The 112,788-nt window shown below is 67.5% G+C and carries 97 protein-coding genes (2 of these 97 cut by a window edge); 53 read left to right on the top strand and 44 right to left on the bottom strand.

What is annotated here, in order from left to right; translation table 11 throughout:
• From mexW to ACI766_RS23650, 6 genes are all read right to left on the bottom strand, one after another.
• Positions 1 to 3,029 carry the 5' portion of a multidrug efflux RND transporter permease subunit MexW gene (gene mexW, locus ACI766_RS23675; RefSeq protein ID WP_004348039.1) on the bottom strand. Its footprint begins 28 nt before the window's first position, so only the first 3,029 of its 3,057 coding nucleotides appear in the window; its start codon is at positions 3,027 to 3,029; its stop codon lies off the left edge, out of view.
• 50 nt (positions 3,030 to 3,079) lie between these two features.
• Positions 3,080 to 4,210, bottom strand: a complete 1,131-nt coding sequence (gene mexV / locus ACI766_RS23670) for a multidrug efflux RND transporter periplasmic adaptor subunit MexV (RefSeq protein WP_003116198.1) — start codon at positions 4,208 to 4,210, stop codon at positions 3,080 to 3,082.
• A gap of 169 nt (positions 4,211 to 4,379) precedes the next feature.
• Complete coding sequence (locus tag ACI766_RS23665) at positions 4,380 to 5,474, bottom strand: DUF1513 domain-containing protein (protein WP_003120887.1); 1,095 nt, start codon at positions 5,472 to 5,474, stop codon at positions 4,380 to 4,382.
• A gap of 10 nt (positions 5,475 to 5,484) precedes the next feature.
• Positions 5,485 to 6,549 carry an imelysin family protein gene (locus tag ACI766_RS23660; protein WP_003116197.1) on the bottom strand — a complete coding sequence of 355 codons (1,065 nt, stop codon included), beginning with the start codon at positions 6,547 to 6,549 and terminating at the stop codon, positions 5,485 to 5,487.
• A gap of 9 nt (positions 6,550 to 6,558) precedes the next feature.
• On the bottom strand, positions 6,559 to 7,980 hold the full coding sequence (locus tag ACI766_RS23655) for a di-heme oxidoredictase family protein (RefSeq protein ID WP_003141253.1): 1,422 nt from the start codon (positions 7,978 to 7,980) through the stop codon (positions 6,559 to 6,561).
• A gap of 163 nt (positions 7,981 to 8,143) precedes the next feature.
• A complete protein-coding gene (locus ACI766_RS23650) occupies positions 8,144 to 9,484 on the bottom strand; it encodes an imelysin family protein (protein WP_003112765.1) in 1,341 nt (446 codons plus the stop codon).
• 193 nt (positions 9,485 to 9,677) lie between these two features.
• On the opposite strand from ACI766_RS23650, the gene ACI766_RS23645 reads away from it, so the two are divergent.
• Together ACI766_RS23645 and ACI766_RS23640 are read left to right on the top strand one after the other, a co-directional pair.
• Complete coding sequence (locus ACI766_RS23645; RefSeq protein WP_003094011.1) at positions 9,678 to 10,250, top strand: LemA family protein; 573 nt, start codon at positions 9,678 to 9,680, stop codon at positions 10,248 to 10,250.
• Position 10,251: 1 nt separating this feature from the next.
• Entirely contained in the window at positions 10,252 to 11,154 is a 903-nt protein-coding gene (locus ACI766_RS23640; protein WP_003116195.1) for a GIDE domain-containing protein, read from the top strand.
• On the opposite strand, the gene bifA is transcribed toward ACI766_RS23640, so the two are convergent.
• The 4 genes from bifA to ACI766_RS23620 form a co-directional block, all read right to left on the bottom strand.
• Complete coding sequence (bifA, locus tag ACI766_RS23635) at positions 11,155 to 13,218, bottom strand: cyclic-di-GMP phosphodiesterase BifA (protein ID WP_003094007.1); 2,064 nt, start codon at positions 13,216 to 13,218, stop codon at positions 11,155 to 11,157.
• 180 nt (positions 13,219 to 13,398) lie between these two features.
• On the bottom strand, positions 13,399 to 13,980 hold the full coding sequence (sodB, locus tag ACI766_RS23630; protein WP_003094005.1) for a superoxide dismutase [Fe]: 582 nt from the start codon (positions 13,978 to 13,980) through the stop codon (positions 13,399 to 13,401).
• Positions 13,981 to 14,326: 346 nt separating this feature from the next.
• Positions 14,327 to 14,929, bottom strand: a complete 603-nt coding sequence (locus ACI766_RS23625) for a LysE/ArgO family amino acid transporter (RefSeq protein ID WP_003094003.1) — start codon at positions 14,927 to 14,929, stop codon at positions 14,327 to 14,329.
• Between the two features lies 1 nt (position 14,930).
• Positions 14,931 to 15,332 carry an ACT domain-containing protein gene (locus ACI766_RS23620; protein WP_023087796.1) on the bottom strand — a complete coding sequence of 134 codons (402 nt, stop codon included), beginning with the start codon at positions 15,330 to 15,332 and terminating at the stop codon, positions 14,931 to 14,933.
• A gap of 97 nt (positions 15,333 to 15,429) precedes the next feature.
• Between ACI766_RS23620 and ACI766_RS23615 the strand changes: the two genes are divergently transcribed.
• Positions 15,430 to 16,332: a LysR family transcriptional regulator ArgP gene (locus tag ACI766_RS23615; protein WP_003120877.1), complete on the top strand. Its 903-nt coding sequence runs from the start codon at positions 15,430 to 15,432 to the stop codon at positions 16,330 to 16,332.
• On the opposite strand, the gene ACI766_RS23610 is transcribed toward ACI766_RS23615, so the two are convergent.
• A complete protein-coding gene (locus ACI766_RS23610) occupies positions 16,333 to 17,391 on the bottom strand; it encodes a saccharopine dehydrogenase family protein (protein WP_003093996.1) in 1,059 nt (352 codons plus the stop codon). It lies immediately after the preceding gene.
• Between the two features lie 184 nt (positions 17,392 to 17,575).
• Here ACI766_RS23610 and ACI766_RS23605 point away from each other — a divergent pair, with 184 nt between their 5' ends.
• Positions 17,576 to 18,565, top strand: a complete 990-nt coding sequence (locus ACI766_RS23605; protein WP_003103823.1) for an NAD-dependent epimerase/dehydratase family protein — start codon at positions 17,576 to 17,578, stop codon at positions 18,563 to 18,565.
• On the opposite strand, the gene ACI766_RS23600 is transcribed toward ACI766_RS23605, so the two are convergent.
• Positions 18,566 to 18,829, bottom strand: coding sequence for a hypothetical protein (locus ACI766_RS23600; protein ID WP_003103821.1), 264 nt, complete (start codon positions 18,827 to 18,829; stop codon positions 18,566 to 18,568).
• Between the two features lie 290 nt (positions 18,830 to 19,119).
• Between ACI766_RS23600 and ACI766_RS23595 the strand changes: the two genes are divergently transcribed.
• The 4 genes from ACI766_RS23595 (at position 19,120) to ACI766_RS23580 (ending at position 22,959) form a co-directional block, all read left to right on the top strand.
• Positions 19,120 to 19,956: an ATPase gene (locus ACI766_RS23595; RefSeq protein WP_003093989.1), complete on the top strand. Its 837-nt coding sequence runs from the start codon at positions 19,120 to 19,122 to the stop codon at positions 19,954 to 19,956.
• A 215-nt stretch (positions 19,957 to 20,171) separates the two neighbouring features.
• The gene (gene feoA / locus ACI766_RS23590; RefSeq protein ID WP_003103819.1) at positions 20,172 to 20,399 is read left to right on the top strand and encodes a ferrous iron transporter A; all 228 of its coding nucleotides are present in this window, start codon (positions 20,172 to 20,174) and stop codon (positions 20,397 to 20,399) included.
• A gap of 17 nt (positions 20,400 to 20,416) precedes the next feature.
• Entirely contained in the window at positions 20,417 to 22,717 is a 2,301-nt protein-coding gene (gene feoB, locus ACI766_RS23585; RefSeq protein WP_012614517.1) for a Fe(2+) transporter permease subunit FeoB, read from the top strand.
• Complete coding sequence (locus tag ACI766_RS23580) at positions 22,717 to 22,959, top strand: FeoC-like transcriptional regulator (protein ID WP_003093982.1); 243 nt, start codon at positions 22,717 to 22,719, stop codon at positions 22,957 to 22,959. Before feoB ends, ACI766_RS23580 begins: the two co-directional genes overlap by 1 nt.
• 60 nt (positions 22,960 to 23,019) lie before the next feature.
• Here the strand turns inward: ACI766_RS23580 and ACI766_RS23575 are convergent, their stop codons facing one another.
• The 3 genes from ACI766_RS23575 to pyeR are packed head-to-tail and all read right to left on the bottom strand — an operon-like array spanning position 23,020 to position 25,626.
• Positions 23,020 to 24,072, bottom strand: a complete 1,053-nt coding sequence (locus ACI766_RS23575; RefSeq protein WP_003093980.1) for an alkene reductase — start codon at positions 24,070 to 24,072, stop codon at positions 23,020 to 23,022.
• Positions 24,073 to 24,108: 36 nt separating this feature from the next.
• The gene (locus tag ACI766_RS23570) at positions 24,109 to 25,275 is read right to left on the bottom strand and encodes an MFS transporter (protein WP_003103801.1); all 1,167 of its coding nucleotides are present in this window, start codon (positions 25,273 to 25,275) and stop codon (positions 24,109 to 24,111) included.
• Positions 25,276 to 25,323: 48 nt separating this feature from the next.
• The gene (gene pyeR / locus ACI766_RS23565; RefSeq protein WP_003093978.1) at positions 25,324 to 25,626 is read right to left on the bottom strand and encodes an ArsR family transcriptional repressor PyeR; all 303 of its coding nucleotides are present in this window, start codon (positions 25,624 to 25,626) and stop codon (positions 25,324 to 25,326) included.
• A 152-nt stretch (positions 25,627 to 25,778) separates the two neighbouring features.
• Between pyeR and ACI766_RS23560 the strand changes: the two genes are divergently transcribed.
• Together ACI766_RS23560 and ACI766_RS23555 are read left to right on the top strand one after the other, a co-directional pair.
• Positions 25,779 to 26,351 (top strand): ACP phosphodiesterase, encoded by a 573-nt coding sequence (locus ACI766_RS23560; protein ID WP_003093976.1) that lies wholly within the window; start codon positions 25,779 to 25,781, stop codon positions 26,349 to 26,351.
• Positions 26,352 to 26,500: 149 nt separating this feature from the next.
• Complete coding sequence (locus tag ACI766_RS23555) at positions 26,501 to 27,361, top strand: universal stress protein (RefSeq protein WP_003093974.1); 861 nt, start codon at positions 26,501 to 26,503, stop codon at positions 27,359 to 27,361.
• On the opposite strand, the gene olsA is transcribed toward ACI766_RS23555, so the two are convergent.
• Together olsA and olsB are read right to left on the bottom strand one after the other, a co-directional pair.
• Entirely contained in the window at positions 27,358 to 28,134 is a 777-nt protein-coding gene (gene olsA / locus ACI766_RS23550) for a lyso-ornithine lipid O-acyltransferase (protein WP_003103796.1), read from the bottom strand. The two genes, ACI766_RS23555 and olsA, sit on opposite strands and share 4 nt — an antisense overlap.
• Positions 28,134 to 28,889: an L-ornithine N(alpha)-acyltransferase gene (gene olsB, locus ACI766_RS23545; RefSeq protein ID WP_003093970.1), complete on the bottom strand. Its 756-nt coding sequence runs from the start codon at positions 28,887 to 28,889 to the stop codon at positions 28,134 to 28,136. Before olsB ends, olsA begins: the two co-directional genes overlap by 1 nt.
• 202 nt (positions 28,890 to 29,091) lie before the next feature.
• On the opposite strand from olsB, the gene ACI766_RS23540 reads away from it, so the two are divergent.
• The 16 genes from ACI766_RS23540 (at position 29,092) to ACI766_RS23465 (ending at position 44,406) form a co-directional block, all read left to right on the top strand.
• Complete coding sequence (locus ACI766_RS23540; protein ID WP_003093969.1) at positions 29,092 to 29,988, top strand: acyl-CoA dehydrogenase family protein; 897 nt, start codon at positions 29,092 to 29,094, stop codon at positions 29,986 to 29,988.
• Between the two features lie 84 nt (positions 29,989 to 30,072).
• The gene (locus ACI766_RS23535; protein ID WP_003093967.1) at positions 30,073 to 30,858 is read left to right on the top strand and encodes an MBL fold metallo-hydrolase; all 786 of its coding nucleotides are present in this window, start codon (positions 30,073 to 30,075) and stop codon (positions 30,856 to 30,858) included.
• Between the two features lie 67 nt (positions 30,859 to 30,925).
• Positions 30,926 to 32,041: a serine hydrolase domain-containing protein gene (locus ACI766_RS23530; protein WP_003101127.1), complete on the top strand. Its 1,116-nt coding sequence runs from the start codon at positions 30,926 to 30,928 to the stop codon at positions 32,039 to 32,041.
• Entirely contained in the window at positions 32,038 to 32,373 is a 336-nt protein-coding gene (locus tag ACI766_RS23525) for a hypothetical protein (protein ID WP_003093963.1), read from the top strand. The genes ACI766_RS23530 and ACI766_RS23525 overlap by 4 nt, the downstream gene beginning before the upstream one ends.
• A 60-nt stretch (positions 32,374 to 32,433) precedes the next feature.
• Entirely contained in the window at positions 32,434 to 33,024 is a 591-nt protein-coding gene (locus ACI766_RS23520; RefSeq protein WP_003120867.1) for a YceI family protein, read from the top strand.
• Positions 33,025 to 33,188: 164 nt separating this feature from the next.
• The gene (locus ACI766_RS23515; RefSeq protein WP_003101134.1) at positions 33,189 to 34,409 is read left to right on the top strand and encodes a M20 aminoacylase family protein; all 1,221 of its coding nucleotides are present in this window, start codon (positions 33,189 to 33,191) and stop codon (positions 34,407 to 34,409) included.
• Between the two features lie 37 nt (positions 34,410 to 34,446).
• The gene (locus ACI766_RS23510; protein ID WP_003101135.1) at positions 34,447 to 35,766 is read left to right on the top strand and encodes a citrate-proton symporter; all 1,320 of its coding nucleotides are present in this window, start codon (positions 34,447 to 34,449) and stop codon (positions 35,764 to 35,766) included.
• Positions 35,767 to 37,251 carry an amidase gene (locus tag ACI766_RS23505; RefSeq protein ID WP_003123277.1) on the top strand — a complete coding sequence of 495 codons (1,485 nt, stop codon included), beginning with the start codon at positions 35,767 to 35,769 and terminating at the stop codon, positions 37,249 to 37,251.
• 99 nt (positions 37,252 to 37,350) lie between these two features.
• Positions 37,351 to 38,121: an IclR family transcriptional regulator gene (locus tag ACI766_RS23500; protein ID WP_003093951.1), complete on the top strand. Its 771-nt coding sequence runs from the start codon at positions 37,351 to 37,353 to the stop codon at positions 38,119 to 38,121.
• 64 nt (positions 38,122 to 38,185) lie between these two features.
• The gene (locus ACI766_RS23495) at positions 38,186 to 38,758 is read left to right on the top strand and encodes a YceI family protein (protein WP_003093949.1); all 573 of its coding nucleotides are present in this window, start codon (positions 38,186 to 38,188) and stop codon (positions 38,756 to 38,758) included.
• A gap of 74 nt (positions 38,759 to 38,832) precedes the next feature.
• Positions 38,833 to 39,912, top strand: a complete 1,080-nt coding sequence (locus ACI766_RS23490) for a phospholipase D-like domain-containing protein (protein WP_003120863.1) — start codon at positions 38,833 to 38,835, stop codon at positions 39,910 to 39,912.
• 99 nt (positions 39,913 to 40,011) lie between these two features.
• The gene (locus tag ACI766_RS23485; protein WP_023087793.1) at positions 40,012 to 41,292 is read left to right on the top strand and encodes an acyltransferase family protein; all 1,281 of its coding nucleotides are present in this window, start codon (positions 40,012 to 40,014) and stop codon (positions 41,290 to 41,292) included.
• Positions 41,293 to 41,385: 93 nt separating this feature from the next.
• The gene (locus ACI766_RS23480) at positions 41,386 to 41,997 is read left to right on the top strand and encodes a DUF2846 domain-containing protein (protein ID WP_023087792.1); all 612 of its coding nucleotides are present in this window, start codon (positions 41,386 to 41,388) and stop codon (positions 41,995 to 41,997) included.
• Between the two features lie 103 nt (positions 41,998 to 42,100).
• Entirely contained in the window at positions 42,101 to 42,685 is a 585-nt protein-coding gene (locus ACI766_RS23475; protein WP_077557574.1) for a DJ-1/PfpI family protein, read from the top strand.
• Between the two features lie 20 nt (positions 42,686 to 42,705).
• Entirely contained in the window at positions 42,706 to 43,014 is a 309-nt protein-coding gene (locus ACI766_RS23470) for a ribbon-helix-helix domain-containing protein (protein WP_003101146.1), read from the top strand.
• Between the two features lie 135 nt (positions 43,015 to 43,149).
• Positions 43,150 to 44,406: an Nramp family divalent metal transporter gene (locus tag ACI766_RS23465; RefSeq protein ID WP_231280066.1), complete on the top strand. Its 1,257-nt coding sequence runs from the start codon at positions 43,150 to 43,152 to the stop codon at positions 44,404 to 44,406.
• 96 nt (positions 44,407 to 44,502) lie between these two features.
• Here ACI766_RS23465 and ACI766_RS23460 read toward each other — a convergent pair whose 3' ends face one another.
• Positions 44,503 to 46,026: a fumarate hydratase gene (locus tag ACI766_RS23460; RefSeq protein WP_003093938.1), complete on the bottom strand. Its 1,524-nt coding sequence runs from the start codon at positions 46,024 to 46,026 to the stop codon at positions 44,503 to 44,505.
• Between the two features lie 277 nt (positions 46,027 to 46,303).
• Between ACI766_RS23460 and ACI766_RS23455 the strand changes: the two genes are divergently transcribed.
• From ACI766_RS23455 to ACI766_RS23445, 3 genes are all read left to right on the top strand, one after another.
• Entirely contained in the window at positions 46,304 to 47,431 is a 1,128-nt protein-coding gene (locus ACI766_RS23455) for a sensor domain-containing diguanylate cyclase (RefSeq protein ID WP_003101151.1), read from the top strand.
• The gene (locus ACI766_RS23450; protein WP_023104874.1) at positions 47,424 to 48,350 is read left to right on the top strand and encodes an iron-sulfur-binding ferredoxin reductase; all 927 of its coding nucleotides are present in this window, start codon (positions 47,424 to 47,426) and stop codon (positions 48,348 to 48,350) included. The genes ACI766_RS23455 and ACI766_RS23450 overlap by 8 nt, the downstream gene beginning before the upstream one ends.
• Before the next feature lie 65 nt (positions 48,351 to 48,415).
• Positions 48,416 to 49,189 carry an enoyl-CoA hydratase gene (locus ACI766_RS23445; protein ID WP_003093932.1) on the top strand — a complete coding sequence of 258 codons (774 nt, stop codon included), beginning with the start codon at positions 48,416 to 48,418 and terminating at the stop codon, positions 49,187 to 49,189.
• 189 nt (positions 49,190 to 49,378) lie between these two features.
• Here the strand turns inward: ACI766_RS23445 and pyk are convergent, their stop codons facing one another.
• The 3 genes from pyk to ACI766_RS23430 form a co-directional block, all read right to left on the bottom strand.
• Positions 49,379 to 50,830, bottom strand: a complete 1,452-nt coding sequence (gene pyk / locus ACI766_RS23440; protein ID WP_003093930.1) for a pyruvate kinase — start codon at positions 50,828 to 50,830, stop codon at positions 49,379 to 49,381.
• Between the two features lie 82 nt (positions 50,831 to 50,912).
• Entirely contained in the window at positions 50,913 to 51,827 is a 915-nt protein-coding gene (locus tag ACI766_RS23435) for a universal stress protein (RefSeq protein ID WP_003120856.1), read from the bottom strand.
• An 84-nt stretch (positions 51,828 to 51,911) separates the two neighbouring features.
• Positions 51,912 to 52,718, bottom strand: a complete 807-nt coding sequence (locus tag ACI766_RS23430; protein WP_003455444.1) for a tetratricopeptide repeat protein — start codon at positions 52,716 to 52,718, stop codon at positions 51,912 to 51,914.
• Between the two features lie 93 nt (positions 52,719 to 52,811).
• Here ACI766_RS23430 and ACI766_RS23425 point away from each other — a divergent pair, with 93 nt between their 5' ends.
• The 3 genes from ACI766_RS23425 to ACI766_RS23415 all read left to right on the top strand — a co-directional run bounded on the left by ACI766_RS23425 (position 52,812) and on the right by ACI766_RS23415 (position 54,140).
• A complete protein-coding gene (locus ACI766_RS23425; protein ID WP_003120855.1) occupies positions 52,812 to 53,195 on the top strand; it encodes a tetratricopeptide repeat protein in 384 nt (127 codons plus the stop codon).
• 102 nt (positions 53,196 to 53,297) lie between these two features.
• Positions 53,298 to 53,720, top strand: coding sequence for a DUF4124 domain-containing protein (locus ACI766_RS23420; RefSeq protein WP_003093901.1), 423 nt, complete (start codon positions 53,298 to 53,300; stop codon positions 53,718 to 53,720).
• A 60-nt stretch (positions 53,721 to 53,780) separates the two neighbouring features.
• Positions 53,781 to 54,140 (top strand): PilZ domain-containing protein, encoded by a 360-nt coding sequence (locus ACI766_RS23415; RefSeq protein WP_003093898.1) that lies wholly within the window; start codon positions 53,781 to 53,783, stop codon positions 54,138 to 54,140.
• 4 nt (positions 54,141 to 54,144) lie between these two features.
• Here the strand turns inward: ACI766_RS23415 and ACI766_RS23410 are convergent, their stop codons facing one another.
• From ACI766_RS23410 to ACI766_RS23380, 7 genes are read right to left on the bottom strand one after another with little or no spacing between them, the layout of a single operon-like run.
• Positions 54,145 to 55,476 (bottom strand): DUF58 domain-containing protein, encoded by a 1,332-nt coding sequence (locus ACI766_RS23410; protein ID WP_003112779.1) that lies wholly within the window; start codon positions 55,474 to 55,476, stop codon positions 54,145 to 54,147.
• Positions 55,473 to 56,480, bottom strand: a complete 1,008-nt coding sequence (locus ACI766_RS23405; protein WP_003112780.1) for an AAA family ATPase — start codon at positions 56,478 to 56,480, stop codon at positions 55,473 to 55,475. Before ACI766_RS23405 ends, ACI766_RS23410 begins: the two co-directional genes overlap by 4 nt.
• Positions 56,477 to 57,760 carry a DUF4350 domain-containing protein gene (locus tag ACI766_RS23400; RefSeq protein ID WP_003123274.1) on the bottom strand — a complete coding sequence of 428 codons (1,284 nt, stop codon included), beginning with the start codon at positions 57,758 to 57,760 and terminating at the stop codon, positions 56,477 to 56,479. The genes ACI766_RS23405 and ACI766_RS23400 overlap by 4 nt, the downstream gene beginning before the upstream one ends.
• Positions 57,757 to 59,328, bottom strand: coding sequence for a DUF4129 domain-containing protein (locus tag ACI766_RS23395; RefSeq protein ID WP_003112782.1), 1,572 nt, complete (start codon positions 59,326 to 59,328; stop codon positions 57,757 to 57,759). Before ACI766_RS23395 ends, ACI766_RS23400 begins: the two co-directional genes overlap by 4 nt.
• Complete coding sequence (locus ACI766_RS23390; RefSeq protein WP_003093893.1) at positions 59,315 to 60,295, bottom strand: stage II sporulation protein M; 981 nt, start codon at positions 60,293 to 60,295, stop codon at positions 59,315 to 59,317. The genes ACI766_RS23395 and ACI766_RS23390 overlap by 14 nt, the downstream gene beginning before the upstream one ends.
• Positions 60,292 to 61,089, bottom strand: coding sequence for an RDD family protein (locus ACI766_RS23385; RefSeq protein ID WP_003123273.1), 798 nt, complete (start codon positions 61,087 to 61,089; stop codon positions 60,292 to 60,294). Before ACI766_RS23385 ends, ACI766_RS23390 begins: the two co-directional genes overlap by 4 nt.
• 37 nt (positions 61,090 to 61,126) lie before the next feature.
• Positions 61,127 to 61,864 (bottom strand): hypothetical protein, encoded by a 738-nt coding sequence (locus ACI766_RS23380; protein ID WP_003101171.1) that lies wholly within the window; start codon positions 61,862 to 61,864, stop codon positions 61,127 to 61,129.
• A 224-nt stretch (positions 61,865 to 62,088) separates the two neighbouring features.
• Here ACI766_RS23380 and sbcB point away from each other — a divergent pair, with 224 nt between their 5' ends.
• A complete protein-coding gene (sbcB, locus tag ACI766_RS23375; protein WP_023104872.1) occupies positions 62,089 to 63,531 on the top strand; it encodes an exodeoxyribonuclease I in 1,443 nt (480 codons plus the stop codon).
• A gap of 84 nt (positions 63,532 to 63,615) precedes the next feature.
• Here sbcB and mvaT read toward each other — a convergent pair whose 3' ends face one another.
• Positions 63,616 to 63,990, bottom strand: a complete 375-nt coding sequence (mvaT, locus tag ACI766_RS23370) for a histone-like nucleoid-structuring protein MvaT (RefSeq protein ID WP_003093888.1) — start codon at positions 63,988 to 63,990, stop codon at positions 63,616 to 63,618.
• A 259-nt stretch (positions 63,991 to 64,249) separates the two neighbouring features.
• Between mvaT and purU the strand changes: the two genes are divergently transcribed.
• Both purU and ACI766_RS23360 read left to right on the top strand, forming a co-directional pair.
• Positions 64,250 to 65,101: a formyltetrahydrofolate deformylase gene (gene purU, locus ACI766_RS23365; protein ID WP_003101174.1), complete on the top strand. Its 852-nt coding sequence runs from the start codon at positions 64,250 to 64,252 to the stop codon at positions 65,099 to 65,101.
• A 49-nt stretch (positions 65,102 to 65,150) separates the two neighbouring features.
• Positions 65,151 to 65,363 (top strand): hypothetical protein, encoded by a 213-nt coding sequence (locus tag ACI766_RS23360; protein WP_003101176.1) that lies wholly within the window; start codon positions 65,151 to 65,153, stop codon positions 65,361 to 65,363.
• Here ACI766_RS23360 and ACI766_RS23355 read toward each other — a convergent pair.
• The 5 genes from ACI766_RS23355 to pctA form a co-directional block, all read right to left on the bottom strand.
• Positions 65,338 to 66,339 carry a lysylphosphatidylglycerol synthase transmembrane domain-containing protein gene (locus ACI766_RS23355; protein ID WP_003120851.1) on the bottom strand — a complete coding sequence of 334 codons (1,002 nt, stop codon included), beginning with the start codon at positions 66,337 to 66,339 and terminating at the stop codon, positions 65,338 to 65,340. The two genes, ACI766_RS23360 and ACI766_RS23355, sit on opposite strands and share 26 nt — an antisense overlap.
• Positions 66,336 to 67,097 carry a DUF2334 domain-containing protein gene (locus ACI766_RS23350; protein WP_023104871.1) on the bottom strand — a complete coding sequence of 254 codons (762 nt, stop codon included), beginning with the start codon at positions 67,095 to 67,097 and terminating at the stop codon, positions 66,336 to 66,338. Before ACI766_RS23350 ends, ACI766_RS23355 begins: the two co-directional genes overlap by 4 nt.
• Positions 67,090 to 68,205: a glycosyltransferase family 4 protein gene (locus ACI766_RS23345; RefSeq protein ID WP_003101181.1), complete on the bottom strand. Its 1,116-nt coding sequence runs from the start codon at positions 68,203 to 68,205 to the stop codon at positions 67,090 to 67,092. Before ACI766_RS23345 ends, ACI766_RS23350 begins: the two co-directional genes overlap by 8 nt.
• Positions 68,206 to 68,522: 317 nt before the next feature.
• Positions 68,523 to 70,412, bottom strand: coding sequence for a methyl-accepting chemotaxis protein PctB (gene pctB, locus ACI766_RS23340; protein ID WP_003148126.1), 1,890 nt, complete (start codon positions 70,410 to 70,412; stop codon positions 68,523 to 68,525).
• 236 nt (positions 70,413 to 70,648) lie between these two features.
• Positions 70,649 to 72,538, bottom strand: coding sequence for a methyl-accepting chemotaxis protein PctA (gene pctA, locus ACI766_RS23335; protein ID WP_003148125.1), 1,890 nt, complete (start codon positions 72,536 to 72,538; stop codon positions 70,649 to 70,651).
• 399 nt (positions 72,539 to 72,937) lie between these two features.
• Between pctA and ACI766_RS23330 the strand changes: the two genes are divergently transcribed.
• A complete protein-coding gene (locus ACI766_RS23330; RefSeq protein WP_003114975.1) occupies positions 72,938 to 74,428 on the top strand; it encodes a helicase HerA-like C-terminal domain-containing protein in 1,491 nt (496 codons plus the stop codon).
• A 103-nt stretch (positions 74,429 to 74,531) separates the two neighbouring features.
• Here the strand turns inward: ACI766_RS23330 and pctC are convergent, their stop codons facing one another.
• Entirely contained in the window at positions 74,532 to 76,430 is a 1,899-nt protein-coding gene (pctC, locus tag ACI766_RS23325; RefSeq protein WP_025324707.1) for a methyl-accepting chemotaxis protein PctC, read from the bottom strand.
• Positions 76,431 to 76,619: 189 nt separating this feature from the next.
• Entirely contained in the window at positions 76,620 to 76,838 is a 219-nt protein-coding gene (flp, locus tag ACI766_RS23320) for a type 4b pilus Flp major pilin (RefSeq protein WP_003107380.1), read from the bottom strand.
• Between the two features lie 408 nt (positions 76,839 to 77,246).
• Between flp and rcpC the strand changes: the two genes are divergently transcribed.
• Genes rcpC through tadG form a run of 9 tightly spaced genes read left to right on the top strand, consistent with a single transcriptional unit; the run spans position 77,247 to position 86,416 of the window.
• Positions 77,247 to 78,158, top strand: coding sequence for a type 4b pilus Flp biogenesis protein RcpC (gene rcpC / locus ACI766_RS23315; RefSeq protein ID WP_003107382.1), 912 nt, complete (start codon positions 77,247 to 77,249; stop codon positions 78,156 to 78,158).
• A gap of 13 nt (positions 78,159 to 78,171) precedes the next feature.
• Positions 78,172 to 79,422: a type 4b pilus Flp secretin RcpA gene (gene rcpA / locus ACI766_RS23310; protein WP_003107384.1), complete on the top strand. Its 1,251-nt coding sequence runs from the start codon at positions 78,172 to 78,174 to the stop codon at positions 79,420 to 79,422.
• Positions 79,423 to 79,431: 9 nt separating this feature from the next.
• Positions 79,432 to 80,616, top strand: a complete 1,185-nt coding sequence (gene tadZ, locus ACI766_RS23305; RefSeq protein ID WP_003093855.1) for a type 4b pilus Flp biogenesis protein TadZ — start codon at positions 79,432 to 79,434, stop codon at positions 80,614 to 80,616.
• Positions 80,613 to 81,878 carry a type 4b pilus Flp biogenesis ATPase TadA gene (gene tadA / locus ACI766_RS23300; RefSeq protein ID WP_003093851.1) on the top strand — a complete coding sequence of 422 codons (1,266 nt, stop codon included), beginning with the start codon at positions 80,613 to 80,615 and terminating at the stop codon, positions 81,876 to 81,878. Before tadZ ends, tadA begins: the two co-directional genes overlap by 4 nt.
• Entirely contained in the window at positions 81,875 to 82,759 is an 885-nt protein-coding gene (tadB, locus tag ACI766_RS23295) for a type 4b pilus Flp biogenesis protein TadB (RefSeq protein WP_003103954.1), read from the top strand. The genes tadA and tadB overlap by 4 nt, the downstream gene beginning before the upstream one ends.
• A 9-nt stretch (positions 82,760 to 82,768) precedes the next feature.
• On the top strand, positions 82,769 to 83,680 hold the full coding sequence (gene tadC / locus ACI766_RS23290; protein ID WP_087823981.1) for a type 4b pilus Flp biogenesis protein TadC: 912 nt from the start codon (positions 82,769 to 82,771) through the stop codon (positions 83,678 to 83,680).
• On the top strand, positions 83,677 to 84,414 hold the full coding sequence (gene tadD, locus ACI766_RS23285) for a type 4b pilus Flp biogenesis protein TadD (protein ID WP_003114982.1): 738 nt from the start codon (positions 83,677 to 83,679) through the stop codon (positions 84,412 to 84,414). Before tadC ends, tadD begins: the two co-directional genes overlap by 4 nt.
• A gap of 22 nt (positions 84,415 to 84,436) precedes the next feature.
• On the top strand, positions 84,437 to 84,721 hold the full coding sequence (locus ACI766_RS23280; protein WP_003103957.1) for a DUF3613 domain-containing protein: 285 nt from the start codon (positions 84,437 to 84,439) through the stop codon (positions 84,719 to 84,721).
• 24 nt (positions 84,722 to 84,745) lie between these two features.
• Entirely contained in the window at positions 84,746 to 86,416 is a 1,671-nt protein-coding gene (gene tadG, locus ACI766_RS23275; protein WP_023104866.1) for a type 4b pilus Flp biogenesis protein TadG, read from the top strand.
• Positions 86,417 to 86,441: 25 nt separating this feature from the next.
• On the opposite strand, the gene pprB is transcribed toward tadG, so the two are convergent.
• Positions 86,442 to 87,269: a two-component response regulator PprB gene (gene pprB / locus ACI766_RS23270; RefSeq protein ID WP_003103959.1), complete on the bottom strand. Its 828-nt coding sequence runs from the start codon at positions 87,267 to 87,269 to the stop codon at positions 86,442 to 86,444.
• A 120-nt stretch (positions 87,270 to 87,389) separates the two neighbouring features.
• A complete protein-coding gene (gene fppA, locus ACI766_RS23265; RefSeq protein WP_003110115.1) occupies positions 87,390 to 87,872 on the bottom strand; it encodes a type 4b pilus Flp prepilin peptidase in 483 nt (160 codons plus the stop codon).
• A 63-nt stretch (positions 87,873 to 87,935) separates the two neighbouring features.
• On the opposite strand from fppA, the gene ACI766_RS23260 reads away from it, so the two are divergent.
• Both ACI766_RS23260 and pprA read left to right on the top strand, forming a co-directional pair.
• Positions 87,936 to 88,442, top strand: coding sequence for a TadE/TadG family type IV pilus assembly protein (locus ACI766_RS23260; RefSeq protein WP_003120840.1), 507 nt, complete (start codon positions 87,936 to 87,938; stop codon positions 88,440 to 88,442).
• Positions 88,443 to 88,451: 9 nt separating this feature from the next.
• Positions 88,452 to 91,223: a two-component system sensor histidine kinase PprA gene (pprA, locus tag ACI766_RS23255; RefSeq protein ID WP_023104865.1), complete on the top strand. Its 2,772-nt coding sequence runs from the start codon at positions 88,452 to 88,454 to the stop codon at positions 91,221 to 91,223.
• A gap of 69 nt (positions 91,224 to 91,292) precedes the next feature.
• Here the strand turns inward: pprA and ACI766_RS23250 are convergent, their stop codons facing one another.
• Entirely contained in the window at positions 91,293 to 92,762 is a 1,470-nt protein-coding gene (locus tag ACI766_RS23250; protein ID WP_003093821.1) for an inorganic phosphate transporter, read from the bottom strand.
• Positions 92,763 to 92,905: 143 nt separating this feature from the next.
• Entirely contained in the window at positions 92,906 to 93,157 is a 252-nt protein-coding gene (locus tag ACI766_RS23245) for a hypothetical protein (protein WP_003117142.1), read from the bottom strand.
• 433 nt (positions 93,158 to 93,590) lie between these two features.
• Between ACI766_RS23245 and ACI766_RS23240 the strand changes: the two genes are divergently transcribed.
• Positions 93,591 to 95,207, top strand: coding sequence for a methyl-accepting chemotaxis protein (locus ACI766_RS23240; protein ID WP_003093807.1), 1,617 nt, complete (start codon positions 93,591 to 93,593; stop codon positions 95,205 to 95,207).
• Here the strand turns inward: ACI766_RS23240 and chrA are convergent.
• Together chrA and ACI766_RS23230 are read right to left on the bottom strand one after the other, a co-directional pair.
• Entirely contained in the window at positions 95,204 to 96,409 is a 1,206-nt protein-coding gene (chrA, locus tag ACI766_RS23235; RefSeq protein WP_010793828.1) for a chromate efflux transporter, read from the bottom strand. The two genes, ACI766_RS23240 and chrA, sit on opposite strands and share 4 nt — an antisense overlap.
• A 54-nt stretch (positions 96,410 to 96,463) precedes the next feature.
• On the bottom strand, positions 96,464 to 97,267 hold the full coding sequence (locus ACI766_RS23230; protein ID WP_003103975.1) for an AraC family transcriptional regulator: 804 nt from the start codon (positions 97,265 to 97,267) through the stop codon (positions 96,464 to 96,466).
• A 100-nt stretch (positions 97,268 to 97,367) separates the two neighbouring features.
• Here ACI766_RS23230 and ACI766_RS23225 point away from each other — a divergent pair, with 100 nt between their 5' ends.
• The 5 genes from ACI766_RS23225 to recD all read left to right on the top strand — a co-directional run bounded on the left by ACI766_RS23225 (position 97,368) and on the right by recD (position 108,506).
• Positions 97,368 to 98,258 carry a DMT family transporter gene (locus tag ACI766_RS23225; RefSeq protein WP_003093799.1) on the top strand — a complete coding sequence of 297 codons (891 nt, stop codon included), beginning with the start codon at positions 97,368 to 97,370 and terminating at the stop codon, positions 98,256 to 98,258.
• Between the two features lie 112 nt (positions 98,259 to 98,370).
• A complete protein-coding gene (locus tag ACI766_RS23220) occupies positions 98,371 to 99,054 on the top strand; it encodes a biotin/lipoate A/B protein ligase family protein (protein WP_023104864.1) in 684 nt (227 codons plus the stop codon).
• A gap of 40 nt (positions 99,055 to 99,094) precedes the next feature.
• Complete coding sequence (recC, locus tag ACI766_RS23215; RefSeq protein ID WP_023104863.1) at positions 99,095 to 102,610, top strand: exodeoxyribonuclease V subunit gamma; 3,516 nt, start codon at positions 99,095 to 99,097, stop codon at positions 102,608 to 102,610.
• On the top strand, positions 102,607 to 106,344 hold the full coding sequence (gene recB / locus ACI766_RS23210) for an exodeoxyribonuclease V subunit beta (RefSeq protein ID WP_023104862.1): 3,738 nt from the start codon (positions 102,607 to 102,609) through the stop codon (positions 106,342 to 106,344). The genes recC and recB overlap by 4 nt, the downstream gene beginning before the upstream one ends.
• The gene (recD, locus tag ACI766_RS23205) at positions 106,341 to 108,506 is read left to right on the top strand and encodes an exodeoxyribonuclease V subunit alpha (RefSeq protein WP_023104861.1); all 2,166 of its coding nucleotides are present in this window, start codon (positions 106,341 to 106,343) and stop codon (positions 108,504 to 108,506) included. Before recB ends, recD begins: the two co-directional genes overlap by 4 nt.
• 21 nt (positions 108,507 to 108,527) lie before the next feature.
• Here the strand turns inward: recD and ACI766_RS23200 are convergent, their stop codons facing one another.
• Positions 108,528 to 112,163 carry an AAA family ATPase gene (locus tag ACI766_RS23200; RefSeq protein ID WP_023086614.1) on the bottom strand — a complete coding sequence of 1,212 codons (3,636 nt, stop codon included), beginning with the start codon at positions 112,161 to 112,163 and terminating at the stop codon, positions 108,528 to 108,530.
• Positions 112,164 to 112,171: 8 nt separating this feature from the next.
• On the bottom strand, positions 112,172 to 112,788 hold the 3' portion of the coding sequence (locus tag ACI766_RS23195; RefSeq protein WP_023086613.1) for an exonuclease SbcCD subunit D C-terminal domain-containing protein. 613 nt of this gene lie beyond the right edge of the window; only the last 617 of its 1,230 coding nucleotides appear in the window; its start codon lies beyond the right edge, outside the window — the gene reads right to left on this strand; it ends in the stop codon at positions 112,172 to 112,174.

Genomic DNA, 112,788 nt, shown 5'->3' with positions numbered 1-112,788 from the left:
CCTGGCGGGGCATCCGGCCTGGCCACCAGGGTGTAGATGCACGGCAGGACGAACAGGGTGAAGAGGGTGCCCACCGACATGCCGGTCGCGATCACGATGCCGATGTCGAAGCGACTGACCGCCCCGGCGCCGGTGGCGAGGATCAGCGGGATCACCCCGAGCACCATAGCCGCGGTGGTCATCAGTACTGGCCGCAGGCGGATCGCGGCGGCCTGCTCGATGGCCTCGCGACGCCCCAGCCCCTGTTCGTGGCGCAACTGGTTGGCGAACTCGACGATCAGGATGCCGTGTTTGCTGATCAGGCCGATCAGTGTCACCAGGCCGACCTGGGTATAGATGTTCAGGCTCGACACGCCGAGGAACAGCGGTATCAGCGCACCGCAGATCGACAGCGGCACGGTGACCATGATCACCAGCGGATCGCGGAAGCTTTCGAACTGTGCGGCGAGGACCAGGAAGATGATCGCCAGGGCCAGTCCGAAGGTGACCAGCAATGCGCTGCCTTCCTGCACGTATTGCCGGGAAGCGCCGGCGTAGTCGACGGCGAAGCCACGCGGGGCTTCCTCGCGGGCGATCTGCTGAACCGTCTCGATGGCCTCGCCCATGCTGACGATGGGGAAGCCGGAGATGATCGCCGAGTTGAGCTGCTGGAACTGGTTCAGTTGCCGTGGCCGTGCCCGTTCGTGGGTCTCGATCAGGGTCGAGAGGGCGACCAGTTGGCCGTTGTGGCTCTTCACGTAGTAGCTGCCGAGCCAGCCGGGATTGTCGCGATAGGGGCGTTCGACCTGGGCGATGACCTTGTAGCTGCGCCCGTCGATGGTGAAGCGGTTGATCTCGCCCTCGCCGAGCAGGCTGGCCAGCGCCACCCCCAGGTCCTGCATGGAGACGCCCATCTGCGCGGCCTTCTCGCGGTCGATGTCGACCACCAGCTCGGGTTTGTCGAACGCCAGGTCGAGATCGAGGAAGGCGAACTTGCCGGACTCGCTGGCGCGCTGCTTCACCCGTTGCGCCACTTGCAGCAGCGACTCGTAGTCGTTGGCGGTGTTGAGCACGAACTGGAATGGCAGGCCCTCGCCGGTGCCCGGTAGCGACGGCAGGTTGAAGGCGAAGATCTGCACGCCGGGAATCTCGTTGAGCTTCGCCTGCACCGCATGGAGCAATTCCATCTGGCTCTTTTCGCGTTCGTCCCAGGGCTTGAGCAGCATGCCGCCGATGCCGGCCTGGACGCCGTTGTAGCCGTTGATCTGGAACGCCGAGTAATACTCCGGGAAGCTGCGGAAGATGCCTTCGAACTCGGCGGTGTAGCGATTCAGGTAGTCGAGGTTGGCGGTTTGCGGCGAGTTGGTCATGAGGAACACGATGCCCTGGTCCTCTTCCGGCGCCAGCTCCTTCTTGGTGAACATCAGCAGTACCGGGATCAGCGCCAGTACCAGCACGGCGAACACCAGGACCACCGGACGGGTGTCCAGGGTGCCGTGGAGGGCGCGCTGGTAGCGTCGCTTCAGGCCCTCGAAGATCAGGTCGAGGCGATGCGCCAGGCCCGAGGGATTCTCCTCGTGGCGCAACAGGCGCGAGCACATCATCGGCGACAGGGTCAGGGCGACGATCCCGGAAATGATCACCGCGCCGGCCAGGGTGAAGGCGAACTCCTTGAACAGGGCGCCGGTGAGGCCGGTGAGGAAGCCGATCGGCGCGTAGACCGCGGCGAGGGTGATGGTCATGCTGACCACCGGTACAGCGATCTCCCGCGCGCCCTCCAGGGCAGCCTCGAAGGGCGGCTTGCCCTCCTCGATGTGGCGGTGGATGTTTTCCACCACCACGATCGCGTCGTCCACCACCAGGCCGATGGCCAGGACCATCGCCAGCAGGGTCAGCAGGTTGATCGAGTAGCCCATGGCCTGCATGAAGAACAATACGCCGATCATCGACAGCGGAATGGTCACCACCGGGATCAGTACCGAACGGAACGCGCCGAGGAACAGGAACACCACCACGATGACGATCAGCACCGCCTCGCCGAGGGTCTTCACCACTTCATCGATGGAGGCCTGAATGAAGCGCGTGGCGTCGTAGGCGATGGACACCTTGAGGTTGGGCGGCAATTGCTCTTCCAGTTCGGGCATCTTCGCCCGCACTTCCTTGATCACGTCCAGCGGGTTGGCGCTGGGCGTGCCCTTGATGCCGATGTAGACCGAGGGAATCCCATTGAACGAACTGATCGCGTCGTAGCTGGCGGCGCCCAGTTCGACCCGTGCGACATCACCCATCAGCACCCGGCGGTCGCCGTCGGTCTTCACCGGGATGGCGGCGAAGGCCTGGGGCGACTTGAGGTCGGTGGAAGCATTGACGCTGGTGACCACCAACTGGCCCTTCACCTCGCCGGCGGCGGCGAGGAAGTTGTACTGCTGCACCGCCTGGTTGATCTCGCCGGCGGTGACGCCGAACGCGGCCATCTTCACCGGGTCCAGCCACAGGCGCATGGCGAACACCTGGTTGCCGAGGATCTCCGCCTCGGCGATACCGGGCAGGGTCGCCAGCTTGGGCTGGATCACCCGCGACAGGTAGTCGGTGATCTGCGGGTTGTTCATCTGCTCGCTGTAGAAGCTGATGTACATCAGCGCCGAGGCGTCCGCGGCCTCCTTCTGCAGCACCGGGTCCTCGGCGTCCGGCGGCAGCTGGCTCTTCACTTCGTTGGACTTGGCCAGCAGCTCGGTGACCAGGCGATCGGTATTGGCGCCGATCCGCGCGTAGATGGAGATGGTCGAATAGTTCTGCCGGCTCACCGAGGTCATGTAGTCGATGCCTTCGGCGCTGGCCAGGCTCTGCTGCAGCGGCTGGGTGATGTAGCCCTGGATGGTTTCCGCGTTGGCGCCGGCGTAGAGCGTGGTCACCGTGATCAGCGCGTTCTCCATTTGCGGATACTCGCGGATCACCAGCTTGCTGAAGGCCTGCATGCCGAGCAGGACGATCAGCAGGCTGACCACGCTCGCCAGGACCGGACGACGGATGAACGGATCGGTAAAAGCCATGTTTCAGTCCCTTGGCAAGCCTTCCGCCACGGAGCGGGAAGGCGCGCGACTCAGTGCTCTTGCTGGAGGTCCCGCTCGGCGACGATGGCCACCGCGGCGCCGTTGTCGAGCTTCAGTTGCCCGGAAGTCACTACCTGCTCGCCGCCCTCCAGGCCTTCGAGCACCACCGCCAGGCCTTCGCGGCGTTCGCCGATCCTGACGAAGCGGCGCTCGACGACCTGTTGCGGCTGGCCCTTGTCATCCTTCGACACCTGGCCCTGCTCGTCCTTCTTCTGCCCGACGACGTAGATCGAGTCGCCGTAGAGGGTGAAGGTGATCGCCGTCTCCGGCACCACGACGCGTTGTTCCTCGCCAGGCAACATCACCTCGAGGTTGGCGAACATGCCCGGCAGCAGCTTGCCGTCCGGGTTCTCCAGGGCAGCGCGGACCTGCAGGTTGCGGGTCTCGTTGTCGACCTTGGGGTTGATGGCGGCGATCTCGGCGTCGAACACCTGACCGGGGTAGGCGGCGACCCGGACCTTCACCAGCTGGCCGCGGCTGAGCAGGGGGAAGTCCTGCTCGGGCAGGTGGAAATCCAGGAGCAGGGTGGAAAGGTCCTGCAAGGTGGCGATCGGCGTCCCGGGCGAGACGTAGTCGCCGACGTCCACCTGGCGGATGCCGATGGTCCCGGCGAAGGGCGCGAGCACGCGCTTCTTCGCCAGCGCCGCCTTCAGCTCGGCGACGGTGGCGCTGGTCTTGGCCCACTGCGCGGCGAGACGGTCGAATTCGCTTTTCGAGATGGCCTTGCTGCCGATCAGTTCGCGGCCGCGCTGGTACTCGGCCCTGGCCAGGCCGAGATCGGCCTCGGCAGTGCGTAGGGTGGCTTCCTCGACGTCGCTTTCCAGCTGGATCAGCGGTTGGTCCAGCTTCACCTGGTCGCCGGAAAGGAACAGTACGTCGCGTACCGTGCCGGAGACTTCGGCGGTGAGGGTCACGCCCTGGAATGCCTTGAGGCTGCCGATGGCTGGCAGGCGGCTCTGCCAGGGACGCTTTTCGGCCAGGCTGGCGGTCACGCTGATCGGCGGTTTCGGTGCGCTGAAAAGGGCGATCTGCTGACGGATGGAGTAGACCTTGTAGCCGGCGAGAATCGCCACCACGGCGATCACCGCGGCGAGCATGATCAACATGCGGCGGAGCAACATAATCCTGGTCCCTGGTATGCCGAGAGCGCCCCGTTTCGGGGCGAATCCGACACATTACGTGCAGCTTTCAAGGCTTGTCAAAGCACAGGATTGGCGAAAGATTTCAAGCGTGTTGCAGGTCGCTTCCGACTTTCGCGGACCGGTATGGCGAGAGGTTGATGCCGCGCTCTCAGGCCAGGTGCAAGTGGTTGTCCCAGAGGCCGGAAGGCAGCTCCAGCGGTTGCGCGGCGATGCGCTCGCCCTGGCAGTCGTAGAAGCGGCAACGGCCCTGTCCGGACGTGACGACGAAGCCGTTCTTCACCGCGCCCACGCCGGCGCAGTCCGGCAACGGCGCGTCGAGGCGTACGGCACCGCTGTCCAGGTCCCAGATGAAGAAACGGTTGCCGCGCGGGGCGGTCAGGGCCACCAGGCGCAGGTCGTCGTGGATCGCCACGCTGGCGGTGTACTGGGCCATCGCCAGGCGCTGCTCCTCGGCCACCGGGAAGGCTTCGAAGGGACGGCCGGGGCGCTTGATCGCCAGCAGGTCGGCATGTTCGTGGGCATCGCCCATGAACTGCTGGCCGGCGACGATGGTGCCGTCGCGACCGATCGCCAGGTGGCGGACGCTGTTCATCTGCTGCGCCAGGGTTTCCTTGGACAGCAGGTTGCCGTCGCGGCGCATCAGCACCAGGCTGGGCTCCATGGCGTCGAGGTTCATCTCGACCCGGCTTTCCGCCTCGGTGCGAATGCCGCCATTGGCCACTACCAGGGTCTCGCCGTCGGGCATCCAGGAAACCTGGTGCGGCCCGAGGCCGTGGGTGGATATCTCGCCGCTGTGCTGCAGTCGCTCGCCGTCGAAACGGTAGACGCCGAGCACGCCGCGACCGGGATCGGTAGTGTCGTTCTCGGTGGCGTAGAGCCACTCGCCGCTCTGGTGGAACACGCCGTGGCCGTAGAAGTGGCGGTCTTTCTGCGAGACCAGGGTCTGCAGCAGGCAACCGTCGTTCAGGTCGATCAGGTAGCTTTCGGTGCCTGGCCGGCGGGCGACGAACAGCGCCAGCGGCAGGCTCGGGTGCTGGACGATGTCGTGGCAGCGCTGGGCCACGCGGGTGGCGAACTGGCACTTGCCGTCCAGGCGGTAGCCCACCGCGTAATGCTGGCCATCGGCGTCGTCGCGCGCCGACAGCACCAGCGGTTGGCTACCCAGGCGGCTGAAGCTCCAGCCGCCGAAGGACAAGGCGCCGAGCAGCAGGCTGCCCAGGCCGATCACATGACGTCGCAGCATGGTGCCGACCTCAGTCGCCATCGTTGGCGTTGAAGCCCAGTTGCACGCCGAGGGCGCGGGCCAGGTCGCCTTCGTGCAGGCGGTGGACCACGTTCAGGCTGTCATAGAGGGCGTTGAGCTGGTTGCGCCCGTCTTCGCTGGCGAGCAGTTCGGAGAGCGGTTTCTGTTCCAGCGCCGCCAGCTTCGCGTGGCTTTCGGCGTAGGCGGCGTCGATCTTGCCGGCCAGGGCCTTCTGTTCGGCCGGCAGCAGGGTCTTCAGGCCCTTGCCGTCGATACCTTCCCAGAGCGCCTGGGCGCCGCTCAGGCTGGCGTCCAGGCTGGCCAGCGAGGCGTTGCTGCGCCAGGCCTCGGCCTGGTAGGGCTGGGGAATGCCCTTGCTCTGCCGGCCCAGCGGAGTACCGAGTTTCTTCTTCAGCATGTCCAGGGCGGTGACCTGGACCCGCAGCAGCTCGGCGATCGCCTCGTGGGCGTCGGCGTAGCGGTCGTTGGGGAACTTGCTCATCTGGGTGAGCATGCCGCCGTCGTTCTTCCAGCGCGCCAGGATGTCCTGGGCCAGTTGCTGCTGGTGGGTGCCGATGGCTTCCAGCAACGGGCAATAGCGGGCCTTGGTGGCGGCGTCGGCGAGGTCGATCTTGCTGTCGAAGAGGATGTATTCGTAGGCGGAGAGCCCCTGCACCACCACGCTGGCCTTGGCCAGGGCCGCGGCGTCGACCTGCGGGTTGTTCTTCAGCAACTGTTCGACCTGGCGCCCGACCAGGTCCTTCTTGTCCGGCCAGAACTGCACCTGCCAGGCGCGGTTGCCCTCGGCCAGCGGGCCGATCAGCAGCGGTTGCAGCTCGGCCCAGGCCTTCTGCGCGGCGTGGAACGCGTCGCGGGCCTTGGCCAGGTCTTCCTTGCCCTGGCAGTAGGCCAGGGCGCTGCTGGCCAGGGCCTGGTCGGCCTCCACCCAGCGGCTGTAGGTCGGCAGGATCACCTGTTGCGCCAGGGCGGCACTGGTGACGGCCTGCGGGTCTTGCGGCGAGCAGGCGCCGAGGGCGATGGCGAGGCTGGTCAAGAGCAGTCGTGGGCGGAACATGTGGGCTCCTCAGAGTGAATTCAGGAAGGCCAGCAGGGCGCTGCGCTGGTCGGCGTCGAAGCCGAGCACGTGCCGCTTGGCCGCTTCGGCTTCGCCGCCGTGCCAGAGGATCGCCTCCAGCAGATTGCGGGCGCGCCCGTCGTGGAGGAACTGGGTGTGGCCGTTGACCGTTTCGGTCAGGCCGATGCCCCATAGCGGCGGGGTTCGCCAGTCCCGCCCGCTGGCGAGAAATTCCGGGCGATTGTCCGCCAAGCCGTCGCCCATGTCATGCAGCAACAGGTCGGAATAGGGACGAATCCGCTGGTTGGCCAGCTCCGGCTCGCTGGCGTCGGAACCGGTAGTGAAGGCGGGAACGTGGCAGGCCACGCAGTTGGCCTGGGCGAACAGGCGCTTGCCGGCCAGCACCTGCGGGTCGTCCACCTTGCGCCGCGCCGGGACCGCCAGGTTGCGGCTGTAGAACAGCACCTGGGCGAAGATGTTGTCGCTGACTTCCGGCTCGCCGCCGTCGGGCGCCCGGCGGCACTCGACCTGGGCGGCGCTGCAGTCGTCGTGGGGCAGCAGGCTGCTGGTCAGGCCCATGTCGTTGGCGAAGGCGTGCGCGTTCTGCTGCGGGATATCCGGCTGGCCGGCCTTCCAGCCGAAGCGGCCGAGCGCGGTGCGCTGCCGCGCGGCATCCCAGACCTGGTTGGCGCGCCCGCGGATACCGTCGCCGTTGCGGTCGTCCGGATCGGCATTGGCCAGGATCGCCTCATCGGGAATCGCCTCGAGCAGGCCGAGCCCGATCATCGGCGGGGCGACGCGGGCGGAAAACATCGTCTGCGGATGCATCGGCCCATAGCCGAGCTGGCTGATCCGCAGGATCGGCTTGCGCAGTTCGACCTCGGTGCCGTCCTCGAACCTCACCTTCAGCGGCTCGTAGTCCATCCGCACCTTGCCTTCCGGGGCGACGCCGGGAATGCCGACGTCCTGCAACTGGCCGCCGTAGGTCGGCTCGGGAATCACCCCCTGGTGCAACAGGGTCTTGCCGTCCGCAGGGCCGGCCGGGATCGACAGGCGTACCAGCATCGACACCGCGCTGACCGCGTCCGCTCCCGGCGGGTGGCCGCGGCCGTCCTTCACATGGCAGTTCTGGCAGGCGTTGGTATTGAACAGCGGTCCCAGACCGTCGCGCGCGGTGGTGGAGGAAGGGGCGATCACCCAGGGGTTGCGGAAGAAACTGTTGCCCACGCTGAAGTCCAGGCGCCGGCTCGGGGCGAGGTTGGCGGAGGGCAGGGAGAAGGCGTTGCGGTCGCTTTGCAGCACCGTGGTCGCGCCCCCGGACAGGTGTTCGCCGGGCTCGGCGCGCAGCGGTTCGTCGTCGGCGCCGCATCCGCCCAGAAGGAGCGCCGTCAGGAGACAGGCAAGCGGCATGGAAGGTGACGGCAACGACATCGGCGAACATCCCGGGACTGCGTGGAAACAGCCCGCAAGCTTACCAGTTGGGGCTAATCAAAATAAGAGGGATTTGCGTTTGTAAAGGCCCGCGAAGTCCGCTTTCGAGGCCCTGAAACGCAGCGTGCGGCCATGGGCCGCACGCTGTTGGCGCAGGAAGGAATCAGAACTCGTGGTCGGCGTTGTCCGGCTTCAGGTCCTGGATACCCAGCTTGCCAGCGGCCTGCTCGATGGCGCCGGTCTGCTTGACCAGGGCGGCGATGGCGTCGCGGATCTTCTGCTGGCCGTCCTTGTTGTCCGGAGCGATCATCTGGTCGAAGTGCACGCCATCCTTCTCGGCGCTGTCGACGATGGCCTGCAGCTTGGCCTCGGTGTCGGCCAGGTCGGCCTTCAGGGTGTCGTTGGCGGCGGCGTCGGCCTTGGCGACCAGGTCGGCCAGGCTCGGGCCCTTGACCACGCTGCCGTCGATGCGCTTGTACTCGCCGAGGTAGATGTTGCGGATGCTCTTGCCGTTGAAGAACAGGGTGTGGTGGGTGTCGTCGCTGAAGCAGTCGTGCTCGTCTTCGGTGGAGTTGGCCTCCAGCGCGACCTTCATGCGCTCGCCGGCCAGTTCGCCGAGGGACAGGCTGCCCATGCCGAAGAACATCTTGCGCAGGCCGGTATCCACCGGTTCGGCTTCCAGCTTGGCGCGGTAGTTGTCGGCGACGCCGGCTTTCCACTGTCCGGCCATGTATTCGAGGTCGCTGACCAGCAGGTCGGTGACGGCCTTCAGGTAGGCGGCGCGACGGTCGCAATGGCCGCCGGTGCAGTCCTTGCCCTGGGCATAGTCGGTGGCGGGACGGTTGCCGGCGCCCGGACCGGTGCCGTTCAGGTCCTGGCCCCAGAGGAGGAACTCGATGGCGTGGTAGCCGGTGGCGACGTTGGCTTCGGAACCGCCCAGCTCGTTCAGGCTGGCCAGTTTCTCGCCGGTGATTTCCTTGACGTCGATCTTGTCTTCGCCGACCTGGATCTCGGTGTTGGCGACGATGTTGGCGGTGGCGCCAGGGTTGCCCAGGGCGTGCTGGTAGTCCTTGGCGACATAGTCGATCAGGCCTTCGTCCAGCGGCCAGGCGTTAACCTGTCCTTCCCAGTCGTCGATGATCGCGTTGCCGAAGCGGAAGGCTTCGCTCTGGGAGTAGGGGGTACGAGCGGCGAACCAGGCTTCCTTGGCGGCTTTCAGGGTCTCCGCGTCAGGCTTGGCGAGGAACGCGTCGATGGCTTTCTGCAGGTCCTTGGCGGTGCTCAGGGCATCGGCGAAGGTGGCTTCGGCGAGGTCCGCGTAGTTCTTGATCACCGCCTTGGCGGCGGCCTCGTCGACCTTGGCGGCCGGGGCGGCGGCGGGCGCGGCGGGCTGCGTGCTGGCCGCCGGTGTTGCGGGCGCTTCGGCTTTCTTGTCGTCGCCGCAGCCGGCGAGGGAGATGGCGAGGGCCAGCAGACTGGCGGTGGCCAGGGGCATACGAGTCATGGCGGATTCCTTTGCTTTATTGGTGGCGTGCCGAAGCGGCGTGCGCTTGTCGGAAACACCCGCGAGGGCGTTAAAAAACCGCCACATAATGCGAAAGATTTGCATTTTTGAAAAGGGCGCAGCGTGATCGCCGTCGTGCCTGGACATGTCGGGCGCAGCTAGAATGCCAGTATCTTCGTCCGGAGCTCCGTCCATGAGTCTGACCGCTATCGCTTTCTGGGTTGTCCTGCTGCTGCTCGCCGGCTACGCGGTGGTGCTCTACAACGGCCTGGTACGGCTGAAGCACGCCGTGGGCAAGGCCTGGGCCAACATCGACGTGCTCCTCAAGCAGCGCCATGACGAGTTGCCGAAGCTGGTCGAGGCCTGCAAGCAATACATGCAGCACGAGCGCGCCACCCTGGAGCGGGTCATCGCCGCCCGCAACGCCGTCGCCAGCGCCCGCGAGCGCGCCGACGTGAATGCCCTGGGCAAGGCCGAGAGCGGCCTGCGCGCCGGCCTGGGGCAGCTCTTCGCGCTGGCCGAGAACTACCCGCAGCTCAAGGCCAACGAAAGTTTCCAGTTCCTTTCCCAGCGCATCAGCGGCCTGGAGAACGGGATCGCCGATCGCCGCGAGCTGTACAACGAGGCGGTGAACCTGAACAACGTGCGCATCGAGCAATTTCCCGACCTGCTGATCGCTCGTGTCGCTGGCTTCAAGGCCGCCGAGCTGTTGCAGTTCAGCGAGGCGGAGAAGGCCGACGTCGATCTCAAGGCCCTGTTCGGCTGAGATGGACTTCGACCTGCGCTGGCTGTTCATCGCCGCCAGCCTGGGGCTCTGCGCCTGGGCCGGCTGGCAGTTCGTGCACCGCCTTGCCCGGGCGCGCCTGCTCGGCGACGTACCGACCTCGCGGATCCGTTCGGCGGCGCAGGGTTTCGTCGAACTCTACGGGGTGCTCGAGGAGGGCCCGGAAGGCCCGCTGCAGGCTCCCTTGACCGGCAAGCCGTGCCTGTGGTGGCGCTACCGCATCGAAGTCGAGGAAAAGCGCAGTGGCCGCGAGAAGGCCTGGCGCACCGTCGACAAAGGTGCCAGCGAGTCGCCATTCGGCTTGCGCGATGCCACCGATGCCTGCCTGGTCGACCCACGCGGCGCCGAGGTGCGACCCTTGACCCTGCAGCGCTGGGAGGCTTTTCGCGAAGCACCGATCGATACCCTGCGACTGCTGGAGAGCTTCGGCACCCTGGTCGGCGGAGAGCGGCTCTACCGCTACACCGAGGAGCGCCTGCATGCCGGCGAGCCGCTCTATGCGCTGGGCGAATTCCGCAGCAGCGGTGGCGGTCGCCAGGGACTCGATGCCGAACGGGCGCAGGGTGCGGTGATCCGTGAATGGAAGGGCGATTTCCACGGGCTGCTGGCGCGCTTCGACAGCGACGGCAACGGCGAGCTGGACGAGCGCGAATGGAACCGGGTGCGCCTGGCGGCACGGCTGGAGGCCGAGGATCGGCATCGGGCAAGCAGCGCCGCGCCGACCCGCCACCGGCTCGGCAAGCCGGGGGAGGCGCATCCCTTCATTCTCTCCAGCCAGGGCGAGGACGATCTCGCCGTGCAACTGCGCCGCCAGGCGGCGGGGGCCGCGTTGCTCTGCCTGGGCAGCGCGCTATTGGCGGGCTGGCTGTTCAGCCGCCTGTTCTGATCAGGGCCGTTCGCTGCTGGTGGCCTGGCTCAGGCGTCGCGCCTGCTTGAGGTACTGGGTCAGTTCCCTGGCCGGCAGCGGCTTGCTGTACAGGTAGCCCTGACCTTCGTTGCAACCTTCGGCGATGATGTACGCCTCCTGCTCGGCGGTTTCCACGCCCTCGGCGATCACCTGCATGCCCAGGCTCTTGCCGAGCTGGATGATGGCGCGAACGATGGTCGCGTCGTCCTCGTCCTGCAGCAGGTCCTGGACGAAACTCTTGTCGATCTTGATCTTGTCCAGCGGCAGGCTCTTCAGGTAGCTCAGCGAGGAATAGCCGGTGCCGAAATCGTCGATGGCGATCAGCGCGCCGGCGCGGCGCAGGCTGAGGAGGTGCTGGGCGGCAGTGGAGATGTCCTCCATCAGGCCGGTCTCGGTGACTTCCAGCTCCAGGCTGCGCGCCGGCAGGCGGTAGACCTGCAGCAGGTTGCTGACCACCCGTGGCAGGGCGTTGTGGTGGAGCTGCACGGTGGAAAGATTGACCGCCATGCGCAGGTCGTCGAAGCCCTGGTCGTGCCATTCGCGCAACTGCCGGCAGGCCTGGTCGAGCACCCACTCGCCGATGCTGAAGATGCTGCCGTTCTGTTCCGCCAGCGGGATGAACAGGTCCGGCGGGACGAAGCCGTGCAACGGATGTTGCCAGCGCAGCAGCGCCTCGACGCCGACCACGCGGTGGTCGCGGTAGTCCACCTGCGGCTGGTAGACGAGGTGCAGCTCGTGGCGCTGCAGGGCGTCGCGCAGGTCCTTTTCCAGTTCCCGGCGGCGACGCATCTCGCTGTCCACGCTGGCGATGTAGAACTGGTAGCGGTTGCGCGAGCGGGTCTTGGCCAGGGTCATGGTCTGCTCGGCCTTCTGCAGCAGTTTCTCCGTGGTCTCGCCGTCCTCGGGGAACAGGGTGATACCGATGGTGGCGCGCAGGCGCACCTCGTGCTGGTCGATCTCGAACGGCGCTTCCAGGCCGTCGAGGATGCTCTGCGCCAGTTCGGCCGCCTCGTAGGGTTGCTCGATGTCGGCCTGGACCAGGGCGAACTGGTCGCCGCCCAGGCGCGCCAGCGAACCGAGCCGCGCGCTGTGCCCGCGCAGGCGGTCGGCGAGGGCGATCAGCAACTGGTCGCCGAGCTGGTAGGTGTACTGCTCGTTGATCCCCTTGAAATCGTCGAGGCCCAGGCACAGCACTGCTACCCGGCGCTGCTGGCGGCCGGCGCCGTCGAGGATCTGGTCGAGTTGCTGTTGCAGCAACTGGCGGTTCGGCAGGCCGGTGAGGAAGTCGTACTGGGAAATGCGCAGCAGGTTGTCTTCGGCCTCGCGGCGCAGGTGGCTGTTGCTTTCGATCGAGGCGAGCAACTGGTTGGCGGTGGTCACCCAGAGCCCCAGCTCGTTGCGTTCGTGCCCCTTGAGCAGCGGCAACTGGTGCTGGCTGGGGCGGTCGGGATTGATGCTGACCAGGTGCTCGATGATCTTCGACAGCGGCTTGGTCAGCATCCAGTGGTAGACCAGGAACAGCACCAGGCCCATGGCCAGGGCGCGGAGAATGCCGGAGATGAAGATGATTTCCGAAGTGGTGACGAAGTTCTCGCCGTAGGGCGCGGTGTCCAGGGTGATCTTCAGGTCGCCGTAGTATTCGCTATAGGGCGGGCGGCCGATCAGTCGAATGCTGAAGGTGCGTTCCTGGCCGAGGATCGGGTCGGTCAGCCAGCGCGTCGGCAGGTCCAGCAGCGGCCTGGATTTCTCCGCCAGCATCGGCTCGCCGGGATGGCCGATGCTCGCCTGGCGCACCGCCTCGTGCTGGAACAGGCCTTCGAGGACCTGCATCGCCATTTCCCGGTCGAGGCTGTAGACCGCCTGGGTGGAAGGGTCGCGGACCATCGCGAGGATGCGTTGGGCGTCGCTGCTCACCGCCTGCTTGGCCTTGTAGGCGTCGAAGACGATCTGCGCGCAACTGAGCACTACGCCAACGGCCAGCGCCGCCAGTAGCACGACACGCAGCAGCTTGAGCGAGAGGCTGTGTCGGGAGTCCAGTTTCAAGGGGCCTTCCTTGTTCGTCGCCAGGGCGAAAGACAAGCCGGTAGGAAGAGCTTGTTTACCTCAAGAGGCTATCACGAGCGAAGGTCTACCAGTTCCTGAGGGTAGACGATGGCTCCTGGACCGCAGATTAAAACGAAAAAGCCCGGCGAATGCCGGGCTTTTTCGTGGTTCTGATCAGACTCAGGCAGCGAAATTCTTCGCTACGAAGTCCCAGTTGACCAGGTTCCAGAACGCCTCGACGTACTTCGGACGCAGGTTGCGGTAGTCGATGTAGTAGGCGTGTTCCCAGACGTCGCAGGTCAGCAGCGGGGTGTCGCCGCTGGTCAGCGGGTTGCCGGCACCGATGGTGCTGGCCAGGGCCAGGGAGCCGTCGGCCTTCTTCACCAGCCAGCCCCAGCCGGAACCGAAGGTGCCGACGGAAGTCTTGGTGAACTCTTCCTTGAACTTGTCGAAGGAGCCGAAGGCGGCGTTGATGGCGTCGGCCAGGGCGCCGGTGGGCTGGCCACCGCCGTTCGGGCTCAGGCAGTTCCAGTAGAAGGTGTGGTTCCACACCTGGGCGGCGTTGTTGAAGATGCCGCCGGAGGAGCTCTTGACGATCTCTTCGAGGCTCTTGCCTTCGAACTCGGTACCCGGGATCAGGTTGTTCAGGTTCACCACGTAGGTGTTGTGGTGCTTGTCGTGGTGGTATTCCAGGGTTTCTGCGGAAATGTGCGGCTCAAGGGCGTTCTTTTCGTAAGGCAGCGGCGGCAATTCGAAAGCCATGGTGTCTCTCCTATTCTTCCTCAGGTCAGGACTGGCGCGGCTAGCGCGCGACCGGTTCACGGGGCCGGTCCGATGCCTGTCCGGGAGCCCGTCCTGGATCCCCGGGGGGACGTTCGGCGGAGCGCTCCGGAAAGGGCGCCGGGTGCGACTCGGAGCCTAGGCTCCCAGTGCCGCGAACTCCGGATCATAGCACCCGTGTCGGGGCATATCCACGCAGCAACTGTAGGGGCAAAGGCCGGCGGCGGCGCGCTGCGACGGGCTTCTGCAAGCTCGCCGGCGAACACCGCCACATTCTCTCTGGACTGCCTGGCGGCGCGAGGGTTCGCTCGGGAAGACAGAAACCGCGTTATCCCCGGAACAGCAGTTGCGCGGCCATGCCCAGCATCATGGCCGCCACCATCAGGTCGAGCAGGCGCCAGGTGGCCGGGCGCGCCAGCCAGGGGGCCAGCCATGCCGCGCCGAGGGCGAGGGCGAAGAACCACATCAGCGAGGCGCTGGCCGCGCCGAGGGCATAGGCGCCCGGCGCGGCCTGCTGGGCGCCGAGCGAACCGATAAGAAGTACGGTATCGAGATAGACGTGGGGGTTGAGCAGGGTGACCGCCAGTGCCGCCAGAAGCACCGCCTTGCGCGAGCGTGGCCCGGTTTCCGCGGCGTTGCCGAGGGCGTCCGGGCGCAACGCGCGAAGCAGCGCCTTGAGCCCGTACCAGGTCAGGAAGGCGATCCCGCCCCAGCGGGCGATGGCCAGCAGCGTCGGGTTTTCCAGCAGCAGCTTGGCCAGGCCGAACACGCCGAGGCTGACCAGCACCGCGTCGCAGAACACGCAGAGCGCGGCTACCGAGAGGTGATGCTCGCGGCGCAGGCTCTGCGCGAGGACGAAGGCATTCTGCGCGCCGATGGCGATGATCAGGCCGGCAGCCACCAGGATGCCGTTGAGATAGCTCTGCCACATGTCAGTGTGCCTCCGCCGCCAGCCGCTGGAGCACGGCGAGGGCGCGCCGGCCCTCGTCGCGGGCGACGAACAGGTGGTCGTGGAAATAGCCGGCCATCACGTTGCAACTGATCCCGGCTTCGGCCAGCGCCGTGGCGAAGGCGGCGGTCAGGCCCACCGCCGCCAACGAGGAGTGCACCGTCAGGGTGATCCAGGCCGCCACGTATTCGTAGGGCAGGCCCAGGCGTTCGGCCTGCCGGCGTTCGAGCACCAGGGTCAGGCCCTCGCGCTCGCGGAAGCTGGCGAGCGGCTCGGCGCCGTTCGGCAGCGCGCCAGCGGCGCAGGTACAGAACACATAGTCGCCGGGATTGAGTTCGGGAGTGAGCGTGCGCAGCAGGGGGCGCAGCGAGGTTTCGCCAGCCATGGTCGGTCCGCGTCGGGTGGATCGGAAAAGTGCTGGCGAGTGTGGCCGCGGGCGGTTTATAAGGAAAACGAATCCTGCTGATCTCTCATTAGGAAAACTGATTTTGTTCGACTACAAGTTGCTCGCCGCGCTGGCCGCAGTGGTGGAGCAGGGCGGTTTCGAGCGCGCCGCACAGGCGCTGGGGCTGTCGCAGTCGGCGGTATCGCAGCGGATCAAGCTGCTCGAGGCGCGGGTCGGCCAGCCGGTCCTGGTGCGCGAGACGCCGCCGCATCCCACCGATCTCGGGCGCCGCCTGCTCAACCATGTGCAGCAGGTGCGGCTGCTGGAGGGCGACCTGCAGCGCTGGGTGCCGAACCTGGATGAAGGCGGTGCCCCGGAACGCCTGCGCATCGCTCTCAACGCCGATAGCCTGGCGACCTGGTGGGCCGCCGCGGTGGGCGATTTCTGCGCCGAGCGGCGGGTGCTGCTGGACCTTGTGGTGGAGGACCAGGAGGTCGGGCTCAAGCGCATGCGCGCGGGCGAAGTGGCGGGCTGCGTCTGCGGTAGCGCGCGGCCGGTGGCCGGCGCGCGTTCGCTGCTGCTCGGAGCCATGCGTTATCGCGGCCTGGCCAGCCCGGATTTCATTGCCCGGCACTTTCCCCGCGGGGTCGAGGCGGCCGCCCTGGCCGGCGTGCCGGCGATCGTGTTCGGCCCGGACGACCTGCTGCAACACCGCTTTCTCAAGGACCTCGGCGTCGAGGGCGGTTTCATCCACCACCTCTGCCCGTCCTCGGAAGGTTTCGTCCGCCTCACCGCCGGCGGTCTCGGCTGGGGCCTGGTGCCGGAGCGCCAGGTGCAAGGCGAGCTGGCGCGCGGCGAACTGGTCGAGCTGCTGCCCGGCCAGGTCATCGACGTACCGTTGTACTGGCACTACTGGCGCAACGGCGGCGAACTGCTCGCGTCGCTCACCGAGCACCTGCTCGCCCGCGCCGGCGACGGCTTGGTGCGGGTGTCAGGCTGATCAGCCGATGACGGTGATTCGTCCGGAGCCGGGCAACGATTCGACGCAGCGCGCGCCGAGCAACCGCGATGGCGTGAAGTAGCCGCCGGGACCCTGGTAGTCCAGCAGGTGGCGCACTGCCAGGAGCACGCCGTGCAGGGTCAGGTCGTACACGTTGGCCGTCTCCAGGCGCGCCGTGCGGCGTTCGCCGCGGGCGTTGCGCGCCTCGCCCCAGACCCAGGTGCGCAGGCGCTCGCGGGCCGCCTGGTCGGGGCCGGCGATGCGTTTGTCGACCTGCCCCTTGAGCCAGTCCTGGACCCGTTGCCGACCGAGCAGCGGACGCAGCGGGTCGATCAGGCGCATGCCCAGGGCCAGCAGCGGCGGCGCCGGCAGGTAGACCTCGATGTCCGGGATGCCGGTGCTGTAGTAGGCGGTGGCCACGTCGCCCCAGGGAATCGTCACGGCGTGCCGCAGGCCGCGGCCGAAATCGATGTCGCGGCGCTTGTAGCCCAGCGGCACGTCGCGCAGGCGGCCATTCTCGCGGATCTTGCCGCCGAACTTGAGGCCTTCGACGCTGGTCTTCGCGGTTCCCGTCGAAAGCCCGCTGCCGGTGTCGAAGCCCAGCGCCAGCCGTTGCGCGTCCGGCAGCGCCTCCTTCAGGCAGGCAGCCAGGCAATCGGTGGGGATCACATCGAAGCCGACGCCCGGGCAGACCACGATGCCGGCCTCGCGGGCCTCGGCGTCGCCGGCGTGGGCCTGCTCGAACACCGCGATCTCTCCAGTGATATCCACGTAGTGGGTGCCGGCGGCGCGGCAGGCGGCGATCATCGGCGTGCTGGTGGCAGAGAACGGACCGGCGCAATGGGCCACCACCTTCACCTGGTCCAGGGCTTCGCGGCAGGCCTGCGGATCCCCCAGGTCGAAGACCCGGCACTCCAGCCCGAGCTGGCTGCCGAGCGCGTGCAGGGCGGCCGGGTTGCGTCCGCCGAGGAGCGGCGTCAGGCCCTCGCGCTGCGCCTGTTCAGCGACCAGCCGGCCGGTGTAGCCGTTGGCGCCATAGATCATCCAGTGACTGGCCATGGTGCGTCTCCCAGCGTGCAGGTGGCTTTCAGGTTAGACCTTGTAGCGCGCAGCGCCGCTTCTGTCGCCCAACGCAAGTCGTGCCGGCGGCCCGCAAGGTCGTTGTTCTGGCATGCTGTGCCAGTGGTGGCGCGGCTCCGGGTTGCTAGAGTCGCGGCACAAGAAGAACAACGGGAGAAACGCAATGCGGATTCTGGTAACGGGGGCGACGGGCTTCATCGGCGGGCGTTTCGCTCGCTTCGCCCTGGAGCAGGGCCTGTCGGTACGGGTCAGCGGTCGTCGTGCGGACGCGGTGGAACATCTGGTGGCGCGGGGCGCCGAGTTCGTTCCCGGCGACCTCGCCGACCCGGCGCTGGTCCTGCGCCTCTGCGAGGATGTCGAGGCGGTGGTGCATTGTGCCGGCGCGGTCGGAGTCTGGGGGCCGCGCGAACGCTTCCTGGCGGCCAACGTCGGGCTTGCCGAGAGCGTCGTCGAGGCCTGCATGCGGCAAAAGGTGCGGCGCCTGGTGCATCTGTCGTCGCCGTCGATCTATTTCGACGGGCGCGACCACCTGGACCTGAACGAAGAGTACGTACCCCGGCGTTTTTCCGACCATTACGGGGCGACCAAGTACCAGGCCGAGCAACTGGTGCTCAGCGCTCGCGACCTGGGCCTGGAAGTGTTGGCGCTGCGTCCGCGCTTCGTGGTCGGCGCCGGCGACACCAGCATCTTCCCGCGAATGATCCAGGCCCACCGCAAGGGACGCCTGCGGATCCTCGGCAACGGCCTGAACCGGGTCGACTTCACCAGCGTGCACAATCTCAACGACGCGCTGTTCAGTTGCCTGCTGGCCGGCGAGCCGGCGCTGGGCAAGGTCTACAACATCAGCAACGGGCAGCCGGTACCGTTCTGGGATGCGGTCAACTACGTGATGCGCCAGCTCGACCTGCCGCCGGTCGGCGGTCACCTGCCGTATGCCGTCGGCTATGGCCTGGCGGCGCTCAACGAAGGCGTCTGCCGGATCCTGCCGGGGCGCCCGGAGCCGGTGCTGTTCCGCCTGGGCATGGCGGTGATGGCGAAGAACTTCACCCTGGACATCAACCGCGCCCGCGAATACCTCGACTACGACCCGCGGGTCAGCCTGTGGACCGCGCTCGACGAGTTCTGCGCCTGGTGGCGCGCCCAGGGACTCTGATCAGCCGCGCAACGGGCCGGCGTATTGTCGGCTCGGCGCCTGCGCGGGCAACAGGGAAGGTTCCGCCGGCGGCAGCGCGACCCCGCTGAGCCTGCCGAGGCGCTGTCCCAGCTCCCGCGTCGTCGCATCGCCGGAGCGGGCGCAGGCCGCCTGCATCGCGGCGATCGCATCGCGTTGCTGGAAGTGGATATCCAGCGCCTGTTCCTCGCGCAGGCGTCGGCGCACGGCGCGCATGCAATCCAGCAAGGATTTGTTCAACTCCATGCATCCTCCGGCTCTCGAATCTGCCCGGCAATGCCCAGGCAAGCGACGTGCCATGCGGGCCGCGGACCAGCGCCGGCGTGCGGGGCGGGGAACCGCTGGCGGCCTGCGGCGGTCTGTGCCGGACAACGTTCGCTCCGTCTTGGGGCGCACGGCTTCGCGGTGGAGCGCCCCGGTCCGGCAATTTGCTTCGAGCAGACGCTGAAGGGGCGGGGCCGAACCGATATAATGCGCCATTCGGCCCTTTCTCCAGGCCTCCGGCAGGATGCCGTTCCCCTTCACAGGTTTTCACCATGCGTAACGATGCTTTCGACGAACTCGACGATGTGCCCAGCCTGACCACCGATGCTGCCGACCGTGATGAATTCGGCCACCACCCGCGGCACGTCTACGAACCGGAGCAGCGCCGGGTCGTCGACACCAAGGAGCGCCGTCCGGCCTCTACCGGCCCGCTCTGGGCCCTGCTCGGGGCGATGCTGATCGCCCTCGCCGGGGTGGGTTGGTGGAGCCACCAGCAAATCAGCCTGATGGAACAGCAGTTGGTGGCGACCCAGGAAAGCTTCGTAAGGATCAGCGAGGAAGCCGCCGGGCGCCTCGACGACATTCGCGGCAAGGTGGTCGCCAGCGAGTCCAGCGTCACCAGCGAACGCGAGGCTCTGCGCCTGCAGGTCAAGCAACTGCAGGAGAAACTCGGCAGCCAGGAACGCCAGCAGGCCGATGTGAGCAACCAGTTCGGCGGCCAGGGCAAACGCCTCGACCAACTGGCCAGCGATCTCAAGGCCCAGCAGGAAAGCGCGGCGCAACTGGTCGCGCAACTGGACGGCAAGCTGCAGACACTGGCCGCCGAACAGGAGAAGCTGAAAGCCCTGCAGGTCGAACTGGGCAAGACCAACGAGCAACTCAAGGCCCTCGGCGGCGATGTCGCGGCGCTGAAGAAGCAGGGCAACCCGAGCCAGACGATCAAGGGTATCCAGGATGACCTGCTGGTATTGCGCAGCCAGCTCGACAACCGCCCGGCCCAGGGCGGCAATACCGCCGAGTTCGACGCCTTCCGCACCCAGGTGATGCGCAACATCAACACCCTCCAGGCCCAGGTGCAGAACCTGCAGCAGCAGCTCAATACCCGCTGACCCCTTGCGCCGCCAGCCGCCCGTCGCACCGGGCGCTGGCGGCGACAGTTCGCCGCGCCCGGCGAAAATCCCCGCTTCCATTGCTCTGGATCAGCGAATCCGCTGCTCCTCCACTCCGATACTGCGTCCTTAAGCGAGCCTTAAGTGAGAGTCGTTTAGATTCTCGGTCACCGGCCAGGGAGGCCATTGGTCCCTTCCTCTGCCTGGAATCCGCCATGAGCGCATTGCAACCGTCCCGTTCCTACCGCATCACCGGTTATTCCCCCGCCATCAGCAACGGCTATCGCCAACGCCTGTTCTCCATGGGGCTTCTGCCCGGCGCGGCGCTGCGCGTGGTGCGCATCGCCCCGCTGGGCGACCCGATCCAGGTCGAGACCCGCCAGACCAGCCTGGCGCTGCGGCGCAAGGACCTCGCCCTGCTGACCCTCGTCCCGCTCGACTGACCCCGCCCGGAATCCCCATGACCGCATTGACCCTCGGCCTGATCGGCAATCCCAACTCCGGCAAGACCACCCTGTTCAACCAGCTCACCGGCTCGCGCCAGCGGGTCGGCAACTGGGCCGGCGTCACCGTGGAGCGCAAGGAGGGTGCGTTCCATACCGTCCGTCACGCGGTACGCCTGGTCGACCTGCCCGGCACCTATTCGTTGACCAGCGTTTCCGCCCAGGCCTCGCTGGACGAGCAGATCGCCTGCCGCTACATCGCCAGCGGCGAAGTGGACGTGCTGGTCAACGTGGTGGATGCGGCGAACCTGGAGCGCAACCTGTACCTCACGGTGCAACTGCGGGAGATGGGCATCCCCTGCATCGTCGCGCTGAACATGCTCGACATCGCCCGTAGCCAGCGTATCCGCATCGATATCGACGGTCTGGCGCGGCGTCTCGGTTGCCCGGTGGTGCCGCTGGTGTCTACCCGCGCCGATGGCATCGACGAGCTGAAGGCGGCCATCGACGAGTTGCAGGTCCCGCAGGCGGCGCTGGCGGTGGACTACCCGCCGGCCATCCAGGCGCAGGTCAGCTACCTCCTGGAAACGCGCGCTCCGGCGGCCTCGGCCATCGAGCCGCGCTGGCTGGCGTTACAGGCGCTGGAAGGCGACATCTTCAACGGCCCGGCGCTGGGCTTGCCACCCGCCACCCTGGAACAGGCGCGCCAGGGCTGCGGCGAGGAGCCCGAGCTGGCGATCGTCGATGCGCGCTACCGACTGATCGGCGAGATCTGTGCGGCGGTCTGCGACCACCAGCAGGCTCAGCCGCACCGGCTGACCCAATGGCTCGACCGGGTCGTCCTGAATCGCTGGCTGGGTCTGCCGATCTTCCTGCTGGTGATGTACCTGATGTTCTTCTTCGCCATCAACATCGGCGGGGCGCTACAGCCGATCTTCGACAAGGGCTCGTCGGCGATCTTCATCGACGGCATCCAGTGGCTGGGTATCCGCTTCGGCCTGCCCGATTGGCTCACGGTGTTCCTCGCCCAGGGCATCGGTGGCGGGGTCAACACGGTGTTGCCGCTGGTGCCGCAGATCGGCTTGATGTACCTGTTCCTCTCGCTGCTCGAGGATTCCGGCTACATGGCACGCGCGGCCTTCGTCATGGACCGCCTGATGCAGGCGCTGGGCCTGCCGGGCAAGTCGTTCGTGCCGCTGATCGTCGGTTTCGGCTGCAACGTACCGTCGATCATGGGCGCGCGGACCCTGGACGCGCAGCGCGAGCGGCTGATTACCATCATGATGGCGCCGTTCATGTCCTGCGGCGCGCGCCTGGCGATTTTCGCCGTATTCGCCGGGGCCTTCTTCGGCCAGGGCGGCGCGCTGGTGATCTTCTCCCTGTACCTGCTCGGCATCGTCGTGGCGATCCTCACCGGGCTGTTGCTCAAGCACACTTTGATGCGCGGCGAGGCCTCGCCGTTCGTCATGGAACTGCCGCTGTACCATGTGCCACACCTTAAGAGCCTGCTGCTGCAGACCTGGTCGCGCCTGCGCGGCTTCGTGGTGCGGGCCGGCAAGGTGATCATCCTGGTCAGCCTGGTGATCGGCGGCCTGAACAGCATCACCCTCGACGGCAAGCCGGTGCAGGGCGACATCGGCCATTCCGCGCTGGCCAGCGTCAGCCAGCGTCTCACTCCGCTGCTGGCGCCGCTCGGGGTGCAGCCGGACAACTGGCAGGCCACCGTCGGCCTGGTCACCGGGGCGATGGCCAAGGAAGTGGTGGTCGGCACCCTGAACACCCTCTACACCGCCGAGCAGATCCAGGGCGAGGCCTTCGACTACGAAGGCTACGACCTGCCCGGGCAACTGCGCGACGCCCTGGTCGAAACCTGGGACGGCCTGGTCGATACCTTCAGCCTCAGCGTGCTGGCCAACCCGGTGGAGGCGAGCATGGCCGACGGCGACATGGAGACCGGCTCGATGGGCACCATGGCGAGCAAGTTCGGCAGCCCCATCGCGGCCTACAGCTATCTGGTCTTCGTCCTGCTCTACGTGCCCTGCGTGACCGCCATGGGCGCGATCGCTCGGGAAAGCAGCAAGGGCTGGATGGCTTTCTCGGTGCTCTGGGGGCTGAACGTCGCCTACTCGCTGGCGACCCTCTGCTACCAGGTCGCCACCTTCGCCGCGCACCCCGAGCGTAGCGTCCTGACCATCGCCGTGGTGCTGCTCTTCAACCTGATCCTGATGACCTGCCTGCGTCTGTTCGGCCGTGAGCAGGTACTGCAACTGCCAGGCCGAATGGCCGATGCCCCGAGCGGGCAGGGAGGATGTCACTGATGGCGACACTCATGCAGATCCGCGCCGCCCTGGAAGACGGCCAGGCGCGTGGGCTGAAACAGCTCAGCCGCCAGGTGGACGCGCCGCCGGCGCTGGTGGAGGCGATCCTGGAGCGGCTGATCGCGCTCGGCAAGGTCGAGCGGGTGGCTGCGCAAAGCTCGGGCGGTTGCGGCGGCGGTTGCAAGGGCTGCGCCCAGCGCGATCCGTGCGCGGAGCCGGAGCCGTATTTCCGCCTGCGCTAGACGGGCAAAGCACAGAGCCCGCCACGGCAAGCGTGGCGGGCTCTGTCCTGGCTGGCGCGATCAGGCCAGGGTCGGATAGTCCAGGTAGCCTTCGGTGCCGCCGGTATAGAAGGTCTCCGGGCGCGGCGGGTTCAGTTCGGCGCCCTGGCGCAGGCGTTCGACCAGGTCCGGGTTGGCGATGAAGGGGACGCCGAAGGCCACCGCATCGGCGTCGCCCTTGGCCAGGATGGCGTTGGCGCTGTCGAGGGTGAACTTCTCGTTGGCGATGTAGGGTCCGCCGAAGGCTTTCTTCAGGGCTACGCCGATGCTGTCGTCGGCCTGCGCTTCGCGGGCGCAGATGAAGGCGATGCCGCGCTTGCCCAGCTCACGGGCGACATGGCTGAAGGTTTCCAGGCGGTTGGAATCGCCCATGTCGTGGGAGTCGGCACGCGGCGCCAGGTGTACGCCGACGCGCTGGGCGCCCCATACGGAGATCGCTGCGTCGGTGACTTCCAGCAGCAGGCGCGCGCGGTTCTCGATGGAGCCGCCGTAGCGGTCGGTGCGCTTGTTGGTGCTGTCCTGGAGGAACTGGTCGAGCAGGTAGCCGTTGGCGCCGTGGATCTCCACGCCGTCGAAGCCGGCGGCCTTGGCCCGCTCGGCGCCCTGGCGGTAGGCCTCGACGATGTCGGCGATCTCCTCGGTGTCCAGCGCGCGCGGGGTGACGTAGGGACGCTTCGGGCGCACCAGGCTGACGTGCCCCTCGGCGGCGATGGCGCTCGGCGCCACCGGCAGCTCGCCATTCAGGTAGAGCGGATCGGAAATCCGCCCGACGTGCCAGAGTTGCAGGAAGATGCGCCCGCCGGCGGCGTGCACCGCCTTGGTCACGTTGCTCCAGCCACGGACCTGGTCATCGGACCAGATGCCGGGGGTGTCGGGGTAGCCCACGCCCATCGGCGTGACCGCGGTGGCCTCGCTGAGGATCAGGCCTGCATCGGCGCGCTGGGCGTAGTACTCGGCCATCAGGGCGTTGGGCACGCGGCCTTCATCGGCGCGGCAGCGGGTCAGCGGCGCCATGACGATGCGGTTGGGCAGCTCGAGGTCGCCGAGCACGATGGGATCGAACAGAGTAGCCATGGAACATCCTCCACTAGGGAATAGACGGACAGGGGATCAATCGAGGACCGGCTGCGCCTGGGCGCGGCCGTTTCCGGAAAAGGCGATCAGGGTGGCCAGTAGCGCCAGCGCGGCCAGCGCGGCGGCGGCCAGCGGCACGCGGGTCAGGCCCAGGCCGTGGTCGATGACGCTGCCGCCGACCCAGGCGCCGAGCGCGTTGCCGACGTTGAAGGCGCCGATGTTCAGGGTCGCCACCAGGTTCGGCGCGGCATGCCCGACGCGGACCACGTTGACCTGCAGCGCGGGCACCGCGGCGAAGGCGGCGGCGGCCCAGAAGAACAGGGTGATTTCCGCCGGCAGCAGGGCCTGGCTGGTCCAGCTGAACAGCGCCGAGACCAGCGCCATGGCGGCGAACACCGCGGCCATGGTGGTGCCCAGGCGCCAGTCGGCGAGGCGGCCGCCGATCACGTTGCCGACGGTCAGGCCGACGCCGATCAGCAGCAGGGTCCAGGTCACGCCGCGCGGGCTGACCCCGGTGACTTCGCCGAGCAGCGGCGCGACGTAGGTGAACAGGGCGAACATCGAGGCGGCGAACAGCACGGTGGTGCCCAGGGCCAGCCACAGCGACGGGTTCTTCAGCGCGGACATTTCCTGGCGCAGGTCGACCTTCTCTTCCTCGCGGTCGTTTGGCAGCACCCTGGCCAGGCCGACGAAGGCGACCACGCCGATCAGGGTCACCACCCAGAAGGTCGCGCGCCAGCCGGCTTCCTGGCCGAGCGCGGTACCCAGCGGCACGCCGAGCACGTTGGCCAGGGTCAGGCCGGTGAACATCAGGGCCACGGCGGAAGCGCGGCGGTTCGGCGCCACCAGGCTGGCGGCGACCACCGAGCCGATGCCGAAGAAGGCGCCATGGCAGAGCGCGGTGACGATCCGCGCCAGCATCAGCAGGCCGTAGTTGGCGGCCACCGCGCAGAGCAGGTTGCCGACGATGAAGATGCCCATCAGCGCGAGCAGGGCTTTCTTGCGTTCCAGGCGGGCGGTGGCCATGGCCATCAACGGGGCGCCGAAGGCCACGGCGAAGGCGTAGCCGCTGATCAGCCAGCCGGCGCTGGGAATGGATACCCGCAGGTCGCCGGCGACCTGCGGCAGCAGGCCCATGATGACGAATTCGGTGGTACCGATGGCAAAGGCGGATAAAGCGAGGACGAGAAGAGACGCCGGCATCGGTCGAGCTCCTGGACTGCGAGGTGGTGGGGTGGAAGCGAGTGCTGCTTACAGCTCGTCGCCGAGTTGGTCGAGGAAGGCCTGGATGGTCTCCTCGTTGCGCTTGAAGAAGTTCCACTGGCCGACCCGGCGGCTGGTCACCAGACCGGCGCGTTGCAGGGTGGCGAGGTGTACCGATACGGTGGACTGGGAGAGACCGGTACGCTGGTCGAACTTGCCGGCGCAGACGCCGATCTCGAACGGGTGGTCCTGCTCGACGAAGTACTTCTCCGGTTCCTTCAGCCAGCGCAGCATGTCGCGTCGCACCGGGTGGGAGAGAGCCTTGATGATTTCGTCGATGTCCAGTGGCATGGCGGTGGTCCGTTGGCCGTCCATATCGGGTTGGGACGAACTATATATCGGTGTGGGACGATATGGGGATCGATTGCGACGATAGTCGCTATCGACAGGGCTGATGACGATGATCGAAACGACGGTTCCGTCCCTGGGGTAAGCTAGCCCGCATGAACTACCTCGCGCATCTCCACCTCGGCGGCCCGCAACCGGCCCAACTGCTCGGCAGCCTGTACGGCGACTTCGTCAAGGGCCGCCTGCAGGGACAATGGCCGGACGAGATCGAGCGGGCCATCCAGTTGCACCGGCGCATCGACGCCTTCACCGACAGCCATCCACTGGTGCATGCGGCCAAGCGGCGCTTCCCGCTGGAGCGCCGGCGTTTCGCCGGCGTCCTGCTGGACGTGTTCTTCGACCACTGCCTGGCGCGCGACTGGAACGACTACGCCGACGAACCGCTGCCGCAGTTCGTCGAGCGGGTCTACGGCACCCTGCGCACCGCCTCGCCGCTGCCGGAGCGCCTGGCGCGCATCGCGCCGCGGATGGCGGCCCAGGACTGGTTGGGCAGCTACCGCGAGTTCGCGGTCTTGCGCGAAGTGCTGGGCGGTATGTCGCGGAGGCTGTCGCGACCGCACCTGCTGGACGGCTCCTGGGAAGAACTGGCCCAGCGCTACGATGACCTGAGCGCGGATTTCCGCGCCTTCTACCCGCAACTCCAGGCTTTCGCCCTGAGCCAGCGCTGAGCCTGGCGCAGCGGCCATTGGCCCGGCCGGCGGAATCACCTATCAATTGTTTCAGTCCGAAGCATCCGCTTGATGCACATCAACCGGCAGCGGTCGCGTCGATCGTTCAATGGGGCCGACGTTCAACGCTCTGCCAATGGAGGTGGAAGATGAAACGAATCCTGGTGGCGACCGACCTGTCCTCGCGTTCCGAGCTGGCGGTCATGCGCGCCGCGGCGCTGGCCAAGGCGAGGAATGCCGAACTGACCGTGCTGAACGTGCTCGACGACGACCAGCCGCCGGTGCTGATCGCGCCGCAACGGCTGGCCATCGCCAACCTGCTGGAAGTGAACGGACAGGCCCTGAAGGAGCGCCTCGGCGTCGAGTCCAAGGCGATCGTGCGGGTCGGCGATCCGGTGGTGGTGATCAACGCGGTGGCCGAGGAGATCGGCGCCGACCTGCTGGTGATGGGCGCGCACCGGCACACGCCGCTGCGCGACCTGTTCATCGGCACCACCCTGGAGCGGGTGGTACGCAATGCGAAGATCCCGGTGCTGCGCGCGGCCGGTGCGCCGGAAGAGGAGTACCGCCGGGTGCTGCTGGCGCTGGACTTCTCGCCGACCTCGACGCGCGCGGTGCAGATGGCCGGCCAGCTCGGCTTCCTCGACGCCGCCAGCCTCACCGCGCTGCATGCCTTCGAGCCGTTCGCCAAAGGCATGATGCGTTATTCGGGGATCAAGGAAGACCGCGTCGAGCATTACGTCGACCAGGAGGAACTCAAGGCCAACGTCGAGCTGCGCGACTACGTCGCCGGCCTGGGGCTGGGCCGCGAGGACATCCAGTTGCGCGTCGGCGAAGGCTTGCCGATCAACGTGATCATGACCGAGGTACGCCGCCAGGCGCCGCAGTTGACGGTGCTCGGCACCCAGGGCCTGACCGGCTTCCGCCGCGCGCTGATCGGCAGCGTGGCCGAGGCGGCCCTCGGCGACCTACCGTGCGACGTGCTGGCGGTGCCGCCCAAGCGCGACTAGGCGGCGCGCCGGGTTTGCGTAGTGGCGGCAGTGCCGAACAGCGCCAGGCGCACCGCCTGCTGGGCCTGGCGGGCCAGTTCGGCGCGGTCCAGGCCCTGGCTGGGGATTGGTTCCAGCAGCTGGATATGCACGCTGCCGCGCTCGCCGCGCAGCAGGCGGCCGAGGTGGCTGAGCAAGTCGTCGTCGCCGATGAACGGCGCCTGCGCATCAGGCACGCCGTCGCGGCGGTAGCTGATCGCCACCGGCTGCACCGCCACGCCGGCTTCCAGGGCGCTGGCCATCAGGCGACCGTGGAAGGTGCGCAGGCTTTCGCCGTTGGTGGTGGTGCCTTCCGGGAAGATCAGCAGGTTGCGCCCACGGTGCAGTTGTTCGGCCAAGCGCTGGTTGATCAGCCGGCTGTCGCCCGAGCCGCGGCGGATGAACAGGGTGCCGGCCTTTTCCGCCAGCCAGCCGGCCAGCGGCCAGGCACGCACCTCGGCCTTGGACAGGAAGGTCAGCGGCGCCAGGGCGCCGAGCAGCGGGATATCGGTCCAGGACACATGGTTGGCTACCCACAGCATGGGTTGCCGGGGCGCTTCGCCGCTGACCCTGACCTCGAAGGGCAGGGCCGCGCAGAGGCGCGCCAGCCACCAGCGGGTCAGGCGCTGGCGCAGCGGCGTGACGTCGGCGCCGGGCAGCCGCTCGCGCAGGCTGACCCAAGCGGCCAGGCCCAGTCCGAGCGCGACCAGCCCGAGCAGGCGTGCGCTGCGCAGCAGCAGGCGCAGCCGCGCCATCAGACCGCTGCCTTGAAGTGGCGGGCGTAGCGCGGGCAGAGTTCGTCGCGCTTGAGCAGGATGAACACGTCGGCGACCTGGAAATCCGGGTCCCAGCAAGGCTCGCCGCAGATCTTGGCGCCCAGGCGCATGTAGGCCTTGAGCAGCGGCGGCAGCTCGGCGGTGAGGTTTTCCGGGACGTCCAGCGGCGGCAGCGGGTTCTTCGGCTCGGCCTGCAGGTAGTCGGTGCACAGGTAGCGTTCGCGCAGCCGCTGCATCACCGCCTTGGCCTGCATACCGCCGTCGCGCATGGGAATGCTGGCGCAGCCCATCAGGTAGCGGTAGCCGCCCTCGTTGAGGACCTCGGCGAGTTCGCCCCAGAGTACCGCGATGGTGGCGCCGTTGCGGTATTCGGGAGCGACGCAGGTGCGGCCGATCTCCAGGACCGGGCCGTGCAGGGCGTCGAGGCCGGAGAGGTGGAACTCCTCTTCGCTGTAGAAGCGCCCGAGGCGTTCGGCGGCGCGATGGTCGAGCAGCCGGGTGGTGGCCACCAGGGCGCCGCTGTCGAGGTCGCGGACGCCGATGTGCGCGCAGTGACGGTCGTAGTCGTCGCGGTCGAGGCCGTCTTCGGCGCCTTCGAGCTTGGCGTCGAACTCGGCGCTGAATACGCGGTAGCGCAGGGCCTGGGCCTCGCGCAGGGCGCGGGCGCCGTTCAGGCGCTCGGCCTTCAGGCGGCGTCCGGCGACGGGTTCGCGGGTAATGGCGGTCTGGGTCATGCCTGGGCCTCCTTGGGCCGGCGCCGCGGGTTGCGGCCGCTCGGCTTTGTTGTGCAAGCTCAGGCTAGGAAGGCGCGGTGTCACCCCTGTGACAGGGGCGTGATGCTTGTATGACATTGTCGCCGGATGTAACGCGCCGTTGTTCAACGCTGGCACCCTCGGCAGGATGCCGGTTCCGACACATTCCACACTGGAGTCCGCCATGTCCTGGCAACGCTTGCTCGGCCCGCTCGACCGCCTGCCCACCGAAGGCTCCCTGGAAGACTGGCACGCCGCCGCCCTGGCGCGCGCCGACGGTCTTGGCACCCTGGAGCGGGCGGTGCTCGGCGGACGATTGGCCGCGAGTCCGGGCCTGGCCTTCCTCGCCGGCTACCAGGCGGCCCTGCGCGCGCTCTGGCCGGCGGCGCCGGAAGGTCTCGGCGCGCTGTGCGTGACCGAGAAGCGCAGCGTGCGCCCGGCGGACCTGCAGACCCGCCTGGAGGGGCTGGTCCTGCATGGACAAAAGGATTTCGTCACCGCTGGCGACAGCGCCTCCTGGTGGCTGGTGGCCGCCCGCGACGAGGCACCGGGGCAGCCGCCGCGACTGTCGATGACGGTGGTCCTGGCCGGCGCCCCGGGGGCGCGCCTGGAGGCGTTGCCGGCGCTGCCGCTGATGCCGGATGTGCCGCATTCCCGCCTGTTGCTCGACGGTGCCCATTGCGAGCGCCTGCCCGGCGATGGTTGGGACGACTACGTCAGGCCGTTCCGCCTGCTGGAGGATGTCCATGTGCTGGCGGCGCTGGTCGGCTGGCTCTATGGGGTCGGCCATGAATGCGGCTGGCCCTCGCCGCTGCTGCTGCGCCTGGCCGGCATCCTCGGCGGCTGCGCCGAGGTCGCGCGGCATCCGGTCGCCTGCGTCGGCACCCAGGCGGTACTGGCTGGGCTGTTCGAACAGTTCTCGGCGCTGGAGGGGCAACTGGATGCCGCCTTCGCCGCCAACGCCTCGACCTGGGAGGCATTGTGGCAACGCGATCGAGGCTTGCTGGCGATTGCCAACGGGGCCCGCAAAGTTCGCCTGGAGAAGGCCTTGACCCGCCTCGGGCTTGACCCAGGTCAGTGAGGCGCCGCGCCGCAGGCGCTTACCCTGCGCAGCATCCGGCGAGGAATGCTCCTCGGCGCCTGCACAGAGTAGATTTCACCGACCATGCGACGCGAACCGATCGTGCTGTTCGACAACGGCAGCCACCAGTGCCTGTGTTTCGATGACCTCGTCAGCGGCGAAGGGGTCCAGTCCAACCAGTTCCTGATCGTCGACAACGGCCAGTACCTGCTGCTCGATCCCGGCGGCGACCTGACCTACACGCCGCTCTCGCTGGAATTGTCGAAACGCTTTCCGCTGCAGGAGCTGGACTACATCTTCGCTTCGCACCAGGACCCGGACATCATCGCCGCCCTCGACAAGTGGCTGCTGCACACCCGCGCCCGGGTGATCTGCTCCAAGCTGTGGGCGCGCTTCCTGCCGCACCTGACGGCCAACTACCTGGCGGTCAGCCATGGCATCAACACCTACGACCGGGTCATGCCGTTGCCCGACCGCGGCCAGGCGATCGCTCTCGGCGACTGCTCGTTGAAGGCGATCCCCGCGCATTTCCTGCATTCGGTGGGCAACTTCCAGCTCTACGACCCGGTGAGCAAGATCCTTTTCTCGGGCGATATGGGCGCCTCGCTGGTGGACGACGCGGCGCCGGTCAGCGATTTCGCCGCGCATATCCAGTACATGGACGGATTCCATCGCCGCTACATGGCGGCGAACAAGATCTGCCGCCTGTGGGCGCGGATGGTCCGGGACATGGATGTGGAGATGATCGTGCCGCAACACGGGCGGCCCTTCGTCGGCAAGGAAATGATCAGCGCCTTCCTCTACTGGATCGAGAACCTCGAGTGCGGCATCGACCTGCTCGGCCCGGACGACTACCGCATGCCAGGCTGAGTCCGCGCTTCCTGGCGTCATCGAGGCCATGCTAGGGTTGCCCCTCGACCGTCGAGAGGGCCCGCCGATGCCCGCTTTGCCGTTGTCCCGCCGCGCCCTCGCCGCGCTGGCCCTGGTATTCGCCCTCCCTGCCCTGGCCGAAGACTGGCCCGACACCGACTGGCCCCGTGCCCAACAGCCCGCGGGGCCGGCGCTGGAGGCATTCGAGCGCTATGCCTTCGGTCGTCGCGACGATGTTCGTCGCAAAGGCATCCGCACCGACGCGGTAGTGGTGATCCGCGACGGTCGTCTGGTCTATGAGCGCTACGCCGGCCCGAGCCGTGCAGAGACCCCGCACCTTACCTGGTCGGTGAGCAAGAGCCTGCTCGCCACGCTGCTTGGCGTCGCCGAGGGCGAAGGGCGCTTCCAGCTCGACGACCCGGTGGCGCGCTACTACCCGCCGTTCGCCCGTCATCCCGAGGTGACGTTGCGCCACCTGCTGAACTGGTCTTCCGGGCTGGACTGGCAGGAGGACTACGAGTTCGCGCCATTGAAATCCTCCGTGGTGGCGATGCTCTACACCCGTGGGCGTGACGACATGGCCGGCTTCGTCGCCGAAACCCCGCAGGCCCGGCCGCCGGGCCGGCGTTTCCGCTACTCCAGCGGCGACAGCAACGTGCTGGCGGCGGCCCTCCACGGCATGCTCGGCGCGGACTATGCCGAGTACCCCTGGCGCGCGCTGTTCGAGCCGCTGGGCATCCGTTCGGCGGTATGGGAGCGAGACGCCGCCGGCACGTTCGTCGGCTCGTCGTACGTCTACATGAGCGCCCGCGACCTGGCGCGCGTCGGCCTGCTGATGCAGCGCCACGGGCGCTGGCGCGAGCGGCAACTGCTGCCGCTGGCATGGGTCGAGTTCAACCTGACGCCCTTCGCCCGCTACCGGCCGAGCGCGGAAGAGGAGGGCGAGGCGGTGCCGGGCGGCCAGTGGTGGTTGAACCGTGCGGTGAAAGGCGCGCCGGCGCCCTGGCCGGACGTCGCCGAGACCGCCTTCGCCGCGCTCGGCCACTGGGGCCAGGCGCTCTACGTGCTGCCCGAGGAGAAGCTGGTGATCGTGCGCTACGCCGACGACCGCGACGGGCGTTTCCGCCACAACGAATTCCTGCGCCTGGCACAGGCGGCGTTCGCCGGGGAGGCGCGGCCATGATCCGTCGCCATCCCTTGCTCTTCCTGTTCGTCCTGGGGCTGCTCGCTGCCCTCGCGTGGGCCTGGCAGAACCGCATCCACCTGGCGGCCTTTCCCGCCATCATCGGCGCCTACACGGCCAAGGAGTACTGCTCCTGCCGCTACGTGATGGGGAACTCCGCGGACTATTGCCGGGCCTATACCCAACAGTACGTGCCGATCAGCGGCTTCTTCGACGACGAAGCCCGCCGCCGGGTGACCGCCCGCGGCCTCGGCAGTACGCAGACGGCCGCCTGGCTGGGCCCGCGCGAGGGATGCCGGCTCATGCCCGAGGCGGACAGGCTGCCGGACTGACCGGCGGCGCATGTCGGGGCGCGGGGCGAGGGACGGCGCCGGCCCGAAGCCGGAGGTGGAATGCCTGTTGTATTGTGTGTCCTGTTGTTGCTCCTCAGCCCTCTGCTGTCGGCGGCGGAATGGCAACTGGAGCCGGATTACTCGCGGATCAGCTTCGTTTCCGTGAAACGCGCGAAGATGGCCGAGGTGCAGCGCTTCGATCGTCTCAGCGGCCAGATCGACAAGCAGGGCGTCGCGCGCATCGTGGTGCCGCTGGGCACCCTGGACAGCGGCCTGGCCCTGCGCGACGAGCGAATGAAGGACAACTTCTTCGAAACCTCGCGCTTCCCCGAGGCCACCGTGGAGAGCCGCCTGGACATGGCCGGCTTCGACGACCTGCGGGTCGGCCAGTCGCGGGTCGAGAAGCTCGACTTCACCCTCGACCTGCACGGCCAGCAGCGCCGCCTGAAGGCCGACGTGCTGGTCACCCGCCAGGGCGAAGGGCTGGTCCAGGTGGCGACCCTGGAGCCGGTGCTGCTGAAGCTGCTCGACTTCGACCTGGAAGAGAAGCTCAAGCCCTTGAAGGAGATGGCCAATATTCCCTCGATCACTCCCGAGGTACCGGTGTTCGCCGTGCTGAACTTCCGCGAAGTGCCGCCGGAACAGTTCTGACGTACCGGCGGAGGGCGGCGCGGGCCTTGGGTTCCACCCAGTGGAACCGCCTTCCGTTGTCCTTCGCCGCGTGCCGCGCTTAGCTGTGACCACGCCCGGCCGGCCTTGCGTCCGGGCCTCCCGCCAACAAGACCGGAGCGCAATCCGGCCAGAGGAGAGACGGCATGGCTCGACATCGACACATCGTGGCCTGGCTCGAGGAGGTCGCCGACGACCTGCGTAGCCTGCGCCAGGACATCCACGCCCATCCCGAACTGGGCTTCGAGGAGCGACGCACCGCCGCGCTGGTCGCCGAATGCCTGCGCGGCTGGGGCTACGAAGTGCACGAAGGGATCGGCCGCACCGGCGTGGTCGGCGTCCTCCGCCAGGGCGACGGTACGCGGCGGCTCGGCCTGCGGGCGGACATGGATGCGCTGCCGATCGTCGAGGCCACGGGGCTCGGCTACAGCAGCTGCCACGGCGGGCGCATGCACGCCTGCGGCCACGACGGACACACCGCGATGCTGCTCGGCGCGGCACGCTACCTGGCGGCGACGCGGCGTTTCGACGGCACCCTGGTACTGATCTTCCAGCCCGCCGAGGAAGGCCAGGGCGGCGCCGAGGCGATGCTCGCCGATGGGCTGCTGGAGCGCTTTCCCTGCGATGCGCTGTTCGGCATGCACAACATGCCGGGACTGGAGGCCGGGCACCTGGGCTTCCGCGCGGGACCGATGATGGCTTCCCAGGACCTGCTGAGCGTCACCCTGGAGGGCGTCGGTGGACACGGTTCGATGCCGCACCTGAGCGTCGATCCGTTGCTCGCCGCGTCGAGCGCGGTGATGGCCCTGCAGAGCGTGGTGGCGCGCAACGTCGATCCGCAGAAGGCCGCGGTGGTCACGGTCGGCGCATTGCAGGCCGGCGAGGCGGCCAACGTCATACCCCAGCGCGCCGTGCTGCGCCTGAGCCTGCGGGCGCTCGACGGCCAGGTGCGCGAGCAGGTGCTGCAGCGGGTTCGCCAGATCATCGAGTTGCAGGCCGCCAGCTATGGGTGCCAGGCCAGCATCGAGCACTACCCGGCCTATCCGGTGCTGGTCAACAGCGTCGAGGAAACCGAGTTCGCCCGCCAGGTCGGGGTCGAGCTGGCCGGCGCGGAGCAGGTCGACGGCGACACGCCGAAGCTGATGGGCAGCGAGGACTTCGCCTGGATGCTACAGCGCTGCCCCGGCAGCTACCTGTTCATCGGCAACGGCAGAGGACGGCCGATGGTGCACAACCCGGCCTATGACTTCAACGACGACATCCTGGTCCGGGGCGCGGCCTATTGGGGCGCGCTCGCCGAGACCTGGCTGGCCGCCCCCGCGGCGTCCGGCCTTCGACTGACTGCCGCCAATAACGGCGCGGCCTGAGCCGCGCCGGCATTCCCCCGGTTACCAGGAGATTCCCATGCACGCTTGCCCGAGCGGTACCTCGCGTACCCGCCAGGTGGCGGCTGCCGTGATCGGCAACGCCCTGGAGTGGTACGACTTCATCGTCTACGGCTTCCTTTCCAGCCTGATCGCCAGGCTGTTCTTCCCTTCCGGCGACGAGTACACCTCGCTGTTGATGGCCCTGGCCACCTTCGGTGTCGGTTTCTTCATGCGTCCGGTCGGTGGGGTCCTGCTCGGCCTGTATGCCGACCGCAGGGGACGCAAGGCGGCGATGCAACTGATCATCCTGCTGATGACGCTGTCCATCGCGATGATCGCCTTCGCCCCGACCTACGCGGCGATCGGCGTCGGCGCACCGTTGCTGATCGTGATCGCGCGAATGCTGCAGGGTTTCGCCACCGGCGGCGAGTACGCCAGCGCCACGGCTTTCCTGGTGGAAAGCGCGCCGCCGCACCGGCGCGGTCTCTACGGTTCCTGGCAATTGTTCGGCCAGTGCCTGGCGGTGTTCGCCGGTGCGGGGATGGGCGCGCTGGTCACCCATTGCCTGGACGCCGAGTCCCTGGAGAGCTGGGGCTGGCGGGTGCCGTTCCTGTTCGGTCTGCTGATCGGTCCGGTGGGATTGTGGATCCGCCGCTACATGGGCGAGACCGAGGCCTTCCTCGAAGCCATCCGGGAGCCCGGCGAGCGCCAGGGGCTGCTCGGCGTGCTGCGCGAATACCGGCGCAGCGTGCTGGTGAGCATGGGCCTGACGGTGATCGGCACGGTGTCCTTCTACGTGGTGCTGGTGAATATGCCGACCTTCGCCCACAAGCAGTTGGGCCTGCCGCTGGACGAGGTGTTCATGGTGCAGATGGCTGCGGTGGCGCTGATGACCCTGGTGATCCCGTTGGCTGGGGGACTCTCCGACCGGGTCGGGCGGCGCCCGGTGCTGCTGGTCGCGACCCTGGCCTTCATGCTCATGGTCTATCCGCTGTTCGCCTGGGTCGCCGCGGCGCCGAGCCTGGGGCGCCTGCTGCTGATGCAACTGTTGCTGTGCACGGCGATCGGCGGCTTCTTCGGCCCGGCGCCGACCGCGGTGGCCGAGCAGTTTCCGGTGCGGGTGCGTTCCACCGGCCTGGCGGTGGCGTATAACCTGGCGGTGATGCTGTTCGGCGGTTTCGCTCCGTTCATCGTCACCTGGCTCACCGAGGTCGGCGGCTCGCCAGTGGCGCCGGCGTTCTACGTGCTCGGCGCGGCCTTCCTCGGGCTGCTCGCCACCCTCTATCTGCGGGAGGGCGCGACGCCCGCCCCGCGCCCCCGTGAACCGGCCCTGGGCAAGCCGGCAAGGAGTCTGTGAATGAGCGCCACCCGCCATCGAAGCGACGGCCACGAGGAAATCGTCGCGCTTGACGCGCTGCCGCTGTCCGCGGCGATCCGCCGACGCGAACTGTCCTGCCGCGAGGTCATGCAGGCCTACCTGGCGCAGATCGAACGGTTCAACCCGCGGGTCAACGCCATCGTCTCGCTGCAGGCGGAAAGCCGCCTGCTCGCCCAGGCCGACGAGCGCGACCGGCAACTGGCGCGCGGCGAATGGCTGGGCTGGATGCACGGCATGCCGCAGGCGATCAAGGACCTCGCCGCCACCTCCGGCATTCCTACCACCCTGGGTTCGCCGCTGTTCGCCGGGCAGGTGCCGGAGCACGACGCCATCGTCGTCGAGCGGGTGAAGAGCAGCGGTGCGATCGTCATCGGCAAGACCAACGTACCGGAGTTCGGGCTCGGCTCGCAGACCTACAACCCGCTGTTCGGCACCACCCGCAATGCCTACGATCCGGCGCGGATCGCCGGCGGCAGCAGCGGTGGGGCGGCGGTGGCGCTGGCGCTGCGCATGCTGCCGGTGGCCGACGGCAGCGACATGATGGGTTCGCTGCGCAACCCCGCCGCCTACAACAACGTCTACGGCTTCCGCCCGTCCCAGGGACGGGTGCCGCACGGCCCGCAAGCGGAACTGTTCGTCCAGCAACTGGCCACCGAAGGCCCGATGGGGCGCAGCGTGGCGGACCTGGCCCGGCTGCTGGCCACCCAGGCCGGCTACGATCCGCGCTGTCCGCTGTCGTTGCGCGACGATCCGCGCAGGTTCGCCGACGACCTCGGGCGCGATTTCCGCGGAGCCCGGCTCGGCTGGCTCGGCGACTACGCCGGCTACCTGCCGATGGAGGAGGGCGTGCTGGAGCTTTGCGAAGCCGCGCTGGGCGATTTCGCCGAGCTGGGCTGCGACGTCGAGGCGTGCCTGCCGGACTATCCCCTGGAGCGCCTGTGGCGCACCTGGCTGGTCCATCGCCAGTGGCTGGTGCAGGGCTCGCTTGGCGAGCTTTACGCCGATCCCGCACGGCGCGTCCGGCTCAAGCCGGAGGCGCAGTGGGAAGTGGAGTCCGGGCTCGGCCTCGGCGCCACCGAGGTCTATCGCGCCTCGCTGGATCGCAGCGACTGGTATCGGGCGCTGGCGCGTCTGTTCGAACGTTACGATTTCCTCTTGCTGCCCAGCGCCCAGGTGTTTCCTTTCGATGCAGAAACGGCGTGGCCGCGGCAGGTCGCCGGGCGGCCGATGGACACCTATCACCGCTGGATGGAGGTGGTGATCGGCCCGACCCTGGCCGGTTTGCCGGCGATCAGCGTACCGATCGGCTTCGGCGCGGCGGGCCTGCCGATGGGATTGCAGATAATCGGCCCGGCGCAGGCCGACCTGGCGGTGCTGCAACTGGCCCATGCCCACGAGGGCCTGACCCGTTGGGTCAGCCGCCGTCCGCCGGCGATGCTCGAGGCTCCAGGGGGCATCGACTAGGCCGCGGAGCAATGCTGGCGTATTCGCAGATTCTTCCTACATGACCTGGGCCTGCATCTTGCTTTGCCATAACGGTCTGTCGACGGTGGAGGTGTCGTCATGCCGGAAAGAGAAGAGGCGGGAACCGTGCGTTCGGTGGAGCGGGCGCTGGCGATCCTCGATCTGCTGGGCCAGCACCAGGCGCTGGGGCTCGAGGAACTGCATTACCTGACCGAACTGCCCAAGGCCACGGTGTCGCGGCTGCTGCATACCCTGCTGGAGCAGGGCTGGCTGTACCGCGGCTTGACCGACCGGCGCTACCGGCTGCGTTCCACCCGCCTCTACGGTGACGCCGCCGAGCGCTTCCGTTGCCAGGTGGTGGAGCGTTCCGCGCCGCTGCTGGTGGAGTTGAGCGAGCGCACCGGGCTGGTCGCCGATTTGTCGATTCTCGACGGCGACCGCCTGCTGGTGGCGGAAAGCTCGGTGCCCGGCGTCCTGCGCAAGCGCTACCCGGCCAACCGGCTGGTGGTCGGCCAGCACGCCAGCCTGTTCCATTCGGCCATGGGCAAGGCCTGCCTGGGCGAACTGGCAGACAGCGAGGTGCGCCGCCTGGCGCGCCAGCACCAGGTAGACGAGGACCTCTGGTTGCGCACCCGCGAGCAGGCCCACGGCCAGGGCTACGGCGAGCGTACCGAGGGACACTGGGAGTATCCGGTGCGCCTGCCGTTCCTGATCCGCGCGGTGGCCTTGCCGGTACGCGCCCAGGGTCGCCTGCTCGGCAGCGTGGCGCTGCACTGGCCGCGCGACCAGGATTGCGTCGAACGGGTGCGCCGCCGGCACCTGGGAACCCTGGCCGATACCGTCAGTCAGTTGCAGCACGCGCTCGACTGACGCGGGAGTTTGCCTGCTCCCAGGCGGCCGGTTTAAGGTGGCGCCGGACGCAAAGGGAGCCCGCATGCACAAGTTGATCTGCCTCGGCCTGGCCCTCCTGGCCTTGCCGGTCCAGGCCGCCTGGTACCTGGACTACGAGTCGTCGCGACTCAGTTTCATCTCCACCAAGAACGCTACCCTTTCGGAAGTCGGCCGCTTCCTGGTCATGCACGGCAAGGTCGACGACAAGGGGCAGGCGCGCCTGCGCGTCGAGCTGGACTCGGTGAGCACCGACATCCCGCTGCGCGACGAACGCATCCGCGAGCATCTGTTCGAGACCAAGCGCTTCGCCGAGGCGGAGATCACCGCCCAGCTCGACCTGGCGCCGATCGTCGAGCTGGCCGACGGCGTGCAACTGGAAATGCGCCAGCCGGTGACCGTCAGCCTGCACGGCAAGCGCAAGAGCTACGCCAGCGACCTGTTGGTGACCCGCCTGGACGAGCATCGCTTCCAGGTGGTGACCCTGTCGCCGCTGGTGCTGGACGCCGCCGACTTCGACCTCGCCCCCGGCATCGAGACCCTGCGCAAGCTGGCCGGCGCCGGCAGCATCGGGCTCTCGGTGCCGGTCGGCGCCGTGCTGATCTTCACTTCGCGGTGAGCGGCCCGGTCTTTCCCTGGCGCAGCGACAACCGCTTCGCCCTGCTCAATGACGGCGTGCGGTTCTTCCCGCGCATGCTGCTGGCCATCGAGGCGGCGCAGCGGAGCATCGAGCTGGAGCTGTACCTGGTGGAAGACGGGCATTGCGCCGAACTGTTTCTCGTCGCCCTGCTGGATGCCCGCCGCCGGGGCGTCGCCGTGCGCTGCCTGTTCGACGGCTTCGGCTGCCTCGGCCTGGGCAGCGCCTGGATCCAGCGCCTGCGCGAGGCCGGCGGCGAACTGCGGCTGTACAACCCGCTGCGCTGGAAGCTGACTGGCGGCAATCTCTACCGCGACCATCGCAAGCTGCTGCTGGTGGACGGGCGCCTCGGTTATGTCGGCGGCGCCGGGATCACCGACGAATTCTGGGAACCGGTCAGCGACGTCAGCGCCTGGCGCGAGGTGATGGTCGAGATGGACGGCCCGGTGGTGGCGGACTGGGCGGCGCTGTTCGAGCGGCAATGGCTGGCCTGTCTCGAAGAGAAAGCCTGGAAGCCCCGCGAGGGCATGACCCTTACCCGCCTTCCGCCGCAGCCGGGGGCGGCCCGTGGGTTGGGCCGGGTGGCCTACGCCGACGCCCGCCAGCACCGCGACATCCTGCAATCGCTGGTCCGCGCGCTGAACGGCTCGCGCCGACGGATCTGGCTGGCGACGCCGTACTTCCTGCCGACCTGGAAGGTTCGCCGGGCCCTGCGCAAGGCCGCCCAGCGCGGCGTGGAGGTGCGCCTGCTGCTGGCCGGGCGGCTCACCGACCACGCCCCGGTGCGCTATGCCGGGCAGCGCTACTACCCGCGCCTGCTGCGCGCCGGCGTGCGCATCCACGAATACCAGCCGCGCTTCCTGCACCTGAAGATGGTCATGGTCGACGATTGGGTGAGCGTCGGCTCCTGCAACTTCGATCATTGGAATCTACGCTTCAACCTCGACGCCAATCTCGAGGCCCTCGACCCGGACTTCACCAATGAGGCGGCGGCGAGCCTGCTGGCGGACTTCGCCGACAGCCGCGAGGTGACCCTGGCGATGTGGCGCGCGCGACCCCTGTGGATGCGCCTGCACCAGCGCCTGTGGGGTTGGCTTGACCGGGTAGTGGTGAATTTCCTCGACCGCCGGCGCTAGGGAGCGGCCGTTCGTAGCCGCTGGCCGGCCCGGTGAAACTTGCCGGGGAGCTTGCGGGTCTACCCCGGACCGCCCATTACAATGACAAAGGAGAGATGCGTGGCAACGCCCGACTCCAAGGAACGTTTCATCGGACTGGAATGGTTGCGCTTCCTGCTCGGCCTGTACGTGGTGGTGTACCACACCCTGCATACCTATCCGAAAGAGCAGAAGTTTCCCGGTCTCGACGAACTGACCAGCCTGGGGTTCTTCGCCACCAGTACCTTCTTCGTGCTTTCCGGCTTCCTCCTGGCCCATGTCTACGCACGCAGCGGCCGGTTGCGCGAAAGCGCCCGCAGCTTCTGGACCAAGCGACTGTCCAATCTCTATCCGCTGCACCTGTTCTCCCTGCTGCTGTCGATCCTGGTGTTGCTGGCCCTCAGCCACCTGGGAATCGGTCCCGAGCTGGACAAGGCCACCCCGCGCTTCGTCATCTACGACACCAACGAAGTGCTCGGCCGCACCCACCCGGAACTCTTCCTGCACTGGATGAGCAACACCGAACTGTTCGTCAACAGCATCCTGCAGATCCTCCTGCTGCAGGCCTGGAATCCCTATTACCTGACCTTCAACGCGCCGTTGTGGTCGCTGTCGACGCTGATGTTCTTCTACCTGGCGTTTCCCTTCGTCGCCCCGCGGCTGATGCGCAGCCGGCACAAGTGGAAGGTGCTGGCGCTGGTCTGGCTGGTCTACCTGATCCCGCCGGCGCTGGTGGTGGCCAGCGAGAGCTACGGGATCCCCTGGACCGGCCTGCTGCACCGCAATCCGTTGCTGCGCCTGCCGGAATTCCTTGGCGGCATCCTGGCCTACGGGTTGTTCCGCGGCTACCGCGACCGTGGCATGGTGCCGGGACGCGGCCTGCTGGCCGCGCTGGTGGCGCTGATGGTGGCGGCCTTCCTGGTGGCCGACTACCTGTTCACCCAGGGCGCCAAACATTGGTACTTCCTGCTGCACAACGGCCTGCTGCTACCGGCCCAGTTGCTGCTGGTGTGCCTTTGCGCGCTGCCCGCCGACCCGAAGAGCGCTTTCGTCCGCCACTGGTCGCCGCGCCTGGGGGCCGCCTCGCTGTCGCTGTTCGCCCTGCATGTGCCGATGTTCACCCTGTTCTCCCGTAGCGAGCGCCTTATCGCCGTGCCGGGGCGTTGTCTCGACGACTGGCGCGCCTGCACCGAGGCGGCGGCCGCGCTGCCATCGTCGCTGCTCTACTACCCGCTGTTCCTGGTCCTGCTGGTGGCGTTCTGCGTGCTGTTCCAGGAGCGCGGCGTGGTGCCGGTGCGCAAGTGGCTGGTGCGCCGGCTGATGCCGGCGCCGGCGCTGGCCAAGGTGCCGCGCCCGGCCTGAGGCCGTTCTCCCGGAGAACCGGACTTTCGACGGGTGGCAGGCCCGGCCCGGCTGGTTATGCTGCGCGGATAACCATAAGAAGAGGGATGGAGCATGCTGCGCAGCCTGTCGCTGGCCCTGTCGATCGTCGCGAGCCTGGTCGGCTGCAGCACGCCCGGCGCGTTCTTCGGTGCGGTGGACGGACCGGCCTTCGTCGCCCATCCGAGCGCCGATGCCAGCCACGCCACCGTCTACCTCTACCGTCCGCGGAGCCAGTGGGCGGACGAGGAACTCGAGGCGCCGGGGATCTTCCTCAACAACGAACTGATCGGCAGCCTGCCGAGCAACGGCTACCTGGCGTTCGAGTTCGAGACCGGCAGCTACAAGCTGGAAATGCGCCGGCCGCTGGCGGGCAGCTTCTGGACCCTGTTCGCCGACGGTCCGATGGATTTCACCCGCATCGCCAGCTTCATGCTCGAGGCCAGGGCCGGCTCGGTCTACTACCTGCGCTACGACGAACTCAACCCGCCACCGAAGAGCGAGCACCCGGCGGGTGAGGGCGATGGCCCGCTGCAATTGGTGGCGGCCGATCTCGGCGCTGCGGAAATCGGCACTACCCACCAGGTCCAGGAGCCCATGCAGTTCGCCGCCAGCGGCTACCGGAAACGCGTGCAGCGCTCGTTCTGGGAAGGCGTCGGGCGGGCCCTGGACAAGATCGGCATCTGAACCCGGCACGCGTGTAGTAACCGTCTATTACCCGCGTCCCCCTGCGGATTGGCTACCTTAGGTGCATCCCCGGTATGACCGGGCCCTGCCCGAAGGAGTGCGCGTGATGGCTGCGAAGAAGATCCTGATGCTGGTCGGCGACTATGCCGAAGACTACGAAACCATGGTCCCGTTCCAGGCCCTGCAGATGGTGGGCCACCAGGTGCATGCGGTGTGTCCGGACAAGCGGGCCGGGCAAAGCGTGCGCACCGCCATCCACGATTTCGAAGGCGACCAGACCTACAGCGAGAAGCCGGGCCACAACTTCACCCTCAATGCCGACTTTGCCCAGGCCCGCGCCGAGGATTACGATGCCCTGCTGATCCCCGGCGGCCGCGCGCCCGAATACCTGCGCCTGAACGAGCAGGTGCTGGCTCTGGTGCGTGACTTCGATGCCGCGCGCAAGCCGATCGCCGCGGTCTGCCATGGCGCCCAGCTGCTGGCCGCCGCCGGCGTTCTGCAAGGGCGGGCGTGCAGCGCCTATCCGGCCTGCGCCCCGGAGGTGCGGCTGGCCGGCGGCGAGTACGTCGACCTTCCGCCGGACCAGGCCCACGTCGACGGCCACCTGGTCACCGCGCCGGCCTGGCCGGCGCATTCGGCGTGGCTGGCGCGCTTCCTCGAGGCGCTCGGCACCCGCATCAGCCACTGAGACCCAGGAGACCCCCGCGCATGTGCGAACTCTATGTGAAAGCCGATCCGATCCTCTATGAATCGCGCTCGCGTTCCTTGCGCATCCGCGGGGTGGTGACCACCCTGCGCCTGGAGAACCAGTTCTGGGACATCCTCCGGGAAATCGCCGAAGGCGAGGGCCTGAGCACCAACCAGTTGATCACCAATCTCTACGAGGAAGTGATGGACTATCGCGGCGAGGTGCTCAACTTCGCCTCCTTCCTGCGTGTCAGTTGCACCCGCTACCTGGCGCAGCGGCGCGAGAAAGTCGCCGAGCTGAGCCTGGTCGGCCAGCGCGCCCAGGCCTGAGGCGAGGGAAGACGCGACCGGGGTGAAACGTTTAGGCTGGTCGCACTTCCTCCCCCGATCCGGCGTCGCCTCGTGAAATACTCCCTGCCCACCACGGCCACCGCGCCGTTCTGTCCCTCGGCGGTCAGCCACAGCGTGGCGGTGCCGGCCGACGCCTCGCCGCTGCGCAAGCTGGCGCTGTTCATCGGCCCCGGCCTGCTGGTCTCGGTCGGCTACATGGACCCCGGCAACTGGGCCACCGCCATCGAGGCGGGCTCGCGCTTCGGCTACGCGCTGCTGTTCGTAGTGGTGCTGGCGAGCTTTTCCGGGATGCTCCTGCAAAGCCTCTGTTCGCGCCTGGGCATCGCCACCGGCCGCGACCTCGCGCAGCTCTCCCGGGAGCGCTACCGCCCTGGCGTGGCGCGTGGCCAATGGCTGCTGGCGGAACTGTCGATCGTCGCTACCGACCTTGCCGAGGTGCTCGGCGCGGCGCTGGCCTTCCACCTGCTGCTGGGCGTCTCGATTACCACCGGGGTGGTCCTCACCGCCTTCGATACCCTGATCGTGCTGGCCCTGCAGGGCGCCAACTTCCGCCGCCTGGAGGCCATAGTGCTGGGGCTGATCGCGACCATCGGCGCGTGTTTCTTCGTCGAACTGGTGCTGATCGGCCCCTACTGGCCGGATGTCGCCGCCGGCTTGCGGCCGTCCTGGGACACCCTGAGCAGCCAGGAGCCGCTGTACCTGGCGATCGGCATCCTCGGCGCGACGGTGATGCCGCACAACCTCTACCTGCATTCGTCCGTGGTGCAGACCCGGGTCAGCGGCGACGACGCGGCGAGCAAACGCTCGGCGATCCGCTTTTCCCGGCTCGACACCATCGGCTCGCTGTCCCTGGCGCTGCTGGTCAATGCGGCGATCCTGATCCTCGCCGCCGCGGCTTTCCACGGTAGCGGCCATAACGAGGTGGTGGAGATCCAGGACGCCTACCACCTGCTCGACCCGTTGGTGGGCGGCGCCCTGGCCAGCTTCCTGTTCGGCTTCGCCCTGCTGGCGGCGGGGCAAAGCTCGACCTTCACCGGCACCATTGCCGGGCAGGTGGTGATGGAGGGTTTTCTCCGGGCGAAGATTCCCTGCTGGCAGCGGCGCCTGATCACCCGCGGCCTGGCCCTGGTGCCGGCCTTGATCGGCGTGCTCTGGCTGGGCGAAGGCGCGGTAGGCAAGCTGCTGGTGCTCAGCCAGGTGGTGCTCAGCCTGCAATTGCCGTTCGCCCTGTGGCCGCTGATTCGCTTCAGCAGCGACCGGGGCCTCATGGGGGAGTTCGTCAACCCGCGCTGGGTCAGCGCGCTGGCCTGGTCGTTGTTCGGCCTGATCTCGGCGGCGAACCTGACCCTGCTGTATTTCTGGTTCGGCTGAACCAAGGCGCCTGCGGCGCTGCCAGCCCAGGCTCCGGCCAGTGGCCGTACGAAAAAGCCCGGCGCGGGGCCGGGCTTTTTCAGGGACGGAGCAGGCTTACTTGACCTCGACCGCCAGGCTTTCGGCGATCTTCTTCTGCCAGACCGCCGGGCCGGTGATGTGCACCGACTCGCCGTTGGTGTCAACCGCGACGGTGACCGGCATGTCCTTCACCTCGAACTCGTAGATCGCTTCCATGCCCAGTTCGGCGAAGGCCAGCACCTTGGACTTCTTGATCGCCTGGGCGACCAGGTAGGCGGCGCCGCCGACGGCCATCAGGTATACCGCCTTGTTGTCCTTGATCGCCTCGATGGCGATGGGACCGCGCTCGGACTTGCCGATCATGCCCAGCAGGCCGGTCTGTTCGAGGATCTGGCGGGTGAACTTGTCCATCCGGGTGGCGGTGGTGGGACCGGCCGGGCCGACCACCTCGTCGCCGACCGGATCGACCGGGCCGACGTAATAGATGAAGCGGCCTTTCAGGTCCACCGGCAGCGTTTCGCCCTTGTTCAGCATGTCGACCATGCGCTTGTGCGCGGCGTCGCGGCCGGTGAGCATCTTGCCGTTGAGCAGCAGGGTCTCGCCCGGTTTCCAGCTTTGCACCTCTTCCGGGGTGATCTTGTCCAGGTCGACGCGGCGCGCGGACGGGCCGGCTTCCCAGACGATCTCCGGGTAGGCGTCGAGCGACGGCGCTTCCAGTTCGGCGGGGCCGGAGCCGTCGAGCACGAAGTGGGCGTGGCGGGTCGCGGCGCAGTTGGGGATCATGCACACCGGCAGCGAGGCGGCGTGGGTCGGGTAGTCCATGATCTTGACGTCGAGCACGGTGGTCAGGCCGCCCAGGCCCTGGGCACCGATGCCCAACTGGTTGACCTTCTCGAACAGCTCCAGGCGCAGTTCCTCGATGCGGTTCTGCGGGCCGCGGGCCTTCAGTTCGTGGATGTCGATCGGGTCCATGAGGACCTCCTTCGCCATCACCGCTGCTTTCTCCGCGGTACCGCCGATGCCGATGCCGAGCATGCCCGGCGGGCACCAGCCGGCGCCCATGGTCGGTACGGTCTTCAGCACCCAGTCGACGATCGAGTCGGACGGGTTGAGCATGGCCATCTTCGACTTGTTCTCCGAGCCGCCGCCCTTGGCCGCGACATCGACCTCGACCTTGTCGCCGGGAACGATGGAGTAGTGGATCACCGCCGGCGTGTTGTCCTTGGTGTTCTTCCGCGCGCCGGCCGGGTCGGCCAGGATCGAGGCGCGCAGGACGTTCTCCGGCAGGTTGTAGGCGCGGCGCACGCCTTCGTTGATCATATCGTCGACGCTCATGGTAGCGCCGTCCCAGCGCACGTCCATGCCGACCCGGACGAACACGGTGACGATCCCGGTGTCCTGGCAGATCGGGCGGTGGCCGGTGGCGCACATGCGCGAGTTGATCAGGATCTGCGCCATGGAGTCGCGGGCAGCCGGCGATTCTTCGCGCAGGTAGGCCTCATGCATGGCCTGGATGAAATCGACCGGGTGGTAGTAGGAGATGAACTGCAGGGCATCGGCGACGCTCTGGATCAGGTCGTCTTGCTTGATCACGGCCATGGAGCACGGTCCTCTTCAGGCGGGTAATTCGGATGCGGGGCAGGGTCACGGAGCCGGCCGCAGCCGAGGAGCGCGCCGGTCAGGCACCGGCGCAAAAAAGGCGCGACAGTATAGCCGTTCCGGCGAGACGGGCGCACGCGCCGACGATCAGACCTTGGTCGGCCAGCCGGCTGGTCGGCCGATAAATCCGCGGTCCGCTAGCTGGCAGTTCGTTCGACTAGGCAACCCGCAGGGGGCAGGGTACATTGCGGCCAGGTGCCATTACGGGACGGAGCCCATGCGCACAGACAAGCCTCCTCTGAAACAGCGTGCGCTGCAAAAGCTCTTGCTCCGCCGGTTCGGCATGGCCGCAGGCACCTACCTGCTCGGCCTGGTCCTGCTCTGGCTGGCGCTACTCAGCGGCTTCTACCGCGCAGCGCCGACCACCGCGGCGGCCAGCACCACCCTGGTGGTGGCTTGCCAACTGGCCTTCCTCTGGCTGTTCGCCAGCGGTCGCAACCTGCGTTACGCCGATCCCAGCCTGACCGAGCCGCAGGTGCTGGTGGCGATCGCCTGGCTGACCTATTTCCTCTACCACGTCGACAGCCTGCGCGGCACCTTCATGGTGTTCTACGTGCTGGCCCTGCTGTTCGGTGTGTTCCAACTGCCGCCGCGGGTCTTCGCCCGCTGTGCGGCGCTGGCGTTCATCGCTTTTTCCGGCATCTACCTGGTAGAGGCCTTGCAGCAGCGTCTCGAGCTACCGGGCCGGGCTGCATTGCAGGTGCTCGTGATGTTCATCGTAATGGTCTGGCTGAGCCTGTTCGCCAGCTACATACAGGCGATGCGGCAACGCATGCGCCAGCGCCGCTATGCCTTGCAGGCGCACCAGGACACGCTGCGCGGCATGATGCGCCAACTGGAAGACCTGGTGGCCACCGACGAACTCACCGGTCTGTTCAACCGCCGGCATTTCATGCGCATGGCCAGCCGGGCGCTGGAAGACCTGCTGCCGAACCGGCAGCACGGCCTGGCGCTGATCGACCTCGATCACTTCAAGCGGATCAACGACCGCCACGGCCACGCCGCCGGCGATCGGGTCCTGCAGACCTTCGCCGCGGTGGCGCGTTCCTGTCTGCGCGATGGCGACGTCCTGGCCCGTTACGGCGGCGAGGAGTTCGTCCTGCTGCTGCCCCACGCCGACGCGGAACAGCTGGAAAGCTGTTGCGAGCGCCTGCGCCTGGCGTTCCAACAGGCGGAACCGGTCGGGGTCACGGTGGATACCCTGAGCCTTTCGGTGGGCATGACCCTGCTGTATGCCGACGACGATCTCGACGAGGCCTTGCAGCGGGCCGACCAGGCGCTCTACCGTGCCAAGCGCGGCGGACGAAACCGCTGCGACGCCACCTGGGAGGTCACCAGTGCCTGACATACGGGTCGGCGAGCGACGCCTTGCCGTCGCCGCCGGCAGCAACCTGCTGGATGCGCTGCTCGCCGGCGGCATCGCCGTGCCCCATAGCTGCCGCGCCGGCAGTTGCCACGCCTGCCTGGTGCATTGCCTGCAGGGCGAGGTGGACGACACCCTCCCGGAGGCGCTCGATCCGGCACGGCGCGAAGCGGGCTGGCGGCTGGCCTGTCAGTGCCGGGTGCTCGGCGACCTCGTGTTGCAGCCTTTCGATCCTGAGCGCGACGGGCTGCCGGCCAGGGTCGTAGCCTGCCACTGGCTGGGCGATGTGCTGCGCCTGCGCCTGGAGCCGGAGCGGCCCTTGCGCTATCGCGCCGGGCAGCACCTGCTGCTGTGGAGCGACGATGGCGTGGCGCGTCCCTATTCGCTGGCCAGCCTGCCTCACGAGGACCCATGGCTGGAGTTCCACATCGACTGTAGCGCTCCCGGCGCGTTCTGCGACCGCGCCCGGCGCCTGGCGCCTGGCGCGCTCCTGCGTCTGGGCGAGTTGCGCGGCGGGGCGTTGCGCTACGAGCCGGACTGGCAGGAGCGACCGCTGTTGCTGATGGCCGCCGGTACCGGGCTGGCGCCGCTCTGGGGGATACTTCGCGAGGCCTTGCGCGCGGAACACCAGGCGCCGATCCAGTTGCTGCACCTGGCGCGCGACCACTACCTGGCGAGCGAGTTGGCGGAGTTGGCCGGGCGTCATCCGCAACTGCGCGTCAACCTGGTGTCGGCGGCGCAGTTGCCCTCTGCCTTGGCCGATCTCCGCCTTGTTCCGCGGCGCAGCATGGCCTTACTCTGCGGCCAACCCGCCAGCGTCGAACGCTTCGCCCGGCACCTCTACCTGGCCGGCGTACCGCGTAGCCAGACCCTGGCGGACCTGTTCCTGCCCCACGCCTGACGCGGCGCCGGTGGCGGTGCCTTGCAGCCATTGCCGCGGCCCTGCGCCGCATCCCTGGAGTGACGATGAGCGAGCTGATTCGGGTCGAACGCGAAACGGGGCTGCTGACCCTGCGCCTGGACCGCCAGGACAAGAAGAACGCGCTGACCCGCGCGATGTACAGCCGAATGGCCGAGGCGCTGCTGGAGGCGCAGGCCGATACGGCTGTGCGGGTGGTGCTGATCACTGGCGGCGACGCCTGCTTCACCAGCGGCAACGACATCCTCGACTTCCTCGAGCAACCGCCATCCCTGCGCGACAGCCCGGTCGGCCGCTTCATGAGCGCCCTGCTGGAATTCCCCAAGCCGGTGATCGCCGCGGTGAACGGACCGGCGGTGGGTATCGGCACCACCCTGCTGCTGCATTGCGATCTGGTCTTCGTTGGTCGCAACGCGCGATTGAAGATGCCGTTCGTCAACCTCGGCCTGACACCGGAGTTCGGCTCGAGCCTGATCCTGCCGCGCATGCTCGGTCATGCCAAGGCTGCGGAATTGCTGATGCTCGGCCAGGACTTCAGCGGCGAGCAGGCGGCGGCCTGGGGCCTGGCCAATGCGGCGCTGGAGGATGGCGCCACGGTGCTGGAGCACGCCCGCGATGCGGCCCGGCGCTTCCTGCACCTGGCGCCCTCGGCGGTAGTGGAGAGCAAGCGCCTGATGAAAGCGCCGTTTATCGAGGAGCTTCGCCGGGTGATCGCCGAGGAAGGCGATATCTTCAGTACCCGACTGCGCTCGCCCGAGGCGATCGAGGCGCTCAGCGCCTTCATGCACCGGCGCCAGCCGGATTTCTCCAGGTTCGCCTGAGCACACCGCTGTTGGGCCAGCGGAGCGACGATCCGTAGGGCGGATAACGCCCCAGGCGTTATTCGCCGCGATGCGGCTGAAACGGCGGATAACCGCGTAGCGGTTATTCGCCCTACACCACGTTGAGTTAGCGGAGCGCCGGTCCGTAGGGCGGATAACGCCACGGGCGTTATCCGCCGCGACGTGCGCTTATACCAGCAGGTCGCCGACGTGCAGCACCTTCATGGTGTTGGTGCCGCCCTGGGCGGTGTAGCTGTCGCCCTTGGTCAGGATCACCCAGTCGCCCTTGGTCACCACGCCGCGCTTGAGCAACTCGTCGACCGCGGCCTGGCTGACCTTCTCCGCCGGCAGCGCCGCCGGGTCGAAGGGGATGGTTTCCACGCCGCGGAACATCGCCACGCGAGCCTGAGTCTCGCGGTGCGGGGAGTAGGCGTAAATCGGTACCGACGAGCGGATGCGCGACATGATCAGCGGGGTGAAGCCGCTTTCGGTCAGGCAGATGATCGCCTTGATCCCCGGGAAGTGGTTGGCCGTGTACATCGACGCCAGGGCGATGCTCTCGTCGCAGCGGTCGAAAGTCTGGCCGAGGCGATGGCTGGATTTCTGGCTGGTCGGGTGCTTCTCGGCGCCCTGGCAGACGCGGGCCATGGCTTTCACCGCTTCCACCGGGTACTCGCCGGCGGCGCTTTCCGCCGAGAGCATCACCGCGTCGGTGTAGTCGAGCACGGCGTTGGCCACGTCGGAGACTTCCGCGCGGGTCGGCATCGGGCTGTGGATCATCGACTCCATCATCTGGGTCGCGGTGATCACCACTTTATTGTTGCGGCGGGCGTGCAGGATGATCTTCTTCTGGATGCCGACCAGCTCGGCATCGCCGATTTCCACGCCGAGGTCGCCACGGGCCACCATTACCGCGTCGCTGGCACGAATCAGGCCGTCGAGTGCGTCGTCGTCGGCGACCGCCTCGGCGCGCTCGATCTTGGCCACCAGCCAGGCCTTGCCACCGGCCTCGGTGAGCAGGCGGCGGGCGTATTCCATGTCCTTGGCGTCGCGCGGGAAGGAAACGGCCACGTAGTCCAGGTCCATGTCCGCGGCCAGCTTGATGTCTGCCTTGTCCTTGTCGGTCAGCGCCGGCGCGGTGAGACCGCCGCCGCGGCGGTTGATGCCCTTGTGGTCGGACAGCGGGCCGCCGATCAGCACCCGGCAGCGCAGTTCGTCGGCGGCGACTTCCTCGACCACCATCACCACCCGGCCGTCGTCCAGCAGCAGCTCATCGCCGACCCCGCAGTCCTTCACCAGGTCCGGGTAGTCGATGCCGACCACTTCCTGGGTACCGGCGTCGCGGGCGTGGCTGGTGGAGAAGCGGAACTTGTCGCCGACCTGCAATTCGATGCGCTTGTTGGCGAACTTGGCGATGCGGATCTTCGGTCCTTGCAGGTCGCCGAGCAGGGCGACGAAGCGGCCGTGCTTGGCCGCCAGTTCGCGCACCAGCCTGGCGCGGGCGCGGTGTTCATCGGGGGTGCCGTGGGAGAAGTTGAGGCGGGCGACGTCGATCCCGGCCAGGATCAGTTGCTCCAGCACTTCCGGGGAATTGCTGGCTGGGCCGAGGGTGGCGACGATTTTGGTGCGGCGAACGGACATGCAAAGGACTCCTTGGATAACGCTGGCGTGCAGGCTACCACCGGCGAGGCTCGGCGGCGACTGCGGAGTCATACTATCTGCATCAGATGTCATTTGTCGGTTTGAGCACCAGCAGGTCGCATTCCACCTCCTCCAGGACGCGTTCGGCGGTCTGCCCGATCAGTGCGTTGTCCAGGTGCCCCCGGGCGACCGCGCCCATCAGCAGCAGGTCGATGTCGTTGGCCCGGACGAAGTCGGGGATCGCCTGCTCGGCATAGCCGGCCAGCAGGTGGCGGCGCTCCGCGGCGATCTCCGGGTAGGCTGCCAGCAGGTCGTCGAAGGCCTGGCGGTGACGTTCCTCATGTTGCAGCACGAAACGCTCGTAACCGGCGAGCATTTCCGCGTCGAACAGCAGGCTGCGCGGCATCGCCGCGTGGGTATGCAGGTAGTCGGCGCGCAGCCCCAGGCTGGCTTCGAGCTGGCGGGCGGCGGCGATCAGCCGGTGATCGAGGGCGGCCGGCTTGTCGCTGGCATGCAGCGGGTCGAGCGCCGCGCACAGGCGCTGGCCGCGCCAGGCGTCGTGATGGACCAGCCAGAGCGGCTGCGGGCAGTGGCGGATCAATTGCCAGTCGCTGTTGCCCAGTAGCAGGCGGCGCAGCAGGTTGTGCTTGCGGGTGCTCTTGAGGACCAGGTCGGGCCGGGTTTCGCCGACCCGTTGCAGGACCATCCGGTCCAGCGGCTTGCCCCACTGGGCCTCGACCTGAGTGCGGATGCCGGCCTGCTGCAGCGGCATGGAAAGCTGCTCCAGCCAGGTGACCCGTTCGTCCAGGTAAAGGTCGCGGGCACGCTGCAGCGAGTGACTGTCGAAGAACAGCCCGCCGTCCAGCGCCGGGTTGAAGTCGCACAGCAGCAACTCGACGCTGGCGCCGCTGCGTTCGGCGATCCACTGGGCACGGGAAAGGGCCGGCTGTTCGTCGCTGCTCGGGTCGACGACCACCAGCAGGTTATGCAGGTTCATGGCAACGCTCCTGGCATTGGGCGGGAATGCCATTGCAGACCAGGCGCCGCGACGGGCGCTTGATCTGGGTCAGTCCGGCGGGGATCAGCGAGGTTGCACGTTGAGCGCCTGGTCGAGGTGCCGGCCGGCCTTGTTCGACAATTCGCCTTCAGGATAGTCGAGCAACTGGCGACGCAGGTATTCGATGGCCTTGTCGCGGTTCGGGTGCGGGTTGTCCGGCGCCAGGTACATCAGGCCGAGCTGGTAGAGGGCTTTTTCCTTTATACCGGCAGGAATCGCCGGATCGTTGACCGCCAGCAGGTAGAGCTCGGCGGCTTCGTCGACCCGATCCTTGAGCACCGCGCGGCGCGACAGCAGGGTCATGTCCGGGTCGAGGCTGGTCTTGTAGAGGTCGAGGTTCTGCTGTGGCTTCCAGGTGGCGAGCAATTCGCGGGCGCTCTTCTGCACCGGCTCCCTGGCTCGCTGGCGCATCGCCAGCAGGCGCGCCTGGGCATGCTCGGCGGCGTGGGTGCCGGGGAACTCGCGGACCACGCGCTGGAAGTAGTCGGTGGCCTTGGCGTCGTCGCGCTGGTCGTTGTAGCGGCTCATGTAGATCAGGCCGATCTGGTACAGCGAGATACCGCGCACCTCGGCGCTGTAGCGGCTATTGTCGTAGCCGGTGAGGTAGAGCTTCTCCGCCTCGGCGCTCCTGTTGTCGCGGATCGCCATGGCGCTGTAGGTCAGCAGGTCGCCTTCCTCCTCGATGGCGGCGGTCATGCGGTTGCTCTTCATCTGCTTGTATTCGGCGACTTCGCCAGTGGTCACCTGGGCGACGAACAGCGGCGTGGTCGGCGAACAGGCGGCCAGCAGCGACAACAATGGGAGCAGGACGAGACGGCGGGCGAAGCGCATGGCATCTCCTTGGCGCCAGGGCGAGAGCCACCCCAGTCTAGTCAGGCCCTTCAGTCACGCCAATACGCGCCGATACAGTTCCCAACGGAGGATATGCCTATGCGAAGCTTGATCGTTGCCTGCCTGGCGCTGAGTGCCACCGGTTGTAACAGCTGGTCGCTGAACAGCGACCTGAACGGGGCCTACCGCGCCTACGACAAAGGCGATTGCGCACAGGTGATGCTCGACCTGTCGCGGGCCGAACGGCGGATTCGCGCGCGGCCCTACCTGCAGCCGGAAATCTCGCTGCTGCGCGGCCAGTGCCTGGAACGCCAGAGCCTGTTCGTTGACGCGGCGCAGACCTACCACTTCATCATCGCCCGTTACCCCACCAGCGAATATGCCTACCGTGCCAAGGCGCGGCTGGAGACGTTGCGCCAGTTGGGCCGGCTGAGCGAGACGCCGGCCTCGGCCAGCGCCGTGCCGACCCGCCTGTAGGCGGCCGGGAGGGATTGGACGGGCGTTCAGGCTGACCGTCGGTCGCATGGGACACCGGTCTATCCGGTAAGCTTCGCCCTGGATTTCACGGAGGAGGTTCGCATGCGTGCCCTGTGGTTCTGTGTCGCCCTGATGCCCGTGCTGGCGCAGGCGGACATCTATCGCTGGACCGATGCCCAGGGCAAGGTACACTTCTCCGCCACGCCACCGGCCGGCGCGCAACGCGTCGAAGTCAGGCCGCAGGTGGTGGAACGTGACGCCGCGACCCGCCAGCGCGAGCAGCGCACCCAGGAGTATTTCGATGCTCGTCGCGAGGAACGCACCGCCGCCGCCGAACGTGCCGGCCAGCGCCAGGCTGCGCTGGCCGAGGAATGCGGGCGCTTGCGGCAACAGTTGTCCCAGCTCGAACGCGGCGGCCGCTTCTATCGGCAGGACGCCGGCGGCGGGCCGGTTTATCTGAGCGATGCCGAGCTGGACGCCATTCGTCGCGAACTGGCCTCGCGGGAGTCCGAACGCTGCCGCTGAGCTTGTTCCCCGAGCGCCGGCATCGTCATACTGGACTGCAAATCATAGCGAAATGCCATTATGGGTCTTCAACGACATATCCAGCGCCATCAGTTGCCCAGCTACCTGAAGGTGTTCAATCGCATCACCGATAAGCCGATGGGCTACATCGGCAACGTCTCCGAGGACGGCCTGCTGCTGATCAGCCAATTGCCGATGCTGGTCGGCGCGCGTTTCGAACTGCGCCTGAAGGTTCCGGGACTGGGCGGTCGCCCGCAATGCATCGATTTTTCCGCCGACTGCCGGTGGACCTGCGAGGACGTCACGCCCGGTCATTTCGATTCCGGCTTCCACCTGCTGGCGCCGCCCGCCGAATTCCTCGAACTGGTGGAGGCGCTGCGCCGTTACTTCAGCTTCCCCCGCCAGCCGCAGTCGGTCTGATCCGTCAAAGCACGCCGGCGCGCTTCCAGCCCAGGTAGCGGCTGATCAGCTCCGGCCCGAGTTCGCTGGGACGAGCATCGAGCACTGGCACGCCGTGGGCCGCGAGCTTCTCGTGGAGGCCGTTGCGCGCATTCAGGTAGTCGATGGTGCCGGTGTAGGCGAGCGCCTGCTCGTAGCGGGCGACCGGCTCGTGGCGCAGGGTGTCGAGCACTTCCTCGCGCAGGCTGGCGACCAGCACCCGGTGCTGGCGGCCCAGGCGTTTCACCGCGCCGAGCAGTTCTTCGTCGTCCTCGTCGCGCAGGTTGGTTACCAGGATCACCAGGGCCCGCCGCCGCTGGCGGGACAGCACCGCCTGCACGGCTTCCGGGAAATCGGCGGGACGCTGGCTGGTCTGCAGGTCGTAGACGGTGTTGAGCAGCGCGCCGAGCTGGGCGCTGCCCTTGCCCGGCGGGAGATGCCGGCGGTCGTCGCCGGCGAAGGTCATGGCGCCCACCGCGTCGCCCTGGCGCAGGGCCACGTAGGCCAGCAGCAGGCTGGCGTTGAGGGCATGGTCGAAGTGCGACAGGTCGCCGTCCTGGCTGCGCATGCGGCGGCCGCAGTCGAGCAGGAAGAGGATCTGCTGGTCGCGTTCGTCCTGGTATTCGCGGGCGATCGGCGTGCGTTTGCGAGCGGTGGCCTTCCAGTCGATCTGGCGCAGGGTGTCGCCGTCGCGGAATTCGCGCAACTGGTGGAACTCCAGGCCGAGGCCGCGGCGCTGGCCGCCGCGTACGCCGATCTGGTTGAGCCAGTGGTCGACCGCCATCAGTTCGGCGCCGTAGAGGCGGGCGAAGTCCGGGTAGACGCGGGTCTCGCCGCGTGCTTCCAGGTAGCGGCGCTGCCGCCACAGGCGCAGCGGGCTGGGCAGTTCCAGCTCGCAGCGGGGAAACACGAAGTGACCGCGGTTGAGCGGCCGCACCCGGTAGCCGACCTCGGTGCTTTCGCCCGGGCGCAGTTCGACCTCCTGCGGCAGGTACTCGAAATCCATGCCGGCCGGCAGGTGATCGAACAGGGTCAGGCGAACCGGACGCCGATAGGTGTGCTGCAGATGCAGACGCACTTCGCTCCAGCGCCCCAGCGGCAGGTTGCCGCTGAGCTGGCGGCTCAGCTTCGGCACCGCCTGGCGGCGCGCCCACAGGGCGTCCAGCAGGCCGAGCAGGAGCAGCGCGGCGAGCGCCGCCCACCAGAATGTATGCAGTTGCGCAGGCAACCGCTGGCCGAGCGCCGACAGGCTGCCCAGGCCGATGGCCAGCAGCAGGAGCGCGGCGAACAGCGCCAGCAGGGCGCGCGATGGCTTCATACGCGGGGGGCCGGTACCTGGTCGAGCAACTGTTGCAGGACCTGGTCCACCGACAGCCCCTCGATGTCCAGCTCCGGAGACAGCCGGACCCGATGGCGCAGGACCGCCAGGGCACAGCCCTTGATGTCGTCCGGCACCACGAACTCGCCGCCGCGCAGCAGCGCCCGCGCCCGGCCGCAACGGACCAGGGCGATCGACGCGCGAGGTCCGGCGCCGAGGGCCAGGCCCGGCCAGTTGCGGGTGGTGCGGGCCAGGCGCACGGCATAGTCGAGGACCTGGTCGTCGATCGGCAGGTCGCTGGCGATCCGCTGCAGGGCGAGAACGTCCTTGTCCTTCAGCAGCGGCCGCAGGTTGGCCACGTCGAGCATGTCGCTGCGCGCGGAGCGGGTCACCTGGCGCACCAGGGTCTGTTCCTCGGCTTCGGCCGGGTAATCGATGCGCAGCTTGAGCATGAAGCGGTCGAGTTCGGCTTCCGGCAGCGGATAGGTGCCTTCCTGCTCGATCGGGTTCTGCGTCGCCAGCACCATGAACGGCTGCGGCACCGGCAGGGCGCGTCCTTCCAGGGTGACCTGGCGCTCCTGCATCACTTCCAGGAGGGCGGCCTGGGTCTTGGCCGGCGCGCGGTTGATCTCGTCCGCCAGCAGCAGGTGGGTGAACACCGGCCCCTTGCGCAGCTTGAACTGCTCGCTGGCGAGGTCGTATACGGCGTGGCCGGTGACGTCGCTGGGCATCAGGTCGGGGGTGAACTGGATGCGCGCGAAGCCGCCGTCGAAGCAGCGCGCCAGGGCGCGTACCAGCAGGGTCTTGCCGAGCCCCGGCACGCCTTCCACCAGCACGTGGCCGCCGGCGAGCAACGCGGTGAGCACGTCGTCGATCACTGCGCCCTGGCCGATCAGGGCTTTCTGCAGTTCGGTGCGCAGGGCCTGGGCCAGCTGGCTGGCGCGCTGGCGCTGGAGCGCCGGGTTGGGCGCGGTGCTCGGTTGTTCGGGCGTCTGTTCGCTCATAGGGCATTCCTGAGGCTTTGCAGGTGGGCGACCTGGCGGGTGAAGTCGGCAGCGGAAAGGCGCTGCGCCGGATATGGGCGCATGGCCTGGCTGATGGCGCTGGGTGGCAGGCGGGTCATGCGCCCGAGGATCTGCCATTGCTCGGCGACGCCGAGCTGTTCGAAACCGGGGTGGCGACGCCGCGCCCTGCGCAGGATGTCGCGTTGCAGACCGTGCAGCAAGGCGACGTGGCCGCGCTGGCGGAGGAGGAAGTCTGCGCCGGCGCGCAGGTGTTCCTCCAGTTGCCGGCGCGAACGGCTGGCCACCGGCTGCAAGGGACCCTGGCGCAGCCCTGCGCGCCACAGGCCGGCGAGCAACAGCAGCAGCGCTGCCGCCAGGGCCTCGGGGAAGTGGCGGGCGAGCAGGGTGGCGAGGCTGTCGCGTTCGGCGCGGTAGAGCAGGGTCACCTGGTTGTCCTGGGTCAGGTACCAGAGCAGCCAGGCGTTGTCGTACTGCTCGATGTTGCGGTTCTGCCAGATCCAGGCGTCGGTGAGCACCGTGACCAGGCCCTTGCCGTGCTGCATCTGCAACAGGTGGGTGGCGTCGCCGCTGTTGGCCCAGGCGTAGGCGTGGTTCTGCGGATCGTAGAGGTGGTAGTCGGGATCGAAGCCGATGTAGGCCGGCGAGCGCTCGTTTTCCAGGTACAGGCGGGTCAGTGCGGAATAGTCCGGCACGCTGTCGGCGGGTTCTTCTTCCTCGCCGGCGGTGTCCTCCGGCGGCGCTTCGGTCGCGTGGTCGTCGACGCTACCTTCGTCGGCGTCGGCGTCGGCGTCGGCGTCGGCGGTTTCCTCGCTGGCCCGGTCCTGGCTGTCGTCGAAGTCCTCGGTGAGGTACTGGCGGATATCCAGGCTGTCGAGCAGCAGGTCGCCGCTCTTCTTCTCGTCCTCGTCCCACAGGCGTTCGGCGATCAGCACCAGGTGCCCGCCCTGCTCGCTCCATTGCAGCAGGCGGCGAGCCTGGCCGGGAGTCATGCCGGAGCGGCTGCCGAGCAGGAGCAGGGTATGCCCGGAGGGCGGCAGCTCCTTGAGGACCTCAAGGCCGTCGGCACGGCTCACCGTGACCCCCTGCTTGCGCAGGAACAGTTCGGCGGCCAGGTAGGGATTGCGCCGGGCCTCCGGCGATGGGCCGAGGTCGATCGTCTCCGTATAGGGTTGCAGGCGGCTGGCCAGGAAGATCGCCAGCAGCCCGGCCAGCAGCAGGAGCACGGCAAGCAGCAGGAAGCGCGCGCGCCGGCTCATCATGGCTTGGCTCCCGCGGCGAAAAGGCTGCGCCAGCCGTCGCAGAGGCGCTGGCGAGTGTCGTCTGCCGGCAGCCGGTGGCCGTAGGCGAGCGCCTGCCATTGGGCGGTCAGCAGTTGGCTGTAGTGCAGCAGCGGCCGTTGTTGCTCCAGTCCTTCGACCAGGCGCAGGACCTCGCCCTCGGTATGGGAGCCCTTCAACGGCAGGCGGTAGTCATGCAGCAGTCGGCTGAGCAGCCCGCGGTAGAGCAGGCCGAGGGCTTCCCGTGGTTTCTCGTTCCAGAGCCGTTCGGCGTTGCTGGCGATGTCGTCGGGCAGGCTTTCCGGACTGAGATCGAGGCCGAACATCACCGTCGGCGCTTCGCGGCGGGCCCGTTGCGGCAAGCCCAGGTTGCCGACGAACAGGCGCAGCCATTCACGGTAGCGCCAGACCAGCAGGAACACCGCGCTGAACAGCAGCGCCCAGAGCAGCACTTCGATGACCTGCGCCGCGTGACGGAACGGCACCCAGTTGGCCAGGGCCTCGAAGAATGCCTTGAGCCGCTCTTCGTCCTCCTTGCGGCTGTCCTTTTTCTCGGTCTTGTCGCCGAAGCGCCAGCCCGTAACGGTCTCGCTGTTCTTGAACGGCGCGCCGTCGACGATCGCCCGGATCTGCTTGCCGGCCTGTTCGCTGTTGAGTTTCTGCCGCAGCAGGCGGGCCTGCTCGGGCGGCAGCTCGGCTTCGCCGGCGCTGGTGGCGGCCGCCGGCTCGGCGTAGGCGGAAGGGGCGGGCAGCCAGGCCAGCGAAGCGGTCAGGCCGAGCAGCAGGACATAGGCGCTGCCGACCAGACGCTGGCGCAGGCGGCGGAACACCAGCTCGATGTCCCAGGCTTCCAGTTCGGTGCGCCGGTTCAGGTAGAGGGTGAAGCCGCAGGCCACGTAGATCGGCTCCCAGACTACCAGCACCAGGACGTAGAGCAGGTTCGACAGGTGCTCCAGCCAGAGCCACTCGCCGGCTTCCGGGTCGAGCAGGCTCTGCCAGTTCCAGTCGATCTCGTTCTGCGCCGGGATCAGCAGGTAGAGAAGCATGGCGAAGCCGGCCCAGAGCGCCATTTCCAGGTGCACGCCGACCACGGTCAGCCAGGTCGCGCCGCCGGCGTTGCGCTGGGACAATACGATCAGGCGCTGGCTGCGAGGCTCCCCGGCGAGCCCTTCCAGTTGCAGGACCGGCAGGTCGAAGCTGCGCGTCGGACTGAAGCGGCGCCACAGCAGGCTGGCCGGCAACTGCTTCCTCAGCAGGGCGGGATAGGCGCGCAGGGCCTGCCTCAGGGTTGGCGTATCGCCGAACAGGGCGTGCGAGAGAATGTACAGCGGCAGCCGTTCGAAGGCCGGCTTGAGCCACCAGAAGATCAGGATCGCCAGGGTCGGATGCTGCCACAGCAGGAGGCTGAGCACGGCGAACAGCGGCAGGGTCAGCAACGCCCAGCTGCCCATCAGCAGGCGCGCATGGCGATGCGCCAGGAGGATGCCGAGGTCGAGCGCTTCCCAGGCGCTGCGCGGGCGGATCGCCACGCTGGCGTCAGTCAGGCGCATGGCGGCTCCGTCCGGCGAACAGGAAGTAGCTGCCGACCAGCAGCCAGAGGACCGCGCCGACCGCGTACTTCACCCGCGGCTCGAAATGACTGATGGAAGACCAATAGGCCTCGGTGAAGGCCGCCAGCAGCAACAGCACGATCACCCCGGCGATCAGTTGCACGCTGCGCCGGGCGGCCAGCCGCAGGGCTTCGCCGCGGGTCAGGCGACCTGGCGCGAGCAGCGCCCAGCCGAGCTTGAGGCCGGCGGCGCCGGCGAAGGTGATGGCGGTCAGTTCGAACGCGCCGTGGCCGATGACGAACGGCCAGAAGGTCTGCACGTAGCCGATCTGCGTCAGGTGGCCGGCCACCGAACCGATCATCAGGCCATTGAACAGCAGGAAGAACAGGCTGCCGAGTCCCAGCAGCACGCCGCTGGCGAAGGTCTGAAAGGCGATGCCGATGTTGTTCATGATGTAGAAGCCGAACATTTCCCAGTCGTCGCTGGTGTCGCGTGCCCCCAACGGACCCAGGCGGGTGGTTTCCGGGGCGTACATAGACTCCATCTCGCTGACCTTGTCCGGGCTGACCACGCTGTAGATCAGGTCGGGAAAGTGATAGACCAGCAGCCCCATGAGCAGGGCGCTGCCGTAGAACAGCAGGCTGGCCACGGCGATGCTGCGCCACTCCTCGCGGACCAGGCGCGGCAGGCCGGCGAGCAGGAAGCCGAGGATGCGGCTGCCGAGGTGGCTGCGGTGCCGGTAGAACTGCTGGTGGCCGCGCATCGCCAGTTGCTGCAACTGGTCGATCAGGTGACTGCTGTAGCCGCGCTCCTGGGCCAGCGCCAGTTGCTGGCAGAGGCGCCGGTAATCGGCGGCGAAGTCGTCGCTGGAGCCTTCCAGCTTCTTGCCTTTCTCGAGGAAGGCGAGGCGTTTGTCGAAGCGTTGCCAGGCGGCCTGGTGGCGCTGTTCGAAGAGGCTCTGTTTCATGCGCTCTCCTGACGCAGGCCGAGAAAGCCGCGGGCGATGCCGTTGATCTCGGCCTGGGCGCGTACCGGCTCGACGCCCAGCGGTTCGGCGAGAATGCCCGCCAGTTCCTCGCGGCGTGCCGAGGAAAGCGCCGCGCCGCGTTCGGCGAAACCGAGGAAGGCGCGCTGTTCTTCCAGGCTCATGGGGAAGGGCGGCAGTTGCGGCTCGACGTCAGGCAGGCTGGGCCGGCTCAGTTCGGGTTCGCGGTAGACCACCAGGGTGCCGGCGGCGATGTCGCCCAGGCGCTTGAAGGCCGGATGGTTCAGGCAACAGAGCAGACCGAGGGCGTAGCCGAAGGGCAGGATGTCGGCGAAGCGCAGCAGGTTGCGCAGCAGCGACGCGGCCCAGCCCACCGGAGTGCCGTCGTCGTGGACGACGCGCAGTCCCATCATCTGCTTGCCGGGCGAGCGGCCCTGGTTGAGCACCTCGAAGAGGACCATGTACCACCAGGTCATGATGAAGGTCAGCAGCAGGCCGAGGCCGGCGCCGAGCTTGCCCAGGAACGCCAGGCCGAGCATCAGCACCAGCATGATCAGGCCGCGGATGCAGAGGTCGATGGTATAGGCCAGGGCCCGGGGGACGACGCCGGCGGGACGCAGGAGCAGGTCGATGCCTTCCGGCGTTTCCACGTGGTAGTGGGTGTCGAGGACCTCGGCGCCTGGCCGGGAGGCGGGCGCGACGAGGCGAGCGGCTGCGTTCGGTGGCATCGGGGGGCCGTGTCGGGGAAAGTCAGATGCTAGCCAGCGTGGCGTCATCAGGCAACCGGGCCGCCGCGACGGCCCGGTCTGCACCTCAGTTGCCCAGCGGGCGAACGCCGAAGATGGTGCGGTAGAGAATACCCATGGAGACGACGAACAGCGGGCCGGTCCAGATCAGGCCGATGAACAGCGGGATCATGCTCACCAGCATCAGCAGGCTCAGCACCAGCAGCAGGCCGAACACCTTGAACCAGTGGCGGCTGATGGCCTTGCGCGAGGTTTCCAGGGCCTGCCAGGGCGTCAGGCCGCGCTCGGCCACCAGCGGCAGGGCGAGCATGTAGGCGACGCTCAGGTAGAGACCGGGGATGATCAGCAGGAAGAAGCCGACGTAGACCATCAGCATCATCAGCAGGCCGGTGAGCAGCAGCGGCACCAGCATGCCGAAGTAGTTGAACATTTCGTTGAAGGTCGCCGGCTGGTCGGCGGCGCGGCGGATGCCGATCATGGTCAGGCCGGTGAAGAACGGGTAGCCCACCGCCGTGGCGACCAGGCTGGCGATCATCTGGCCGACCGCGAAGGCGATGGGATCGGCCTCGCTCATCAGGCCGATACCGCCGAAGAGCAGGGTGAGGATGAAGGTGATGGTCTGGATCACCACGCTGTAGACCACGAAGGCGCCGATCAGGATGCCTTTGACGCCCTTGATCTTGGCCCAGGCTTCGCTGATCACGTCGCCGATGCGGAAGTCGTAGTCGCCGATGACCGGCGGCACCGCCTGGGTCGGTTGCAGGGCGCTGGCGGGGGTGGCGTAGGGATTGCTGGTGTCGTTCATGGTGCTGTCCTTGTCAGTGAAACGGGCATCCGTGCGAGCGGAATGCTAGCGAGGGCGGAGGGGACAACGCAAGGTTCGGATGGCAGATATGCGCACTGACGCGCCCTGGCGGGCCGTGCCTACGGCGCTTTCCGTGAGTTCGTTGGAAAACCTGGAAATCCCCGAAGTGGGTCGCGAGCTTCGCGGCAGTCACTGGTAGACTGCCCGGTGCCGCCAGAAAGGGAATGACCGTGAACGCGAGTATTTTTTGGTACGACTACGAAACCACCGGCATCGACCCTCGCCGCGACCGGCCGTTGCAGATCGCCGGGATCCGCACGGACGAGGCGCTGAACGAGATCGGCGAGCCGATGAACCTGTATTGCCGTCCCAGCGACGATATCCTGCCCCACCCTATGGCTTGCCTGATCACCGGCATCACTCCCCAGCGGCTGGCCGAGCGGGGGCTGTCCGAGGCCGACTTCATGACCCGGGTATACGCCCAACTGGCGCAGCCGGCGACCTGCGTGGCCGGCTACAACTCCCTGCGCTTCGACGACGAAGTGACGCGCTACAGCCTGTACCGCAACTTCTTCGATCCCTACGCCCGCGAGTGGCAAGGCGGCAATAGCCGCTGGGACCTGATCGACATGGTCCGTACCGCCTATGCCCTGCGCCCGGAGGGCATCCAGTGGCCGCAGCTGGACGGCCGGCTGTCGCTGAAGCTGGAAATGCTCACCGCGGCGAACGGCCTGGAGCATGGGCAGGCCCACGACGCGCTTTCCGATGTCCGCGCCACCATTGCCCTGGCCCGCCTGATCCGTCAGCGCCAGCCGCGCCTGTACGATTACCTCTACCAGTTGCGCAGCAAGCACAAGGTGCTCGACCAGGTGCGCCTGCTGCAGCCGCTGGTGCATGTCTCCGGACGCTTTTCCGCGGAGCGCCATTTCCTCTCGGTGGTCCTGCCGCTGGCCTGGCACCCGCGCAACCGCAATGCTCTGATCGTCTGCGACCTCTGCGCCGATCCCGCGCCGCTGCTGGAGTTGTCGGCCGAAGACTTGCGCAGGCGCCTGTATACCCGTCGCGACGAACTGGCCGAGGGCGAGTTGCCGGTGCCGCTGAAGCAGATCCAGGTCAACCGTTGCCCGGTGGTGGCGCCGCTGTCGGTATTGCGCGCCGAGGATCGCCAGCGAACCGGCATCGAACTCGATGAGTGCCAGCAAAAAGCCGAGCTGTTGCGCCAGCATCAAACCGTCTGGGCGGACAAACTGACAGCGCTATATGGCGAAGAAAGTTTCTCCGCCAGCGACGACCCCGAGCAACAGTTGTATGACGGATTTATTGGCGATCGGGATCGACGCCTTTGTGAACAGCTGCGCCTTGCCGAACCGGAGCAATTGGCCAAAGAACAATGGCCCTTCGACGATGCCCGTTTGCAGGAGTTGTTCTTCCGCTATCGTGCGCGAAATTTCCCGGAAACTTTAAATGCAGCCGAGCGCCAACAATGGGAAAGCTTCTGCCGCAATCGTTTGTCCCATGAAGAATACGGCGCACCGAATACTTTGCCGGCCTTCGAGGCGGCGCTGGAGGCTTGTCGGCAAGAGCAGGGCGGCACATTGCCGGCGGTACTTGCGGCCTGGCGCGATTACGCCGCGGAACTGCGTCAACGCTATTCGCTGGAGACTTGAGGGCGCAGGCAGAGGAGCCGATACAATCCGGCGGAAATGAAAAACGCCAGCACTGGGCTGGCGTTCTTCGTGGAACTGACTGGTTTAGCCGAGCAGGGTGGCCCAGCTCTCGACGGCCTCGGGGCCCCACTTGGCTTTCCACTCTTTCAAAGTCTTGTGGTTGCCGCCCTTGGTCTCGATGACTTCGCCGGTGTGCGGGTTCTTGTACTGCTTGACCTTGCGCGCGCGCTTGCCGGCAGGCGCCTTGGCGGTGCGGGTGCTCTTGCCGATCTTGGCGTCCGGATCGAGCAGGGAAATCACGTCACGCAGGGACTTCTGGTAAGTGCCCATCAGCGTGCGCAGCTTCTCTTCGAATTCCAGTTCTTTTTTCAGTTTGTCGTCTTGTTCCAGGGACTTCAGGCGCTCCTGAAGTTCCTTGATGGCTTCTTCCGTGGCGCGATATTCGTTGATCAGGGACATGTCAGGTACCTTGTCTGTGCTGAGTGGCGGTGGCGGGCATGTAAGTAGATTCAATAATAGTCAGGGCGAAACTGTAAGTAAACCGCGATGAAAACTTTTCTCGATGAAATTCAAAGTAATTAATTCCGCATCGGGATTGCCCTGTTGTGCGGGTTTATTCTCTCGCGCAACAGCCTGTCGAAAGACCTTCGCCGAGGCTGAACTTTTCCCGCCATGCCGCTAGAATGGCGGCCTTTCGCGATGTTTCTGGAGTATACCCATGCGCACTTTTCGGCTGGTGATCGCCTGTCCCGACGGGGTCGGGATCGTTGCCAAGGTGAGTAACTTCCTGGCCACCTACAATGGCTGGATCACCGAAGCCAGCCATCATTCCGACAACGATAACGGCTGGTTCTTCATGCGCCACGAGATCCGTGCCGACTCTCTGCCGTTCGACCTGGATGGCTTCCGCCAGGCTTTCGCCCCGATCGCCCGCGAATTCTCCATGGAATGGCGAATCACCGATTCCGAGGTGAAGAAGCGCGTGGTGCTGATGGCCAGCAAGGAGTCCCATTGCCTGGCCGATCTGCTGCACCGCTGGCACAGCGGCGAACTGGACTGCGAGATTCCCTGCGTGATCGCCAACCACGACGACCTGCGCAGCATGGTCGAGTGGCACGGCATCCCGTATTTCCACGTTCCCGTCGATCCGCAGGACAAGCAGCCGGCCTTCGATGAAGTTTCCCGGCTGATCGACGAACATGGCGCCGACTGCATCGTCCTGGCTCGCTACATGCAGATCCTGCCGCCGGACCTGTGCCGCAAGTACGCCCACCAGGTGATCAACATCCACCACAGCTTCCTGCCGTCCTTCATCGGCGCCAAGCCGTATCACCAGGCGTCGAAGCGCGGGGTCAAGCTGATCGGCGCGACCAGCCATTACGTGACCGAGGAACTGGATGCCGGTCCGATCATCGAGCAGGACGTGGTGCGGGTCACTCACCGCGACAACGTCGAAGACATGGTGCGGCTGGGCAAGGATGTGGAAAAACTGGTGCTCGCGCGCGGACTGCGCTATCACCTGGAAGACCGCGTACTGGTACACGGCAACAAGACGGTGGTGTTCGACTGAGTCGGCTTCCCTGGAATGCCGGCCAGGGCCGGCACCCGGAGGAACGAACATGAGCGATCCCAGGTCGGCGGGCACCGCCAGCCCGCCACCGACCCTCGGCGAGGGTTGCACAAGCCGTTACGACATCGACGCCCTCGGCGACGAGGACGGAACCGAGTTTCCCGGCGCGGCCGAACTCTGGCGGCGTATCCAGGAGAGCGCCAGCGAGACGGGCGAGGCTGACGCCGAGGATACGCTCAGGAAGAAGCCTCGCGACTGCTGATCAGCTTCTTCAGCAGCGGGCGTCCGGCGAGCACGGCGAACACCGGGCCGCCGGCGACGAGGTAGAAATAGAAGGTCACCGCTCGCCAGATGACGATGGCCGCCGCCGCCGTCGACTTGCCGATCATGGGGGCCAGCAGGGCCGCCGAGGTCAGCTCGGTGCCGCCGGCGCCGCCGGGGATCAGCGAGAGCTGTCCGGCGCTGAGCGAGACCATCTGGATCAGGAAGGTCCAGGCCCACTGGATATCCACTCCCAGGCCGCGCAGGGTCAGATCGAGCACGCTGAAGCGCAGTAGCCAGTGCGTACTGCTGAGAAGGAAGACCGCCAGCAGGCGTCGTTTCGGCAGGCGCAGGCTGTCGTGCAGGGCAATGCGGAAATGCAGGATCTTGCGGCCCCAGTGCAGGCGCTTGCGCGATGACACGCCGAGCCGCGCCAGAACCCGCCCGTTGAAGCGGATCACCTGGTGCAGGTAGCGGATCAGCATTACCGCGCCGACGAACAGGCCGACCAGGAATACCGCGCTGAAGATCAGGCTCGATTCCATGTTCGGGCTCAGCGAATGGCTGAGGGCATAGATCAGGATCGCGCCGAGGGCGCAGAGGAAGAACGTCAGGTCGGCCAACTGGTCGACCGCGAACACCGCGCTGGTCTGTGCCGGGCGCAGGCCGCGCCGGGCCAGCAGCGCCATCAGGGTCAACGGCCCGCCGCTGCCGCCCGGAGTGGCGCAGAAAGCGAATTCGCTGGCCATGATGATGCCGACGCTCTGCAATTGCCCGAGCTTGCCGGCGCGCCCGGCGAGCAGCAGGCGCAGGCGCAGGCCGTTGATGAACCAGCAGACCACGATCATGCCGAACATCAGCAGCAGACTGTCCAGCGGGAAGGCGCGCAAGCGCGGGAACATGTCGCTGCCGCCGAGCACCAGCGGAATCAGCGAGGCACCGATCAAACCGAACAGCAGTAACCAGCCTCGACTCATGCCGCGCGGTCCAGGGCGAGGTGGCGCTCCAGCCAGTCGATCTTGGTCAACGGCTGGCGCCCCTCGGATAGCAGGGTGCGCAGGGTACTCAGCCAGTATTCGCGGGAAAAGCGATGGCGCATGTCGACCGGATGGAGTCCGAGACGGATCACCGGCGCTGCGCGCCAGGCCCGGCGGCGCTGCTCGCTGAGCGCCCAGGAGAGGCCGCGACGCCAGGCACTGCGCGCGCTCCAGACCAGGCCGGGGGCCTCGATCGGTTGCAGGTGGGGAAGCAGATACAGGTTGGACGGGTCGCTGGTGTAGCGCAGCCCGCTCTCGCCGAGCGCCTGGCGGGTGCCGGCGCTCATCAGCCAGGCCGGCGCGACGAAACCGTGCAGCGGCCATCCGCGGCGGCGGAACAGCTCGATGCCGGCGGCCAGGCGGGTCTTGGCCTCGGCGTGGTCGAGGGCATAGAACTCTCCCTCCCAGGTGTAGATGCGACGCATGAAGTATTGCCCTGGAGTACGCGGTGGTGGGGCGTCATCGTAGTGATAGAAGCCGTGGAGAGCCAGTTCGTCACCCCGGGTTACCCGCCGCGAGAGCAGTTTGCAGAACTTTTCGTCGGCTTCCAGCGGGTTGCGATGGTGGAAGTCGGGCACTACCAGCCAGGTCATGGGGACCTCACCGAGCGCGTCCACGGCCTCGACGAAGGGCCGGTAGTCCGGCCAGGTTTCCGGGGCCACGTCGTGCAACACCAGCAGCAGGCTGCGTTCAGCCATAGCGCGGGAACCTCGCCTCGCTGTCGCCGAGTACCGCGTGGTAGTGCAGGAGCAGACCGGCGACCACCGCGTCCCAGGCATGCTGGCGCTCGACGTGACGGCGGGCGCGCTGGCCGCGCAGCTCGACGTCGTGGCTGAACAGTTCGCGCACCGCGCAGGCCATGGCGTCGCCGTTGTTCGGTGCGCAGAGCACGCCGCAACGCTCCGGGACTATTTCCGCCAGTGCCCCGGCGCGCACCGCCACCACCGGAATGCCGCTGGCCATCGCTTCGAGTGCGACCAGGCCGAAGGTCTCCTGGTCACCGGCGTGCAGCAGCGCGTCGCTGCTCGCCAGCAGGCGGGCGACTTCGCGGCTGTCGCAGAAATGGTCGACCACGCTGGTGTTGCGCGGAACCCGGGTCGGCATGTTGGAACCCACCAGCAACAGGTGATAGCCGTCGCCGAGGCGCTGGATGGCGTCGAGCAGTACCGGCAGGTTCTTTTCCCGCGAACCGCGCCCGGCGAACACCAGCAGGCGGGTTTCCTCGTCCAGGCCGAGTTCCTGGCGCAGCCCCGGATCGCGGTTGCTCGGATGGAAGGTGACGAGGTCGACGCCCAGCGGTTGTACATGCACGTCGGCGACGCCCAGGCGCATCAGCTTTTCCGCCATTACCCGACTGGGGGCCAGGACCCGGTCGAAGTGGCCGTACAGCTTGCTGACGTAGTTGTCCGCGTTGGTGCCGAGCCAGGCGCCCATGCGATTGCTCACCAGCAGCGGCAGGTCGGAGTGGTAGAAGCCGATCACCGGCACGTCCAGCCGACGTCGCGCGTCGAGCGCCGCCCAGGCGGTGAGGTAGGGGTCGCCGACCTCGATCAGGTCCGGTTGCAGATTGCGCAGCACCTTGCGCCAGGGGCCGCGACGGAGAGGGAAGCGGTAGCCATTGCCGAATGGCAGCGGCGGCGCCGGCACCTCGTGGATGCCGTTCGCCTGGCGGTAGCTGGCGCCGGGAACCAGCACGCTGTGGCGAATGCCGGGATAGTGCCAGAGATGGCGATGCTTGGCTTCGAGATAGGTGCGTACCCCCCCGCTGGCAGGCGCGTAGAACATGGTCATATCGGCGATGTGCACGATGGGCCTTCCTCCGTTGAGCTTGTTCCTTCTGCCACTCAGTGGACCACCGGCACCGGCAGTCGTTCGAACGGTGTGCGGGAGCCGTGGGTAGCTTCAAGTCTAGGAAAGAAAGCGCGAGCCGGCGCGCTTGCGGCAGCCAGCGCGGGAATAGGTCGCAGAGGGAGCGGGCGGAGAGGAAGGCATGCCTCGGGAGGCATCCTGGCAGGATAAGGGTGAACAACGCCGTTGGCGTTGTTCACCCTACGAATGGCCGGGGGCAGGGCGGATAGCCGCGGCGCGATTATCCGCCGGTTCGGCTACGGCTCGGGCAGTGCTCAGATCTTGAAGCTGTCCACCAGCTGGCGCAGGCGCCCGGCCTGGGTTTCCAGCTCGCCGCAGGCGCGCAGGGTGGCCTGGAGGTTCTCCACGCCTTCCTGGTTGAGGGTGTTGATCTCGGTGATGTCCATGTTCAGCGAATCGACCACCGCGGTCTGCTCCTCGGTGGCGGTGGCCACCGACTGGTTCATCCCGTCGATCTCGGCGATCCGTCCGGTGACGCTGCTCAGGCGTTCGCCGGCACGGTTGGCGATCTCCACGCTTTCAAGGCTGTAGCGCTGACTCTCGGTCATGGTACTGACCGCTTCCTGGGCGCCGATCTGCAGTTCCTCGATCATCTTCTGGATCTGCTGGGCCGACTCCTGGGCGCGGTGGGCCAGGTTGCGCACCTCGTCGGCGACCACTGCGAAGCCGCGTCCGGCTTCGCCGGCGCGCGCGGCTTCGATGGCGGCGTTGAGGGCGAGCAGGTTGGTCTGCTCGGAGATGCCCTTGATCACTTCGAGGATCTGGCCGATGTTCACCGTGCGGCTGTTGAGGGCCTCGATGTTGGCGCAGGAGGCGCTGATCTTCTCGGAAAGCTCGTTCATCGCGCGGATGGTCTGCTCGACCACCTGCTTGCCGTCTTCGGCCTGGTGGTTGGCGTCGGAGGCGTGGTGCGAGGCATCGGCGGCGTTGCGGGCGATTTCCTGGGCGGCGGCGCCGAGTTCGTTGATCGCCGCGGCGACGCTGTTGGTGCGGTTGGACTGCTCGTCGGAGTTGGCCATCGAGGAGTTCGAGGCGTTCACCACCAGTTGCGCCACGTCGTGCAGTTGGCGAGCGGTGCCGGCGACCTCGCGGATCGATTCGTGGATACGCTCGACGAAGCGGTTGAAGGAAATGGCCAGGGCCCCGAACTCATCGTTGCTGGTGACCTTCAGGCGCTTGGTCAGGTCGCCTTCGCCCTGGGCGATGTCCTGCATGGCGCGGCCCATGTCGGTGAGCGGCTGCATCAGTACGCGGATCAGCATGCCGAGGAGGAGGACGATGGCGACCACCGCGATCAGCGCGGCGACGATCGCCGAGGTACGCAGCTTGGTGAGCATGGCATAGGCCTTGTCCTTGTCCACCGAGATGCCGATGTACCAGTCCAGGCCGGACAGGCCCTTGACCGGAGAGAAACTGAGGATCCGGGTGTTGCCGTGCAGCTCGGCCTCGCTGAAGCCGCTGCCGATCTTCGGCGTGTTGCGTGGGTAGACGTCGCTGAGGCTCTTCATGACCTGGTCCTTGTCCGGATGGACGAGGATCTTGCCGTCGCCGCTGACCAGGAAGGCGTAGCCCATGCCGCCGAAGTCCAGCGAGTTGATGATCTTCACCACCGTCTGCAGGCTGAGGTCGCCGCCGACCACGCCGAACGGCTGGCCGCCCTGGCGCGCCGGGCTGGCGATGGTCAGTACCAGCTCGTGGATGGCCGGCTCCATGTAGGGTTCGGTGAGGGTGGTCTGGCCGGCGCTGGTGGCGGCGTTGTACCAGGGGCGGCGGCGCGGGTCGTAGTCGGCCGGCAGGTCGCTGGTGGGGCGCGCGGTGTAGGTGCCGTCGGTCTGCCCCAGGTAGGTGAAGAGGAAGGTCGAGCCCAGCAGCGGCTGTTCCAGCAGGGCCTGGGTGGTCTCCGGGCTGTGGTCGCGGGCCAGGGTCTGGGCCAGGTTCTCGATCAGCAGGATGCGCCCGCTCAGCCAGTTCTGCACGTTGCTGGCGGTGATCTCGCCCATTTCGTGCAGGTAGTCCTCCAGGTCCTCGCGGATCGAGGCACGCTGCAGGGAGTCGTTGTAGAGGGTGAACAGGGAGAAGGTCGCGATCACCACCAGCGCGGCGGCGAGCAGGATCTTGTGGCTGAACTTGAGACTTTTGATCATGGTTTCTTGCATCCGGGAGGCGCGGGCGCGCTGTCGTGAACAGCCCCAGTTGGATCGCAACTGCAAGGCTTGCCGTGTCTGTCGGCGGCAAGTCCGGAAGCTTTAGCGCAACGGATGAATGGTTTCACCGAATGCGACCTGGAGAACGAAAAAAAGCGCCCGTGGGCGCTTTTCGTCGGCAGGGCGGATAACCGCATCGCGGTTGTCCGCCGGTTCGGCGACGAGACCGGCCGGTCTCAGATCTTGAAGCTGTCCACCAGTTGGCGCAGGCGCCCGGCCTGGGTTTCCAGCTCGCCACAGGCGCGCAGGGTGGCCTGGAGGTTCTCCACGCCTTCCTGGTTGAGGGTGTTGATCTCGGTGATGTCCATGTTCAGCGAGTCGACCACCGCGGTCTGCTCCTCGGTGGCGGTGGCCACCGACTGGTTCATCCCGTCGATCTCGCCGATCCGCCGGGTCACGCTGCTCAGGCTTTCGCCGGCACGGTTGGCGATCTCCACGCTCTCCAGGCTGTAGCGCTGGCTCTCGGTCATGGTGGCCACCGCCTCGCGGGCGCCGACTTGCAGCTCTTCGATCATCTTCTGGATCTGCTGGGCCGACTCCTGGGCGCGATGGGCCAGGTTGCGCACCTCGTCGGCGACCACTGCGAAGCCGCGTCCGGCCTCGCCGGCGCGCGCGGCTTCGATGGCGGCGTTGAGGGCGAGCAGGTTGGTCTGCTCGGAGATGCCCTTGATCACTTCGAGGATCTGGCCGATGTTCACCGTGCGGCTGTTGAGGGCCTCGATGTTGGCGCAGGAGGCGCTGATCTTCTCGGAAAGCTCGTTCATCGCGCGGATGGTCTGCTCGACCACCTGTTTGCCGTCCTCGGCCTGGTGGTTGGCGTCGGACGCATGGTGCGAGGCATCGGCGGCGTTGCGGGCGATTTCCTGGGCGGCGGCGCCGAGTTCGTTGATCGCCGCGGCGACGCTGTTGGTGCGGTTGGACTGCTCGTCGGAGTTGGCCATCGAAGAGTTCGAGGCGTTCACCACCAGTTGCGAGACGTCGTGCAGTTTGTGCGCGGTCCCGGCGACTTCCCGGATCGAGCGATGGATACGCTCGACGAACTGGTTGAAGGCATCGCCGAGCACTCCGAATTCATCGCGGCTGGTCACGGCGAGGCGCTTGGTCAGGTCGCCCTCGCCCTGGGCGATGTCCTGCATGGCACGGCCCATCAGGTGCAGCGGCTGCATCAGCAGGCGGATCAGCAGGCCGAGCAGAACCAGGATGGCGACGATGGAGATCAGCGCGGCGGCGATGGCCGAGACGCGGAACTTGCTGAGCATGGCGTAGGCCTTGTCCTTGTCGATGGACAGCGCCAGGTACCAGGTCACCGAAGGCAGGCCCTTGATAGGGGTAAAGGCGAGGATGCGGGTATGCCCGTGCAATTCGGCCTCGCTGAAACCGGTGGCGATCTTCGGCGTGTTCTGCGGGTAGACCTCGCTCAGGGTCTTCATCACCTGCTCTTTGTCCGGGTGCACCAGGATCTTGCCGTCGCCGCTGACCAGGAAGGCGTAGCCCATGCCGCTGAAGTCCAGCGAATTGATGATCTGCACCAGGGTCTTCAGGCTGAGGTCGCCGCCTACCACGCCGAGGGTGTTGCCAGCGGCCTTCACCGGTGTCGCCGCGGTGATGATCAATTCCTGGGTGGCGGCGTCGACGTAGGGTTCGGTCAGGGTCAGGCCGCCGGCCGCCACGGCGTCCTTGTACCAGGGCCGGCTGCGCGGATCGTAGCCGGCCGGCATCGGGCTGTCCGGACGCATGGTGAAGACGCCGTCCTGCTGGCCGAGGTAGGTGAAGCTGAAGGTCGAGGTCAGGGCCGGCTGTTCGAGCAGGGCGCTGACGGTTTCCGGGCTGTGGTCGCGGGCCAGGGTCTGGGCGGTCTGCTCGACCAGCAGCAGACGGCCGCCGAGCCAGTTCTGAATGTTGCTGGAAGTCACGTCACCCATTTCCCGCAGGTAGCTTTCGAGGTCCTCGCGGATCGCGTTGCGCTGCAGGTAATCGTTGTAGAGGGTGAACAGTGCGAAAGCGGCGAACACCACGAGGGAGGCCGCGAGGAGGATCTTGTGGCTGAACTTCAGACTTTTGATCATGTTGTATTGCGTCCAGGAGTATGTAGCGCCAGTCTTTGACCAGACCCCTGCGACCGTTCCGCGGGCGCAGGGGCTTTCCGTACGCCTTGCAGCGTCGGGCGGGTCGCGCGGGTGGGTAGTCCGTCGACCCAGGCACGGCCTTGTGCCACGAAGCCACGGTTCCCTGGGTGGCTCCGAAGAATGCGTGATACGGATACGATGGCGATTTTTCCTGTCTCAGCAAGGCCCGAAGGTCTTCGCTGAAGCTGGACGGCCAGATCGGGTCGATGCGCTGGCCCGACGCCCTTCGCGGGAACCCGCGCATATTGGTACGCGGGTTCCGCTGGAAGCCCCGTTGCACAAGAGCTTTCCCTTACTGTCGGCACAGCGTGCCGGAGCTTTAGTCCCGAGGATGAATGGATGTCGCAAGCGAATGAGTTGTTGATCGGCGCTGGCCCCGATGGCCAGCCGGTAGGACAGGCCTGGCGCCTGGCCAACCGTCATGGATTGATCGCCGGCGCCACCGGTACCGGCAAGACGGTGACCTTGCAGCACCTCGCCGAATCCTTCAGCGATGCCGGTGTCGCGGTGTTCGCCGCCGACATCAAGGGCGACCTGTGCGGCATCGCCGCGCCGGGCAACCCGCAGGGCAAGGTCGCCGAACGTATCGCCAGCATGCCGTGGCTGAACTACCAGCCGAAGGCCTACCCGACCACGCTCTGGGACATCGCCGGGAAGACCGGCCACCCGTTGCGCACCACCATCAGCGAGATGGGCCCGCTGCTGCTGGCCAACCTCCTGGAGTTGACCGATAGCCAGCAGGCCGCGCTGTTCGCCGCCTTCCAGGTGGCCGACCGGGAAGGCCTGCTGCTGCTCGACCTGAAGGACCTGAAGGCGCTGCTCAACCATCTGAAGGACAATCCGGAAATCCTTGGCGAGGACCGGGCGCTGTTCACTGGCGCTTCCGGGCAGGCGCTGCTGCGCCGCCTGGCCACTCTGGAGCAGCAGGGCGCCGAGGCCTTCTTCGGCGAGCCTGCCCTGCAACTGGAAGACATCCTCCGCCCCGAGCCGGACGGGCGCGGGCGCATCCACCTGCTCGACGCCAGCCGCCTGGTGCACGAGGCGCCGAAGGTCTACGCGACTTTCCTGCTCTGGCTGTTGGCCGAGCTGTTCGAGCAACTGCCGGAGCGCGGCGATGCCGACAAGCCGGTGCTGGCACTGTTCTTCGACGAGGCCCACCTGCTGTTCAACGGTACGCCGAAAGCCTTGCGCGACCGCCTGGAACAGGTGGTCCGGCTGATCCGCTCGAAAGGCGTCGGGGTGTACTTCGTCACCCAGTCGCCGGGCGACCTGCCGGACGATGTCCTGGCCCAGCTCGGCCTGCGTATCCAGCATGGCCTGCGCGCCTTCACCGCCAAGGAGCAGAAATCGCTGCGCGCGGTGGCCGACGGTTTCCGCCCGAACCCGGCGTTCGACACCCTGGGGGTGCTGACCGAACTGGGTATCGGCGAGGCGTTGGTCGGCACCCTGGAGGAAAAGGGCACGCCGGCCATGGTCCAGCGCGTCGCGGTGGCGCCGCCCTATTCGCGGATCGGCCCGCTGAGCGACAGCGAGCGCGCTGAACTGGTCCAGCGGTCGCCGTTGAAGGGTCGCTACGACCAGCCGATCGATCGCGAGTCGGCCTACGAGGTGCTGGCGAACAAGGCGGGCGCCAAACCCGAGGTCCAGGGCCAGGCGACTGCTCAGCAGGAAAGCTCGTCCGGCGTCGGCGGCATGGCCGGGCAGATTCTCGGCAGCCTGCTGTCCAATTCGACGGTGAAGAGCGCCATGCGCCAGGCGGCCAACCAGTTGAGCCGGGAGCTGGTGCGTGGCCTGCTCGGCTCGTTGATGGGCGGGAAGAAGCGGCGCTGAGCGCCAGGCCATGAAAAAGGCGCCCGCAGGCGCCTTTTTCATGGGGGCTGGATGATCGCCGGCTAACCGCTTCGCGGTTAGCCGGCCTGTGGGACGGACGGGCTCAGATCTTGAAGCTGTCCACCAGCTGGCGCAGGCGCCCGGCCTGGGTTTCCAGCTCGCCACAGGCGCGCAGGGTGGCCTGGAGGTTCTCCACGCCTTCCTGGTTGAGGGTGTTGATCTCGGTGATGTCCATGTTCAGCGAGTCGACCACCGCGGTCTGTTCCTCGGTGGCAGTGGCCACCGACTGGTTCATGCTGTCGATCTCGCCGATCCGGCTGGTCACGCTACCCAGGCGTTCGCCGGCACGGTTGGCGATCTCCACGCTCTCCAGGCTGTAACGCTGGCTTTCGGTCATGGTGGCCACCGCCTCGCGGGCGCCGATCTGAAGTTCCTCGATCATCTTCTGGATCTGCTGGGCCGACTCCTGGGCACGGTGGGCCAGGTTGCGCACCTCGTCGGCGACCACCGCGAAGCCGCGTCCGGCCTCGCCGGCGCGCGCGGCTTCGATGGCGGCGTTGAGGGCGAGCAGGTTGGTCTGCTCGGAGATGCCCTTGATCACTTCGAGGATCTGGCCGATGTTCACCGTGCGGCTGTTGAGGGCCTCGATGTTGGCACAGGAGGCGCTGATCTTCTCGGAAAGCTCGTTCATCGCGCGGATGGTCTGCTCGACCACCTGCTTGCCGTCTTCGGCCTGGTGGTTGGCGTCGGAGGCGTGGTGCGAGGCATCGGCGGCGTTGCGGGCGATTTCCTGGGCGGCGGCGCCGAGTTCGTTGATCGCTGCTGCGACGCTGTTGGTGCGGTTGGACTGCTCGTCGGAGTTGGCCATCGAGGAGTTCGAGGCGTTCACCACCAGTTGCGCCACATCGTGCAGTTGGCGAGCGGTCCCGGCGACCTCGCGGATCGATTCGTGGATACGCTCGACGAAGCGGTTGAAGGCATTGGCCAACGTACCGAATTCATCGTTGCTGGTGACCTTCAGGCGCTTGGTCAGGTCGCCTTCGCCCTGGGCGATGTCCTGCATGGCGCGGCCCATGTCGGTGAGCGGTTGCATCAGTACGCGGATCAGCATGCCGAGGAGAAGCATGATGCCGACCACCGCGATTAGCGTGGCGACGATCGCCGAAGTGCGGAATTCGCTGAGCATCGAATAGGCGGTGTCGCGATCGAGGACCAGGGCGACGTACCAGGTCACGCCGGGCAGTCCCTTCACCGGGGTGAAGGAAACGAACTGGCTGCGACCGTCGAGTTCCACCTCGTGGACCCCGGGGACGATGTTCGGTGCGCCTTTGGGATAGGCTTCGGCGAGGGTCTTCAGGACCAGCCCGGAGTCGGGGTGGAGGAGGATCTTGCCGGCGTCGCTGACCAGGAAGGCGTAGCCGGCACCGTCGAACTTCAGGGAATTGAGGATCGCGGTCAGGGTCTCCAGCTTCATGTCGCCGGCGGCGACGCCCAGCAGTTGACCGGCGTGCCGCACCGGCAGCGACATGGCGAGGATCTGCTCGCCGGTGCCGGCATCGACGAAAGGTTCGGTGACGATCAGCCGGTCGGCCGCCAGCGCGTCCTTGTACCAGGCGCGGGTACGTGGGTCGTAACCTTCCGGCATGGCGTCGTAGGGGCGCATGGTGAAGGTGCCGCTGGCCGCCTCGCCAAGATAGACCGACGCGAAATTGCGGCTGAAGACGGGCTGTTCCAGTTGCCTTGCGATATTCGCCTCGTCGGGCTGGTCGAGCAGCGCCAGTTGCGAGGCCAGGCCTTCCACCAGGTGCATGCGGCCTTCCAGCCAGCTCTGGATGTTGCTGGCGGTCAGGGTGCCGATTTCCCCGAGGTAGTTTTCCGTGTCCGTGCGCACGGCCTCGCGCTGTCGGTAATCGTTGTAGAGGATGAAGCAGCTGAAGGCGAAAACTACCACCAGCGCGGCGGCGAGAAGGATTTTCTTGGCAAACGACAGCGAGCGAAGCATGAGCGATGCGTCCTGGCAAAAGCCTCAAGAAGGGCGGGGAGCCCAGGCCACCAGGTAGGGAGCTTGCGGGGGAAAGCCATGATCCAGCGCCTGAACGGCAGGCTTTGTAGCACAGTGCCATTACAAAGGCAAAATAGTGGCGCCATGAAAATGGCGCCACTATGGGAAGCGACCGGGAAAGCGCTCGCGTCAGTTCGCTGTCGGAGCCAGCCCGCCGACTTTTTCGCCGACTCCGTCGAAGAAGGCTTTCAGCCCGCCGACGATACCACTGTCCGTGGGACTCAATACGGCAATCAGAGCCACCGCGATCAAACCTGCGATAACCGCGTATTCGATGGCATTTGCCCCTTCTTCGTCCGCCAGGAATGCGCGAAGTTTGCAATACACGAGCAGAGTCAGGTTCTTCATTCTTGTTTGCTCCTCGAACGCGGCAATCACCGAGACAGAGCCCTGCCTCCACGCTGAGGCTAGGCCGATGATGGCGTTTTGCAACAACTAAATGGCATTAGTAGGAGTGGATTAGTCGCAAGGTTATATGGCGAGTTACACGGCTTGGACTACATCTAATGACAAATTGACATTGATTATCCCAAGTCTAGATTCAGGCCTATCGCCGCATGGTCGAAGTTATGAACTTTGGTTCTTGAATAACGACTGTCTCCAGTCGATAACCCAATGTACCTGCCATGGAAAGCCAGTCCCGGAGTATGGCCATGACACGGACAGCAAGACGCCACTTTTTCTTTTTCGTTCATCGGCGATCGCCGGTGATTTTCCGTTCATCGACCTGTCCGGACGCATAGCAGGGGTCTGCCCATGAATAGCAAGGTGCTGATGGCCCTGGCCGGCCTGCTGCTGCTCGGTGCGGTGTTGCTCGGATACCTCGGCGTATCCATCGGCCGCGCGCCATCGAACGCGCACGCTCCATCCGTGGCGCCGGCTTCGGCGACGGTGGACGCTTCGCTGGAAAAGCTCGAACGCAAGCCGGTGCTGGTGGCCAGTCGCGATCTCCCGGCGCTGGCGGTGATCGGCAAGGATGACCTGAGCGTCGAGCTGTTGCGGACCGCACCGGTCGGTAGCTACGACAGGCCCGAGGCGTTGCTCGGCAAGCGGGTCTGGGTCGCGGTGCCGGCCGGCAGCATTCTTTCCGCCGCGACCCTCGAACCCGGCGGTCCGCTGGCCCGGACCATCCGTCCGGACGAGCGGGCGATGGCGATCGCTGTGGACGAAGTGGTCGGCGGCGGCGGCTTCGTCCTGCCCGGCGACTATGTCGACGTGATGCTCTTCGTGCGTGACGAGCGGGACGGCGAATCGACCCCGCTGGCGCAACTGGTGTTGCCCGGCGTCCGGGTACTGACCTACGGCGAGCGGATCGCCGTGGGCAGCGATGGACAGGACCGCTCGAACCAGGAAAAGGACCCGCGTCCGCCGCGTACCGCGGTGCTGGCGGTACCGGAGGACGGCGTGGCGCGGCTGATGCTGGCGAGCCAGGCCGGTTCGCTGCGCCTGGCCATCCGCAGCAAGGACGAAGAACTCTACCGCAGGGAGCAGGAAGGCGCGCTGCTGCAAGCGTCGCTGGGCGCGCCGAGCGCGGCGCTGAGTCTCGACCAACTGCTGGAGCGCCGCAAACCGACGGCGCCGAGCGTGCGCAGCGCGGCTCCGCGCGTGCCGGTGGCCAACGGGGTCACGGTCTACCGTGGCAGCGCCATGACCCATGAAGTGCCTTGAGGGGAGCCGGCATATGCATCGGAGCACCGGGATAGGCGTGTCGCGCTGGCTGGGAGGGCTGCTGGGGGTGGCGTTGGCGCTGCCGGCACTGGCTTTGCCGCAGGGCTGCATCGAGTTGCTGGCGCAGGCGCCGCGGGTCGACGTCGTCCAGGGACAACAGCGTGACCTGCGCCTGGCGGTGCCGATCGAACGGCTGGCCATCGGCGATCCGAAGATCGCCGACGTACAGTTGCTGGATCGTCGCGGCTTCCTGGTCACCGGTAAGGAACAGGGCTCCACCAGCCTGCTGATCTGGACCGGCTGCAGTCCCGAGCCGTTGCGCAGCCTGGTGGAGGTCGAGGGACGCGGTAGCGTCGATACCCGCGGTGCTCCAGCGTTCACCGTCGGCGCCGCAGAGGAGCTGCCGAACCAGGTGCAGACCGATATCCGCTTCGTCGAGGTCAGCCGCAGCAAGCTGAAGCAGGCCAGCACCTCGTTCGTCCGCCGCGGCGGCAACCTCTGGGTGCTCGGTGCGCCGGGCAGCCTCGGCGACATCAAGGTCAATGCCGACGGCAGCGGCCTGGGCGGCACCTTCGGCACCGGCAGCTCGGGATTCAACCTGATCTTCGGCGGCGGCAAGTGGTTGAGCTTCATGAATGCCCTGGAGGGCAGCGGCTTCGCCTATACCCTGGCGCGCCCGAGCCTGGTGGCGATGAGCGGGCAGAGCGCGTCGTTCCTCGCCGGCGGCGAGTTTCCGATCCCGGTGCCGAACGGCACCAACGACAACGTCACCATCGAATACAAGGAGTTCGGCATCCGCCTGACCCTCACCCCGACGGTGATGAACAACCGCCGCATCGCTCTCAAGGTGGCGCCGGAGGTCAGCGAACTGGACTACAGCGCCGGCATCCAGAGCGGCGGGGTGGCGGTGCCGGCACTGCGCGTCCGGCGCACCGACACCAGCGTGATGCTGGCCGACGGCGAGAGCTTCGTGATCAGCGGGCTGACCAGCAGCAACTCGGTGAGCAACGTCGACAAGTTTCCCTGGCTGGGCGACATCCCGATCCTCGGTGCGTTCTTCCGCTCGACCAAGCTGGACAAGGACGACCGCGAGCTGCTGATGATCGTCACCCCGCACCTGGTCCAGCCGCTGGCCGCCGACGCACAGTTGCCGGACCTGCCCGGCGAGGGCCTGCGGCACTACGATCCGGGGTTCTCGCGCCTGTACTTCCTCGAGCGCGGCGAGTACGACGGCCAGCAGAACGACACCGGTCTGTCGGATTAGGAGGCGCGCATGAACCAGAACTTCGTGGCGCTGACCCAGCATCCCGGCGAACTCGACTGGTTGCAGAACAGCCTGGCGTCCGCCGGCCAGGTGGTTCCGGCAGGCAGCGCCAGCCTGGAGGAGCTGCTGGCGCTGCTCGACGTCACCGCCGCCGGGGTGCTGTTCATCAGCCTCGGCAAAAGCAACCTGGTGTCCCAGGGCGCGCTGGTCGAGGGATTGGTATCGGCGCGGCCGATGCTCTCGGTGGTGGCCATCGGCGACGGCCTGGACAACCAGTTGGTGCTAGCGGCGATGCGCGCCGGCGCGCGCGACTTCATCACCTACGGCGCCCGCGCCAGCGAGCTGACCGGGCTGATCCGGCGCCTCGGCGGACGCCTGCCCAGCGTGCCGGTGAGCGCGGCGCGCCAGGGCGAGCTGCTGACCCTGGTCAGCGCCCGACCGGACGCCGACGGCGCCTTCGTCGCCTTGCACCTGGCCAAGGCGTTGCAGGAGCAGACGCCGAACCAGGTCCTGCTGCTGGACGTCGGCCAGCCCACCGGCGAGGCGCTGGCGATCCTCGGCCTGGACTCGGCCTTCACCTTCAGCGATGCCTTGCGCAACCTGCGGCGCCTCGACCAGACCCTGATCGACAGCGCCTTCACCCGCCTCGACAGCGGCCTGCGGATACTCAGCCTGACCGACGAGCCCGGCGTGCTGGAGCGAGTCACCACCGCCGAACTCTATCTGTTGCTGGGCAACCTGCGCGGGGCGTTCAGCCATGTGGTGGTCAACCTCACCGGGCTGCCCGAGGGCGAGCTGAGCAACCAGTTGCTGGTGCAGGCCAACCGCGTGCTGTGGATGGTCGACCAGAGCGTGCCGTCCTGCAAGAAGGGCCTGGAGCGCCTGCGCCGCCTGCGCGAGCGCAACCTGCCGTTGCCCTCCATCGAGTTGCTGATCGAGCGCTACCTGCCCAATGTGGCGCCGGACCAGCAGGCCCTCAGCCGGATGTTCGACCTCGATCTGTTCGGTGTCCTGCCGTTGTCCCCGGAATCGCGCCTGCGCGCGAAGAACCTCGGCAAGAGCCTGTTCGAGGTGGCGCCGCGCGACCCATTGGCGGCCAAGCTGCGGCAACTGGCGGACAGCCTGTGCGTGACACGCGGCGAGCGCCGTTCGCTGCTGTCCTGGCTCGGCCGGGCCAAGGCGGCGCTGCTATGAGCACGGGATTCGGCGCGCGTCCTGACGGCGGTGCCTTCCACTACCGCCAGGAGCAGGACATCCAGGCGCTGAAGCTGCGCCTGCACCGCTACATCATCGACGAGATCGACGAAGACGGCATGAACCTGCTGGAGGGCGCGCGCTCCGCCGTGGTCCAGTACGTCTCGGAAAAGGTCTGCGAATACGGCTCGCGCCATCAACTGGCGATCTCCCGCTACGAACTGGACCGCCTGGCCGAAGAGGTGGTCGACGAACTCACCGGCTTCGGCCCGCTGGAGATCCTCCTGCGCGATCCCGGCGTCTCGGAAATCCTCGTCAACGGACCGGGCCGGGTGTTCGTCGAGCGGGAAGGGCGGCTCTACCAGAGCGACCTGCGCTTCATCGACGACCACCATGTACTGCGGGTGATCCAGCGTATCCTCGCGCCCCTCGGCCGACGCCTGGACGAGTCCAGCCCGATGGTCGACGCGCGCCTGCCTGACGGCAGCCGGGTCAACGCGATCATTCCCCCGGTGGCGCTGGACGGGCCGTGCATCTCGATCCGCAAGTTCAGCCAGGAGCTGCTGCGCAGTGCCGACCTGCTGGCCTACCAGAGCGTCGACGAAGCCTTGCTCGAGTTCCTCCGCCAGGCGGTCTCGCGCCGCTGCAACATCCTCATCAGCGGCGGCACCGGCACCGGCAAGACCACCTTGCTCAACGTCATCAGCGGCTTCATCGACGAACGCGAGCGGATCGTCACCATCGAGGACACCGCCGAGCTGCAACTCGGCCACGACCACGTGGTGCGCCTGGAGACCCGTCCGCCGAACGCCGAGGGCTACGGCGAGGTGACCGCCCGCGACCTGATCCGCAACGCCCTGCGGATGCGCCCGGACCGGATCATCCTCGGCGAGATCCGCGGCGTCGAGGTACTCGACGTGCTGCAGGCGATGAACACCGGCCACGACGGCTCGATGAGCACGGTGCACGCCAACTCGGCGATGGATTCGCTGCTGCGCATGGAGATGCTGGTCGGCCTGACCGGCAACAGGCTGCCGGAGCAGACCTTGCGCCTGATGATCTGCGCCGCGCTGGACGTGGTGGTGCAGATCACCCGCCTGGCCAGCGGTCGGCGTTGCATCAGCGAAGTGCTGGAGGTGCTGGAGGTGCGCGACGGCGTGTACGTCACCAATACCCTGTTCAGTCTCGACCGGCGCGGTAGCGGGCAGTTCGTCCGCCAGGCCGCGCCGGTCGGGCAGAAATTCCGCCAGGCGCTGCTGTGAACGGCGCGCAACTGCTGGTGCTGTTCAGCGGCGTGCTGGCTTTCGCCGCGCTGGCCCTGGCGTTCATGGGCTGGCGCGCCGGGCGCAACGAACTGGTGGTTGAACGGCTGCTGGGACGCCAGGATGCGGTCGCGGTGCGGCCGCGCAGCAGTCACTGGCTGGCTCGCCAGATGCGTCGCGCCGGTATCCAGCGCCCGCGTCCGTGGTTGTTCGGGGCGGCAGTGCTTGCCCTGCTGCTGGTCTGGAGCGGATTACGCCTGTTCGGCATCGTCGGCGCGCTAGGCGGCCTGCTACTGGCGGCGCTGTCCTGCCGCGTCGCCCTGGGCATGCTCTACCAGCGCCGCCTGAAGCGAATGATCCGGCAGATGCCGCGTTTCCTCGACCAGGTAGTGCGCAGCCTGCACGCCGGGCGCACGCTGGGCGACGCGCTGATGCAGGCAGTGGAGAATGCCGAGGAGCCGCTGCGCGACATCTTCACCCTGGCGCGCAACCACGTGCTTCTCGGCATCCACCTGCCGGAGGCGTTGCAGGAAGTCGCCGAACTCTACGAGGTTGAGGAGCTGCGCATCCTCGCCCTGGGCGTCTCGGTCAACCACCGTTATGGCGGCAATACCAGCGACCTGCTGGACAGCATCGTCAAGCTCATCCACGAGCGCGAGAAGCTCAGCCGGCAGTTGCACGCGATGACCGGCGAGACACGGATCAGCGCCTATGTCCTGGCCGGCGTGCCGAGCGCCCTGGGCGGCTACATCCTGGCGAGCAACCCGGGCTATCTGCTGAACATGTGGGCCGACGGCACCGGGCGTTTCCTGCTCCTGGCCTCGCTCGGGCTGCAACTGCTCGGCTGCTATGCGCTGTGGCGCATGCTCAAGAGCGTCTAGGAGGTGGCCATGCAGGCACAGTGGCTGATTTTCGCGGCGCTCCTGATGGAGGTCGGCGGTGCCTTGTTGCTGTTGCTCCAGGCGCGCAACGGCAGCCGCGAGCAGCGCCTGATCGAGAGGCGCCTGGGAGCGCTGGCCAACCCTGGCGGCTCGACCAGGTGGCTGGCCGGCATGACCGAGCGGATGGACGACAGCTTCTGGGTGCGGCGCCTGCAACTGATGGACAGCGAGGCCCGCCAGTTGCTGCAACAGGCCGGCTGGCACGAGAGTCGCTACCGGACCCTGTACCTGATCTCGGTGTTCCTCACGCCGCTGCTGTTCGTTCTCCTGGTCTTGCTGGTCAAGCTGCTGCGCGCCGAGAGCGAGGCGTCCTACGCGGTGCCGCTGCTGTTCGCCGCCGGCATCGGTTTCCTCCTGCCCAAGCAGGTGCTCAAGCACTTCGCCAAGGCGCGCCGGGCGCTGATCGCCGACGAGATGATCCTGTTCGTGCAACTGATCCGCATCCTCTTCGACGCCGGCCTGACCGTGGAGCAGACGCTGCGCGTGGTCTGCCTGGAAGGCCGCGGGATCACCCCGCAACTGGCCCGCGAGCTGGACCTGGCGCTGACCCGTGCCGACAACGGCATCGACCTGGCGGAAGAGCTGGAGGCGCTTGCCCGGCGCCTGCAGGTGGACCCGCTGAACGACTGCTGCGGCGTGCTACGGCAGATGTTGCGCCAGGGCGGCAGTGCGCGCAGCACCCTGCTGACGCTCAAGCAACTGTTCGAAGACCGGCGCCTGACCACCTTGCAGGAACGCATCGGCAAGCTGTCGGCGAAGATGAGCCTGGTGATGATGGTGCTGCTGTTCCCGGCGCTGCTGATCGTCCTCGCCGGTCCGGGCGTCCTTGCCATCACCAAGGCCTTGGGAGGACTGGGATGAAAGCACTGATCGGCATCGGCCTGTGCGCCGCCCTGCTCGGCGGTTGCGCCGCGCTGCCGGGGCGGGACGGCCCACGGGAGTGTTCGCAGCAGCTCGGCCAGGAGCAGGAACTGCAGATGAACATGGTCCGCGACATGATCCGCGAGGGCCGCCTGCATGCGGCCCTGGCCAACCTGGAAAGCATGCCGCCGGGGTTGCTCGACGTGCGCGAGGAAAGGGCGCTGATCCTGCGCCGGATCGGCGACCCGCGGGCCAGGGCCGAGTACCAGGCCCTGCTGGAAACCTGCAAGGCACCCGAGGCGCACCACGGCCTCGGCCTGCTCGCCCTGCGCAATGGCGACAGCGCCCGGGCGGTCCTCGAGCTGCGCGAGGCGGCGCGCCTGCGGCCGACCGAGAGCCGCTTCCGCAACGACCTGGGGGTCGCCCTGCTCAAGCGCGGCGACCGTGTCGGCGCGCGCTTCGAATTCATCACTGCGCTGGAGTTGCAGCAGGGTGGCAAGCTGCCGGCGACCAACCTGCTCGGCCTGCTGTACCTGCAAGGCGACCGGGAAGATGCGCAGCGCCTGATCGAGCGTTTGCAGCTGGATGCCCGGGACATCCGCGCGGCCGAGGCGCGGGCGCGCAGCTGGGGTGCCGTACCGACACCCGGCGCGGCGCCGGCAAGCGACGACCCGCTGGCGGAACTGCCGGCGGAGGCGAATATGCATACCGCGATGGCCAACGAGGCGCCCTGAGCCGGCGCCGGAGAGGTGACCCATGCACGAGCGAATCCTGTTCGGCGTCTTGCTGCTCCTGTCCGGCCCGGCCTGGGCCGCGGACACGCCGGCGGTCCGTCCTGCCGCGCCAGCGACGGCCGAACCGCAGACCGCCACCCGCGCCTGGCTGGCCATCCAGGCGAGCGGCCGGGCCGCCAGCCCGGTTCGGCAAAGCGCGACCGCCGCCGAGCGCCAGCGTGCCTACCAGCGCTACCTGAAAAGCTATGAGCACGAGATTCCCGAGTACCTGCTGGAAGATCGTGGCTTCGGCGAGAGCAAGAACTGACGGTTCCTGGCGGAGGGGCAGGGCATGAACGGATGGCCTGCAAGACAGCGCGGGGCGATCGGCATCCTGGCGGCGACCACCCTGCTGCTGGCCTTGATCTGCCTGTTGCTGGTGGTGGATACCGGGCGGCTCTACCTGGAGCAGCGCAACCTGCAGCGAGTGGCGGACGTGGCGGCGCTGGAGAGTGCCTCCCAGGGAGCCTTGTGCGGCGACCAGAGTTCTGCCCAGGCGACGTCTTTCGCCAAGGCCAGCGCGATGCTCAACGGGTTCGATGCGGACGCCGCCGGCTCCAGCCTGTCGGCGGAGGTCGGCGGCGTGCTGAGTGCCGGCGGCCTGCGCAGTTTCATAGCCAGCGCGTCGAACGCGGCTGCCGCCAACGAGGCGGTGCATGTCAAGGTGACCAAGAGCGTTCCCGGCAGCCTGGTCGCCAACCTCGGGGGACTGTTCGGCGGCGGCAATGCCAACGTCGATCTCCGCGCAGAGGCCGTGGCGCGCCGCCTGCCGAACGCCACGATTTCCGCAGGCACGGGGCTGGCCAGCGTGAACAGTGGTCAATCGGCGTTGCTCAACCCCATCCTGAGCGGATTGCTGGGCACCCACATCGATCTCTCGGCGGCGGCCTACAACGGTATCGCCGACGCGAAGCTCAGTGTGCTGGACATTCTCGGCGCGGATGGAATGGGCTTGCTCGGGGTCGATACCAGCCTGGGGACCATCGAACAGTTGTTGAATACCAACGTCGGCTTGCAGCAGGTACTCGCCGCCAGCGTGAACGTCCTGGCGAAGAACGGCGTAGCCTCGGTCGAGGCCCTGAGAACGCAATTGGTGGGGGTAAAGTCGGCCACGTTGAAACTGGGAGACTTGCTGGGGCTGAGCGCCGGCGAGGTGAACAGCATGTCGCAGCTGGATACGGCGATCAATGCGCTGGATCTCATCATGGCGGTTGCCCAGGTCGCCAACAAGAATTCCGCGGTCGCCGTGAACCTGGGCATCCCCGGATTGGCCAACGCACGGCTCACGGTCGTAGAGCCGAAGAGGATCGTCTCCGGGCCGCCAGGGCAGGATGAGAGCGGCGCCTGGCGCACGGAGGTGCGCCAGTCCCAGGTACGACTTACGGCGGACATCGATTCCGGGTTCCTGTCCATTCTCGCCACCACGAAACTGCAACTGGCCATCGAAGGCGCGTCGGGAGCCGTCTGGCTGAAAAGCATGGCCTGTACCCGCCCGGATACCGCGTTGGACTTCGGTTGGAGAAGCAGCGGAGCGACGATAAAGATCGGCAGTCCGGCCAACATCGATCAGGTCGGCTCGATTCTGGTGCTTGGCGGCTTGGTGCGATTGGATCTCAAGCTCGATACCTCGATCGCCGGCAGCTCGGGCGATACGCGATTCAACGTGAAAGCCGACGGTTCCGATCTCGTCCAGAGCCGCAGGTTGCCGGAAAGCGGCTTTCTCGCCAGTACCCTGAAAACCAGCATCAACGTCAATCCCGTGGTGCTCGGACTGTGCTTGCCTTTGCTGTGCGGCTCGACGGCGCTCACCGACCTCATCGTGAATTCCGTGGTGGCACCTCTGGTCGATGGGCTGCTGACGCCGATCCTGAATCTGGTCCTGCCCTTGCTGGGGGTACAACTTGGATACATCGACGCGGAGATTCTGAAGGTCGATGTCGGCAGGGCGGAACTGCTGATCTAGCAGGCCCGCCGGGCCATCGCGCCTGTCAGTGCACCACCGCTCCGCTGCCCTGCTGCATCGCCGCAGGCGACAGGGCCAGCGCCAACTGGGTGCGGTTGTGCATATGCATCAGGCGCAGCACCTGGGAGACGTACAGCTTCACGGTGTTCTCGGTGATGCCCAGCTCGTAGGCTATCTGGTAGTTGGTCAGGCCCTTGCTCACCAGCCGCGCCACCGCCTGCTGGCGGGGCGACAGCTTGCCGAACAGCGGATTGCTCGGGGACACCTGGCTTTCCGCGACCGACGCCGGCGGCGCGGACGGCTGGCTGTCTTCGCTCTTGAGGGCACTCGGCTGGCTGTTGCCGTGTACCTCGTACTTGATCTTGTGGATGTCGCGGTAGATCGAGTTCAGCGATTCGGCGAGGTATTCCAGGCGCTGGTTGACGTGGCTCAGGCTCAACTGGCTGCGGACGCGCTCGTGCAGGCGGTTCTCCAGGCGTTCGAGGCCATGCAGCAGTTCCTGCGGCGCCACCGGTTTCTGGTAGTAGTCGGCGGCGCCGACCCGCATGGCCTCGATCACTTCCTGGCGGCCATCGTGACCGGTGAGGATGATCGATTCGAAGAACCTGCCATTGCCGGCGACTTCCTTGAGGCTCTCGATCAGGCGGATACCGTTGTCCTGCCCCAGGTAGAGGTCGCAGATGACCAGGCCGATGTTCGGGTCGGCCTGGAAGCTGGCGATCGCCGACTCCCGGTGGGTGCTGGTTACGCAACGGTAGCCACTGTTTTCCAGCAGTTCGCGGAGTTCCGAGGTCACCTGGGGTTCATCATCGATGATCAAGACGCTGAAATGCCGCGAGGCCGGTTTGTCCATGGTCATACGCTCCATTTGCTTATTTTGTTTTTAACAGGGGACGTGCATTGGAATGCAGCCATACCGAATGGTATTAGCCATAAGCATATAGTCGCTAAGTGAGGTCTTCCGCAAGTTTACTCAGATAATTTTACTGATAATCAGATGTGCCAAAAGGCCGGCGCTCATGGCGAATATAAAAGGGAATGACTTGTTTTTTGACGGTGCCCTTCGAAGGCGAACTTCTTCATTCATTGCGGACTTTTCTACCGAACGTTTGAATAACTTTACGAGGATGAATAGCGCGATGCACAGCAGGCAGCCGAAGGCCAGGCTATAGAGCACCGTAAGTGGGTCGCTGGCCAGCCCCAGTGCGGCCAGGTACTTGACGTCGGCGGCGCCGAGCCTGCCGAGAAGGTAGCCGGGAAGGCTGAGGCAGACGCCTATAAAAAGTGCGGTCATTGCCATATTAACCGTAGCGCCGGTCAGGCTTGACTCTTTCACATATAAATAAACAAAGGAAATAAGAAAACCGCCCAGGATAAGCCAGTTGGAGACGCGCAAACGTTTGATGTCCTGATATCCGCAAACGCTTGCCCACAAGGCCAGTGCTAATTGCTCCATCCTGTTCTTCAGCCTTTTTTCGACATCTGGATTAATACCTTTTCAGTAACGTTGGCGGAGCGAATGACGACTAGTATTAAGGATGCGGATCGGGGATGTCAGCTCATGCTCGGAAAAGCTTCCCGGCGACGCCAGCACGGCGCCGTCGCCATCGAATTCACAGCGATCTTCCTGCTGTTTTTCGCGCTGGTCTACGGCCTGATCAGCTACAGCATTCCTTTGCTCATGTTGCAGTCGTTCAACGATGCCGCTGCCGTGGGGGCCCGTGCGGCGATCGCTGTCGATCCCTCCGATGCGGGCTACGAGAGCCTCGCCGAAGCCCGTGCCAGGGACGAGTTGCTCGCACGCCTGGACTGGATGCCGGCGGCCTGGCGAGCGAACCTCCAGCCTTGTGCCGGTAACGGCCAGTACGCCGACTACGTCAGCGCCACGTCGCGGATCGAGGTCTGCGTGCAGTACCCGTACGGCGATCCGGGCAAGGCGATCATCCCCGTGCTGAGCTTCCCCGGCATCGGCGCGATTCCCAACCTGCCGCAGACGCTGAAGGCGAGTGCCAACCTGTTGCTGTGAGGTGGTCGCATGTTCGAATTTTCCCGCTCGTCGTCCGCCGAGGCCGAGAGGCCGGAACCCTTTTCGCAGGAAGGCCCCGCCCTCTGGAGCGCTTCGCTGAGGAGTTGGGACCTGTGCTTCGAGGTGGACGAACAGGACCGCGTGATCCGGGTCGGCGGGCGGCAGGCGTATCGTCTGCAGTGCGCCCATGGGCTTGGCGAACAGCCGCGGCCTTTCGCCGAGTATCTGGAGCGGCGCGCCCCCGGTGCGCCGACGCTGGCCGGCCTGCGCCGGGGCGAGCGTCTCGACCTGACGCTGCGCAGCGATGCCGCCGCGCCATTGACCTGTCGTTTCCAGCCGATGCAGCCTCTCGACGGCCTGGGACGCTCGCTGCTGCTGGGCATGGACATCTCCGACCTCAACTGGCAGTCCGACAGCCAGCAGCACCAGTTGCAGAGCCTGAGCCTGGGCAAGCTGATCCTTTCGCGTCTGCGCCATGTCTCCCACGGGCACCTGGCGGAGGCGGTCCAGGAGATTCTCGAATCGCTCTCCGGCGCGTTCCAGATGCAGGCTATCGCCCTGCTGCTGGGCGACGGCAAGGGTTTCTGCACGGTCTTCGCCAGTCATGTGCGGCCTGGCAGCGACAGTTTGCTGCGACCGACCCTGCAACTCGCCGACGACGACCTGCGCGAAGGGGCGGGCGCGCGCTTGCTACGCCGTGGCGAAGGCGCCTCGACGCTGCTCCGGCAGATCGGCGAGGACGCGCTCTACCTGGTGCCGGCGGCGATGCGCGGTGGCCGCCTGGGGGCATTGCTGGTGCGGCCGATGTCGCTGGAGCAGCTCGCCCAGGGGCCCGCGCCGCAGGACTGGCAATACCTCGCGGAACTGCTGGCGAACCAGGTGGCGGACCGCTGCGAACTCCACGAGCAGCACGACAGTTCGCGCAAGCTGGGGCTGTTGCAGGAGATGATCGGCGGCGGCTGGTGGCGTTACTGGGCGGAGCAGGAACTCTTCGAACTGGCGCCGGCCTTGCACGATAGCCTGGGGTTGACCGGCGAGTATCGTCGGGTGCCGCTGGAACACCTGCAGGGCCTGCTGCAACCGGCGGACGCCGACGAGCTCGGCCTGCGCCTGCGTGCCAGCCTGCGCAGCGGCCAGGCGCTGGCCCAGGACCTTTGCCTGCGTCAGCCGGATAGCCGCGGCGAGCGCCGCTGGCTGCGCATCGAGGGCCGGCCGCTGGGACGCGGCAGTGCCCTGGGGCTGTCCGGCGTGCTGCTCGACATCAGCGAAGGCCGGCGCCAGGAGGAACGGGCACAGGCGGCCCACGCGCGGTTGCGCAGCCTGATCGACAGTGCGCCGGTGGTGATCTATGTCCAGCGGGTCGAGCAGGGGCACCTGGTGCCGGAGTTCTACAGCGAAAGCGCGAGCAACCTGCTCGGCCTCGACCTGCAGGGACAGAGTTGGCAGGCGCTCGCCGAGCGGGTGCATCCGGATGATCTGGAGGCCTTTTTCGCCCGCGGCCGCGAGCTGCTTCGCGAAGGCCGGGTGAAGACCCGCTATCGCCTCGCCGATGGCCAGGGCAACTGGCACTGGCTCTACGACGAAGCCAAGCTGCTGCGCGATGCCCAGGGCCTGCCCAGCGAGGCGGTGGGCCTGTGGCTGGACGTGACCGAGCAGCACCTGGCGGCACAGCGTATCGCCGAGAGCGAGGAACGCTACCGGGTCCTGGTGGAGGATTCGCCGGCGCTGATCTGTCGCTATACCGCCGACCTGGTGCTGACCTACGTGAACCGGACCTTCGCCGATAGCCTCGCGACCAGCCCGGAGCGCCTGGTCGGTCGCCGGCTCGACGAGTGGCTGGCGGCGGAAGACGCCAGCGCCTTGCGCGCGCGTCTGCTGGGTTCGCCGCGGGAGGGCGCCAGCGAGGTGCCGGAACTGCGCTTCAACCTGCCGGGGCAACGTTTTCTCTGGCTGGTGTGGGCCGAGCGACCGTTGTTCGACGCCCGGGGCGAATTGTGCGAGGTACAGGCGGTGGGACGCGACAACACGCCGGTGCGTCGGGCCCAGCAGCAACTGGCGCAAGGCGCCAAGATGGCCAGCCTGGGGGAGATGGTCAGCGGCCTCGCCCACGAGGTGAAGCAGCCGCTGCACGTGCTGCGCATGACCCTCTTCAACATGCGCCAGCGGATGAACAGCGTCGGCCTCGACGGCGACTACCTGGGCGAGAAACTGGAGCGCATGGATGCCCAGGTCATGCGCGTCGACCGCCTGGTCAGCCACCTCGGCGTGTTCAGCCGCAAGTCGGCGCTGGAGGCGCTGCCGTTCGACCCCTATACCGCCTTCGAAGGCGCCCTGGGGCTGCTCGGCGAGGGGCTGCGTCAGCACGCCATCGAGGTGGAGTGCCCGGCGCCGACGCAGCGGATGGTGGTACGAGGGCAGGCGGACCAGCTGGAACAGGTGATCATCAACCTGCTCGCCAACGCCCGCGATGCCCTGCTCGGCAATCTTGGCCTGGCCAGCCGGCGCATTCGCCTGGAGCAGGTGGCCTGCCGCGAACCGGGCTGGGTCGAATTGCACGTGCACGACAACGGCGGCGGGATCGAACCGCTCCTGCTGGAGCGGATATTCGAACCCTTCTTCACCACCAAGGTGGAGGGCAAGGGTACCGGCCTGGGTCTCTCGGTCAGCCACGATCTGGTGCGCAACATGGGCGGTAGCCTGACGGCGGCCAACCAGGGGGAGGGCGCGTTGTTCGTGGTTCGCTTGCCGCTGGCGGCGCTGCCCGCCGAGGCGGGCGGATGACGTCGGTGGGAGCGCGGCAAAAAAAACGCCTGCGGACAAGCAGGCGTTTTTTTCAACCGGCGAGGCGGCTCAGATGAATTGCGAGGCCAGCCAGAACAGGCCGGCGGACAGCGCCATCGAAGTCGGCAGGGTGAGCACCCAGGCCATCAGGATGTTGCGCACGGTGCCGCCGTGCAGGCCGCTTTTGTTCGCCACCATGGTCCCGGCCACGCCGGAGGACAGTACATGGGTGGTGGACACCGGCAAGCTGTAGATGTTGGCCATGCCGATGGCGGCGGCGGCGGTGATCTGCGCGCTCATGCCCTGGGCGTAGGTCATGCCCTGCTTGCCGATCTTCTCGCCGACGGTGAGCACTACGCGCTTCCAGCCGACCATGGTGCCGATGCCGAGAGCCAGGGCCACCGCGATGATGACCCAGAACGGCGCGTATTCGGTGGTCGCGGTCAGGTCCTTGCGTAGCTTCTCCAGGTCGGCCTTCTCCCGCGCCGGCAGGTCGGACAGCTTGCCGACCTTCTTCGCGGTGTCGTCCAGGCACAGCAGGTAGCGACGCACCTGCACGCGCTCGTCGGCGTCCAGGTCGTTGTAGCTGGGCACGCCGCGCAGGTCGCGGAGCAGCGCGTTGATGGTCGGCTCGGTCTGTTTCGGATCGCAGCGGTAGAACTGCGGCATCTCGCTGCCATTGCTCTTGCCCAGGGCCAGCATGTCGCCGAGGGTATCGGTGTGGCGCTGGTAGAACTGGCTGAGGTGCAGGGCGGCGTCGCGGGTGCGCTCGATCTGGTAGGTGGTGCTGTTCAGGTCGAGGACGAACTTGGCCGGGACGATGCCGATCAGTACCAGCATGATCAGGCCGATACCCTTCTGGCCGTCGTTGGAGCCATGGACGAAGCTTACCGCCATGGCGGAAAGCACCAGCACCAGGCGGTTCCAGAACGGCGGGTGCTTCTTCTCGTCGAGTTCGCGACGGGTTTCCGGGGTTTTGTGCATCTTCGACAGCGGACGCCACCATTTCAGTCCGAGCAGGACCAACGCGGCGACCATGAAGCCGGCCAGCGGCGAGAAGATCAGCGACAGGCCGATGTCGATCGCCTTCTGCCAGTTGATCCCTTCGGCCAGCGGCACGTCGGTGATCAGCGCATTGGCCAGGCCGACGCCGAGGATCGAGCCGATCAGGGTGTGCGAGCTGGAGGCCGGGATGCCGAAGTACCAGGTGCCGAGGTTCCAGGCGATGGCGGCGGCGAGCAGGGAGAAGACCATCGCCAGGCCATGGCCGGTGTTCACGTTGATCAGCAGCTCCACCGGCAGCAGGTGAACGATGGCGTAGGCTACGCCGACACCGCCGAGCAGCACGCCGAGGAAGTTGAACACACCGGAGAGCATCACCGCCCGGTAGGGGGACATCGCTTTGGTGTAGATGACGGTGGCCACCGCGTTGGCAGTGTCGTGGAAGCCGTTGATGAACTCGAAGGTGAGGACGAAGGCCAGGGCCAGCACCAGGCTGATACCCACCCAGGCATCGAGCCCGCTGAAAAGATCGAACATGTGAGAAACCGGTCAGAGACGGGGCGGCGATTATGCCAGATGCGTTTTTATCCGTCTGGAACTCCGGAAGGTTGCCATTGTCGCGGGCAACGCCCCGTCGCATCGGGCTTTGCGGGAAAAACGAAACAGATTGAAACGCTTCGTTATCCGTCGCTCTCCTGTCGGTTGGAGGTAAATGGAATGGGGTTCGCTGCTTCCTGCCCGGCCTTGAGACGCTCTTCTTCGATCTTCTGCAGTTCTCTGTCGAACGCCTGCTCCTGAACGGTTGGGCGTTTGCGCCAGGGCTTGCGGTCGGGTTCCGGCTGGGCGGCATAAAGCGTCACTTCGCCGCCGTACACGTCCTTGTAACGCTGTTCCTCGCGCGCCAGCGCGGCACGCAATTCGTCTTTCGTCACGGGTGGTCCTGAGTCCAAAAAGAGCGGGCCCGATAGCGACCAGGCTGGGCGGAAGCGGGGTCCGGCCAGCGCCGGTTGGGAGTCTAGTCGACCGCTACCGGCTGTAAATGGGCGCGGAATTATAACGTGGGCTCCGGGCTTGTCATACGGTGTCGGCCGACGGACGGCAGGACGGAAGTTCTTCGAGCGTCCCCTGGAAATGCGGCGAAGCCCCCATGGATCAAGGCCTGGCCGACGCGTCCGGGGTGTTCTCCGCCTTTCGTCGCGGCCTGCGCTAGTCGAATGCCAGCCATTGGCCATACCACTAAGGAACGATGGCGGCGCTTCCGGGGGCGGGCTACAAACCGGACTACAAGTCAAATAAAGAAGCCCCGCCGTCGCCCGTCCGACCCCAGGGTCATGACGCAACGCCCCGGAGGCCGGAGATTTACTCATGCAGCCCGCTCGTTCCCGCATCCTCTTCGTCTGCCTGTTGCAGAGCCTGGCCCTGGTTCTCCTGCTGGTCGGCGCCCGGCATGGCTGGCTGCCGCTGTACCTGGCCCTGCCGCTCGGCGTGGCGCTGCTCTGGTTGCCCTGGCTGCTTCCCGGCAACCGCACGGCGGTGGCGACCGTCGGCGAGCCCGACATCGCCCGGCTGGCTCGCGACCTGTCCCATAACACCAGCCAGAACGCCTTGTCGGCCGCCGGCGTGGCGTTCTCGGTGAAGCGCCTGGCGGAGAAGCTGCAATCCCAGCTCGACGCCGCCGAACAGATCGTCGGCAGCGCCGAAGTGATGATCCACACCGAGCGCGCCACCTCCAATCTGGCGCGCCAGGCCATGGACGCCGCCACCCGGGCGCGCGCCGGCAGCGACGAAGGCCAGGTGCTGCTGGCCTCGACCATCGAGCGCATGCATCGGCTCAGCGAGCGGATGGGCGCCAGCCGCGAGGCGATCGAGGCGCTGAACCAGCGCAGCGAGGACATCCAGCGGGTCACCCTGGTGATCCAGGGCATCGCCAGCCAGACCAACCTGCTGGCCCTCAACGCGGCCATCGAGGCGGCCCGCGCCGGCGAGCATGGGCGCGGCTTCGCGGTGGTTGCCGAAGAGGTGCGCGGCCTGGCCGGACGTACCGCCGAGGCCACCGAGGAAGTCGGCCAGATGGTCGCCGAGATCCAGCGCCAGACCAGCGAGGTGGTCGAGCAGATCCGCCAGCTTTCCGAAGAGTTGGGGGAAGGGGTCGGCCAAGTCGAGCTGACCGGTCGGCAACTGGAAGGCATTGCCGAACTGGCGGCCGGGGTGGAAAGCCAGATTACCGAGATCGCCCAGGGCGCCGAGATCAACCGCAGCCAACTCGCCAGCCTGTTCGCCGCGGTCGAGCAGGTGCGCGGCGACCTCAGCGCCAGCGAGGAACAGACCCTGCGCCTCGGCGAAGCTGCCAGCCAGTTGGAGAACCAGGCCGAGGTGATCAGCGAGCGCCTCGCCGAGGTCAGCCTGGACGCCTACCACCAGTCGGTCTACGACCTCGCCCGGGAGGGCGCGGCGGCTATCGCCGCTCGCTTCGAGGAGGACGTGCGCAGCGGGCGCATCGACCTCGACGACCTGTTCGACCGCAGCTACCAGCCGTTGCCCAATACCCAGCCGACCAAGTACCGGACCCGCTTCGACAGCTACACCGACCAGGTCCTGCCGGGCATCCAGGAGCAGTTGCTGGAGCGCAACCGCAACCTGGTATTCGCCATCGCCTGTACCCCCGAAGGCTACGTGCCCACCCACAATCGCGCCTTCGCCCATCCGCCCAGCGGCGACCCGCAGACGGACGCGTTGCGCAGCCGCAGCAAGCGCCTGTTCAACGACCGCACCGGGATTCGCTGCGGCAGCCACCAGCAGCCGCTGTTGCTACAGACCTACACCCGTGACACCGGCGAGCTGATGCACGATCTTTCGGTGCCGATCTTCATCCACGGCAAGCACTGGGGCGGCCTGCGCCTCGGCTACCGGCCGGAGGGCGCGGAGCCGGGCAAGGCGGCCGCGCCGGCGGCGCAGGGGCTGAGCCTGGCCTTGAACGGCTAGCCGGCTGTGGCGATCAGGCCGCCGGCCACGGCGCAGGCGAGCACCACTTGCCAGGGCGGCGTCTTCCAGGCGAGCAGGGCCAGCAGGGCGAAGAGCAGCAGGGCGAAGTCGGCCGGGCGCAGGATGCCTTCGGTCCAGAGCGGCTGGTACAGCGCCGCCAGCAGCAGGCCGACCACCGCCGCGTTGACCCCGGCCAGCGTTGCCCGTACCCGGCGTTCGTGGCGCAGGCGTTCCCAGAATGGCAAGGCACCGGCGACCAGCAGGAACGATGGCAGGAAGATCGCCAGCAGGCACAGCAGCGCGCCGCTCCAGCCGTTCGGCGCCGGGCCCGAGGCTGCGCCGAGGAACGCGGCGAAGGTGAAGAGCGGGCCCGGTACCGCCTGGGCGGCCGCGTAGCCGGCGAGGAAGGTATCGCCGTCGACCCAGCCCTTGGGTACCACTTCCGCCTGCAGCAGCGGCAGCACCACATGGCCACCACCGAATACCAGCGAGCCAGCCCGGTAGAACGCATCGAGCAGGCGCAGCCACTGTTCCGGCCAGAGGCGCGCGGCCAGCGGCAGGCAGACCAGCAGCACGGCGAACAAGGTGAGGAACAGCAGCGCGCCGCGGTAGCCGATGGCGATCGGCAGCCGCTCGTGGCCTTCCACTGCTTCCGTTTTCAACAGGGCGCGGCCGGCCAGGCCGGCACCGGCGATCACCGCGACCTGGGTCCAGGCAGTGGGCCAGGCCAGCACGCTCGCGCAGGACAGCGCCATCAGCGTCAGGCGCGGGCGATCCGGGCACAGGCTGCGACCCATGCCCCAGACCGCCTGGGCCACCACCGCCACCGCGGCGATCTTCAGGCCATGCAGCACGCCCTCGGGCAACAGCGCGCCCCAGCGTCCCAGGCCGAGAGCGAAGAGCACCAGCAGCAACGCCGAGGGCAGGGTGAAACCGAGCCAGGCGGCGAGGGCTCCGGGATAGCCGGCGCGGGCCAGGCCGAGGGCCATGCCGACCTGGCTGCTGGCGGGGCCGGGAAGGAACTGGCAGAGGGCGACCAGGTCGGCGTAGCTGCTTTCGCTCAGCCAGCCGCGGCGGCGGACGAACTCGTCGCGGAAATAGCCGAGGTGGGCGATGGGCCCGCCGAAGGCGCTGCAGCCCAGCTTGAGGAAGGCGAGGAACACCGCGAGGGCGGTGTCGGGATGGCGGCTGGCGGTTGGCATGCGAACTCCGGATGGTGGCTGCTGCGAGCATAGCCGCAACGCATGCACGGCGGGTTACAGCATCGGCATGTCCTGGGCGCGGCTGGCCAGGCGGTATTGTTCCGGTGTGGTGCCGGCCAGCCGGCGGAACATCGAGATGAACGCCGAGGGGCTGCTGTAGCCGAGGTCGAAGGCGATCTGCTGGATCCCCCTGCCGGCTTCCAGCGCCTCGATGGCCGCGAGGAAGCGCAGGCGTTGGCGCCATTCGCCGAAGGTCATGCCCAGTTCGCGCTGGCAGTGCCGGGCCAGGGTTCGCTCGGTGCTGTGCACCTGCTGCGCCCATTGCGCCAGCGAGCGGTTGTCGCCCGGCTCGGCCTGCAGTGCGTCGAGCACCTCGCGCAGCGCCGGGGTACGGCCGTAGGGCAGGTAGTCGTCGTGGGGCTGGGCGCATTCCAGCTGGTCCATGACGACCCGGGCCAGGCGCAGGTCCTGCGCCGAGGTCGGCAGGTTGACCCCGCGCTCGGCGAAGTCCGAGAGGATCGCCTTGAGGATCGCGCTGATCGCCAGGGTGCAAGGTGTCGCCGGCAGGCGTCGTGACAGTTCGGCGGAGAGGTACAGCGAGCGGTAGACGATGGCCTGGCTGTTGTAGCAGCTGTGCACCCGCTCCGGTGGTATCCATACCGCGTATTGCGGAGGTGAGAGGAAGCGCTGGCCGTCGATCTCCAGCTGCATCACGCCATGGGCTGCATAGTTGAGCTGGCCCCAGGCGTGGGTGTGCGGCGGCGAATGGGTGTCGGCGCCGAACTCGTCATAGCGGAAATAGACGTCGAAAGACTGCCCCTGGAGATCGGGAAGGCGCAGCAAGGTGGTGGTCGACATGTCCGAACCTACGGGTGGTTTGTCTAGAATTCATTATACGTCTGTATTCGGACTGGCTCAGAATGGCCGCGTATTCCTTTTTCATAGTGCGGAACCTCCCATGCAATACCTGTTTCCCCTGCTGGCCGTGTTCATCTGGGCCGGCAACACCGTCGTCAACAAGCTCGCCGTGGGGATCATCCAGCCCGCCGAGATCGGTTTCTTCCGCTGGCTGCTGGTCGGCCTGGCGCTGACGCCCTTCATGCTCGGCCCGGTGCTGCGCAACCGCCGCTACATCCTCGCCAACCTCGGCAAGTTCGTGGTCCTCGGCCTGCTCGGCATGGCCGTCTACCAGAGCCTGGCCTACTACGCGGCGGCGCTGACCAGCGCCACCAACATGGGCATCATCCTGTCGCTGATGCCCCTGATGTCGCTGGGCCTGGCCAGCAGCATCCTGGCCCACCGGCTGAACGCCGGGGCGCTGCTCGGCGCGCTGGTGTCGCTGGCCGGCGTGGTGCTGGTGATTTCTCAGGGCCATCTCGGCGCTTTGCTGGAGCATGGAGTGAATCTCGGCGACGCGATGATGATCGTCGCCACCCTGGCCTATGCGGTGTACAGCGTGCTGCTGAAGAAATGGAGCCTGAAGCTGCCGGCCATGCAACTGCTCTACCTGCAGGTGCTGGTGGCGATCCTCGCCCTGCTGCCGCTGTACCTGCTGTCGCCGCGCACCGGCCTGAACGCCGCCAACCTGCCGCTGGTGCTGTACGCCGCGCTGTTCGCCTCGATCGTCGCCGCGCTGGCCTGGATGCACGGTGTCGCCCGTCTCGGGCCGAGCCGGATGGCGCTGTTCTTCAACCTGCTGCCGATCATCACCGCCTGCATCGCCACCCTGGTGCTCGGCGAGCGCCTGACCGTCCATCACCTGGTCGGCGGCGCGCTGACCCTGGCCGGGGTCCTGCTGGCCGAGTTCTGGCAGCGCCGCCCGGCCCGCCTGCGCTCGGCAACCTGCTGATTTCCCGGCAACTTCCTCGCGATTACGGCGCACGGAGGCGCCGCCACTGGCTATCATAAGCAGCGCTCCCCGCGCGGGAGCCGAGCCGTGCCAGCCTGGAAGAGGAAGAATCGTGGTCGAAGTGTTTTCCGTGCAGGATGGGCTGGACGCCGAGCGCGCCCTGCTCGACGAGGTGTGTGGCGGTGCCCGCGAGCATGGCCTGTTGCTCTGGCAGCCCTGCGATCGGGCGCTGGTCATGCCGCGCCGGATGGAGCGCCTGGAAGGGTTCGCGCCGGCCAGCGCAGCGGTCGCCGAACGCGGCTGGCCGGTGCTGCTGCGCGATACCGGCGGCGAGCCGGTGCCGCAATCGCCGGGCGTGCTGAACATCGCCCTGTCCTATGCGCTGGGGCCCGGCGACAACGAGCAGACCCGTATCGAAACCGCCTACCTGCGGCTGTGCCAGCCGATCTGCGACTGGCTCCGCGAGTGCGGCCTGGACGCCGGCGTGGGCGCCGTGGCCGGTTCCTTCTGCGACGGCCGCTACAATGTCACCCTGGATGGGCGCAAGCTCGCCGGGACCGCGCAACGCTGGCGGCGCAACGGCGCCGGCCGGCCGGTGGTGCTGGCGCACGCGGCGCTGCTGGTCGGCGCCGAGCGCGAGGAGATGGTCGAGGTGGTCAACACCTTCACCCGCCGTTGCGCCAGTGCCCCGGATTGCCAGGCGGACAGCCATCTCGGCCTGAGCGAGCGCTGGAGCGATTTCCGCATGGCCGACAGCCTCGAACTGGAACGACGCTTCGTCGCCGCCCGATCCTGACCTCTTTCGCCAGAGCCTTGCGCCAGGAATAGCCGTACCGATGCCAGAACCCTTGGGAACCACCGCCCTCACGCCCGGATTCATGATCGTCCACGGCAATCGCCTGGACGACCTGCGCGACCTCGCCGTTTCCTGGATGCGCCGCTATCCGCTGGCGCCGCTGGAAAGCGAGCGGGTCCTGGTGCACAGCAACGGCATCGCCCAATGGTTGAAGCTGGCATTGGCCGAAGATCCCCGCGAGGACGGTGGCGGCGGTGGCGGCATCGCCGCGGCGCTGGAGGTGCAGTTGCCGGCGCAGTTCCTCTGGCAGGCCTATCGCGCGGTGCTGGGCCGCGAAAGCATTCCCGAGGTTTCCGAACTGGACAAGGCGCCGCTGACCTGGCGGCTGATGCGTCTGCTTCCCGGATTGCTGGAGCGTCCCGAGTTCCGCACCCTGCAACGTTTCCTCGCCGACGATGCCGACCTGCGCAAGCGTCATCAACTGGCCGAGCGCCTGGCCGACCTGTTCGACCAGTACCAGGTCTATCGCGGCGACTGGCTCGACGACTGGAGCCAGGGCCGCGACCAGTTGCGCACGGCGAACGGGCAGGCGCGCCCGCTCGGTGCCGACGAGCGCTGGCAGGCCGAATTGTGGCGCGCGCTGCTCGCCGACGTCGGTGCCGATAGCCTGGCCCGCAGCCGCTCCGGCGTGCACCGGCGCTTCATCGAGGCGCTGCGCTTCGCCAGCGCGGCGCCGCGCGCGTTGCCGCGACGAGTGGTGGTGTTCGGGATTTCCTCGATGCCGGCGCAGACCCTCGAGGCGCTGGCCGCCCTGGCCAGGTTCAGCCAGGTGCTGCTCTGCGTGCACAACCCCTGTCGCCACCACTGGGCCGACATCGTCGCCGACAAGGACCTGTTGCGCCACGAGTACCGCCGCCAGCAGCGCCGCGCCGGCGTCCCCGCCGACCTCGACGAGGACCGCCAGCACCAGCATGCCCAGCCGTTGCTGGCGGCCTGGGGCAAGCAGGGCCGCGACTACATCAACCTGCTCGACAGCTACGACGACCCGGACAGCTATCGGAACCTGTTCGGCGAGGTCAACGGCGGGCGCATCGACCTGTTCAGCGAGGAGGCCCCGCACGGGCTGCTCGGCCAGTTGCAGGACGATATCCTCGAACTGCGCCCGTTGGCGGAAACCCGCGAGCACTGGCCGCCGGTGGCGCCGCGGAGCGACGCCTCGATCCGCTTCCATGTGGCCCACAGCGCGCAGCGCGAAGTGGAGATCCTCCACGACCAGTTGCTCGCCCGCTTCAACGCCGATCCGAGCCTGAAGCCGCGCGACGTGATCGTCATGGTCCCCGACATCAACGCCTACGCACCGCACATCGAGGCGGTGTTCGGCCAGGTGCCGCGCGACGACCAGCGCTTCATTCCCTATACCCTGGCCGACCAGGGACAGCGCGGTCGCGAGCCGCTGCTGATCGCCCTGGAGCACCTGCTGAAACTGCCCGACAGCCGTTTCGCCGTGAGCGAGATCCTCGACCTGCTGGACGTCCCGGCATTGCGCCGGCGTTTCGGCGTCGACGAGGCCGACCTGGCGACCCTGCACCGCTGGATCGAAGGCGCCGGCGTGCGCTGGGGGCTGGATGCCGCGCAGCGCGAGCGTCTCGGCCTGCCAGCGGGACTGGAGGGCAACAGTTGGCGCTTCGGTCTGCGGCGCATGCTGCTCGGCTACGCGGTCGGCGAAGGCGCGGCCCTGCAAGGCATCCAGCCCTACGATGAGGTCGGTGGCCTGGACGCCGCCCTGGCAGGCCCGCTGGCTGTGCTGCTGGAGCGCCTCGAGGTGGCCTACGCCGAGCTGGCCGAACCGGCCACCCCGGCGCAGTGGGGCGAGCGCCTGCAAGCCCTGCTCACGGTGTTCTTCGAGGCCCACGACGAGCGCGACGAACTGCTCCTCACCCAGCTCCTGCAACTGCTCGAGCGCTGGCAGGAACACTGCGCCTGTGCGGCCTTCGCCGAGCCGCTGCCGATCAGCGTGATACGCGAGGCCTGGCTCGGCGGCCTGGACCAGGGCGGCCTGAACCAGCGCTTCCTGGCTGGCGCGGTGAGTTTCTGCACGTTGATGCCGATGCGCGCGATCCCGTTCCGGCTGGTCTGCCTGCTTGGCATGAACGATGGCGACTACCCCCGCCAGCAGTCGCCGCTGGATTTCGACCTGATGCGCAACGACTACCGCCCCGGCGACCGCTCGCGGCGCGAGGACGACCGCTACCTGCTGCTCGAGGCGCTGCTCTCGGCGCGCGAGCAGCTCTACGTGAGCTGGGTGGGGCGGAGTATCCGCGACAATGGCGAGCGGCCGCCCTCGGTGCTGATCGGCCAGTTGCGCGATCACCTGGCGGCCGGCTGGCGTCTGGACCCGGACGGCGACGGCGAGGCGCTGCTGCGTGCCCTGACCCAGGAGCATCCGCTGCAGCCGTTCAGCCGTCGGTATTTTCACGATGCGCCGGAGCAGGGCGTCGATGGCCTGTTCACCTACGCCCGCGAGTGGCGCGAGGTCCATAGCGAGGACGACATCGCCGTTCCCGACGCCGAAGCGCCCCTGCCGCCGCTTGAACTGGAGGGCGCACTGGGGCTGCGAGCGCTGGCGGAGTTCCTCGCCAACCCGGTGAATGCGTTCTTCCAGCAGCGGCTCAAGGTGCGTTTCGACGACGAGCAATTGACCGGCAACGACGAAGAGCCTTTCGAACTGGACGCGCTGGACAACTGGAAGCTGCAATTCGAGCTGACCGAACGCATGAAGCGCTGGGTCGAGCGGGACTGGGATGCCGAGGGCCTGCCGGCGCAGTTGCAGGCCCAGGTCGAGCGACTGCGGCGACAGGGTCGCCTGCCGCTGGCGGCGTTCGGCGAGTTCTCCGCGCGCCATTTGCTGCAACCGCTGCCCGACCTGCTCTGGCGCTACCGCCAGGAAATCGAGCGCTGGCCGGAGGCGGTCGAGCAGCAGCAGGAGTTGCGCCATCGCCATCCGTCCGGGCTGGAGCTGGAGGACTGGCTCGGCGGCTTGCGTCGCGACGCTTCCGGGCGCCTGGCGCGCCTGCAGTTGCTCAGCGGCAAGCTCCATGAAGGGCGCGGCTTCAAGTGGCACAGCCTGGTGCGCCACTGGTTGCAGCACCTCGCCCTGCAACGTCTAGGCCAGCCGGTGAGCAGCGTGCTGGTGAGCCAGACCGGCACCCTGGAGATTCCGCCGTTACCGAGCGAGCGTGCCGGCGAGTACCTCGACCAGTTGATCGACGCCTGGCGCCAGGGCATGCGCCAGCCGTTGCCGCTGGCCTGCCGGACCGCTTTCGCCTGGCTCGCCAGTGGTGGCGCCGCAGAGCCCGAGAAAGCCATGCGCGAGGCGCGCAAGCGCTACGAGGGAGGGTTCGGCATGGGGGGCGAGGTGGACGCCTCGCCGGCGCTGGCTCGGGTCTATCCGGACTTCGACCGGCTGCTCGCCAGCGGTGAGTTCGCGCACTGGGCCGAGCAGCTCTACGCGCCGCTGCTGGCTGCCCTGGGACGTGGCGCGGAGGAGCAGGCATGAGCCAGCAGCAGATGCCCGTGGCCCTCGATCCGCTGGACTTCCCGTTGCACGGCAGCCGCCTGATCGAGGCCAGCGCCGGTACCGGCAAGACGTTCACCATCGCCCTGCTATACGTACGCCTGGTCCTCGACCATGGCGGCGAGAACGCTTTCGGCCGGCCGCTGAGCCCGCCGGAAATCCTCGTGGTGACCTTCACCGATGCGGCGACCCAGGAACTCCGCGAGCGTATCCGCAGCCGCCTGGGCGAAGCGGCGCGTTGTTTCGCCGAGCCGCAGGAGCGCCACGACGGCCTGCTGGTCGCGTTGCGCCAGCAGTATCCCGCCGAGCGCTGGCCGGGCTGCGCGCGCCTGCTGCGCCTGGCCGCGGAGTGGATGGACGAGGCCGCGGTATCGACCATCCACAGTTGGTGCTACCGGATGCTGCGCGAGCACGCCTTCGACAGCGGCAGCCTGTTCACCCAGAACCTGGAAACCGACCTGAGCGAATTGCTCGCCGAAGTGGTACGGGACTACTGGCGGCGTAACTTCTACGGCCTGACGGCTCCGGCGGCGCAAGCCGTGGCCAGTTGCTACAGCGGGCCGGAGGCGCTGGGCAAGGTCTTGCAGCCGCTGCTGGCGCGGCAGGACGCCGACTTCCGCTACGCCGACCAGGCGCTGAGTGCGCCCGAGTCACTGGCAGCCTTGCTGGAGCAGGGCGGCGACTGGTATCGCCAGCTCGACCAACTGGACGCGCAGGCCCGCGCCGCCTGGCGCGCAGCGCGCGTCGAACTGGAAGCGCTGCTGCGCGACCTGCGTCCCTACCTGAACGGCAACAGCTATCGCGGCAAGGACAGCGACGAGACCTTCGACGCCTGGCTGCAAGCGTTGGCGGACTGGAGCGAGGGCGGCGAGCAGCCGGCCAACCTGGGCAAGTTCGGCCAGACCCGGATCAAGCTCACCGCCAAGCGCGTGGCGCCCGAGCATGCCGCGCTAAGGGCCATCGACGCCTGGGCCGCGCATCAGGAAGAGCGTCCCGATCTCGCTCCCCACCTGTTGTTGCACGCGCTGGGCGAAGTCGGGCGCGAACTGGAGGTCGAGAAGCAGCGGCGTGCCGAGATCGGCTTCGACGACCTGCTCAGCCGCCTCGACCGCGCCTTGCAGGGGCCTGGTGGCGAGCGCCTGGCGCAATTGATCCGCGAGCAGTTCCCGGTGGCGCTGATCGACGAGTTCCAGGATACCGACCCGGTGCAGTACCGGATCTTCGAGCGCATCTACCGGATCGCCGCCGATCCCGGCGAGCCCCAGGCGCGGGAGACCGGCCTGTTCATGATCGGCGACCCCAAGCAGGCGATCTACGCCTTCCGCGGTGCCGACATCCATACCTACCTGCGCGCCCGCGAGGCCACTCGCGGGCGGCATTACACCCTCGGCAAGAACTTCCGCTCGACCGCCGCCATGGTGGCGGCCGCCAACCGCTGCTTCGCCTTCGCCGAAGAGCATCCGCGCGGCGCCTTCCGTTTCGCCCGCGAGGGGCTGGAAAACCCGGTGCCGTTCCATGCGGTGGACGCCCAGGGGCGCGCCGAACGTTTGTTGATCGACGGTGCCGAGGCGCCGGCGATGACGTTCTGGAACCTTGACGCCGAAGCCGGCGTGCTCGGCTCCGCGGCGTATCGCCAGGAAATGGCCGAGCGCAGCGCCAGCGCCATCCGCCGCTGGCTGAGCCTGGCCGACCTGGGCCGCGCCGGCTTCGCCGACGAGCAGGGCGGCTGGCGGGCGTTGCGCCCGGCGGATATCGCCATCCTCGTCCGCGGTCGCGCCGAGGCCGAGGCGATCCGTAGCGCGTTGGCGGCGCGGCGTCTGGCCAGCGTCTACCTGTCCGACCGCGACTCGGTGTTCGACAGCCAGGAGGCCGCCGACCTGCTGCACTGGCTGCGCGCCTGCGCCGATCCCGGTGCCGATGCGCTGCTGCGGGTCGCCCTGGCTACCCGCAGCCTGCACCTGGACTGGGCGACCCTGGAACGATTGAACCAGGACGAACTGTTCTGGGAACGGATGGTCCTGCGCTTCCGCGACTATCGCCGGTCCTGGCAGGCCCAGGGCGTATTGCCGATGCTGCGGCGCCTGCTCGCCGACTTCGAACTGCCGGCGCGCCTGCTGCGGCATGCCGATGGCGAGCGCAGCCTGACCAACCTGCTGCACCTGGCCGAGTGGCTGCAGCGCGCGGCGGTGGAGCTGGACGGCGAGCACGCGCTGATTCGCCATCTGGCCGAGCAGGTGCAGAGTCCGGGGAGCGAAGAGATCCTCCGCCTGGAAAGCGACGCCGACCTGATCAAGGTGGTGACCATCCACAAGTCCAAGGGGCTGGAATACCCCTTGGTGCTGCTGCCCTTCATCTGCAGCTGGAGGGAGCTGGACGGCAACAGCGGCGCGCCGGCAAGTTTCCACGAGGATGGCGTTGCAGGGCGGGTCATCGAGCTGGCGCGGCGCAAGGAGCAGGCTGCGCGGGCCTACGAGCAGGCCAACGACGAGCGCCTCGGCGAAGACATGCGCCTGCTCTACGTGGCCCTGACCCGCGCCCGCCATTCGGTGTGGCTGGGCATCGCGCCGCTGGTGGCGAGCAACAGCAAGTCGCCGGAGTTGCACAAGGGGGCCCTGGGCTACCTGCTTGCCGGCGGCGCGACCATCGGCAGCGATGGCCTCGGACAATGCCTCGCCGCGCTGCGCGGCGAGTGCCGGGAGATCGTCGTCGAGCCGGCCCCCGAGGCGGACGCCGAACGCTATGTCGCAGGGCGCGGCCAGGGCCTTGGGCAGGCCCGCGAAACCCGCCGCAGCAGCCGCGAGAAGTGGTGGGTCGCCAGCTATTCCGGCCTGCAATTGCAGGCCTCCGCCGGGCTGGACGATGACGAGGCGTTGGAGAGCGACGAATCGCAGGAGCCGATCAGCGCCGAGGAAGCCACCTTCCACGAAGAAGGCCGTTCCGCCGAACAGCCGCCGGTCGCGCACGCCAGCGAGATGCGCGACGACCTGCATCGCTTCCCGCGCGGACCGGCTCCCGGCACCTTCCTCCACGGGCTGCTCGAATGGGCCGGCCGCGAAGGCTTCGATGTGGCGCGCGCCGATGCCCAGCGGCGCCGCGAACTGGTCGCGCGACGCTGCGACCTGCGGGGCTGGAAGGACTGGGCCGAACCGCTCGATCTGTGGCTGGAACAGTATCTCGCCGAACCGCTGCGCTGGCCCGGTGGCGAAACCAGCCTGGCCGGGCTGGTCGCCTACCAGGTGGAAATGGAGTTCTGGTTCGCCACCCACCAGGTCCAGGCCGAGGCGATCGACGCCCTGGTCCGGCGCCATACCCTTGGCGGCGCGGCGCGTCCGACGCTGGCGCCGACCCTGCTGAACGGCATGTTCAAGGGCTTCGTCGACCTGGTCTTCGAGCACCAGGGGCGTTTCTACGTGGCCGACTACAAGTCCAACTGGCTGGGCGCCGACGATGGCGCCTACAGCCCGGAAGCGATGACCGCCGCGGTGCTGGAGAACCGTTATGACCTGCAGTACGTGTTGTACCTGCTGGCCCTGCACCGGCAGTTGAAGGCGCGCCTGCCCGACTACGACTACGACCGCCACATGGGCGGCGCCGTGTACCTGTTCCTCCGCGGCGCCCGCGCGGCGACCCAGGGCCTGCACTTCGAGCGCCCGCCGCGGGAACTGATCGAACGCCTGGACGCGCTGTTCAGCGGCCAGCCGGGAGCCGAGCGATGAATCCGACCCTCAAGCAACTGGCCGGCGAAGTCCGCGATGGCCGCGACGACCAGGTAGCGCAACCGCTGGCGGTACGCCACGACCTGCTGCGCCAGCTCGACCTGTGGGTGGCGCGCGGCTGGCTACGGGCGCTGGACCGGGCGTTCGTCGCCTTCCTCGTCGAGTTGCAGCCGCAGGCCGATCCCCGGGTGCTGCTGGCGGCGGCGCTGACCAGCCACCAACTGGGCCACGGGCACGTCTGCCTGGACCTGGAGGCGACCCTCGGTGCGCCTGACGCGGCACTGTCGCTGCCGCCGGAAGGCGACGAAGGCCGCGATGTGCTGCTGCCGTCGCAACTGCTGCGCGGCGTGCGCCTCGACGCCTGGCGCGAGGCCCTGGCGGCGTCACCGCTGGTGGAGGTGGTCGACGAGCGCCCAGGCGATCCCGAGCCGAGCGAGACGGCGACCTCGCCGCTGGTGCTTTGCGCTCAGCGTCTCTACCTGCGTCGTTATTGGCGGCACGAGCTGGAGATCGCCCTGGCCCTGCGCGAGCGCCTGGGTCGGCAGGCGCCCCTGGCCGCAGACCTGGCGCCGCGCCTGGCCGCGCTGTTCGCGCAGGCGCCGACGGAAGACGGCCAGCGCGTCACCGACTGGCAGAAGCTGGCCTGTGCCCTGGCGGCCCGCGGCTATTTCAGCCTGATCACCGGCGGTCCCGGTACCGGCAAGACCACCACCGTGGTGCGCCTGCTCGGTCTGCTCCAGGCACCGGCGGTAGCCGCCGGCCAGCCGCTGCGCATCCGCCTCGCGGCGCCCACCGGCAAGGCCGCGGCGCGTCTCTCCGAATCCATCGGCCAGCAGGTCCGGGCCCTGCCGCTGGCGGAAGACGTGTTGCAGGCGATCCCCGCCGAGGTCACTACCCTGCACCGTCTGCTCGGCAGCCGTCCGGATACCCGGCACTTCCGCCACCACCGGGACAACCCTTTGGCGCTGGACGTGCTGGTGGTGGACGAGGCCTCGATGATCGACCTGGAAATGATGGCCAGCCTGCTCGATGCGCTGCCGCCGCAGGCGCGCCTGATCCTGCTCGGCGACAAGGACCAGTTGGCCTCGGTAGAGGCCGGCGCGGTGCTCGGCGATCTCTGCCGGGATGCCGAGGAGGGCTGGTACAGCGCCGAGACCCGCGCCTGGTTGCAGCGGGTCAGCGGCGAAACCTGGCAGGGCTTGCGCGAAGGTTCGGCGCAGGCGCATCCGCTGGCGCAACAGACCGTCATGCTGCGGCATTCCCGGCGCTTCGGCGCGAGCAGCGGGATCGGGCGCCTGGCGCGGCTGGTCAACCGGCAACAGGCCGATGACGCGCGCGCGCTGCTGGACAGTCCGCCCGCCGACCTCTTCGACCTGCGCCTGCGCGGGGAGCGCGATGCAGCCTTCGCCCGGCTGTTCGTCGACGGTCATCCGCAGGCGCCGGGCACGCCGTACGGCTACCGGCACTACCTGCAACGCCTGGCCGAGGGCCGCCCGGCCGCCGGACTGGCGCTGGAGGATGGCGCCTGGGAGCGCTGGGCGCAGTCGGTACTGACGGCTTTCGACGCCTTCCGCCTGCTCTGCGCGCTGCGCCGCGGCCCATGGGGCGTGGAAGGACTGAACCAGCGGGTAGCGGCGGAACTGCTGCGCCTTGGCCTGATCGAGGCCGATCACGGCTGGTACGAGGGGCGGCCGGTACTGGTGACGCGCAACGACTACAGCCTAGGGCTGATGAACGGCGATATCGGCATCGCCCTGCGCCTGCCCGAGCGCAACGACGACGGCAGCCTGCGCTTCGCGCTGCGCGTGGCCTTCCCGCGCAACGACGGTAGCGGCGGCGTGCGCTTCGTCCTGCCGAGCCGCCTGGTCGAGGTGGACACCGTGTTCGCCATGACCGTGCACAAGTCGCAGGGTTCGGAGTTCGCCCATACCGCGCTGGTCCTGCCGGACGCGCTGAACCCGGTGCTGACCAAGGAGCTGGTGTACACCGGTATCACCCGCGCCCGCGACTGGTTCAGCCTGGTGGAAAGCCTGCCCGGGGTGTTCGAGGAAGCAGTGCGGCGCAAGGTGCGCCGGCTCAGCGGGCTGATGCTGCATCTGCGGCCGGAAAGGGAAGAGCAGCCGCCGCATGCTCCGGGTGAACAGACCGAGCTGCCGTTCTGACGTGCCGCCTGGGCGGTCGGCTCAGCCGACCACCTTCAGGCTGCTCATGCCGTTGCCCTCGCGCTGGACCCGCACCTGGACCGGGATCCGTTCGTGCATTTCCTGAACGTGGGAAATCACCGCCACCTTGCGCCCCTGGGCCTGCAGGTTGTCCAGGGCATCCATCGCCAGTTGCAGGGATTCCGGGTCGAGGCTGCCGAAGCCTTCGTCGATGAACAGCGACTCGATGCGCAGCTTGCTCGATGCCATCGAGGCCAGGCCGAGCGCCAGGGCCAGGGAAATCAGGAAGGTCTCGCCGCCGGAGAGCGAATACACCGAGCGCAGTTCGTCGCCCATCTCGGTGTCCACCACCAGCAGGCCCAGTTCGCTGCCGCCGCGCTGCAGGCGGTAGCGCCGCGCCAACTGGCGCAACTGCACGTTGCTGTGCTGCACCAGCAGGTCGAGGTTGTAGCCCTGGGCGATGCGGCGGAACTTGTCGCCGCTGGACGAACCGATCAGTTCGTTCAGGCGGCCCCATCTGCGGAACTCGGCGCGGGCTCGCTCCAGTTCGGCAAGCAGCGCCTGGCTCTGCTCGCGGCGTTGGTTGTCGGCCTGCAACTGGCTGTAGGTATCCAGGTAGGCCTGTTCGCTGGTGGCCAGGCGTTCGCGCTGTTGCCGCAGGTTGTCTTCCAGCGCCTCGCGGTCGGTTTCCGGCCGCTGCCGGCGATGCTGGAGCAGTTGCGCCTGGCGCTCTGCTTCCAGTGTCTGCTGGCGGGTGATCTCCTCTTGCAGTCGTTGCAATTGCTCCCGCCATTGCGTCGCCTGTTCCTCGGAAAGGCTGAGCAGGGCGTCGAGGCGGCTGTCGTCGAGGTTGTCCTGGCGTTCGCGCCAGGCCTGCCAGTCGGCCTGCAGGCGCTGGAACTCCTCCTGTTGGCGCTGGCGTTGCTGCTGCAGGTGTTCCAGGGCTTCGGCGAGTCGCAGTTGTTCCTCGCGCAGCGAATCCAGGGGCGCCTGGAGCGTCTCGACAGCGCTCTGCGCCGCTTGCGCGGCGTGCTCCAGCGATAGTTGCCAGTCCTGGGCGCAGGCGTGCTGGCCCAGGTGAGCGCCGAGGCGTCCGTTCAGCTCGGCGAGTTCCGCCTGGGCCCTTTCCTCTGCCTGGCGGGCTTCGTTGCGTTGCTCGTCGCTTTGCTTCAGTTGCCAGCTCGATTCATCGCAGCGCTGCTTGAGCTCCTGCAGACGCTGTTCGACCTGCTGAAGCCGCGCCTGTTGCTGCCGGCGTTGCTCGATGGACTCGCCGAGGGCCTGGAAAGTCCGCAGCGGATCTGCCTGCCAGCTCTGCCAGTGCTCGTCGGAGAGCAATGGACGCAATTGCTGGCTGTCCTCCTCGACCTGCTGCTGCAAATGTTCGTAGCGCTGCCGTTGTTCCGTCAGCGCCTGCTGGCGCTGTTGCAGGATCGTCTCGGCGGCCCGCAGTTCCTGCTGCAATTGCTGGGTCTGGCGCTGGCGGGCGATCAGCCGGTCGAAGTCTCGTTGGCGCTGCTGGCGCTGCCCTGCCAGGTCGTCCAGGTGTTGTGCCAGCCACTCCAACTGCGCGGACGGCTGCAGGAGTCGCAGTTCTTCCGGCAGCGTCCATTGCTCCAGTTGCCGATCGAGCGCGGCCAGTTGGCCAGTCAGTTCCTGCTGCTCCTGGCGACTCTGGTTGAGTCTTTCCCGCTGGCTGGAATAGCCCTCGCGCAGACCGACCAGGGTCTGTCGCAGCCGCTCGAGGGCCTGCTCGGCGCGGACCTGCTCCTGGTCGTCGTGTTCACCGAGGGCGGCGAGCAGTTGCTCGGACTGGTGATAGGGATGCTCCTGGCTGCCGCAGACCGGACAGGCCTCGCCGTCCACCAGGCCGGCGCGCAGTTGCTCGACGCTGGCGCTGCGGGCCAGACGTTGGCGCTGGAGCAACTCGCGGGTGACCTCCAGGGCCTGCTCCGCCGCCTTCACCTGCTCGGCGCATTGGCTGCCTTGTCGTTTCAGGTCGAGCAATGCCTGCTCCTGCTCGACCATACGCTGGTCGAGTTCGCCCAGGCGTCGAGCCAGGCCGGTGCGTTGGTCGAGGGCCTGTTGCCATTCCTTGTGGAGCGCTTGTTGTCGTTCCAGGCTATCGGTCTGCCGGCGCAATTCGTCCAGGCGTGCCGCCAGGTCGTCCGGCTCGCTGCCATGGAGGGCGGTCCATTGCGCCTGCAAGCGTTCGAGCGGTTCCCCAGCCTGGGCCAGGGATTTTTCCAGCTCGGGGAGCTGCGCCTGGCTTTCGAGCGCGCGCTGGCGACGTTGCACGAAGGCGGCGAGCTGGCCCTGGTGGGTCGCCCAGGCGTCGCCGAGCGCGGCGAGAGCCTGGCTGTCGCGCAATGCCGCCTGCAGTTGCGCCTGTTCCGCGACATGGCGCTGCTGCTCCATATCCAGTTGCCGAGCGGCGTCGCTTTGCTGGGCGTGGCGCTGGTTCGATTGCCGGTGGAGTTCCTGTCGCTCGGCCAGCGTTCGCTCCAGGCGCCTGGCCTCGCTCTCCAGCTGGAAGGCCTCGCGCAACGGCGCCTGGGCCTGACGCAGATGGTTGTCGGCCTGGGCCTGGCGCTCGCGCGCCTCCTGCACGCGGGCCTGCAATCCTTGCAAGCGCTCGGCGCCCGCGGCTTGCTGCTCGGTGCGCTGCCGCTGCTGCTGCTCGGAGTGCCGGAGTTCCTGCTCGAGTTGCTTCAGGCGTTCGATCAGTCCGCGAACCGGAGCCAGGCGCTCCAGCCATTGCAGGGTTTCCCGCTCCGTCGCCAGGGCGTCCCAGGCCTGCCTGGCCTCGGCCAGTTGGCCTTGTGCGTGCTCGCAGGATTGCAGCAGCCGCTGCTCCTCGGTGAACCATTGTTGCTGGCCTTCCAGGCGCTGCAGGGCCTGTTGCTCCTGGAGACGCGCCTGGACGTGGGATTCCAGCGCCGCCTCGAGCCCGGCCCGGGCCTGCTCGGCCAGGGGCAGGCTGCCTTCCAGGCGTTGCTCGAGTTGCTTGCGCTGCTCGTCGGCCTGGCTGGCGCGCTGATAGGCGGCTTTGCTCAATTGGCTGTACAGGCCGGTGTCGGTGAGTTTCTCCAGCAATGCGCCGCGGTCGTTGTCGCTGGCCTTGAGGAAGGCGCTGAATTCGCTCTGGGCCAGCAGCACGGCGCGAGTGAACTGGGCGAAATTGAGGCCGAGCTTCTGCTCCAGCTGTTCGCGGAACTCGCTCTTCTTGTTCGCTGCCAGCATTTGCTGGGTCTCCAGGTCCTGGAGGCTCTGCTGGCTCTTTTGCAAGGCGCCGTCCGCCTTGTCCCGGGAGCGCCGGGTTTCCCAGCGGGCGCGATAGCGGTGGCCGTCGATGCCGACGAAATCCACTTCGGCGTAGCCGCTGGCGCAACCGCGGCGCAGCAGGTTGCGTTCGTCGTTGCTGGACAGCTCGTTCCGGCCATCGGGAACCTTGCTGCTGGCCGAAGTGCTTTCCAGCCGCGGCGTGCTGCCGAACAGGGCCAGGCACAGGGCGTCCAGCACGGTGCTCTTGCCGGCGCCGGTCGGGCCGGTGATGGCGAACAGGCCGGCGCTGGACAGCGGTTCGCGGGTGAAGTCGATTTCCTGCTCGCCAGCGAGGGAGGCAAGGTTCTTCAGGCGGATGGCGAGAATCTTCATGGAGCGGCTTATTTCCCCGGGGGGTCTTCGGTGGCCAGTTCGACGCTTTGCAGCAGGCTGGCGAAGTCATCCAACGCCTGCGCATCCGGGCCGGAGCCATAGGCGCTTTCCCAGGCGCGGCTGAACAGTTCCTGGGGGTTGAGTTGGTCGAGCCCGAGCAGCGGCGCCTGCTCTTCGTCGCGGCGCTGGTACTCGCTGGCGATGCGCACCAGACGGCAAGCCTTGCCCAGCAGGGCGCTCTCGACCTGCTGGCGCAGGTCTGGTTGCGGCTGATCCAGCATGACGCGGACCTCCAGCCAGGGCCGCTGTTCGTTCAGCAGGTCGGCCTCGGCCAGTTCGCCGATTCGATCGAGCACCTCGCCAAGAGGCGCGGGGCCGATGCGCAACAGCTCCACCGCGCGTGGCACCGGGAGACTCTGTACATCCTTCAGGCGCTCACCTTCCAGGGTGACGAGGAGGACCTGGTGGCGATAGTTCACTTCGGCGAAGGACAGCGGCAGCGGCGACCCGCTATAGCGAATGCGCTCCTGTCCGGCGACTTTCTGTGGCTTATGCAGATGACCGAGGGCTACGTAGGCGATCTGCTCCGGAAACAGGCTGGCGGGCAGCGCTTCGACGTTGCCGA

Source organism: Pseudomonas sp. DL (assembly GCF_047199225.1).
Taxonomy (GTDB): Bacteria; Pseudomonadota; Gammaproteobacteria; order Pseudomonadales; family Pseudomonadaceae; genus Pseudomonas; species Pseudomonas aeruginosa.
Note: the sequence above shows the minus strand (reverse complement) of the source record. Positions and strands in the feature narration are given on the sequence as shown.

Excerpts from the sequence above, each read along its gene's own strand:
- ACI766_RS23640 (WP_003116195.1), top strand. The coding sequence starts at position 10,252 with ATGGACTTCGACCTGCGCTGGCTGTTCATCGCCGCCAGCCTGGGGCTC.
- ACI766_RS23655 (WP_003141253.1), bottom strand. The coding sequence starts at position 7,980 with ATGTCGTTGCCGTCACCTTCCATGCCGCTTGCCTGTCTCCTGACGGCG.
- ACI766_RS23240 (WP_003093807.1), top strand. The coding sequence starts at position 93,591 with ATGCAGCCCGCTCGTTCCCGCATCCTCTTCGTCTGCCTGTTGCAGAGC.
- ACI766_RS23460 (WP_003093938.1), bottom strand. The coding sequence starts at position 46,026 with ATGGCCGTGATCAAGCAAGACGACCTGATCCAGAGCGTCGCCGATGCC.
- olsA (WP_003103796.1), bottom strand. The coding sequence starts at position 28,134 with ATGGCGCGGCTGCGCCTGCTGCTGCGCAGCGCACGCCTGCTCGGGCTG.
- pctA (WP_003148125.1), bottom strand. The coding sequence starts at position 72,538 with ATGATCAAAAGTCTGAAGTTCAGCCACAAGATCCTCCTCGCGGCCTCC.
- sbcB (WP_023104872.1), top strand. The coding sequence starts at position 62,089 with ATGACCGTGAACGCGAGTATTTTTTGGTACGACTACGAAACCACCGGC.
- feoB (WP_012614517.1), top strand. The coding sequence starts at position 20,417 with ATGACCGCATTGACCCTCGGCCTGATCGGCAATCCCAACTCCGGCAAG.
- chrA (WP_010793828.1), bottom strand. The coding sequence starts at position 96,409 with ATGCCAACCGCCAGCCGCCATCCCGACACCGCCCTCGCGGTGTTCCTC.
- ACI766_RS23225 (WP_003093799.1), top strand. The coding sequence starts at position 97,368 with ATGCAATACCTGTTTCCCCTGCTGGCCGTGTTCATCTGGGCCGGCAAC.
- ACI766_RS23420 (WP_003093901.1), top strand. The coding sequence starts at position 53,298 with ATGCGTGCCCTGTGGTTCTGTGTCGCCCTGATGCCCGTGCTGGCGCAG.
- mvaT (WP_003093888.1), bottom strand. The coding sequence starts at position 63,990 with ATGTCCCTGATCAACGAATATCGCGCCACGGAAGAAGCCATCAAGGAA.
- ACI766_RS23495 (WP_003093949.1), top strand. The coding sequence starts at position 38,186 with ATGCACAAGTTGATCTGCCTCGGCCTGGCCCTCCTGGCCTTGCCGGTC.
- ACI766_RS23650 (WP_003112765.1), bottom strand. The coding sequence starts at position 9,484 with ATGACTCGTATGCCCCTGGCCACCGCCAGTCTGCTGGCCCTCGCCATC.
- pprB (WP_003103959.1), bottom strand. The coding sequence starts at position 87,269 with ATGGACAAACCGGCCTCGCGGCATTTCAGCGTCTTGATCATCGATGAT.
- tadA (WP_003093851.1), top strand. The coding sequence starts at position 80,613 with ATGAGCACGGGATTCGGCGCGCGTCCTGACGGCGGTGCCTTCCACTAC.
- feoA (WP_003103819.1), top strand. The coding sequence starts at position 20,172 with ATGAGCGCATTGCAACCGTCCCGTTCCTACCGCATCACCGGTTATTCC.
- ACI766_RS23380 (WP_003101171.1), bottom strand. The coding sequence starts at position 61,864 with ATGAACGACACCAGCAATCCCTACGCCACCCCCGCCAGCGCCCTGCAA.
- ACI766_RS23520 (WP_003120867.1), top strand. The coding sequence starts at position 32,434 with ATGCCTGTTGTATTGTGTGTCCTGTTGTTGCTCCTCAGCCCTCTGCTG.
- ACI766_RS23435 (WP_003120856.1), bottom strand. The coding sequence starts at position 51,827 with ATGAACCTGCATAACCTGCTGGTGGTCGTCGACCCGAGCAGCGACGAA.
- ACI766_RS23505 (WP_003123277.1), top strand. The coding sequence starts at position 35,767 with ATGAGCGCCACCCGCCATCGAAGCGACGGCCACGAGGAAATCGTCGCG.
- ACI766_RS23470 (WP_003101146.1), top strand. The coding sequence starts at position 42,706 with ATGTGCGAACTCTATGTGAAAGCCGATCCGATCCTCTATGAATCGCGC.
- flp (WP_003107380.1), bottom strand. The coding sequence starts at position 76,838 with ATGAAGAACCTGACTCTGCTCGTGTATTGCAAACTTCGCGCATTCCTG.
- ACI766_RS23385 (WP_003123273.1), bottom strand. The coding sequence starts at position 61,089 with ATGACGCCACGCTGGCTAGCATCTGACTTTCCCCGACACGGCCCCCCG.
- purU (WP_003101174.1), top strand. The coding sequence starts at position 64,250 with ATGCGCACTTTTCGGCTGGTGATCGCCTGTCCCGACGGGGTCGGGATC.
- ACI766_RS23395 (WP_003112782.1), bottom strand. The coding sequence starts at position 59,328 with ATGCGCCTGACTGACGCCAGCGTGGCGATCCGCCCGCGCAGCGCCTGG.
- mexV (WP_003116198.1), bottom strand. The coding sequence starts at position 4,210 with ATGTTGCTCCGCCGCATGTTGATCATGCTCGCCGCGGTGATCGCCGTG.
- ACI766_RS23405 (WP_003112780.1), bottom strand. The coding sequence starts at position 56,480 with ATGAGCGAACAGACGCCCGAACAACCGAGCACCGCGCCCAACCCGGCG.
- ACI766_RS23510 (WP_003101135.1), top strand. The coding sequence starts at position 34,447 with ATGCACGCTTGCCCGAGCGGTACCTCGCGTACCCGCCAGGTGGCGGCT.
- pyk (WP_003093930.1), bottom strand. The coding sequence starts at position 50,830 with ATGTCCGTTCGCCGCACCAAAATCGTCGCCACCCTCGGCCCAGCCAGC.
- ACI766_RS23360 (WP_003101176.1), top strand. The coding sequence starts at position 65,151 with ATGAGCGATCCCAGGTCGGCGGGCACCGCCAGCCCGCCACCGACCCTC.
- ACI766_RS23445 (WP_003093932.1), top strand. The coding sequence starts at position 48,416 with ATGAGCGAGCTGATTCGGGTCGAACGCGAAACGGGGCTGCTGACCCTG.
- ACI766_RS23610 (WP_003093996.1), bottom strand. The coding sequence starts at position 17,391 with ATGGCCAGTCACTGGATGATCTATGGCGCCAACGGCTACACCGGCCGG.
- ACI766_RS23355 (WP_003120851.1), bottom strand. The coding sequence starts at position 66,339 with ATGAGTCGAGGCTGGTTACTGCTGTTCGGTTTGATCGGTGCCTCGCTG.
- ACI766_RS23260 (WP_003120840.1), top strand. The coding sequence starts at position 87,936 with ATGACGACTAGTATTAAGGATGCGGATCGGGGATGTCAGCTCATGCTC.
- tadC (WP_087823981.1), top strand. The coding sequence starts at position 82,769 with ATGCAGGCACAGTGGCTGATTTTCGCGGCGCTCCTGATGGAGGTCGGC.
- recB (WP_023104862.1), top strand. The coding sequence starts at position 102,607 with ATGAGCCAGCAGCAGATGCCCGTGGCCCTCGATCCGCTGGACTTCCCG.
- tadG (WP_023104866.1), top strand. The coding sequence starts at position 84,746 with ATGAACGGATGGCCTGCAAGACAGCGCGGGGCGATCGGCATCCTGGCG.
- tadD (WP_003114982.1), top strand. The coding sequence starts at position 83,677 with ATGAAAGCACTGATCGGCATCGGCCTGTGCGCCGCCCTGCTCGGCGGT.
- ACI766_RS23410 (WP_003112779.1), bottom strand. The coding sequence starts at position 55,476 with ATGAAGCCATCGCGCGCCCTGCTGGCGCTGTTCGCCGCGCTCCTGCTG.
- ACI766_RS23535 (WP_003093967.1), top strand. The coding sequence starts at position 30,073 with ATGCGACGCGAACCGATCGTGCTGTTCGACAACGGCAGCCACCAGTGC.
- ACI766_RS23625 (WP_003094003.1), bottom strand. The coding sequence starts at position 14,929 with ATGTGGCAGAGCTATCTCAACGGCATCCTGGTGGCTGCCGGCCTGATC.
- ACI766_RS23390 (WP_003093893.1), bottom strand. The coding sequence starts at position 60,295 with ATGAAACAGAGCCTCTTCGAACAGCGCCACCAGGCCGCCTGGCAACGC.
- ACI766_RS23580 (WP_003093982.1), top strand. The coding sequence starts at position 22,717 with ATGGCGACACTCATGCAGATCCGCGCCGCCCTGGAAGACGGCCAGGCG.
- sodB (WP_003094005.1), bottom strand. The coding sequence starts at position 13,980 with ATGGCTTTCGAATTGCCGCCGCTGCCTTACGAAAAGAACGCCCTTGAG.
- ACI766_RS23330 (WP_003114975.1), top strand. The coding sequence starts at position 72,938 with ATGTCGCAAGCGAATGAGTTGTTGATCGGCGCTGGCCCCGATGGCCAG.
- ACI766_RS23620 (WP_023087796.1), bottom strand. The coding sequence starts at position 15,332 with ATGGCTGGCGAAACCTCGCTGCGCCCCCTGCTGCGCACGCTCACTCCC.
- ACI766_RS23665 (WP_003120887.1), bottom strand. The coding sequence starts at position 5,474 with ATGCTGCGACGTCATGTGATCGGCCTGGGCAGCCTGCTGCTCGGCGCC.
- ACI766_RS23530 (WP_003101127.1), top strand. The coding sequence starts at position 30,926 with ATGCCCGCTTTGCCGTTGTCCCGCCGCGCCCTCGCCGCGCTGGCCCTG.
- ACI766_RS23660 (WP_003116197.1), bottom strand. The coding sequence starts at position 6,549 with ATGTTCCGCCCACGACTGCTCTTGACCAGCCTCGCCATCGCCCTCGGC.
- ACI766_RS23350 (WP_023104871.1), bottom strand. The coding sequence starts at position 67,097 with ATGGCTGAACGCAGCCTGCTGCTGGTGTTGCACGACGTGGCCCCGGAA.
- ACI766_RS23480 (WP_023087792.1), top strand. The coding sequence starts at position 41,386 with ATGCTGCGCAGCCTGTCGCTGGCCCTGTCGATCGTCGCGAGCCTGGTC.
- ACI766_RS23600 (WP_003103821.1), bottom strand. The coding sequence starts at position 18,829 with ATGGAGTTGAACAAATCCTTGCTGGATTGCATGCGCGCCGTGCGCCGA.
- ACI766_RS23570 (WP_003103801.1), bottom strand. The coding sequence starts at position 25,275 with ATGCCGGCGTCTCTTCTCGTCCTCGCTTTATCCGCCTTTGCCATCGGT.
- ACI766_RS23400 (WP_003123274.1), bottom strand. The coding sequence starts at position 57,760 with ATGATGAGCCGGCGCGCGCGCTTCCTGCTGCTTGCCGTGCTCCTGCTG.
- ACI766_RS23280 (WP_003103957.1), top strand. The coding sequence starts at position 84,437 with ATGCACGAGCGAATCCTGTTCGGCGTCTTGCTGCTCCTGTCCGGCCCG.
- tadZ (WP_003093855.1), top strand. The coding sequence starts at position 79,432 with ATGAACCAGAACTTCGTGGCGCTGACCCAGCATCCCGGCGAACTCGAC.
- ACI766_RS23595 (WP_003093989.1), top strand. The coding sequence starts at position 19,120 with ATGCGTAACGATGCTTTCGACGAACTCGACGATGTGCCCAGCCTGACC.
- ACI766_RS23425 (WP_003120855.1), top strand. The coding sequence starts at position 52,812 with ATGCCTATGCGAAGCTTGATCGTTGCCTGCCTGGCGCTGAGTGCCACC.
- recC (WP_023104863.1), top strand. The coding sequence starts at position 99,095 with ATGCCAGAACCCTTGGGAACCACCGCCCTCACGCCCGGATTCATGATC.
- ACI766_RS23555 (WP_003093974.1), top strand. The coding sequence starts at position 26,501 with ATGAAACGAATCCTGGTGGCGACCGACCTGTCCTCGCGTTCCGAGCTG.
- ACI766_RS23455 (WP_003101151.1), top strand. The coding sequence starts at position 46,304 with ATGCGCACAGACAAGCCTCCTCTGAAACAGCGTGCGCTGCAAAAGCTC.
- ACI766_RS23500 (WP_003093951.1), top strand. The coding sequence starts at position 37,351 with ATGCCGGAAAGAGAAGAGGCGGGAACCGTGCGTTCGGTGGAGCGGGCG.
- ACI766_RS23540 (WP_003093969.1), top strand. The coding sequence starts at position 29,092 with ATGTCCTGGCAACGCTTGCTCGGCCCGCTCGACCGCCTGCCCACCGAA.
- rcpC (WP_003107382.1), top strand. The coding sequence starts at position 77,247 with ATGAATAGCAAGGTGCTGATGGCCCTGGCCGGCCTGCTGCTGCTCGGT.
- fppA (WP_003110115.1), bottom strand. The coding sequence starts at position 87,872 with ATGGAGCAATTAGCACTGGCCTTGTGGGCAAGCGTTTGCGGATATCAG.
- ACI766_RS23560 (WP_003093976.1), top strand. The coding sequence starts at position 25,779 with ATGAACTACCTCGCGCATCTCCACCTCGGCGGCCCGCAACCGGCCCAA.
- ACI766_RS23605 (WP_003103823.1), top strand. The coding sequence starts at position 17,576 with ATGCGGATTCTGGTAACGGGGGCGACGGGCTTCATCGGCGGGCGTTTC.
- recD (WP_023104861.1), top strand. The coding sequence starts at position 106,341 with ATGAATCCGACCCTCAAGCAACTGGCCGGCGAAGTCCGCGATGGCCGC.
- ACI766_RS23200 (WP_023086614.1), bottom strand. The coding sequence starts at position 112,163 with ATGAAGATTCTCGCCATCCGCCTGAAGAACCTTGCCTCCCTCGCTGGC.
- ACI766_RS23645 (WP_003094011.1), top strand. The coding sequence starts at position 9,678 with ATGAGTCTGACCGCTATCGCTTTCTGGGTTGTCCTGCTGCTGCTCGCC.
- ACI766_RS23415 (WP_003093898.1), top strand. The coding sequence starts at position 53,781 with ATGGGTCTTCAACGACATATCCAGCGCCATCAGTTGCCCAGCTACCTG.
- ACI766_RS23430 (WP_003455444.1), bottom strand. The coding sequence starts at position 52,718 with ATGCGCTTCGCCCGCCGTCTCGTCCTGCTCCCATTGTTGTCGCTGCTG.
- rcpA (WP_003107384.1), top strand. The coding sequence starts at position 78,172 with ATGCATCGGAGCACCGGGATAGGCGTGTCGCGCTGGCTGGGAGGGCTG.
- ACI766_RS23525 (WP_003093963.1), top strand. The coding sequence starts at position 32,038 with ATGATCCGTCGCCATCCCTTGCTCTTCCTGTTCGTCCTGGGGCTGCTC.
- ACI766_RS23250 (WP_003093821.1), bottom strand. The coding sequence starts at position 92,762 with ATGTTCGATCTTTTCAGCGGGCTCGATGCCTGGGTGGGTATCAGCCTG.
- ACI766_RS23490 (WP_003120863.1), top strand. The coding sequence starts at position 38,833 with ATGCTGCTGGCCATCGAGGCGGCGCAGCGGAGCATCGAGCTGGAGCTG.
- olsB (WP_003093970.1), bottom strand. The coding sequence starts at position 28,889 with ATGACCCAGACCGCCATTACCCGCGAACCCGTCGCCGGACGCCGCCTG.
- pctC (WP_025324707.1), bottom strand. The coding sequence starts at position 76,430 with ATGCTTCGCTCGCTGTCGTTTGCCAAGAAAATCCTTCTCGCCGCCGCG.
- pprA (WP_023104865.1), top strand. The coding sequence starts at position 88,452 with ATGTTCGAATTTTCCCGCTCGTCGTCCGCCGAGGCCGAGAGGCCGGAA.
- ACI766_RS23230 (WP_003103975.1), bottom strand. The coding sequence starts at position 97,267 with ATGTCGACCACCACCTTGCTGCGCCTTCCCGATCTCCAGGGGCAGTCT.
- ACI766_RS23515 (WP_003101134.1), top strand. The coding sequence starts at position 33,189 with ATGGCTCGACATCGACACATCGTGGCCTGGCTCGAGGAGGTCGCCGAC.
- ACI766_RS23575 (WP_003093980.1), bottom strand. The coding sequence starts at position 24,072 with ATGGCTACTCTGTTCGATCCCATCGTGCTCGGCGACCTCGAGCTGCCC.
- pyeR (WP_003093978.1), bottom strand. The coding sequence starts at position 25,626 with ATGCCACTGGACATCGACGAAATCATCAAGGCTCTCTCCCACCCGGTG.
- pctB (WP_003148126.1), bottom strand. The coding sequence starts at position 70,412 with ATGATCAAAAGTCTCAAGTTCAGCCACAAGATCCTGCTCGCCGCCGCG.